General features: G+C 30.8%; 110 protein-coding genes, 1 tRNA gene, 1 pseudogene and 1 riboswitch (1 of these 113 running past the window's edge). Of the genes and pseudogenes, 75 read left to right on the forward strand and 37 right to left on the reverse strand.

Annotation, left to right across the window (positions count from 1 at the left end; all coding sequences use genetic code 11):
* On the reverse strand, positions 1 to 272 hold a 272-nt coding region (locus tag HMPREF1984_RS10155), incomplete at its 3' end, for an adhesion protein FadA (protein ID WP_021767913.1).
* 388 nt (positions 273 to 660) lie between these two features.
* Here HMPREF1984_RS10155 and HMPREF1984_RS10160 point away from each other — a divergent pair.
* The 8 genes from HMPREF1984_RS10160 (at position 661) to HMPREF1984_RS10195 (ending at position 9,874) form a co-directional block, all read left to right on the forward strand.
* Positions 661 to 1,524, forward strand: coding sequence for a hypothetical protein (locus HMPREF1984_RS10160; protein WP_021767914.1), 864 nt, complete (start codon positions 661 to 663; stop codon positions 1,522 to 1,524).
* Positions 1,525 to 1,769: 245 nt separating this feature from the next.
* Entirely contained in the window at positions 1,770 to 2,891 is a 1,122-nt protein-coding gene (locus HMPREF1984_RS10165; protein WP_021767915.1) for a uroporphyrinogen decarboxylase family protein, read from the forward strand.
* A gap of 29 nt (positions 2,892 to 2,920) precedes the next feature.
* Complete coding sequence (locus HMPREF1984_RS10170) at positions 2,921 to 3,901, forward strand: GTP-binding protein (RefSeq protein ID WP_021767916.1); 981 nt, start codon at positions 2,921 to 2,923, stop codon at positions 3,899 to 3,901.
* A gap of 10 nt (positions 3,902 to 3,911) precedes the next feature.
* Positions 3,912 to 4,090, forward strand: a riboswitch (cobalamin riboswitch).
* A gap of 164 nt (positions 4,091 to 4,254) precedes the next feature.
* Complete coding sequence (locus HMPREF1984_RS10175; protein WP_021767918.1) at positions 4,255 to 5,325, forward strand: uroporphyrinogen decarboxylase family protein; 1,071 nt, start codon at positions 4,255 to 4,257, stop codon at positions 5,323 to 5,325.
* Between the two features lie 89 nt (positions 5,326 to 5,414).
* On the forward strand, positions 5,415 to 6,071 hold the full coding sequence (locus HMPREF1984_RS10180; protein ID WP_021767919.1) for a corrinoid protein: 657 nt from the start codon (positions 5,415 to 5,417) through the stop codon (positions 6,069 to 6,071).
* Between the two features lie 27 nt (positions 6,072 to 6,098).
* Positions 6,099 to 7,118 (forward strand): methylcobamide:CoM methyltransferase MtbA, encoded by a 1,020-nt coding sequence (locus HMPREF1984_RS10185; RefSeq protein WP_021767920.1) that lies wholly within the window; start codon positions 6,099 to 6,101, stop codon positions 7,116 to 7,118.
* A gap of 12 nt (positions 7,119 to 7,130) precedes the next feature.
* On the forward strand, positions 7,131 to 8,963 hold the full coding sequence (locus HMPREF1984_RS10190; protein ID WP_021767921.1) for an ASKHA domain-containing protein: 1,833 nt from the start codon (positions 7,131 to 7,133) through the stop codon (positions 8,961 to 8,963).
* 41 nt (positions 8,964 to 9,004) lie between these two features.
* Positions 9,005 to 9,874 (forward strand): uroporphyrinogen decarboxylase family protein, encoded by an 870-nt coding sequence (locus tag HMPREF1984_RS10195; RefSeq protein ID WP_021767922.1) that lies wholly within the window; start codon positions 9,005 to 9,007, stop codon positions 9,872 to 9,874.
* Between the two features lie 98 nt (positions 9,875 to 9,972).
* Here HMPREF1984_RS10195 and HMPREF1984_RS10200 read toward each other — a convergent pair whose 3' ends face one another.
* Positions 9,973 to 10,914 carry a hypothetical protein gene (locus tag HMPREF1984_RS10200; RefSeq protein ID WP_021767923.1) on the reverse strand — a complete coding sequence of 314 codons (942 nt, stop codon included), beginning with the start codon at positions 10,912 to 10,914 and terminating at the stop codon, positions 9,973 to 9,975.
* Positions 10,915 to 11,092: 178 nt separating this feature from the next.
* On the opposite strand from HMPREF1984_RS10200, the gene HMPREF1984_RS10205 reads away from it, so the two are divergent.
* Together HMPREF1984_RS10205 and HMPREF1984_RS11045 are read left to right on the forward strand one after the other, a co-directional pair.
* Positions 11,093 to 12,166, forward strand: a complete 1,074-nt coding sequence (locus tag HMPREF1984_RS10205) for a S66 peptidase family protein (protein ID WP_021767924.1) — start codon at positions 11,093 to 11,095, stop codon at positions 12,164 to 12,166.
* Positions 12,167 to 12,292: 126 nt separating this feature from the next.
* Positions 12,293 to 12,775, forward strand: a complete 483-nt coding sequence (locus HMPREF1984_RS11045) for a DUF3060 domain-containing protein (RefSeq protein ID WP_021767925.1) — start codon at positions 12,293 to 12,295, stop codon at positions 12,773 to 12,775.
* A 136-nt stretch (positions 12,776 to 12,911) separates the two neighbouring features.
* Here the strand turns inward: HMPREF1984_RS11045 and HMPREF1984_RS10215 are convergent, their stop codons facing one another.
* The 10 genes from HMPREF1984_RS10215 to rpmH form a co-directional block, all read right to left on the reverse strand.
* The gene (locus HMPREF1984_RS10215; RefSeq protein WP_021767926.1) at positions 12,912 to 13,361 is read right to left on the reverse strand and encodes a YfcE family phosphodiesterase; all 450 of its coding nucleotides are present in this window, start codon (positions 13,359 to 13,361) and stop codon (positions 12,912 to 12,914) included.
* A gap of 59 nt (positions 13,362 to 13,420) precedes the next feature.
* Positions 13,421 to 14,185 carry a hypothetical protein gene (locus tag HMPREF1984_RS10220; RefSeq protein ID WP_021767927.1) on the reverse strand — a complete coding sequence of 255 codons (765 nt, stop codon included), beginning with the start codon at positions 14,183 to 14,185 and terminating at the stop codon, positions 13,421 to 13,423.
* Between the two features lie 138 nt (positions 14,186 to 14,323).
* Positions 14,324 to 16,804, reverse strand: a complete 2,481-nt coding sequence (gene gyrA / locus HMPREF1984_RS10225) for a DNA gyrase subunit A (protein ID WP_036100652.1) — start codon at positions 16,802 to 16,804, stop codon at positions 14,324 to 14,326.
* Positions 16,805 to 17,027: 223 nt separating this feature from the next.
* Positions 17,028 to 19,010 (reverse strand): DNA topoisomerase (ATP-hydrolyzing) subunit B, encoded by a 1,983-nt coding sequence (gene gyrB / locus HMPREF1984_RS10230; RefSeq protein WP_021767929.1) that lies wholly within the window; start codon positions 19,008 to 19,010, stop codon positions 17,028 to 17,030.
* Between the two features lie 114 nt (positions 19,011 to 19,124).
* Positions 19,125 to 20,492, reverse strand: a complete 1,368-nt coding sequence (mnmE, locus tag HMPREF1984_RS10235) for a tRNA uridine-5-carboxymethylaminomethyl(34) synthesis GTPase MnmE (protein ID WP_036100602.1) — start codon at positions 20,490 to 20,492, stop codon at positions 19,125 to 19,127.
* 20 nt (positions 20,493 to 20,512) lie between these two features.
* Positions 20,513 to 21,433: a R3H domain-containing nucleic acid-binding protein gene (locus tag HMPREF1984_RS10240; RefSeq protein ID WP_036100654.1), complete on the reverse strand. Its 921-nt coding sequence runs from the start codon at positions 21,431 to 21,433 to the stop codon at positions 20,513 to 20,515.
* Positions 21,408 to 22,106 (reverse strand): YidC/Oxa1 family membrane protein insertase, encoded by a 699-nt coding sequence (locus tag HMPREF1984_RS10245; RefSeq protein ID WP_021767932.1) that lies wholly within the window; start codon positions 22,104 to 22,106, stop codon positions 21,408 to 21,410. The genes HMPREF1984_RS10240 and HMPREF1984_RS10245 overlap by 26 nt, the downstream gene beginning before the upstream one ends.
* Before the next feature lie 28 nt (positions 22,107 to 22,134).
* The gene (yidD, locus tag HMPREF1984_RS10250; RefSeq protein ID WP_021767933.1) at positions 22,135 to 22,344 is read right to left on the reverse strand and encodes a membrane protein insertion efficiency factor YidD; all 210 of its coding nucleotides are present in this window, start codon (positions 22,342 to 22,344) and stop codon (positions 22,135 to 22,137) included.
* On the reverse strand, positions 22,341 to 22,667 hold the full coding sequence (gene rnpA / locus HMPREF1984_RS10255) for a ribonuclease P protein component (RefSeq protein ID WP_036100605.1): 327 nt from the start codon (positions 22,665 to 22,667) through the stop codon (positions 22,341 to 22,343). Before rnpA ends, yidD begins: the two co-directional genes overlap by 4 nt.
* A 57-nt stretch (positions 22,668 to 22,724) precedes the next feature.
* On the reverse strand, positions 22,725 to 22,862 hold the full coding sequence (gene rpmH / locus HMPREF1984_RS10260) for a 50S ribosomal protein L34 (RefSeq protein WP_021767935.1): 138 nt from the start codon (positions 22,860 to 22,862) through the stop codon (positions 22,725 to 22,727).
* A gap of 611 nt (positions 22,863 to 23,473) precedes the next feature.
* On the opposite strand from rpmH, the gene dnaA reads away from it, so the two are divergent.
* The 9 genes from dnaA (at position 23,474) to HMPREF1984_RS10305 (ending at position 31,966) form a co-directional block, all read left to right on the forward strand.
* Positions 23,474 to 24,820 carry a chromosomal replication initiator protein DnaA gene (gene dnaA, locus HMPREF1984_RS10265; RefSeq protein WP_021767936.1) on the forward strand — a complete coding sequence of 449 codons (1,347 nt, stop codon included), beginning with the start codon at positions 23,474 to 23,476 and terminating at the stop codon, positions 24,818 to 24,820.
* Positions 24,821 to 24,892: 72 nt separating this feature from the next.
* Complete coding sequence (yaaA, locus tag HMPREF1984_RS10270) at positions 24,893 to 25,141, forward strand: S4 domain-containing protein YaaA (RefSeq protein WP_021767937.1); 249 nt, start codon at positions 24,893 to 24,895, stop codon at positions 25,139 to 25,141.
* Between the two features lie 38 nt (positions 25,142 to 25,179).
* Positions 25,180 to 26,271 (forward strand): DNA replication/repair protein RecF, encoded by a 1,092-nt coding sequence (locus HMPREF1984_RS10275; RefSeq protein WP_021767938.1) that lies wholly within the window; start codon positions 25,180 to 25,182, stop codon positions 26,269 to 26,271.
* Positions 26,264 to 27,241: a DciA family protein gene (locus HMPREF1984_RS10280; protein WP_021767939.1), complete on the forward strand. Its 978-nt coding sequence runs from the start codon at positions 26,264 to 26,266 to the stop codon at positions 27,239 to 27,241. Before HMPREF1984_RS10275 ends, HMPREF1984_RS10280 begins: the two co-directional genes overlap by 8 nt.
* Complete coding sequence (locus HMPREF1984_RS10285) at positions 27,238 to 28,239, forward strand: tetratricopeptide repeat protein (protein ID WP_021767940.1); 1,002 nt, start codon at positions 27,238 to 27,240, stop codon at positions 28,237 to 28,239. The genes HMPREF1984_RS10280 and HMPREF1984_RS10285 overlap by 4 nt, the downstream gene beginning before the upstream one ends.
* 103 nt (positions 28,240 to 28,342) lie before the next feature.
* Positions 28,343 to 29,164 (forward strand): lipopolysaccharide kinase InaA family protein, encoded by an 822-nt coding sequence (locus HMPREF1984_RS10290; RefSeq protein ID WP_036100608.1) that lies wholly within the window; start codon positions 28,343 to 28,345, stop codon positions 29,162 to 29,164.
* Between the two features lie 41 nt (positions 29,165 to 29,205).
* Positions 29,206 to 31,104: a tRNA uridine-5-carboxymethylaminomethyl(34) synthesis enzyme MnmG gene (mnmG, locus tag HMPREF1984_RS10295; RefSeq protein WP_021767942.1), complete on the forward strand. Its 1,899-nt coding sequence runs from the start codon at positions 29,206 to 29,208 to the stop codon at positions 31,102 to 31,104.
* Between the two features lie 41 nt (positions 31,105 to 31,145).
* Positions 31,146 to 31,712, forward strand: a complete 567-nt coding sequence (pth, locus tag HMPREF1984_RS10300) for an aminoacyl-tRNA hydrolase (protein ID WP_021767943.1) — start codon at positions 31,146 to 31,148, stop codon at positions 31,710 to 31,712.
* 179 nt (positions 31,713 to 31,891) lie between these two features.
* Positions 31,892 to 31,966, forward strand: a tRNA-Gln gene (locus HMPREF1984_RS10305).
* A gap of 283 nt (positions 31,967 to 32,249) precedes the next feature.
* On the opposite strand, the gene HMPREF1984_RS10310 is transcribed toward HMPREF1984_RS10305, so the two are convergent.
* From HMPREF1984_RS10310 to HMPREF1984_RS10320, 3 genes are all read right to left on the reverse strand, one after another.
* Positions 32,250 to 32,774 carry a type II toxin-antitoxin system PemK/MazF family toxin gene (locus tag HMPREF1984_RS10310; protein ID WP_021767944.1) on the reverse strand — a complete coding sequence of 175 codons (525 nt, stop codon included), beginning with the start codon at positions 32,772 to 32,774 and terminating at the stop codon, positions 32,250 to 32,252.
* A 505-nt stretch (positions 32,775 to 33,279) separates the two neighbouring features.
* A complete protein-coding gene (locus HMPREF1984_RS10315; RefSeq protein ID WP_021767946.1) occupies positions 33,280 to 34,113 on the reverse strand; it encodes a hypothetical protein in 834 nt (277 codons plus the stop codon).
* Positions 34,110 to 34,853: an ABC transporter ATP-binding protein gene (locus HMPREF1984_RS10320; protein WP_021767947.1), complete on the reverse strand. Its 744-nt coding sequence runs from the start codon at positions 34,851 to 34,853 to the stop codon at positions 34,110 to 34,112. Before HMPREF1984_RS10320 ends, HMPREF1984_RS10315 begins: the two co-directional genes overlap by 4 nt.
* Positions 34,854 to 35,065: 212 nt before the next feature.
* Here HMPREF1984_RS10320 and HMPREF1984_RS10325 point away from each other — a divergent pair, with 212 nt between their 5' ends.
* From HMPREF1984_RS10325 to yibB, 3 genes are read left to right on the forward strand one after another with little or no spacing between them, the layout of a single operon-like run.
* Positions 35,066 to 36,085, forward strand: a complete 1,020-nt coding sequence (locus HMPREF1984_RS10325; RefSeq protein WP_021767949.1) for a glycosyltransferase family 9 protein — start codon at positions 35,066 to 35,068, stop codon at positions 36,083 to 36,085.
* Positions 36,075 to 37,097, forward strand: coding sequence for a capsular polysaccharide synthesis protein (locus tag HMPREF1984_RS10330; RefSeq protein ID WP_021767950.1), 1,023 nt, complete (start codon positions 36,075 to 36,077; stop codon positions 37,095 to 37,097). Before HMPREF1984_RS10325 ends, HMPREF1984_RS10330 begins: the two co-directional genes overlap by 11 nt.
* 15 nt (positions 37,098 to 37,112) lie before the next feature.
* The gene (gene yibB / locus HMPREF1984_RS10335; RefSeq protein ID WP_198011782.1) at positions 37,113 to 37,967 is read left to right on the forward strand and encodes a protein YibB; all 855 of its coding nucleotides are present in this window, start codon (positions 37,113 to 37,115) and stop codon (positions 37,965 to 37,967) included.
* An 81-nt stretch (positions 37,968 to 38,048) separates the two neighbouring features.
* Here yibB and HMPREF1984_RS10340 read toward each other — a convergent pair whose 3' ends face one another.
* The 11 genes and pseudogenes from HMPREF1984_RS10340 to HMPREF1984_RS10390 form a co-directional block, all read right to left on the reverse strand.
* Positions 38,049 to 38,813 carry a hypothetical protein gene (locus HMPREF1984_RS10340; RefSeq protein WP_021767952.1) on the reverse strand — a complete coding sequence of 255 codons (765 nt, stop codon included), beginning with the start codon at positions 38,811 to 38,813 and terminating at the stop codon, positions 38,049 to 38,051.
* Positions 38,807 to 39,583, reverse strand: a complete 777-nt coding sequence (locus HMPREF1984_RS10345) for a hypothetical protein (RefSeq protein ID WP_036100611.1) — start codon at positions 39,581 to 39,583, stop codon at positions 38,807 to 38,809. Before HMPREF1984_RS10345 ends, HMPREF1984_RS10340 begins: the two co-directional genes overlap by 7 nt.
* A gap of 69 nt (positions 39,584 to 39,652) precedes the next feature.
* Entirely contained in the window at positions 39,653 to 40,027 is a 375-nt protein-coding gene (locus HMPREF1984_RS10350; RefSeq protein WP_021767954.1) for a hypothetical protein, read from the reverse strand.
* A 52-nt stretch (positions 40,028 to 40,079) separates the two neighbouring features.
* Positions 40,080 to 40,496: a hypothetical protein gene (locus tag HMPREF1984_RS10355; RefSeq protein ID WP_021767955.1), complete on the reverse strand. Its 417-nt coding sequence runs from the start codon at positions 40,494 to 40,496 to the stop codon at positions 40,080 to 40,082.
* Between the two features lie 79 nt (positions 40,497 to 40,575).
* Complete coding sequence (locus HMPREF1984_RS10360; RefSeq protein ID WP_021767956.1) at positions 40,576 to 41,679, reverse strand: hypothetical protein; 1,104 nt, start codon at positions 41,677 to 41,679, stop codon at positions 40,576 to 40,578.
* A gap of 19 nt (positions 41,680 to 41,698) precedes the next feature.
* The gene (locus HMPREF1984_RS10365) at positions 41,699 to 42,481 is read right to left on the reverse strand and encodes a hypothetical protein (RefSeq protein ID WP_021767957.1); all 783 of its coding nucleotides are present in this window, start codon (positions 42,479 to 42,481) and stop codon (positions 41,699 to 41,701) included.
* 33 nt (positions 42,482 to 42,514) lie between these two features.
* Positions 42,515 to 43,174, reverse strand: a pseudogene (locus HMPREF1984_RS10370) (hypothetical protein); the annotation flags it as partial.
* Positions 43,174 to 44,328 carry an immunity 26/phosphotriesterase HocA family protein gene (locus HMPREF1984_RS10375; protein ID WP_021767959.1) on the reverse strand — a complete coding sequence of 385 codons (1,155 nt, stop codon included), beginning with the start codon at positions 44,326 to 44,328 and terminating at the stop codon, positions 43,174 to 43,176. The pseudogene HMPREF1984_RS10370 and the gene HMPREF1984_RS10375, both read right to left, overlap by 1 nt.
* Before the next feature lie 105 nt (positions 44,329 to 44,433).
* Positions 44,434 to 45,168: a hypothetical protein gene (locus HMPREF1984_RS10380; RefSeq protein ID WP_021767960.1), complete on the reverse strand. Its 735-nt coding sequence runs from the start codon at positions 45,166 to 45,168 to the stop codon at positions 44,434 to 44,436.
* 1 nt (position 45,169) lies between these two features.
* Positions 45,170 to 45,778, reverse strand: a complete 609-nt coding sequence (locus HMPREF1984_RS11695) for a hypothetical protein (protein ID WP_232219708.1) — start codon at positions 45,776 to 45,778, stop codon at positions 45,170 to 45,172.
* 460 nt (positions 45,779 to 46,238) lie between these two features.
* Complete coding sequence (locus HMPREF1984_RS10390) at positions 46,239 to 46,535, reverse strand: hypothetical protein (RefSeq protein ID WP_051314514.1); 297 nt, start codon at positions 46,533 to 46,535, stop codon at positions 46,239 to 46,241.
* Between the two features lie 299 nt (positions 46,536 to 46,834).
* On the opposite strand from HMPREF1984_RS10390, the gene HMPREF1984_RS10395 reads away from it, so the two are divergent.
* The 3 genes from HMPREF1984_RS10395 to HMPREF1984_RS10405 are packed head-to-tail and all read left to right on the forward strand — an operon-like array spanning position 46,835 to position 49,134.
* Positions 46,835 to 47,707 (forward strand): DUF2262 domain-containing protein, encoded by an 873-nt coding sequence (locus HMPREF1984_RS10395; RefSeq protein ID WP_036100613.1) that lies wholly within the window; start codon positions 46,835 to 46,837, stop codon positions 47,705 to 47,707.
* 48 nt (positions 47,708 to 47,755) lie between these two features.
* Positions 47,756 to 48,163 carry a hypothetical protein gene (locus HMPREF1984_RS10400; protein WP_021767964.1) on the forward strand — a complete coding sequence of 136 codons (408 nt, stop codon included), beginning with the start codon at positions 47,756 to 47,758 and terminating at the stop codon, positions 48,161 to 48,163.
* 20 nt (positions 48,164 to 48,183) lie between these two features.
* The gene (locus HMPREF1984_RS10405; RefSeq protein ID WP_036100614.1) at positions 48,184 to 49,134 is read left to right on the forward strand and encodes a hypothetical protein; all 951 of its coding nucleotides are present in this window, start codon (positions 48,184 to 48,186) and stop codon (positions 49,132 to 49,134) included.
* A gap of 116 nt (positions 49,135 to 49,250) precedes the next feature.
* On the opposite strand, the gene HMPREF1984_RS10410 is transcribed toward HMPREF1984_RS10405, so the two are convergent.
* Positions 49,251 to 50,501 (reverse strand): O-antigen ligase, encoded by a 1,251-nt coding sequence (locus HMPREF1984_RS10410; RefSeq protein ID WP_021767966.1) that lies wholly within the window; start codon positions 50,499 to 50,501, stop codon positions 49,251 to 49,253.
* A 121-nt stretch (positions 50,502 to 50,622) separates the two neighbouring features.
* On the opposite strand from HMPREF1984_RS10410, the gene HMPREF1984_RS10415 reads away from it, so the two are divergent.
* The 17 genes from HMPREF1984_RS10415 (at position 50,623) to spoVG (ending at position 69,945) form a co-directional block, all read left to right on the forward strand.
* Positions 50,623 to 51,585, forward strand: a complete 963-nt coding sequence (locus HMPREF1984_RS10415; RefSeq protein WP_051314515.1) for a glycosyltransferase — start codon at positions 50,623 to 50,625, stop codon at positions 51,583 to 51,585.
* 22 nt (positions 51,586 to 51,607) lie between these two features.
* Entirely contained in the window at positions 51,608 to 52,627 is a 1,020-nt protein-coding gene (locus HMPREF1984_RS10420) for a glycosyltransferase (RefSeq protein ID WP_021767968.1), read from the forward strand.
* A 4-nt stretch (positions 52,628 to 52,631) separates the two neighbouring features.
* Entirely contained in the window at positions 52,632 to 53,411 is a 780-nt protein-coding gene (locus tag HMPREF1984_RS10425; protein ID WP_021767969.1) for a glycosyltransferase family 32 protein, read from the forward strand.
* Between the two features lie 11 nt (positions 53,412 to 53,422).
* Positions 53,423 to 54,973 carry a glycosyltransferase gene (locus tag HMPREF1984_RS10430; RefSeq protein WP_021767970.1) on the forward strand — a complete coding sequence of 517 codons (1,551 nt, stop codon included), beginning with the start codon at positions 53,423 to 53,425 and terminating at the stop codon, positions 54,971 to 54,973.
* A complete protein-coding gene (locus HMPREF1984_RS10435) occupies positions 54,966 to 55,697 on the forward strand; it encodes a glycosyltransferase (protein ID WP_021767971.1) in 732 nt (243 codons plus the stop codon). Before HMPREF1984_RS10430 ends, HMPREF1984_RS10435 begins: the two co-directional genes overlap by 8 nt.
* A gap of 37 nt (positions 55,698 to 55,734) precedes the next feature.
* The gene (locus HMPREF1984_RS10440) at positions 55,735 to 56,454 is read left to right on the forward strand and encodes a glycosyltransferase (protein ID WP_232219710.1); all 720 of its coding nucleotides are present in this window, start codon (positions 55,735 to 55,737) and stop codon (positions 56,452 to 56,454) included.
* 1 nt (position 56,455) lies between these two features.
* Positions 56,456 to 57,511, forward strand: a complete 1,056-nt coding sequence (locus HMPREF1984_RS10445) for a polysaccharide deacetylase family protein (protein WP_021767973.1) — start codon at positions 56,456 to 56,458, stop codon at positions 57,509 to 57,511.
* Between the two features lie 22 nt (positions 57,512 to 57,533).
* Complete coding sequence (locus HMPREF1984_RS10450) at positions 57,534 to 59,282, forward strand: ABC transporter ATP-binding protein (RefSeq protein WP_021767974.1); 1,749 nt, start codon at positions 57,534 to 57,536, stop codon at positions 59,280 to 59,282.
* 19 nt (positions 59,283 to 59,301) lie between these two features.
* Complete coding sequence (locus tag HMPREF1984_RS10455) at positions 59,302 to 59,790, forward strand: hypothetical protein (RefSeq protein WP_021767975.1); 489 nt, start codon at positions 59,302 to 59,304, stop codon at positions 59,788 to 59,790.
* Positions 59,791 to 59,800: 10 nt separating this feature from the next.
* Positions 59,801 to 60,805, forward strand: a complete 1,005-nt coding sequence (locus tag HMPREF1984_RS10460) for an FAD:protein FMN transferase (protein ID WP_021767976.1) — start codon at positions 59,801 to 59,803, stop codon at positions 60,803 to 60,805.
* A 35-nt stretch (positions 60,806 to 60,840) separates the two neighbouring features.
* Entirely contained in the window at positions 60,841 to 62,160 is a 1,320-nt protein-coding gene (gene rsxC, locus HMPREF1984_RS10465) for an electron transport complex subunit RsxC (RefSeq protein ID WP_051314519.1), read from the forward strand.
* Positions 62,160 to 63,269 (forward strand): RnfABCDGE type electron transport complex subunit D, encoded by a 1,110-nt coding sequence (locus HMPREF1984_RS10470; RefSeq protein ID WP_021767978.1) that lies wholly within the window; start codon positions 62,160 to 62,162, stop codon positions 63,267 to 63,269. Before rsxC ends, HMPREF1984_RS10470 begins: the two co-directional genes overlap by 1 nt.
* A 199-nt stretch (positions 63,270 to 63,468) precedes the next feature.
* Positions 63,469 to 66,537: a DEAD/DEAH box helicase gene (locus HMPREF1984_RS10475; protein ID WP_021767979.1), complete on the forward strand. Its 3,069-nt coding sequence runs from the start codon at positions 63,469 to 63,471 to the stop codon at positions 66,535 to 66,537.
* A gap of 124 nt (positions 66,538 to 66,661) precedes the next feature.
* Positions 66,662 to 67,519, forward strand: coding sequence for a peptidyl-prolyl cis-trans isomerase (locus HMPREF1984_RS10480; RefSeq protein ID WP_036100618.1), 858 nt, complete (start codon positions 66,662 to 66,664; stop codon positions 67,517 to 67,519).
* Between the two features lie 124 nt (positions 67,520 to 67,643).
* Complete coding sequence (locus HMPREF1984_RS10485) at positions 67,644 to 69,197, forward strand: hypothetical protein (protein WP_021767981.1); 1,554 nt, start codon at positions 67,644 to 67,646, stop codon at positions 69,195 to 69,197.
* Between the two features lie 11 nt (positions 69,198 to 69,208).
* Positions 69,209 to 69,454: an RNA-binding S4 domain-containing protein gene (locus tag HMPREF1984_RS10490; protein WP_021767982.1), complete on the forward strand. Its 246-nt coding sequence runs from the start codon at positions 69,209 to 69,211 to the stop codon at positions 69,452 to 69,454.
* 215 nt (positions 69,455 to 69,669) lie between these two features.
* Complete coding sequence (gene spoVG, locus HMPREF1984_RS10495; RefSeq protein WP_021767983.1) at positions 69,670 to 69,945, forward strand: septation regulator SpoVG; 276 nt, start codon at positions 69,670 to 69,672, stop codon at positions 69,943 to 69,945.
* A gap of 146 nt (positions 69,946 to 70,091) precedes the next feature.
* Here spoVG and HMPREF1984_RS10500 read toward each other — a convergent pair whose 3' ends face one another.
* Positions 70,092 to 70,775 carry a TIGR02206 family membrane protein gene (locus HMPREF1984_RS10500; RefSeq protein WP_021767984.1) on the reverse strand — a complete coding sequence of 228 codons (684 nt, stop codon included), beginning with the start codon at positions 70,773 to 70,775 and terminating at the stop codon, positions 70,092 to 70,094.
* A 159-nt stretch (positions 70,776 to 70,934) separates the two neighbouring features.
* A complete protein-coding gene (locus HMPREF1984_RS10505) occupies positions 70,935 to 71,546 on the reverse strand; it encodes an outer membrane beta-barrel protein (RefSeq protein ID WP_036100620.1) in 612 nt (203 codons plus the stop codon).
* Between the two features lie 200 nt (positions 71,547 to 71,746).
* Here HMPREF1984_RS10505 and galU point away from each other — a divergent pair, with 200 nt between their 5' ends.
* From galU to HMPREF1984_RS10625, 24 genes are all read left to right on the forward strand, one after another.
* Positions 71,747 to 72,649 carry a UTP--glucose-1-phosphate uridylyltransferase GalU gene (gene galU, locus HMPREF1984_RS10510; RefSeq protein WP_021767986.1) on the forward strand — a complete coding sequence of 301 codons (903 nt, stop codon included), beginning with the start codon at positions 71,747 to 71,749 and terminating at the stop codon, positions 72,647 to 72,649.
* 136 nt (positions 72,650 to 72,785) lie between these two features.
* Positions 72,786 to 74,081 (forward strand): sugar transferase, encoded by a 1,296-nt coding sequence (locus HMPREF1984_RS10515; RefSeq protein ID WP_021767987.1) that lies wholly within the window; start codon positions 72,786 to 72,788, stop codon positions 74,079 to 74,081.
* Between the two features lie 32 nt (positions 74,082 to 74,113).
* Positions 74,114 to 74,980, forward strand: coding sequence for a glucose-1-phosphate thymidylyltransferase RfbA (gene rfbA / locus HMPREF1984_RS10520; protein WP_021767988.1), 867 nt, complete (start codon positions 74,114 to 74,116; stop codon positions 74,978 to 74,980).
* Positions 74,981 to 75,000: 20 nt separating this feature from the next.
* A complete protein-coding gene (locus HMPREF1984_RS10525) occupies positions 75,001 to 76,077 on the forward strand; it encodes a mannose-1-phosphate guanylyltransferase (protein ID WP_021767989.1) in 1,077 nt (358 codons plus the stop codon).
* Between the two features lie 31 nt (positions 76,078 to 76,108).
* Positions 76,109 to 77,023 carry an NAD(P)-dependent oxidoreductase gene (locus HMPREF1984_RS10530; protein WP_021767990.1) on the forward strand — a complete coding sequence of 305 codons (915 nt, stop codon included), beginning with the start codon at positions 76,109 to 76,111 and terminating at the stop codon, positions 77,021 to 77,023.
* 20 nt (positions 77,024 to 77,043) lie between these two features.
* A complete protein-coding gene (gmd, locus tag HMPREF1984_RS10535; RefSeq protein ID WP_021767991.1) occupies positions 77,044 to 78,075 on the forward strand; it encodes a GDP-mannose 4,6-dehydratase in 1,032 nt (343 codons plus the stop codon).
* Between the two features lie 56 nt (positions 78,076 to 78,131).
* The gene (locus HMPREF1984_RS10540; RefSeq protein ID WP_021767992.1) at positions 78,132 to 80,873 is read left to right on the forward strand and encodes a glycosyltransferase; all 2,742 of its coding nucleotides are present in this window, start codon (positions 78,132 to 78,134) and stop codon (positions 80,871 to 80,873) included.
* 15 nt (positions 80,874 to 80,888) lie between these two features.
* Entirely contained in the window at positions 80,889 to 82,079 is a 1,191-nt protein-coding gene (locus tag HMPREF1984_RS10545; protein WP_021767993.1) for a hypothetical protein, read from the forward strand.
* Positions 82,080 to 82,098: 19 nt separating this feature from the next.
* Positions 82,099 to 83,517: an MBOAT family protein gene (locus tag HMPREF1984_RS10550; RefSeq protein WP_021767994.1), complete on the forward strand. Its 1,419-nt coding sequence runs from the start codon at positions 82,099 to 82,101 to the stop codon at positions 83,515 to 83,517.
* Positions 83,518 to 83,553: 36 nt separating this feature from the next.
* Entirely contained in the window at positions 83,554 to 84,327 is a 774-nt protein-coding gene (locus HMPREF1984_RS10555; RefSeq protein ID WP_021767995.1) for an ABC transporter permease, read from the forward strand.
* Entirely contained in the window at positions 84,327 to 85,067 is a 741-nt protein-coding gene (locus HMPREF1984_RS10560) for an ABC transporter ATP-binding protein (RefSeq protein WP_021767996.1), read from the forward strand. Before HMPREF1984_RS10555 ends, HMPREF1984_RS10560 begins: the two co-directional genes overlap by 1 nt.
* A gap of 262 nt (positions 85,068 to 85,329) precedes the next feature.
* Positions 85,330 to 87,657, forward strand: a complete 2,328-nt coding sequence (locus HMPREF1984_RS10565) for a hypothetical protein (RefSeq protein WP_021767998.1) — start codon at positions 85,330 to 85,332, stop codon at positions 87,655 to 87,657.
* 43 nt (positions 87,658 to 87,700) lie between these two features.
* Positions 87,701 to 88,081, forward strand: a complete 381-nt coding sequence (locus HMPREF1984_RS10570; protein ID WP_021767999.1) for a GtrA family protein — start codon at positions 87,701 to 87,703, stop codon at positions 88,079 to 88,081.
* 52 nt (positions 88,082 to 88,133) lie between these two features.
* Positions 88,134 to 88,838, forward strand: coding sequence for a glycosyltransferase family 2 protein (locus HMPREF1984_RS10575; RefSeq protein WP_021768000.1), 705 nt, complete (start codon positions 88,134 to 88,136; stop codon positions 88,836 to 88,838).
* Positions 88,835 to 89,692, forward strand: a complete 858-nt coding sequence (locus HMPREF1984_RS10580) for a lysylphosphatidylglycerol synthase domain-containing protein (RefSeq protein ID WP_021768001.1) — start codon at positions 88,835 to 88,837, stop codon at positions 89,690 to 89,692. Before HMPREF1984_RS10575 ends, HMPREF1984_RS10580 begins: the two co-directional genes overlap by 4 nt.
* Before the next feature lie 15 nt (positions 89,693 to 89,707).
* Positions 89,708 to 91,180 (forward strand): hypothetical protein, encoded by a 1,473-nt coding sequence (locus HMPREF1984_RS10585; RefSeq protein ID WP_021768002.1) that lies wholly within the window; start codon positions 89,708 to 89,710, stop codon positions 91,178 to 91,180.
* A complete protein-coding gene (locus HMPREF1984_RS10590; RefSeq protein ID WP_021768003.1) occupies positions 91,170 to 91,568 on the forward strand; it encodes a capsule biosynthesis phosphatase in 399 nt (132 codons plus the stop codon). Before HMPREF1984_RS10585 ends, HMPREF1984_RS10590 begins: the two co-directional genes overlap by 11 nt.
* A 30-nt stretch (positions 91,569 to 91,598) precedes the next feature.
* Positions 91,599 to 92,333: a glycosyltransferase family 2 protein gene (locus HMPREF1984_RS10595; RefSeq protein WP_021768004.1), complete on the forward strand. Its 735-nt coding sequence runs from the start codon at positions 91,599 to 91,601 to the stop codon at positions 92,331 to 92,333.
* A 152-nt stretch (positions 92,334 to 92,485) separates the two neighbouring features.
* The gene (locus HMPREF1984_RS10600; protein WP_021768005.1) at positions 92,486 to 93,589 is read left to right on the forward strand and encodes a glycosyltransferase; all 1,104 of its coding nucleotides are present in this window, start codon (positions 92,486 to 92,488) and stop codon (positions 93,587 to 93,589) included.
* A gap of 13 nt (positions 93,590 to 93,602) precedes the next feature.
* Entirely contained in the window at positions 93,603 to 94,652 is a 1,050-nt protein-coding gene (locus HMPREF1984_RS10605) for a glycosyltransferase family 4 protein (protein ID WP_036100629.1), read from the forward strand.
* 20 nt (positions 94,653 to 94,672) lie between these two features.
* Positions 94,673 to 95,788: a glycosyltransferase family 1 protein gene (locus tag HMPREF1984_RS10610; RefSeq protein ID WP_021768007.1), complete on the forward strand. Its 1,116-nt coding sequence runs from the start codon at positions 94,673 to 94,675 to the stop codon at positions 95,786 to 95,788.
* A 26-nt stretch (positions 95,789 to 95,814) separates the two neighbouring features.
* A complete protein-coding gene (locus HMPREF1984_RS10615) occupies positions 95,815 to 96,420 on the forward strand; it encodes a DapH/DapD/GlmU-related protein (RefSeq protein WP_021768008.1) in 606 nt (201 codons plus the stop codon).
* 81 nt (positions 96,421 to 96,501) lie between these two features.
* Entirely contained in the window at positions 96,502 to 97,341 is an 840-nt protein-coding gene (locus HMPREF1984_RS10620; protein WP_021768009.1) for a glycosyltransferase family 2 protein, read from the forward strand.
* A gap of 33 nt (positions 97,342 to 97,374) precedes the next feature.
* Entirely contained in the window at positions 97,375 to 98,214 is an 840-nt protein-coding gene (locus tag HMPREF1984_RS10625) for an NAD(P)-dependent oxidoreductase (protein WP_021768010.1), read from the forward strand.
* 176 nt (positions 98,215 to 98,390) lie between these two features.
* Here HMPREF1984_RS10625 and HMPREF1984_RS10630 read toward each other — a convergent pair whose 3' ends face one another.
* The 3 genes from HMPREF1984_RS10630 to HMPREF1984_RS10640 all read right to left on the reverse strand — a co-directional run bounded on the left by HMPREF1984_RS10630 (position 98,391) and on the right by HMPREF1984_RS10640 (position 100,726).
* Positions 98,391 to 98,855, reverse strand: coding sequence for a low molecular weight protein-tyrosine-phosphatase (locus HMPREF1984_RS10630; protein WP_036100631.1), 465 nt, complete (start codon positions 98,853 to 98,855; stop codon positions 98,391 to 98,393).
* A gap of 91 nt (positions 98,856 to 98,946) precedes the next feature.
* Positions 98,947 to 99,675, reverse strand: a complete 729-nt coding sequence (locus HMPREF1984_RS10635; protein WP_021768012.1) for an NAD-dependent protein deacylase — start codon at positions 99,673 to 99,675, stop codon at positions 98,947 to 98,949.
* A 118-nt stretch (positions 99,676 to 99,793) separates the two neighbouring features.
* On the reverse strand, positions 99,794 to 100,726 hold the full coding sequence (locus tag HMPREF1984_RS10640; protein ID WP_036100633.1) for a dihydroorotate oxidase: 933 nt from the start codon (positions 100,724 to 100,726) through the stop codon (positions 99,794 to 99,796).
* A gap of 261 nt (positions 100,727 to 100,987) precedes the next feature.
* On the opposite strand from HMPREF1984_RS10640, the gene rhuM reads away from it, so the two are divergent.
* Positions 100,988 to 101,323, forward strand: coding sequence for a RhuM family protein (gene rhuM, locus HMPREF1984_RS10645; RefSeq protein ID WP_021768014.1), 336 nt, complete (start codon positions 100,988 to 100,990; stop codon positions 101,321 to 101,323).
* 104 nt (positions 101,324 to 101,427) lie between these two features.
* Here rhuM and dinD read toward each other — a convergent pair whose 3' ends face one another.
* From dinD to HMPREF1984_RS10670, 5 genes are all read right to left on the reverse strand, one after another.
* Entirely contained in the window at positions 101,428 to 102,288 is an 861-nt protein-coding gene (gene dinD, locus HMPREF1984_RS10650) for a DNA damage-inducible protein D (protein ID WP_036100636.1), read from the reverse strand.
* A gap of 197 nt (positions 102,289 to 102,485) precedes the next feature.
* Positions 102,486 to 104,033 carry a glutamine-hydrolyzing GMP synthase gene (guaA, locus tag HMPREF1984_RS10655; protein ID WP_304412281.1) on the reverse strand — a complete coding sequence of 516 codons (1,548 nt, stop codon included), beginning with the start codon at positions 104,031 to 104,033 and terminating at the stop codon, positions 102,486 to 102,488.
* A 341-nt stretch (positions 104,034 to 104,374) separates the two neighbouring features.
* A complete protein-coding gene (locus tag HMPREF1984_RS10660; protein WP_021768017.1) occupies positions 104,375 to 105,445 on the reverse strand; it encodes an ABC transporter ATP-binding protein in 1,071 nt (356 codons plus the stop codon).
* 15 nt (positions 105,446 to 105,460) lie between these two features.
* Positions 105,461 to 107,137 (reverse strand): iron ABC transporter permease, encoded by a 1,677-nt coding sequence (locus HMPREF1984_RS10665; protein WP_021768018.1) that lies wholly within the window; start codon positions 107,135 to 107,137, stop codon positions 105,461 to 105,463.
* Between the two features lie 32 nt (positions 107,138 to 107,169).
* A complete protein-coding gene (locus HMPREF1984_RS10670; protein ID WP_021768019.1) occupies positions 107,170 to 108,222 on the reverse strand; it encodes an ABC transporter substrate-binding protein in 1,053 nt (350 codons plus the stop codon).
* A gap of 696 nt (positions 108,223 to 108,918) precedes the next feature.
* Between HMPREF1984_RS10670 and HMPREF1984_RS10675 the strand changes: the two genes are divergently transcribed.
* The 8 genes from HMPREF1984_RS10675 to rnr form a co-directional block, all read left to right on the forward strand.
* Positions 108,919 to 111,114, forward strand: coding sequence for an anaerobic ribonucleoside triphosphate reductase (locus tag HMPREF1984_RS10675; RefSeq protein ID WP_021768021.1), 2,196 nt, complete (start codon positions 108,919 to 108,921; stop codon positions 111,112 to 111,114).
* Between the two features lie 4 nt (positions 111,115 to 111,118).
* Positions 111,119 to 111,649 (forward strand): anaerobic ribonucleoside-triphosphate reductase activating protein, encoded by a 531-nt coding sequence (nrdG, locus tag HMPREF1984_RS10680; RefSeq protein WP_021768022.1) that lies wholly within the window; start codon positions 111,119 to 111,121, stop codon positions 111,647 to 111,649.
* Entirely contained in the window at positions 111,627 to 112,382 is a 756-nt protein-coding gene (gene sfsA, locus HMPREF1984_RS10685) for a DNA/RNA nuclease SfsA (RefSeq protein ID WP_021768023.1), read from the forward strand. Before nrdG ends, sfsA begins: the two co-directional genes overlap by 23 nt.
* Positions 112,383 to 112,456: 74 nt before the next feature.
* Positions 112,457 to 112,714, forward strand: a complete 258-nt coding sequence (gene yajC / locus HMPREF1984_RS10690) for a preprotein translocase subunit YajC (protein WP_021768024.1) — start codon at positions 112,457 to 112,459, stop codon at positions 112,712 to 112,714.
* Positions 112,715 to 112,795: 81 nt separating this feature from the next.
* The gene (locus tag HMPREF1984_RS10695) at positions 112,796 to 113,911 is read left to right on the forward strand and encodes an N-acetylmuramoyl-L-alanine amidase (RefSeq protein ID WP_021768025.1); all 1,116 of its coding nucleotides are present in this window, start codon (positions 112,796 to 112,798) and stop codon (positions 113,909 to 113,911) included.
* A 38-nt stretch (positions 113,912 to 113,949) separates the two neighbouring features.
* Positions 113,950 to 114,513 (forward strand): GerMN domain-containing protein, encoded by a 564-nt coding sequence (locus HMPREF1984_RS10700; RefSeq protein WP_021768026.1) that lies wholly within the window; start codon positions 113,950 to 113,952, stop codon positions 114,511 to 114,513.
* Positions 114,514 to 114,542: 29 nt separating this feature from the next.
* Positions 114,543 to 115,115 carry a bis(5'-nucleosyl)-tetraphosphatase (symmetrical) YqeK gene (gene yqeK / locus HMPREF1984_RS10705; RefSeq protein WP_021768027.1) on the forward strand — a complete coding sequence of 191 codons (573 nt, stop codon included), beginning with the start codon at positions 114,543 to 114,545 and terminating at the stop codon, positions 115,113 to 115,115.
* Positions 115,116 to 115,133: 18 nt separating this feature from the next.
* Positions 115,134 to 115,343 carry the beginning of a ribonuclease R gene (gene rnr, locus HMPREF1984_RS10710; RefSeq protein ID WP_021768028.1) on the forward strand. The gene runs 1,935 nt beyond the window's last position, so 210 of the gene's 2,145 nt are visible here — the first part of the coding sequence; its start codon is at positions 115,134 to 115,136; the stop codon falls past the right edge of the window.

Consider the following 115,343-nt stretch of genomic DNA (forward strand, 5'->3'; position numbering starts at 1 on the left):
TCCCTGTGCCATCTAACTTCTGAATCCTTCTTCAGTTTTTCAAACAACTTCTCTTTTCCTTCCTCCTTCGCCTTAAGGTCTGCAACTTCAGATTCCAGTTGAGCCTTCTGTGCTTCAAATTCCCTTTTCTTCTGTGCTTCTTTCTCAAGCAAATCATTGAACTTGTTTTCTATCGAGTTCAGACTTGCCTCCAGACTTTGTTTCTTTTCTGCTGAATAGCTTACTGTTGCCATTATAAATAAAGCTGACAGCAAAAGCATTTTTCTTTTCATAGTTTTCCTCCTTTAATATAGCATTACTTCACATAACATTATTTATTCTATTTAATATTGTTATTTATGATAATAAAATAATATTTATTAATTAAGTTTTTATTATATTTCTATATAAGTAATTTGTTATTTCTGTTTTTTTTATTATATATTTCTTTTTTTTTAGTTATAGCATATTATAGCATATTTTAAGATTATTGTATCTAGTTGTTTTTATCATCTTATATATTTTTTTTATGAAAAAATTGTAAATTATATTTTTAATATATCATTCGTTCATTTAAACAATTATTTTTATTTATTTATATTCTACTTTATATTTTCATACACAGAATTTTCTATTTTTACTGTGGTAAAATTAGAAATAAAACCATAGGAGGTACTCAACATGAAAAAATCAAAATTATTATTGGCAGCTGTTCTTATTTTCTGCTCATTAAACAGTTCATCGTCAAATTTATCTTCTTCAAATTCAAAGAAAACATCAAAACCTGCACAGATATCCAAAACTTCAGAAAATAAAGATGTTTTTAGAAATATCAGTAAATCTGAGCTGGATGCAATAGGAGAAAAAATCTTCAAAAATGAAGCAGGAGGGGCAAAAAGTAATCTTGTTTACTGGAATGAAGGCGAAAACTTTCCTTCACTTGGAATAGGCCATTTCATATGGTATAAGGAGGGGGAACCTGGAATCTTTGAAGAAAGTTTTCCTCAGTTAGTGGAATACATAAAAAATAAAAATATCAAGTTACCAAAAATAATGGTGAAAAATAAGTATTCTCCATGGAAAAGCAGACAGGAATTAAATAATTTAAAAAACAGTAAAAATGCTGACATTGAGGAACTGACAAATTTTCTGTATAACAATAAGGATTTACAAGTTATGTTTATCTTCAAGAGACTTGAAGCTTCCCTTGAAAAAATGCTTGAAGCCTCTGATAATAAGGAAAATGTAAAAAAACAGTTTTACAGGGTGTCTAATTCGCCAAATGGACTTTATCCGCTAATTGACTATGTCAACTTTAAAGGGGAAGGAACTAATCCAAAAGAAAGATACAACGGCCAAGGCTGGGGACTGCTGCAAGTATTGGAAAATATGAAAGGAACTGAAACAGGAAAAGCTGCTCTGACTGAATTTTCCAATTCTGCAAAATTTGTACTTCAACGTAGAGTAAATAACTCAGATCCTTCAAAAAATGAGAAAAAATGGCTTCAGGGATGGTTTAACAGATGTAATACTTATGCAGAATAAAAAAGGTGTACTGTACCCAAAATCTTGAACACAAGATAGGAGGTGCAGTACAATAGTGTATATTTTCCTATCTATTTACATTTCTTAAATTCTTTAAAAATAGCTTTTCTGCATATTTGAAATTTGAATTAAGCATAAAAAAATACTATGACATACTTTGAAAAAATCGAGGTAAAATATAAATATAACAAAATAAATTTTTAACTTGCGACACTTAAATAACTATTAAAGACAGGTGATAAGTTATGGATTATGCTGAATTAAAAAAATTAATGAAAAATCAGAAGGATGAAATGACAACTCTTGAAAGGACAAAAGCTTACAATGCAGGACAGGAGGTGGACTATCTTCCATTTATGTTACATGCCCCCGATTATGCAATGGCAAATATTTTTGGATATACCAGCACAGACTACAACAGTGACTTTGAAACAAGAATTAAAATCATTGAAGCAATGCGTACAAGATTTGGAATAGACAACCTATCTGTAGGGCTTACCCTGAGAACTCTTGGTGCTACCGTAGGTTCCAAGCTTCACTATCCTAAAAATGGTATTGATTATGTGGAAGACCACATACTTAAGGATTATAAGGATATGGCCAGTCTTAAAGAAATTGATCCTCGAAAGGATAAGACTCTTTCATCTATTCTGGAAACTGCAAAAAGGCTGAAGGATAAATTTCCGGATATGAATATAACAACACGGTCTGCAGGTCCTATTTCTACTGCTGTGTCTATAAGACCTATTGAATCTTTACTTAAAGATACAAGAAAAGATCCTGAAAATCTTCATAAATTATTGGAATTCTGCACTAGAAATTCATTGAGATGGTTTGAAGTTTTCAAGGAGGAAATAGGTGCTGTAGGAACAAGTTTTTCTGATCCTGTGTCATGTATGGATGTTATAAGCAAATCCCAGTTTGATGAATTTTCCTTACCATATATTAAAAAAATGATAGAAGGAATTTACAAAATTATGGGAAGGAAGCCAGGTTCCCACATTTGTGGAAAAACTAACAAAATATGGACTGATTTAGCTGATGCAGGACTTTTTTTCTTCAGTGTGGATAACTGTGAAGACCTGCACGAAGTAAAACTTACAGTTGGAGACAGGATGCAGATAGCAGGAAATGTTCCTCCTGTAGATGTTATGCTTTACGGAACAATTGATGATGTAATTAATTCATGTAAAGAATGCATAAAAAAATGTGCAGATAGTCCAAAAGGATTTATTCTGGCCACAGGCTGCCAGCTGCCTATTGGAACTCCTGAAGAAAACGTAGATGCATTCATATATGCCGCAAGAAAATACGGAAGAGGGGCAAAACTGGGGCAGATGCCCAAAGGAATACAGGAAGAAGAATAAAAGTTTAAAATTGGAGGAAAACCGGACTAATGATAATACAAATAATTTCAGGATTTCTTGGAGCAGGAAAAACTACATTCATAAATAAATATATATCAGGAAATAAAGGAAAAACCGTTATTATCGAAAATGAATTTGGAAAAATAGGACTCGATAAGAAACTGATACAGGGAAATATTCCTGTCAGGGAAATAAATTCAGGATGTATATGCTGCAGCCTTGTTACTGATTTCAGGGAATCAATCAGAGCAATTATGGATGAATTTTCTCCCGAAAGGATAATTATAGAACCTTCTGGAGTTGCACAGCTGTCAGATATTTTGAAGGTATGTAACTTTTTTAACAGGGAATATGGTATTGAAATATCAGACAAAATAGTGATAGTTGATATTGAAAGTTTCGAAGACTGTCTTGAAGATTTTGGAAACTTTTATGTTGACCAGATTGAAAATGCAAGCATTATAATGTTCAGCAATATTGAGGAAGTGGAAAGCGACGCTATCGACAGAATTATACTTAAAATGAGGGAGATAAATCCGGAAGCATCTATTTTCAAGGAAGACTGGAGAAAAATTACAAGTGAAGAAATAGAAGCCATCCTTGAAGAATCTAGAAAAAATATAGTAAAAGCTAGAGAAACTGATAATTCTGATAAAACACATTCTTCAGATGAACATCATCATCATCCTGCAGACAATATTTTTGAATCTGTATCTTTCAGCAATATAAAGAGTTTTTCTGAAAAAGATATGGAAGAATTAAAGGAAAAAATTGCCGAAGGATATTTTGGTAAAGTTATAAGGGCAAAGGGAATTATCCCTTCAGATTCTGAAGAAAGCTCAGAAAACTTTAGATACTGGCATTTTGACAGTAATCTGTCTTCATTTAATTTTGATAAGATGAAAATGGAAAATTTACCAAACTTTGATTCAGGTGATAAATCAGGAAATGTAATATTAATAGGAAGCAACCTTAAAAGAAATAAGATAGAAAAATATTTTTTAAAGTAATAACATATACAATTTCATATTTTTATATAGTGATATTTTTACAATATTGAAAAGGGAATCCGGTTTGAATCCGGAACAGCTCACTCTACTGTATTATGGACGAAAATCTCAATAACCACTCTTTCCGGGGAAGGTGAGATTTAAGGAAGAAGTTAAGTCAGGAGACCTGCTATATAATTTAATACAAATTTTTCGGTGGGGAAAAATAGATTTGATTAATTGTCTATTTTTGTCCATTTTTTTATTATTTAATCATAATATTTCAGAAATTTCATCTTGCAGGCAGAAGGACAGTAAATAATAATAAAAATTATAAAATTTGATATTACAACTTATTATAGAAGGAATTTTACATGAACAGAAATGATCAAATGACACCGATGGAAAGACTTGGAGGTTTTCTGACCGGAGGTGATATGGACAGAATACTTGCAATGCCACTTATATGCTCAATGTCAGGAAAATGTGCAGGAATGACTCACAAGGAAAAGAGATCTACTGCAGAAAATGAGGCAAAATGCCAGATTGAAGCATATAACAGATTTGGAAACGACGTTCTTATTGCTGAATATGGTCTTCATACTGTAGGAAAAAGCCTTGGAAGTAAAATGAGTGACCCGGAAGATGCAGTTCCTGCAATAGTCGACCATGTTTTAAAGGATTTGGCAGATATTGACCAGCTTGATTTTGAAAAGGTAAAACTGAAAAACAGCAAGGATTTCCAGCTGCATCTTGAATGTGCAAAAATTCTGATTGACAGAATGGGAAAGGAAGTTCCTACCGGAACTCTTATATCAGGTCCGCTTACTGCTGTTGCCAGCATATATCCCGTAGAAAAGCTTTTAAAGGCTCTCAGAAAAAGAGGGGAAGATGTACATAAACTTATGCGTCTATGTACTGATGCATTGAAGGAAGTTCATAATGAATTTGTCAATGTAGGTTCCATGATATTATTTTGTGAACCGATAGCTTCAGGATCTATAATTTCACCTAAAGATTACAGGGAATTTGTACTTCCATATACAATAGAGCTTATGGAAAACATACATGACCACAAAGGAATGGTATGTTACCACATTTGCGGAGACACTAAGAAAATTATTCCTGAAATGCTGAAAACTAAACCTGACATGATAAGTATAGATAACAGGGTACCGATAGGATTTGCAAAGGAACTTATTCAACCTTACATGCCTCTTGTAGGAAATGTGGATCCTGTGGAAACTATGATACTTGGGACTCTTGAAAATGTTGATAAGGCTGTAAAACACTGTATAAAAGAAGCTTATGACAGCAAAAACGGATATATTTTATGTACAGGATGTGATTTAAATGGAAATATTCCTCTGGAAAATCTTGATGCATTTATGAATGCCTCCAGAAAATACGGAAAATTCCCTATAAATCCATCAAACTGGGAATAATTGAAAATAATTAAATAATAAAATAAGTTTAAACTGCTGATATTTAACTGAATTTAGAAACATTACTTAAAAAATAGGGAGGAATTAAAATGGCTAAATCAAAAGAAGAATTGCTGGAAAAATTATCAGAATGTGTTGTTGAAATGGAAGATGAAGAAGTTGTAGATGTGGCAAATGAATATGTGGAATCAGGATATCCTGCACTTGACGGTATAATGGAAGGGCTTGTAGATGGAATGAATAAAGCAAGTGACTTATACGATGAGGAAGAATACTTCGTTACAGATCTTCTTCTTTGCTCAGATGCAATGTATTCAGGTATTGATATATTAAAACCTCATCTTCCTGTGGAAGAAAATAAAGGGGAAAAACTGAAAATAGTTATAGGAGTTGTTGAAGGGGATACTCACGACATAGGGAAAAACCTTGTTAAAATAATGCTTGATACTGCCGGATTTGAAATGTACGATCTTGGAAGGGACGTTCCTCTTGATAACTTTGTGGATAAGGCTATTGAAGTGGGGGCATCGTTGATATGCATGTCAACACTTATGACTACAACTATGGATGGAATGCGTATAGTTATAGAAAAATTAAAGGAAAAAGGTATTAGAGACAATGTAAAGGTTATGGTCGGAGGAAGCCCTATATCCCAGAAATATGCAAATGAAATTGGAGCAGACGGATATTCTGCCAATGCGGTTGGAGCAGTAAAACTTGCAAAAAGACTGGCAGGGATAAGTTAAATATTATATAAAAAGAGGATTGATATTATGCTCAATGAAAAGGAAAGACTGGCAAAGGCATTGAAAAATGAAAAGATAGACAGACCGCCATGTATATGCCCCGGCGGTATGATGAACATGATTACTGCCGAATTAATGGATGTGGCAGGAATAACATGGCCTGAAGCTCATTTAAATCCTGAAATGATGGCAAATCTTGCAATTGCCAGTTATGAAAATAAATGTTTTGAAAATGTTGGAGTTCCCTTCTGCATGACAATAGAAGCAGAAGCAATGGGAGCCAAGGTTACTATGGGAAGTAAAATTTTTGAACCTCATGTTACAGGATATGCATTTGATTCGGTAAAGGACTGGAAAAAACTGCATAAACTTGATTTAACAAAGGGAAGGGCAAAAGTTGTACTTGATGCCATAAAAATTATAAAATCAAAAAATCTCAATGCACCAATTATCGGGAATATTACAGGTCCTATAAGTGTTGCAAGTTCAGTAATTGAACCTTCAAATTTTTATAAAAGTATGAGAAAAGACAACGAAACTGTCCATGAATATATGAAATTTATAACAGAAGAAATTATAGAATTTGCAAATGCACAGATTGAGGCAGGGGCAGATACGATAGTTATCTCTGATCCAAGCGGAACAGGGGAGATTTTAGGACCAAAATTTTTTGAAGAATTTGTAGTAAAGTACATAAATATGCTCCTTGACGGAATAAAAGATAAAAGTGTTGGAACAATTGTCCATATCTGCGGTCAGATGAAGAATGTATATAATGAAGTTGCAAAGGTGAAGAGTGATGCCCTCAGTTTTGATTCAATTGTATCAATAAAAAAGGCAAAAGAACATCTGGGAAACAGGGTAATAATGGGAAATGTCAGTACATATGTCCTTGAATTTGCTTCAGAAAGCCAGGTTGAAGCAATGGCTAAAACATGTATTAAAAGCGGTTCAGATATTATTTCCCCTGCCTGTGGGCTTGGAACTAAATCCCCAATTGCAAATATACAGTCTATCCTGAAGGCTGTAAAACAGGAAATAGAGTAAGAGGTGACCCTGATGCCTAAAATAAAAATTGTTGGAAATGATAAGGAAATTTTATATAGCAACGGAGAAACTTTACTGGAAATTTTATTAAGGGAAGGCTTTTTTATTGACAACCCGTGCAACGGAAAGGGAACATGTGGAAAATGCCGTGTAAAAATTTTGGAAGGTGATATTGAAGAGCCTACCGTTACTGAAAAAAAACTTATAAGTGAAAATGAACTGAAAAATGGAATAAGGCTATCCTGTCTTGTAAAACCTGATGCAGATATTTCTGTTGAACTTTTTCAGAAGGAAGGGGCACACAAAGTCCTTACGGCCGGATACACTCCTAAATTTGACTTTAACATAAATGTTAAAAAAATTCCTGTGTATATTGAAAAACCTTCCCTTAAAAATCAAACTCCCCTTGAAGAACAGTTTAAAAAGGCTACAGGAGTGAAAAAAAGTATCGGTATAGACAATTTACTGGATATTGAATATTCTGAAGGGGAATATACGGCAGTAATATATAATGATGAAATTATAGGTATTGAATCCGGAAATACTGCAGATAAAATTTTTGGAGTGGCAATTGATATAGGAACTACTACTGTTGTATGCGAACTTGTAGATATGAATACAGGAAAACAGCTTGCAAATTCATCCATGATAAATGCACAGAAACATTTTGGGCTGGATGTCCTTACCAGAATAACTTATGAGATAGAAAATCCTGAAGATGGAATAAATAAACTTCAGACTGCCATTGTTGATTCAATAAATGACATGATAGATGATGTATGCCACAAGACAGGAATAGAAAAAAAATATATTTATGAAGTTTCAGTCGGAGCAAACTGCACTATGATGCACATGCTTCTTGGAATCAGTGCAAAAACTATTGGAAAATCTCCATATGCACCTATTTTTACAGGCTCAAGAAATATTTTAGCCAGCGAAATAGGAATAAAAATCTCAAAAAAAGGACGTCTATACTGTCTTCCTTCAGTATCTTCCTACATAGGAGCAGATATTGTTGCAGGTGCTTATGTGTGTGATTTGCAGCATAAAAAGGGAAATGTCCTGTTTATAGACATTGGAACAAATGGAGAAATAGTACTTTCAAAAGCAGGAAAACTTTTAAGCTGTTCCTGTGCCGCAGGTCCGGCTCTGGAAGGAATGAACATAAGCTCGGGAATGAGGGCTTCTGAAGGGGCTATTGAAGATATTGAAATTGTAAACGGTTTTGTTAATATAAAAACCATAGGCAACAAAAATCCTGTCGGTATTTGTGGAAGCGGAATTCTTGCGGCAGTGAGGGAACTCGTTAAATCAGGAATTATAAAAAAAGAAGGAGCTTTTATAAAAAAAGACAAACTTCCTGAAACAGATTCCAGATATGACTTAATCCAGCTGAACGGTAAAAAAAGGGAATTTATAGTATGTGATAAAATAGCATCAGATAAAAATAATCATGAAAATGAAAAAATCCTTATTACCCAGGGAGACATAAGACAGGTACAGCTTGCCAAAGGAGCTATTCTTTCAGGATTTCTCGCCCTTCTGAGAAAAGCGGGAATAAGTATGTCAGAGCTTGATAAAGTAATGATTGCAGGTCAATTTGGAGCTCATCTTCCGGCTGACAGCCTCACAGGTACAGGTATTCTTCCAGAAGAAGTTGGAGATAAACTGGAATATGTAGGAAATTCTTCAAAGGCGGGAGCCTACATGGCATTAATGTCTTCTGATGTAAAGAAGGAAATGGAAGAGCTTGCAGTAAATATGGATTACATGGAACTCGGTGCTATTGAAGACTATGAAAGGCTTTTTTCAGATTGCCTCATATTTCCTGAAATAAAAGATTAACTCAGGGACAGTGTCCATTAATTTTGTGAAAGGAGAGAAAAATGCCTAAAATTATTGATTTTAACTGCACTTTTCAATATTCTGCCGGAATAAATGAAAATGTGACAAAAAAACTTGACCTGAAATTTCCTGATGCATATATGAAAAGGGAAACAATGGCTGAAATAGCTCTTGCAATTAAAGAATATGATGAAGCTACATTTTGCGAGCTTCCCTTCTGCCATACAGTTGAAGCCGAGTCAATTGGCGGACTTGTAAATTATGGTGATGAAAAGGCAGTACCAAGAGCAAAGGAATATATATGCACGAAACCTGAAGAAATACTTGAACTAAAAGAAATAGACTTTTCAACCGGAAGGATTTATGAAGTTCTGGAAGCCTGCAGAATCCTTGTGGAAAAAGGTGAAAATGTAGTTCTTGATGTGGCAGGACCTTTTACTGTCATGAATGTTCTTATTGATCCTGTACATATTTTCAAGGCAATGAGGAAAAAGCCTGAACTTATGAAGGAAGTCTTCTGGAGATTGGGAAATGATGTATTAAAATACATTGAAGAAGCTTTAAAACGTGGAGTTACCATGATAAGCTATGCTGACTCGTCAGGAGGTGTAAATATTCTCGGTCCAAAAATGGCAGAACAGGTTGTGGAAGATTTTACTTATGAATACTTGAAAAAAATGCAGGATTTAGTTCAGGATAAAGCTCTGGTTCTTCTATGTCCTAAAACAACATTTGCTCTTCTTGGTACTGAAAAAGCTGAATTTACTGATGTGGAACTTCCATCTTCCATGAGATACAGTGATGCGTGTGCATTTCTTGTGGGAAAGGAAACTTTTGCTGGCCAGATGTGCATTAAAAATATTAAATATGAGCTGAAAAGCGGTATATTCAAAGCAGTGAGACTTAAATAGAAATATATGAAATATAGAAAAATATATAAATAAGACAGTTCTGAAGAGGATTTAATTCTTCATCGCTGTCTTTTTTATTCTGTTTATAAATCTATTTATTATTTCTTCTTCATTTTAACAGTTTTTTTTACTTTTTTTCTTAACTGATTATAAGCCCATTCCACATATCCCATTGTTGAATTAAACAGATCATTATTTTCAGCAAAGGAAATAGCAAGTTCTTCTATTGTAGCCGGTCTATATCCAAAGTCATTTATCTCTTCTAAAATATTATCTATTTTTCCTTCATAAACTAATTTAAAAAATTTTTTCGTGTCCTTGTTTCCTTCTTCAAGTTCTTTCAGATATTTAAGTGATTCCTTTAAATCTTTCTTTCTATAATAAAGTATTGAAAGGGGAAGAACCAGAGAAGTTTCAAAAGAATTAAACTTCTTGTAAAGCCTAACAGCTTTTTTATCGTTTTCAGTAACCGCATAAAGATACATTAGAGTATGTCTTACTCCTAAATTATCATTTTTACATAATTTTATCATGTCTTCACATTCAGAAATTGCAGTTGATAACATTCCACACTCCTTAAGAAATTTAGCATATTCAAACTTTATTCTCATATATGGACGTGTTTCAACCATTAACCAAAAACTCCCAATATTTTCTTTATCCATAAATCCTTTTTCTATCATAATTTTTTCGCCATGTTGTAATATTTTTTCAGTTCTTTCAATTAGGTCAATATAACTGTCTGCTTCTATTTCTGCAATAAAAAAAGCGGCATCTAAATTTTCCGGATTCAGTTTTAAGGATTTTTTTGCATACTTAAGAGATAAGGATAAATCTTCTGTCATTTTTGCAAGTTCATAAAAATCATCTGATGTTTTTGCAGTTCTTGCATCAAGTACAAAATTCATTTTCATTTTATTGTATTCTTTTATGAAGACCTGTATTAAGCTATCCATTTCATCTTCTGTTGTTTTTTCTGTTGTATTTGCTTCCAAAAATTTTTGAAGTGCCTTGTTCATTTTTTCTGTCTCTCTACTCATAAGTTTTTCTACCTCTATCTTTTTTTTTTATTATACCATAATTTTCCTGTTTCATTAACTATATTTCTTTTTTCTTATATTCATATGCTATAATGTACAAAAATCTAAATAAAACGGAATGGGAAAATGTCAAACTGCACCTTAAAACTTGTAAGCATATGACAGGAAGGAGAAAACCATGGTTAAACCAAAAAAACTTAAAAAAGGGGACACAATAGCTGTAGTCAGTCTTTCAAGAGGGGTATTGGGGGAAGATCTTTGTAAACACAAGGTAAAAATGGGAACTGAAAGTCTTAAAAAAATGGGACTCAATGTAATTTTTATGCCTAATTCCCTAAAAGGTATAAAATATACGGAAGAGCATCCTGAAAAAAGGGCACAGGATTTAAAAGAAGCTTTTAAAAATCCTGATATTAATGGAATATTATGCGCTGTTGGCGGAATTGACGGATTTAAAATTTTTCCTTACCTAATGGAAGATGAAGAATTTAAGAAAATAGTACTGGAAAATCCAAAAATCTTTACCGGTTTTTCTGATACTTCAGTACATCATATGATGTTTTATAGGCTAGGTCTTCAGACTTTTTACGGTCCTTCGTTTCTGACTGACATTGCAGAAACTGATAACAAAATGCTTCCCTATACTGAAAAATACTGGAATATTTATACAGGCAGCACTTTAAACGAAATAACTTCAAGCGACATATGGTACGAAGAAAGAACTGACTTTTCAGAAAAATCTATAGGTGTACCTAGAATATCCCATAAGGAAACTAAAGGATTTGAACTGCTTCAGGGAAATGAAAATTTTAGCGGTAAACTACTTGGAGGATGTCTTGAAGCACTTTACAATATAATTTCGGGACACAGATTTAAGGAACAGAAGGAAATATGTGAAAAATATAATATCTTTCCATCTTCTGAAGAATGGAAGGATAAAATACTGTTTATTGAAACTTCTGAAGGAAAATCTTCTCCTGAAGAATACGAAAAGATGCTTAATACACTTAAAGAAAAAGTCAATTTTGATTCCTTAGGTGGTATTATTATTGGAAAACCTCAGAATGAAGTTTACTACGAAGAATATAAAAAAATTCTATGTAAAGTTGTAAATAATCCCGACATTCCGATAGTTTACAATGTAAACTTTGGCCATGCCTACCCACGTTGTATTCTTCCTTATGGAGTAAATATTGAATATAGACACTCTGAAAAAAAATTCATTTTTAATGAACCTCTTTTTAGCGAGTAAAAGTGATAGCTCTATCTTCTTTTTTATTCCCACTTTTTTGAATATGTTATAAAAATATGGTTATTCTCATATTTCTTTAAGATTACAGTGATATAATATACAAAAAATAAATTCAGGAGGTCTCTTATGAAAAAAATTATTACATTATCAATATTATCACTTGCAATTGCAGGAGTTTTAAATGCAACTACAGTAAAGGTAGGAAATAATATAAAAGTAACTGCACCTGGATCAACTTCTGTAAATGTTTCAAAAAATGGAAATGTAAAGGTGAACACAGGAAAAGTAAGTTCAGGAACTAAAAATGGAAACGGGGCTACATCTAAAAGTGGAAAAAGTATTTCAGTAAGCGGTACTTCACAGACAAAAACTATAACTGCAAACGGTGGAAACGTTTATGTATCAGGAACTGATAATAATATAACTATCAGAGGAAATGCTTCATTGGTAAGTGTTTCAGGTAGTGATAACAAAGTATATGTTGATTCAGTTTCTCAAGTTACAGTATCAGGGGTAGATAATAAAGTTTACTACAAAACAAGCCCTACCAAATCAGGAAAACCATCTATTTCAACTACCGGAGTCGATAATTCAGTTTCAAAAAAATAGAATTTTACAATAAAAAAAGAACTGTTCAGACAGGAAAACTAAATTGCTTTTAACTTTATTTTCCATATCTGATATAGTTCTTTTTGTTTATTCTTTTTCAATACATTTCTTTAACAAAATAAAATGCTGCTGTAATTTATTTTAATTTTTTCTGCTCAAACTTTTTCCCGTTATAAATTACATATTTCTTATCCTGCAATGCTCCCGGATTTAAATATATGATATTATTTTTTTCATTCATATATTCCCTGTGAGTGTGGCCAAAAATGCATATATCAGCTTCCACTTCTTCAGCTTTTGCTTCTATTTCCCTCATAGTACTCTTTACACCGTAAAGATGCCCATGTGTAAGAAATACTTTTTTACCATTTAATTCAAATATTTCAGTATCTTTTGTATCGTAATCGTAATAGTCAGTATTTCCTTTCACTATCTTAAAAGGAATTTCACTGTAGATTAACGCCATATCCATGGCATCTGTACTATGATCCCCTGCAAAAATTACCATTTCAGGTTCTTCCAGATTCATTACCTTCTGAAAATAATCAAGTCTTGTATGACTGTCTGAACAAATCAGAACTTTCATTTATTTTTCCTCCCTGCATTGTAAAAAACTTATTTCCCTATTTTAAACATGGCATAATTTTATACTAGGAATATTGGTACATCAAGATTTTCCAGCAATCTTATTCCAAGTTTTCCTGTAATTCTTTCCACCATTACTGTATATCTCAAATCTCCCATTAAAACAAGGTCATAGTTTTTTGACTCTGCCATTATTGTTTTGAAGGTATCCCCTTCCCTTAAAATCAGTTTATAGTTATCTCCAAATCTTTCACTTAATTTCTGATTTGACTCATCTTCCTCAACATTTACCCTTAATACATCAACCTTCTGTTCATCAAACATGTAGAAGAATGTAAATAATGTTTTGTTTGCATTGTAGGCTCCGTCATCAAGCAGAAGAAGATTGTCAAGTTTAAAATCTTTTCTGTTTGGAAGCACTATAACAGGTTTGTAGATACTTCTCAGAAGCTCCTTCATATACGGACTTATTTTTTCATTTTTTACAGTTACTATTAAATCATATTTTTTAAGTTCTTCTAAAGCAATTTCAGCTGATTCCCCTTCTTTAGTATAAACTCTTGAAAATTCCTTTTCCAGAGGTTCCTTTATCTTTTCAAAAGTTTTGTTTTCAATGTCCCTGAATTCCTTATATGCAAAATTTGTTCCCAGATTTATCCCTATTCCTTCCACAGTCACAGGGAAAACATCATATTTAAGAATATCTTTTACATAAATAGCATCCACTTTTACATTGTATCTTTTCTTAAACACCTTGGCAAACTCCACCAAAGGTTCAACTTCATTTTCTGCTGATACTAAAAATAACGCCCTTTTCAATAACATCTGAATCACTCCTTCTGTTCTTTTTCATAATATATATTTTTATAATATTATTTTTCTGAATCCTGCCACTTTTAAAAGACTTATTTTAAAAATACTGATTTACACTAGTTTTTCTATTTATTCTTTTTACAGTTTTACTTACTTTTTTTCTTCCAGTTCACTTTCAGAAGTAATTTTTACAGTTGAAGCAACTTTTTCATTGTTTCTTACCTTCATAATTCTTACTCCTGCTGTTGATCTTCCAATTACTGATATTGAATCTACCCTTGTTCTTATAAGAGTTCCTTCCGATGTAATAAGCATTACTTCTGTTTCATTGTCTACTATTTTTACATCAACTATTTTTCCTGTTTTTTCATTCATTTTCAGGTTGATTATTCCTTTTCCGCCTCTTGACTGAACTCTGTACTCACCAAGTTTAGTTCTTTTTCCATATCCTTCTTCAGTTACTGTCAGAACACTCAGTTTATTGAATTCTTCTTCACCTATTGCCGGATCAATAATTGCGGCCGCAACTACAATATCATCTTTTCTAAGATCTATTCCCTTCACTCCTGCAGCAGTTCTTCCCATACTTCTTACATCTTCTTCAGAGAATCTTATTGCAACTCCGTTTCTTGTAGCTATAAAGATTTCATTCTTATGATTTCCACTTGTAAGACCTATGTAAGTAAGCTCATCTTCTCCATTCAGTGTAAGCGCTCTTATTCCTGCCTTATTTATATTTGCAAACAGTGTCAGGTCAGTTTTCTTAACTTTTCCGTCTCTTGTAATGAAGAACAGTTTTCTATTTTCTTCAAATTCACGCACTTTTATTACAATACTTACCTTTTCATCATTAGAAAGCTTGATAAGGTTGCTTATCAGCTTACCTCTTGCCTGCTTTCCTGATTCAGGTATTTCATAGACCTTCATGCTGAATACTTTTCCTTTTGTTGTAAATATAAGCAATGTATCCAAATTTTTAGCAATGTACATGTCTTTTATAACATCATCTTCCACAGTGTTTGTAGCATTTACTCCTACTCCACCTCTTCTCTGTGAATGATAAGTATCAGTTGCCACTCTCTTTACATATCCCTTTTCAGTCAATGTAACTACAACATCTTCATCCTTTATCAGATCTTCAATTCCAATTTCAACTCTCTGTTTTCTTATTTCAGTTCTTCTCTTATCACCGAAATCTTCCTTAAGTTTCATTGTCTCTTCCTTTATTATCTGATATTTTCTCGCATCGTCAGCCAGTATTGCCTTCAGGTCTGCAATTAAAAGCATAAGTTCATTGTATTCCTGATCTATCTTATCTCTTTCCAGTCCTGTCAGCCTCTGCAGTCTCATATCCAGTATTGCCCTTGCCTGAATTTCTGTAAATCCAAAGCTTTTCATTAGCTCTTCCCTTGCAATATTTGCATCTCTTGAAGCTCTTATTATTCTAATTACTTCATCTATATTATCAAGAGCTATTCTAAACCCTTCCAATATATGTGCCCTTGCTTCAGCCTTGTTCAGTTCAAATTGAACCCTTCTTGTAATTACAGTATATCTATGTTTTAAATAATTTTCAAGTATTTGTTTTAAATTTAATACTTTTGGGGTATTATCCACAAGTGCAAGCATTATTACACCAAATGTATTCTGTAAATCAGTATATTTGTAAAGGCTGTTTAATATAAGTTCACTTTCTTCACCTTTCTTAAGCTCAATAACAACCCTTATTCCTTCCCTGTCTGATTCATCCCTAAGGTCAGAAATTCCTGTAAGTTTTTTCTGTCTTACAAGGTCGGCAATTTTTTCTATAAGTCTTGCCTTATTTACCTGATAAGGAAGTTCTGAAACAATAATCGACTCTTTTCCTGTCTTTGATGTTTCAACATCAATTTTTGCCGCAACTTTTATTTTTCCTCTTCCTGTTTTGTAAGCATCTATTATTCCCTGTCTTCCATTTATTATTGCTCCTGTAGGAAAATCAGGACCTTTTATGTGAGTCATCAGTTCATCTATAGTTATTTCAGGATTATCAACCATGGCTATTATTCCGTCACATACTTCATTCAGGTTATGCGGAGGTATATTTGTAGCCATTCCTACCGCAATTCCCGTTGCTCCGTTTAAAAGAAGGTTAGGCAGCTTTGCAGGAAGCACCGTAGGCTCATCCAGACTTTCATCAAAGTTTTTTCTGTAATCAATAGTGTCCTTGTTTATATCTGCAAGTAATTCATCTGTTATTTTTGCCATTCTTGCTTCAGTATATCTCATTGCCGCAGCTTCATCACCGTCGACAGAACCAAAGTTTCCATGCCCGTCAACAAGTTCGTATCTCATGTTAAAATCCTGTGCCATTCTTACCATTGCACCGTATACGGCACTGTCTCCATGAGGGTGATACTTACCAAGAACGTCTCCGACGATTCTGGCAGACTTTTTAAATGGAGCCTTGTGAGTCATTCCCATGTCATTCATTGCAAACAGAATTCTTCTATGTACAGGTTTAAGCCCGTCACGTACATCAGGAAGTGCCCTGCTCACAATAACGCTCATTGAATAATCCAGATATGCTGATTTTATTTCATCTTCTATATATACGTTACTTTCATTAGAAAGATCAGTAGCCTTTGTCATTCCTTCCACAGTTATTTCCCTGTCATCATTTTCATCTGATTCATCAGTGACATCTTCTATTTCATCTTCTCTTTCGTCATCATCATAAAAATTATCCGACATTATATCACTTCCGTATAACTCCAGAAAATCATAAATATTTCTCCGTGATTATCTTTTTTAAGTTATACTTCTCCTTTCATTTTATTTTCCAGTTCATATATTTTTACAGGCTTATTCACAATTATATATCAAGGTTTCTTACATAATTTGCATTTTCTTCAATAAACCTTCTTCTAGGTTCCACCTTGTCCCCCATAAGTATATTGAACATTTTGTCAGCATATGAGGCATCTTCCATCGAAACCTTAAGAAGTGTTCTCACTTCAGGATCAAGTGTAGTTTCCCACAGCTGTTCCGGATTCATTTCTCCCAGCCCTTTATATCTCTGTATTGTATATTTTCTATTTTCATTTTCAAGAGTTTTTGTAACCTGTTTCAGCTGGTCATCAGAATACGCATATTTTATTGCTTTCCCAGCCTGAATTTTATATAAAGGTGGCTGCGCTATATATATGTATCCTTCATTTATAAGTTCTCTCAAATGTCTGTAGAAGAATGTCAGCATAAGGGTTCTTATGTGCGCTCCATCTACGTCGGCATCTGTCATAATTACTATTTTATGATATCTCAGCTTCGAAAGATCCATTTCTTCTCCAAATCCTGCTCCAAATGCTGTTATCATGGCTCTTATTTCTGCATTTTCCAGAGCCTTGTTTATTCCTGATTTCTCAACATTCAGTATTTTCCCTCTTAGAGGAAGTATTGCCTGGAATCTTCTGTCTCTTCCCTGTTTCGCCGAACCTCCCGCAGAGTTTCCTTCGACTATGAATATTTCAGATTCTGAAGGATCCTTTGAAGAACAGTCTGCAAGCTTTCCAGGTAACGAACCTACTTCAAGGCTGTTTTTTCTAAGTACAAGTTCCCTAGCTTTTTTCGCCGCTTCCCTTGCTTTTTTAGACATTGACATTTTTTCAATTATTTTTTCCGCTTCCTTTGGATGATCCTCCAAGTAGAATTTAAGGTTATTTCCCACAATATTTGAAACTATTCCTGTTACTTCACTGTTTCCAAGTTTGGTTTTTGTCTGCCCCTCAAACTGCGGTTCAGGAATTTTCACGCTTATTACGCAGAAAAGTCCTTCCCTTACATCTGATCCCTGGAACGATCCGTCTTTTTCCTTTATGATATTCATCTGTTTAGCTATATCATTTATTGTTCTTGTAAGTGCCGTTCTGAATCCACTTACGTGTGTTCCACCTTCGTATGTATTTATATTATTTACAAATGAATATACATTTTCCTTCTGGGATACTGTATATGTCATTGCAATTTCCACTTCAACAAATTTAGCTGATTTATGTTTTTTTACAACATTTCCCTCTGCGTCAGTCGTTTCAACATCTTCCTCTTCCTGAACCTTGTATGTGTCACTCATGTATATTATATCGTCAGAAATTTTTTCCTCATCTGTTATTTCAGTAAGGAAGTCCTTTATTCCTCCCTCAAACAGGAATTCTTCAGATTTTATCTTTTCACTGTCCCTCTCATCTGCAAGCTCTATTTTAAGTCCTTTGTTAAGATAAGCAAGTTCCTTCAGTCTTGATTCAAGTACAGAATAGTCATAAACTGTTGTTTCAAATATTTCAGCATCTGCCTTAAATCTTATAGTAGTTCCATGTTTATCTTCAGGAGCTTCTGCTATCTGGACAGGGTCGCTTACAGGAATTCCTCTTTTAAAAGTCTGTCTTACTGTTTTTCCATCCCTTGTAACTGTAGCTTCTACCCATTCAGAAAGGGCATTTACAACTGAAATTCCTACTCCGTGAAGCCCTCCTGATACTTTATAGTTGTCATTATCAAATTTTCCTCCCGCATGAAGTACAGTCATTACAACTTCAAGTGTAGACTTTCCTGTTTCGTGCATTCCTATCGGGATTCCTCTTCCGTTATCTACCACTTCTATTACATTATCAGGTAATATTTTTACAGATATGTTATCACATATTCCTGCCAGAGCCTCATCGACACTGTTATCCACTACCTCCCATACAAGGTGATGAAGTCCTTTTGAAGAAGTTGACCCTATATACATTCCCGGTCTTACCCTTACGGCTTCCAGTCCTTCCAGTACCCTTATATCCTCGGCTCCATAATTATTAGACATTTTTTCCTCCGTTTATATCTTATTTCGTTTTTCCCTATTCCTATTATTATACAATATATATTTTAGTTTAACGTTTGTGTTACTTGTGTTTTATTTTTATAAATATATATGTAACTATTTTCCCACACAGAAGTTTCCAAATACGTGATCCAGAATATCTTCCGATGATATTTCCCCTGTTATTTCCGAAAGTGAATCAAGTGCTTCCTTCAAATCCACAGAAATTAAATCCATAGGCATTCCTGCATCTATCGTTTCAAAAATATTTCTTATTGCATCCTTTGTCTTTTCAAGTGCTGTCTTATGTCTTATATTGGTAATTATAAGCTTTTCAGATGAATCTTCAACATTTTCCTCAACTATATAGGAATATATTCTTTCTTCCATATCTTCAATACCTATATTATCCTTTGCAGATATTTCCAGAATATTTTCAAGATTGAATTCCTCAAGCTCTATTTTTCTTTCAAGATCTATCTTGTTTAAAAGTACAATTGTCTTTTTATTATGATTCTGTATTTCCTCTATTACTTCCCTATCTTCACTTTCAAGTTCCCTCGAAGCATCCAGCACAAGCAGTACAAGATCCGCATTTTCAATAAATTTCTTTGATTTTTCCACTCCGATATTTTCAACAATATCTTCTGTCTTTCTTATTCCCGCCGTATCTGTCAGTACCAGCGGAATCCCTTTTATATTAATTATTTCCTCTATGACATCCCTTGTTGTTCCCGGAATATGTGTAACTATTGCCCTTTCTTCCTTCAGAAGTGAATTCAGAAGGGTTGATTTTCCCACATTAGGCTTTCCGGCAATTACAGTTTTTATACCTTCCTTTATTTTTTTCCCCTTGTCGTAGGAGGATATAAGTCTGTCTGCCTCTGCATATACATTTTCAAGATTTTCCCTCAGATTAGAAGGAAGCGGATCGTCTATCCCCTCTTCAGGATAGTCAAGCACAACATTTACATGTGCTGTCACATCAAGCAGAGCCTTCTTGAAGCTGGCTATTTTATCCCTCAGGTCTCCACGTAGCTGTTCAAGCGACAGTGAAATACTCTTTTCAGTCTTTCCATGAATAATGTCCATTACCGCCTCTGCCTGTGAAAGATCTATTCTTCCGTTCATGAATGCCCTTTTTGTAAATTCCCCCTGCTCAGCATGTCTTGCACCGTTTTTCAGGACAAGCTCCAGTACCTTTTCGCTTATCAGATGCCCACCGTGGCAGTTTATTTCAACAACATCTTCACAAGTGTATGTTTTAGGTGCCTTCATTCTTACAGCCATTACTTCATCTACTATTTTTCCATTATCGTGAATAAATCCGTAATTAAACTTATAAAAACCCAAATCTCTGTTTGGGTTTTTAGTATTAAATATTCTCTCCAGTATTTCAAATGATTTATCCCCCGATATTCTTATTATTCCTATTCCGCCCTCACCTCTTGGAGTTGAAATTGCGGCTATTGTGTCAAATAACATTTTCATACCTCATTTTTTTACTAGTCTTTTATTCTTTTTATAACAAGATATCTCTTAGGTTCTTCTCCTACACTTTCTGTCTTAAGCCCTTTTATAAATGAAATTTCTTCGTGTATAATTTTTCTTTCCCTTGCAGACATAGGATTAAGTTTTACATTTCTTCCTGAATCAAGAACTTTTTTCCCTTTTTTTCTTGCAAGATCCCTTAACGCTTCTTCCCTTTTATCTTTGTAATTGTTTGAATCTATAACTACTTTTATATTTTTTAAAGTTTTTACAGAAGTAAGAAGGTATTCAATGGCATTTAATGCACTTCCTTTTTCCCCTATAAGATATCTTATATCCTTACCGTCAACATTTACAACATATCTTTCTCCTTCTTTTGATATGTTTACTATTTTAAGGCTAAGTTTTGAATTTACAATAAATTCCTTCATGAAACTTCTTATTCTTCCGAAATTAGGATCATCAGAATTTTCAGCTTCAACTTCCACTTTTTTGTTTTCTTCCTTCTGAACTCTTGTATTTTCATTGTTTAAACGTTCATTTTTCTGATGTTTTTCCTTGTTTTCGGTATTCTGGCCATTCCAGTTTTTTCTTCCCTGTTTTACATTTTCCTTTGGATTTTTTCCGTCATTTTTTCTATTTTCTTTATGGTTATTTCCTGAATTTCTAAATTCATTTTTCCTATTTTCAGATTTTACTTCATTTTTCCCTGAACCTGTTCTGTTTTCAGCAGGTTTTACTTTTGGATTTTCCCTTTTTTCACCTTTTTTTACAATTTCTATTTCATATTCACCATTTACATTGAAGAAAAGTATTTTTTTAGGTTCCTTCAGGACTGTTATCCTGAATTCTTCATCCTCACCCAGTGTAAGGCTTCTTTTTACCATATTGTCCAATTCTTCTCTATTTTTAGCTTTTAATACTATTTTTTCCATCATCACTTCTTCCTTTCATAATGATATACTGTTGTGCAAGCGAAAGAGCTCCTGAAACTAAATAATATAATGTTACCCCTGAAGGCATTCTGTAGAAAAGGAACAGCATCATAAGAGGCATTGTATACATCATTGACTGAAGCTGGTTATTTCCATCCTGTCCTTTAGTAGCTCCAGACATAATTTTCTGCTGCAGGTAAGTTACTCCTGTATTTAAAATAGGAAGCAGGTTAAATGCAAAATTTCCAAACATAAACAGTCTGTCAGGCTGCTTCAAGTTAAACCATAGGAATGTCGCATCATTTGGAATTGTCTTTCCGCTGAATGCATAATATAGTGCTACGAAAACCGGTAACTGAATTAAAAGAGGTAAACATCCTCCTAAAGGATTTACATTGTTTGCTTTGTATATTTCAGCTGTTCTTTTTTGATATTCCTGCGGATCGTCCTTGTATTTTTCCTTTATTTTATCCAGTTCAGGCTGTAATTCCCTCATTTTTTTCATTGATTTTTCCTGTTTCAATGTCAACGGGAAAACTATTATTCTCATTAAAATTGTTATTATGATTATTGCTATACCAAATTTACCCGGTATTCCTAGATGACCTACTGCTTCCGCTATTTTTTCCAAAAGAAAAACAACGGCTTCTTCAAGTATTTTTATTCTGAACATTTATCTTTTTCCTCCATTATATTATTTTTTATTTTAACGGGTCATATCCTCCCTTGTTAAAGGGATGACATTTTAAAATCCTTTTTATGCTGAGGTACGCTCCCTTTATGGCACCATATTTTGTAATAGCCTGTCTTGAATATTCTGAACATGTAGGATAAAACCTGCATCTTCTTCCAAATGCACCTGAAAAAAATTTCTGATATATTTTTATCAAAAATAGAAGCACATGTTTCATTTTTTAATCACCTTTAACATATCTTTTTCAATATCTTCATATTTTAAGCTAGCCAGTTTTTCCTTCAGAACTGCCTTTCCTACAAAAATATAGTCTGTACCTTCTTTAAATTTTTCCTTGTTATTTTTTACAAATTCCCTAAAAAGTCTTTTTATCCTGTTTCTCTGAACTGCGTTTCCTGTCTTTTTACTTGCCACAAATCCAAAACGCTGCATACAATTTTTATTTTCAGACACAAAAACAATGGCATACCTAGTGTACACCTTCCTGGATTTGTTGTAAATTGTCGTGAAGTCCCTGCTTCTTTTTAATTTATCAATCATTTTTATAAACTTTCTGATATTTTGTTAAAAACCCGGTGTTGTTTTAAAGTCACCGGGTTATGCTGATAGTTTTGCTCTTCCTTTATTTCTTCTTCTTTTTAAAACATTTCTACCGCTTTTAGTTTGCATTCTTTTTCTGAATCCATGATCTTTTTTTCTTTTTCTTTTATTTGGTTGGTATGTTCTTTTAGTCATTTTCTTTCCTTTCTGAGTTATTTAAGTGTAAGTCTTTTTTTCAAGTAGTTTACATATTATGATAAACAAATTTTACGAAAAAGTCAAGGAATATTTGCATTAATTTTCTTTTTTATTAATAAATAACATTTTTCTGATATAATATAAGGGGATTTCTTCCTGTTTTAAAAAAATCTGAAAAAACTTTTTTCCACTTTGCTATAATATTAAATATATATATATTCTTTTTATATTAGTATTATTATAGGAGTATGGATTTGTTGGAAGCCAGGAAAATAGGGACAGTTTTTAATGGAAAATATGTTGAAAAGAAAATTGTAAATTGTTGATAAAAAATTATAACACAATTTTTAACAGGCTTTTTAACATAAAATCTTGAAAAAAAAATAAAAAAAATTTTATTGTGTAAAAAAAGTTAGTTTCTAAAAAAAACAGTACTTTAAGATGGTGTGGAAAAATGTGTTAAAATGTGGGAAAGTGAAAGAATCCTTTAAAAAATCTATGAAAAAATGTTTATATTACTGTTGGAAAGTTGAAAAGTACCTTCCTTGATTAATTATATTTTTTATGTTATATTCAATATGAAATAACGTAAAAGGAGTTGTAAATATATGGAAATGAGTGCCTCAAAGCTATGGGAAAAAATTTTAAAAATTATAAAAAAGAGAGTAAATGAAGTAGAATTCAATACTTTTTTTAAAAACGTAGAGGCAGAAGAAATATCTGATAACACATTAAAGCTGATTTGCAGCACAAATCTTGTAAAAAAGAACATGGAGAAATATAAGGAACAGATAGAGGAAATAATTGAAATAATTACTGACGAAGAAATGAAGGCGGTTTTTGAAGTGAAGGTTCAGGAACCTGTACAGAGCAGCAGCTACAGATTTTCAGAAAACAGGGCTGACAGAAGCGACAGAATAAATACAGGTCTTAATGAAAAAAACAACATTGATAATTTTGTGGTAGGTGACAACAGCAGGCTTGCATATAATGCATGTCAGGCGGTTGTGGAAAATGAAATTCCTGTTTATAATCCGCTTCTTATATACGGTGGTTCAGGGCTTGGGAAAACCCATCTGATTCAGGCTACAGGAAATGCCATCGTTGAAAAATATCCATACAAGAAGGTTTTTTATTCAACTTCGGAAGAATTTTCAAACACTTTTTTCCAGATGCTTCAGAAGGGGGAAATACAGGAGTTCAGGGATACTTTCAGAAGCCTTGATGTACTTCTGCTGGATGATATCCAGTTTTTCGAGAAGGTTTTCGGAAAAGGTGGAGGAACTATCGAGGAAGAGTTCTTTCATACCTTCAACAAGCTGCAGGAACTTGGAAAGCAGATAATTATGATAAGTGACAGATACCCTAAGGATATAAAAAATCTTTCAAAGAGAATGGAATCAAGATTTCTGTCGGGGCTTTCTGTGGAAATACAGCAGCCGGGATTTGAAACAAGGGTGGCTATACTGAAAAGATATGCAGTGAAAAGAAATATTGAAATTGATGACAATATACTTGAATATATAGCTGACACTGTTGATACGAATGTAAGGGAAATGGAAGGAATGCTTACTTCAATGAGTGCCAGATCGAAACTTCTTAACGAAAAGATAACTTTACAGCAGGTACAGGATGAGCTGGCTAACAGGATAAGAAGGCAGAGGGCTGAAATAACTGCTGAAAAAATAATAGAAACAGTATCTGTGGAATATGATGTACCTGTCACAGATATGAAATCAAAGAAAAGACAGAAGAAAATAGTGAATGCAAGACAGATTGCAATGTTTCTTCTGAAGAACAGGCTTGATCTTAACCTGACTACAATTGGAGGACTGTTTGGTGGAAAGGATCACAGCACTGTTATAAGTAGCATAAGAAAAGTTGAAGGTAAAATGGAAGACAGCAAGGTATTTAAAGGGGAAATAGACAGGCTGAAACAGAATATTTCAAAATAGTGGATAAAGAAGTCAGGAAGCTGAAAACCTTGAAATATTAATGGACTGGCAAACTGTCGGAAAGGAAGAAAAATGAAAAATAAAAATGATGAAATAGAAACTGTAGAAATAAATACAGAATTTATAAAGCTTGACCAGCTTTTAAAATGGGCAAACTTCACTGCTTCAGGAGTGGAATCAAAGATGTTTATACTGAATGGGGAAGTGAAGGTAAACGGAGAAGTTGAAACACGAAGGGGAAAGAAAATATACGACGGATATGTTGTGGAATTTAATGGGGAAAAGATAAAAGTTAAGGCTCCTAAGGCTCCTACAGAATAACCGTCTAAAAATATAGAAAAACACAGAGGGGATAACATATGTATCTGAACCAGATAAGCTATAGCAATTTTCGCTGTCTTGAAGATGGAAAAATAGACCTGGACAGGAATTTCAACTTAATATATGGGAAAAATGGACAGGGAAAAACTTCTTTCATAGAGGCTGTTCATTTTTTAGCAACTGGGAAAAGCTTCAGGACAAAGAAACTGAGGGAACTTTTCAGATACAACAGGAACAGGGTAATAGTTTTTGGAAAATATACAGGGAAAAATAATGAAGAAAATACAATGGCTATCGATGTAAACGAAGACAGGAAGGATTTCTACATTAACAGGAATAAGAATAAATATATAGATTATGTGGGAATTTTAAATATAATATCGTTTATACCTGAAGATATTGAAATAATTATAGGAAATCCTTCGGTAAGAAGAAATTTCTTTAATTATGAAATATCCCAGGCAAGAAAAGATTATCTGAAGTCAATTGTAGACTTTGAAAAAATACTGAAGGTGCGTAACAGGCTTATAAAGGAAAAGAAGACAGGTGAAGAAATATACAGGATATACAATGACAGGTTTATAGAAGAAGGAGTGAATATAATAGTTCATAGAAGGGAATTTATAAGAAATATTTCGATTCTGCTGAATCTCAATTATAGAAAACTTTTTGATGAAAAATCTGAGCTGAAGCTTAAATATGAATGTTTTTTAGGAGAAACGGAAAAAAAGTCGAGGGAGGAACTTACTGAGAAGTTCAGGGAGCTGTGCATAAGGAAAGCAGAAAGGGAGAGATTCCTTGGATACAGCCTTATCGGACCTCAGAAGGATGACTTTGTATTTGAACTGAATGGGAAAAATGCAAAATCCTTTTCATCCCAGGGGGAAAAAAAGTCAATTATATTTTCTCTGAAAATTTCTGAAATAGACATGCTTGTGAAGGAAAAAAATGAATATCCTGTATTTATAATGGATGATATTGCCTCATACTTTGATGAAGTGAGAAAAAAGAGCATACTTGAGTATTTTGTAAATAAGAAGATCCAATGTTTTATAACTTCAACTGAAGATTTAAATATAAAAGGGAAAAGATTTATTGTGGAAAAAGGGAAAGTGAAGGCTTATGAGTAAGGAAATAAAGAAACTGGATAAAAATATATTTGAGCTGAAATGTTCCGCATTTAAAGGTGAAGGCTATACCCTGTGGAAACTGAGAAAAAACTGGGAACTTATTACAGGAAATATAATTGCTGAAAAATCAGAGCCTAAAAACCTTTATATGAGGGAACTGACAATAAACGTACATGATCCTGTTATTCATCATAGCATTGTTTCATACTCTTCCATAATAATGAAAAAAATTAATGAGTTTTTTCAGGGAAATGTTGTGGAAAAAGTTGAGGTTAGGAAAATAAATAGAAATTCCAGAAGAAATATACTGGATTTAAGTAAGCAGGAAAAAACTGGAAATACGTTGAAAATAATTGAAACAGCTGAGAAAAAAAATTCTCTTCAGGAAAAGGAATTGGAACTGTCTAACGAAGAAAAGGAAAAAATAAAGGAAAATATTGATAAAATAGATAAGAAATATGAAAATTTTGCCGTAAGGCTGAAGGAAATAGCGGAAAATAACAGGAAAAGGGAAAAATACCTTTTAAGCAGCGGTTTTATCCAGTGCAGTGAATGTGGGAAAATATTTTATCCTGGAGGAAATGAAAAAATATGCTTTAACTGCTATGACAGGAAAGAAAGCGGAAAAATAGAGGCAATGGCAAAGCTGCTGACTGAAATGCCTCTTATTGGGGAAAGGGATGCAGTTAGAAGGACAGGGACAGATGCGTACACCTATTATAAGGTCAGGGATATGCTGGCCCAGAGGGTTTACAGTGATCTTTTCTATTTCTGTATGGAAAAGAACCTTCAGATACAGGGAAATGAAGAATGGAGGGACGAAATAAGAAAAGAAACAATTGTGGATTTTGAAATTTACGTAAAAAATTATATAGATTTGAAAATAGGTACAGATAACATGGAAATTTTTTCAAAGGAAAAGAAAAAATTGTTAAAAAAGCTGAATAATGACAGGAGATTTAAAAAATGAATGTAGAGGAATTATTAAAAGAAGCCATGGATTCTTATACAGAAGGTAAAGCTTACGACGCTCTAATCTATCTGGAAACGGTGCTTGAAATGGAAGAGGGAAACTACCAGGCATTGAAAATGATTTCAAAAATATACGTGGATACAGGCTTTTATAAGGAAGCTATAAAATACAGTGAAATAGCATATAAAAAATATAGTGACAATCCTGAAGTGATATTTAACATGGGATATCTCAGTCAAGCAATAGGAAAATATAAGAAGGCGCTTTCCTATTATGAGAAATATTCTGAAACAGAAAGCAATTACCATGTCATGCTTAATATGGGTCTCTGCTACATGGAACTAAAGTATTACAGAAAGGCTCTTGAAATGCTGGAAAAGGCTATAGAAAAAGAACCTTCAAATACTGAAGGATACATGGATAAGGCTGAATGCCTGATAAGAATGAACCAGTTTGACAGGGCAATGCAGATATATGAGGAAAGGCTTGCAGATAAGGAAAATAACGTAGAGGAATATTATATTTACATGAGGATGGGAGACCTGAAAAATGCGGCTGGAAATATTGATGAAGCAATAAAATATTATAATATTGCCATAAATTTCAGTAAAGCTGAGGACTTCGTCTTTGAAAATTTTTATGAGATGCTAATTAAGGCTGAAAAATATGAAGAGATAGAACTTCTTCTTATAAACTTTGCAAACAGCGGTCATCCAAGGGAAAAGGTACTTAACATGGAAGGAAGGTATGCTTCTGCAATAAAGGATTTTGAGAGGGCAAAGAAGGTGTGCGATAAACTGCTTATGCTTGAGCCTGACAATCCGCTTCATTATTTTAATTCGGCATATATTGCAGAAATGCGGAATAAATTTGATGAGGCGCTTAAATTTATAAAAAAAGCGGAAAATTATATAAGTGACAAGGAAGTTCTAAAAGAAGCAAGAAAAAGAATAAAAAAGGCAAAGGAAAAATATCTTAAGAATAACGAGAAATAGTACAGGAAAATATGCTTAAGATACAGATGACGGTTTGATTAAAAAGAAAAATTATGATAAAATTTAAAGATTGAATTTTATAAATAAAAATAAAGAGGATTATATGTCTGAAAAAATAAATTATGAAATAACGGAAGGTTATGACAAGGAGGTTCTTCTGGAAGTTTTAAGAAACTTTGATAAGACAGGGGAATCAGTAAATGAAGAAAGAAACAGGATAAAAAGATTTAAAATAGAACATAATGGCAGGAAAAAGGAAATAAACGTAAAATGTTTCAGTAAAAAAAGTCCGCTTATACAGTTTGTATACAAATATTTTAAAGGCTCGAAAGGAAAAAGATCATACCTGTATGGAAGAAGGCTTGTGGAACTTGGTATAAATACTCCTGAGCCAATAGCGTATTTTGATGAATATTATGATGAAGCTGTAGGAGAAAAGAGAAACTTTTACATAAGTGAGGATTTAAAGTACCAGTTTACATGCAGGGAGCTTTTATGGCAGGAAAAATTAAAGCCTGAAGTGAAGGAAATATTTGATAGGGACAGGGAAAAGATAATAGCCCAGTTTGCAGAATTTACCTTTGATTTACATGAAAAAGGAGTTGAATTTGATGATTATTCGCCTGGAAATGTTCTTATAAGGAAGGAAGATTCTGACAGATATGGATTTTATCTGATAGATCTTAACAGAATGACATTCCGTAAAAGTCTTGATTTTAATGCAAGAATGAAGAATGTCTCAAGAATGATGGAAGATAAGGAATATGTGGAAATATTTTCAAAATATTATTCAGAGCTTTATAAAAAGCCTTACAGTGAAGTATATGATAAACTTTACGGTTATATAAACAGGCATAAAATTTATGTTGCAGTAAAGGACAATACAAGAACCTTCAGATATTTCTTTAAAAGAAAGAAAAGATAGGATAAGTCTGGAGCAGAGGGAAACGAAAGGGAAAAAAGAAAATGGATAAAAATTATGATGTAATTGTTGTAGGGGCAGGGCATGCAGGAGTGGAAGCAGCCCTTGCATCAGCTAGAATGGGACTGAAAACGGCACTGTTTACAATCTATTTAGACAGTATTGCCATGATGTCCTGTAATCCTTCAGTGGGAGGACCGGGAAAAAGCCATCTTGTATCAGAGCTTGGAATGCTTGGTGGGGAAATGGCAAGACATATAGACAACTACAACCTTCAGCTGAAAAATCTGAATCATACAAAGGGGCTTGCTTCAAGAATAACCAGGGCACAGGCTGACAAATACTGGTACAGGGTAAAAATGAGGGGAATAGTTGAAACTGAAGAAAATCTGTATATAGTTCAGGGAATTGTAAATGATCTTATTGTTGAAGACGGAAGTGTAAAGGGTGTAGTAGACAATCTGGGAGTGGAGTATTCTGCAAAGGCTGTTGTACTTTGTACAGGAACATTTTTAAAAGGTCAGTTTATAATGGGGGATGTAAAATATTCTGCAGGAAGACAGGGGGAGCCCTCCAGTGATGAACTGCCTGACAATCTTATAAAATACGGTTTTGAACTTGACAGGTACCAGACTGCAACTCCTCCGAGAGTGGACAGAAAGAGTATTGATTTTTCAAAAATGGAAGAACTGAAGGGAGAAGACAAGCCAAGATATTTTTCATATGAAACAGAAAAGGAATATAACCAGGTGCTTCCAACATGGCTTACATTTACAACTGAAAAAACGATAGAAACAGGAAAGGAAATGCTTAAATATTCTCCGATTGTAACAGGAGTTGTAAGTACGAAGGGACCGAGACACTGTCCTTCGCTGGATAGGAAAATAATGAACTTTCCGGAAAAGACAAATCATCAGATTTTTCTGGAGCAGGAATCTGTAGAATCAAATGAAATATATATAAACGGATTTACGACAGCAATGCCTCCATTTGCACAGGAAGCAATGCTTAAAACAATAGCAGGGCTTGAAAATGCCAAAATAGTAAGATATGGTTATGCTGTGGAATATGACTTTATTCCTGCATATCAGCTAAATCTGACACTGGAAACAAAAGTAGTCAAGGGACTTTACACTGCAGGAACGATAAACGGTACAAGCGGTTATGAGGAGGCGGCATGTCAGGGATTCATAGCTGGAGTAAATGCCGCAAGGAAAATACTTGGGAAAAGGGAAATAATAATTGAAAGAAGTGAGGGATATATAGGAGTCCTTATAGATGACATAATAAACAAGAAGACACCTGAGCCATACAGGGTACTGCCGTCAAGGGCTGAATATAGGCTTACACTGAGACAGGACAACATATTTATAAGGCTGCTTGAAAAATCTAAGGAAATAGGACTTTTAAACAGTGAAAAGCTTAAAGAACTGGAAAATGTAAGAAATGAAATAGAAACAGAAATAGAAAGACTGAAGGGAATAACAGTTTATCCAACAAAGGAAACAAATGAAAAGCTTGAAAGAATAGGAAAAGAATTTAACATTAAAAATGGAAGTGAAGATATTTCCACAAAAAGTGCAAATAGTCCTGTTTCAGCTTTTGAATTTCTGGCGAGAAAGGAAATAAGCTACGACAACCTTTCAGAATTTGTGGAAACTGTGGATCTTTCCCCTCTGGCAAAGGAACAGGTTGAAATAAATGCAAAATATAATGTGTTTATTGAAAGGGAGAAGGCACAGATTGAAAAATTTGAAAAGCTTGAAAAAATGGAAATACCTGAAAATATTGACTATGAAAAAATACAGGGATTAAGTAATATAGCCATTTCAGGACTTATGTACGGAAATCCTGCAACAATAGGACAGGCAAGCAGAATAAGCGGAGTTACTTATAATGATATTGCCCTTCTTATAGCAGTGATAAAGGAAAATCATAAATAAAGACAGGATTTATAACTAAAAGGAAGGAAAAAAGGAAACAGATGAAGTTAATTGTAGGACTTGGTAATCCGGGAGAACAGTATAAGCTTACAAGACATAATGTAGGTTTCATATTTATAGATGAATATCTCAGAAAAAATAATATAACTGATATAAGGGAAAAGTATAAATCAGAGTTTGTCCAGACTGATTACAGGGGGGAAAAGGTTTTTTACCAGAAACCCCTGACTTTCATGAATTTAAGTGGTGAAGCAGTAGGCCAGGCAATAAGGTTTTTTAAGATGGATCCTGCTACTGACCTTTTTGTAATATACGACGACATGGATATGGAGTTTGGAAAGATAAAAATCAGAAAGGACGGGAGATCTGCAGGCCATAATGGAATTAAATCCATAATACAGCATGTGGGGGAAAAATTCGTAAGGATAAAATATGGAATAGGAAAGGCAAAATCAAAGGAAGAGACAGTAGGGCATGTTCTTGGAAAATTTTCTCCTGAAGAAAAGGAAACAATAAAAGAATCACTTGAAAAAATGTTTAATCTTATAGATGATATAAAAAATGATATGGACATTTCAAAATTAATGAATAAATATAACAAAAAATAGAAATATTTAAAAAAGGTTATAAAGGCTTGAAAATAGAGGTATTTAAATGAAGGTTGGAAGTCAGGAAAATACCTCGAAAAATTTTTATCAAAAAAATATATAAAAATTGTAAAAAGTAGTTGACAAAATATAAAAAATTATATATAATGTTTATTGTCTTAAGTAATTAAGATTTAGATTGGGCTGTCGCCAAGCGGTAAGGCACTGGACTTTGACTCCAGCATGCAATGGTTCGAATCCATTCAGCCCAGCCACATTTTTTAAATAATATATTAATGAATGTCTTGGAAATAGGACATTTTTTTTATTTATAAGTAAAGTAAATTTATTTTTAATAATCAAAAAGAGATACTTATGAATATATTATACAAAAAATCAGCCGAATTTCGAAAAAATAAAAATTAAATTAAATGAGCAGTCTATTATAGACTGCTCATTATCTTTGCCGTTAGGCTTTTAATTTGTAATACACCGCTATGGGCTTTAATCTGTAAGTCATTGCCGCTATGGGCTTTTAATTTCTATATAAATTATAGTTTATGCTGACAATTTTGTCAACATTTTTTTTACTTCATTATCTAACAGATTCATTTGATTTCTGGATAGTTTAATGTATCTTCTTCCTCCATTTATCCGTGGTCTGAATAATCTTGCACGGCTTATACTTCTTATAGCATGTACTAAAGCATATGTCTCTGTTTGCTTTGAATTTCTTTGTGATTGCAGTTTTTGAATAATTCCCAAATTTATTCCATTTTTAGGTTTGGATGTAAACGGAATTACAACAGCTGTTTTTTTATTTACTGAAATAACCACACAATAATGTTGATATCTAAATTCTGAACCAATCCCGAATCCAAAATCAACTGTAAAAATTTGTCCTCTTTTACAAGGTGTTTTTTCTAAAATTAATTCATTCTTTTCATTTTTATCTATTGATATTTCAATATTTTTCTGAATTAAAAATAAAATATATTGCATTAATTTTAAATACTCACTTGATACAATTAATTTCTTTATTTTTTTTAGTTTTTTCTTTAAATTTCTAAATTCTTTTTTCATTTCTGTTACTCCTTGTTTCTATCAACAATATAATCTTTTTTTTCTGAAAATATTCAACAAAAGAAAATTTCAAGTTAATTGTAAAATTCTTTTTTTGTAAAAGAGTCTACATTGGAAATCAAATTAATAAACTCATTTATAAATTGGAATAATCCTTATAGAAGCTGTTTTCTAATAAAAAGAAATTCATTTTTATATCCTTTTATATTTAAAATTAAAATAATTATAACTAATAAAAAGATTAAAGTCAAGTAAATATGCATTAAATATAATAGGGAAAATAAAAAAGAAGCTATTTTTAAAACTTTCATTTCAAAATAGCTTCTGTATAAATTTTCATCTCATTGTACGTTTTTTTTGATTATCCTGTTCGCCATACTACGAACATGTCATCTCTAATAATATTATACTTGATTTATAAAAAAAGTCAAGACTTTATTTATAAAGATTTAATAAAGTTCAATTTTAATACATTTTCTAAATAAATAACTTTTTTCTATAATATCTACTCAAGATTCAGATTATGTGTGTGTAAATAATGTACCCCAAAAAATAGTAATACTGAAGAAATAATAGAATACAGTATTGAAGTTATACTTCCATTTCTTAAAGAAGTGAAGATAATCGGGTCAATATCACCATACATTACAGGTACGTCTAAATTTCTCATTGCAGAATAAGTAACTGATGCACTGATAAATGAAAAAATAATTGAAATTATAAAGAAAGCAATAACTCCTACAACCACTTTATAACTTTTAAACAAATTCGCTATCGCAATACTTAAAAATATAATAAGAATACTCTGTACGTGTGCAAAGAAATTATAAATAAGCTGTAAAATAGATATAAAAATATATTTAGAGCTAAAAAATTCTTTAACCATAGTATTCAAGTCCTGATAAAATTCAGGATCCTTAATAATATTTCTTATAAAAAATTCAAATGGAAAGAGGATAAACAGTGAAACAAATATAACAAAGTAACTTATAAATATCCATATAAGAAAATTTATCAGTTTTGCCAATATTATCTGTGATGGTTTTAATGGGAGAGTATTTGTAAGATATCCTTCATTTCCATATATTGAAGAGCTGTACCTTGTGATTATGACAAATACTGTCATACAGAAAATTCCGAAAACTACAGCGAAGTACGCAAAATATAAAAGCGGAGATCCGAACATTGCTAAAAAGTTTTCTTCCCTTTCCAGACGTGAAATATCCGATGTAAGAAGAAGAAATCTGTTAATAATTCCAATGACAAGAGCCGCAATATAAAAAGGTATTAATTTTTTTCCTATATTCATAAAATCGTATTTAAATAATTTTAGTATCATTTGAAAACCTCCCTGAAATATTCATCGATGCTTTTATTGTGAGCAGATTTAATGTGCTCTGCACTTTCATGCAGGAGAATGTCTCCCTTATTAATAAAAATAACTTCATCCAGAACCCTTTCAACATCTGCAATCAAGTGTGTTGAAATTATTATAGTTCCTCTTCTGTTGTAATTTTTAATTATAGTGTCAAGTATATATTCCCTTGCAACCGGATCGACTCCTGCAATAGGCTCATCCAGAAGATAAAGATCGGCATCCCTGCTCATTACTAGAATAAGCTGAACCTTTTCCTTATTTCCTTTTGAAAGGTATTTGAATCTTCTTCTAGGGTCGATTTTAAGATCTGAAAGCATTGAGAGAGCTTTCTCTTCATTGAAATCTGCATAGAAATCCTTAAAAAGTCTCAATATTGAATTGATGTTCTGTGAATCATCAAGATAATTTTTGTCAGGCAGATACGAAACAACTTTTTTTGTTTCCACTCCAGGTTTATTCCCATTTATAAGAACAAGTCCTGAAGAAGGCGTAAGAAGATTGTTTGCAAGTTTTATAAGAGTTGTTTTTCCACTTCCGTTTGGTCCAAGAAGCCCTATGATTTTTCCTCTTTCAAGAGAAAGATTGATGCTGTTGAGGGCAGTTTCATATCCATAACTTTTTGACAAATTTCTACATTCAAAAACATATCCAGTTTTGTTTGATGCAACATTCCCCATATTTTCATTTAAAATTTCTTCCATGTTTCCTCCTTTAAATACAGTTTTAACATTTCAAATTATACTATATAACAGTGAAAAAATAAAGAAAAAAACAGTTAAGGGTTATTTTATGGGATATTTTAAGATAAAAGAAATTATGGGAAAGAAATTTTTCATTTTAATGAAAATGTTAATTGTGGTATAATATTTTAAAATGAAAATAAAAAAATTAAATAATAAGTAGAGGAAATAAAATGAGAATATTAATAATTCATACGGCATTTATAGGGGATATTGTCCTGTCAACGCCGTTAATACAGAAAATAAAGGACATTTATCCTGAGTCTGAGATAGATTATCTTACATTGCCGGGAAATAAAAGTATTATAAGTAACAATCCAAATTTAAGGGATATAATACTTTATGATAAAAAAGGAGCAGATAAGGGAATAAAGGGATTTTTCAGAATTCTGAAAATTGTAAAAAATAATAAATATGATCTGGCAGTTATTCCACACAGATTTATAAGATCAATAATGCTTGCAAAAATGGGAGGAATAAAGAAAATATCAGGATTTGATGTGGCAACAGGTTCATTCCTTCTGACTGATGTGAGACACTATGACATGAAAAAGCATGAAGTGGAAAGGCTGCTTGACCTTGTTGATTATAATGGGGAAAGAGTACCTTTAGGAATATATCCTTCAGAAGAAGACTATAAGAAAATAAATGAAATATTAAATGGAAGGAAATACCAGAATCTGATAACAGTTGCCCCTGGAAGCCAGAGACCTGAAAAAATATGGCCAATGGAAAAATATGATGAACTGATAAAGAGACTTACTGAAAATAAGGAAAATCTGATTGCAATAACAGGTGGAAAAGCTGAAAAAAGCTTGAAGTTAGATTCTATAAACGCTAAAAATGTAATAGATTTGAGGGGAGAGATTTCACTGCTTGAATTTGCGGCATTACTTTCAAAATCAGATATAGTAATAAGCAATGACAGTGCCCCTATTCATATAGGAAGTGCATTTGAAAAGCCATTTGTTATAGGGATTTTTGGACCGGGAAAAAGAGGATTAGGATTTTTCCCATGGACAGAAAAAAGTAATGTAATAGAAGACAATGAATTTTACGAAAATAGCATTACTGCCATTCCTGAGAAGCAGCATGCATACTCAAAGGAATATTATAAAGGAATACCGGGAATAACAGTTGACAGGGTGTATGGAGAAGTAGTAAAGAGATTGGAAGAGAAAAATGGAAAATAATAGAATAAAGTTTTCAAATTCAAAATTTTACGAAATAAACAGAATGCTGAATAAAAAGCCATGGAAGTATATATACAAGGAACTGATGCCAAAATCTCTTTATAAGCGTATACAGACAAAGATGGATTTTTTACAGCAGGAGGCAGTGGCTGAAAGCTGGGACAGGATAATAGAAGCATATTTTGAGGGAAAAACTGAGAAAATTGAAGTTTTTCCAAAGAAAAATCTTGCTGGAAGGAAAATAATATGGCAGTACTGGGGAACAGGATGGGAATACGGAAAACTGCCTGATATTGTGAAACTGTGTTATAAGTCGGCTGATAAATATAAAGGAAATTATGAAATTATAAGACTTGATAATGAAAATATGAAGGAATATATTGAATTTCCTGAATTTGTTATGGAAAAGATTGAAAATGGAAACATGGGATATACTCATTTCAGTGATTTACTAAGGCTGGCTTTACTTGATTCTTATGGTGGTGTATGGCTGGATGCTTCAATTTTAATGACAGGTTCATTATCTGAGTATTCTGCTTCTGCTGGAATTGAAAATAAAGGATATTTCATGTTTCAGCGTTCAGACAGTACTGAAAATAAAGAATTCTGGGAAAAGCTGAACAGTGATTATTTTTCCTGGGATAAAAGAAATAAAGTTAGAGTTTTGAACAGCGTTATTTTTTCTGAAAAAAACAATAAGATGATACATTCCCTGCTGGAGTTAATGCTCACATTCTGGAAAAATGAAAGCGAAATACCTCATTATTTTTTCTTTCAGATACTTTACCATGAACTGGCAGGAAAGTATATGCCTGAAGAAAAATGTAAAATTATAGACGATACATTGCCTCATATCCTTTTTAGCAGATGGAATAAAAGATTTTCTGAAATGGAACTTAGCAGAATTACAGATAAGACAAGTATTCATAAACTGACTCAGAAGGGAATATCAAAGGGAAATTGTATTCCAGATTCGTTTTATGATTATTTTAATAAAAAATTTGATGTATAAAAACAGGAGATGAAAATGGTAAGTGAAAAAACAAAGCCAATAAGCATAGTTACTGCATTTTTTGATATAGGAAGAGGAGAAATAGGTGAAGGGTATCCTGACTATCTGAGAAGAACAAATGATACGTATTTTGAACACTTTTCAAGGCTTGCAGCACTGGAAAATGAAATGGTTGTTTTCACTTCTGAAGAACATAGGGACAGGATTGATGCACTTAGGGAAGGAAAGCCTACAAAAATAATTGTAATAGAGCTTAAGAAGAAATTTAGAAGACAGATAAAAGCAATAGAAAAAGTCCAGAAAAGTGAAGAGTTTAGAAGCAGAGTAAATAAAGACATGCTTATAAATATAGAGTACTGGTCTCCGGAATATGTGCTTATAAATAATCTGAAAACCTATTTTGTCAATTATGCAATAAGAAAAAAACTTGTATCTGGAGAACTTGTAGCATGGGTTGATTTTGGATATATAAGGGATATGGAGACGCTTAATGGTATCAAATGCTGGAAATACGACTTTGACAAGGAAAAGATACACTTATTTACAATAAGGAAAAAACATCCTCTTAACAGTATGGAAGATGTATACAGTGCGATTTTTAATAATGCCGTATATATTATTGGAGGTTCACTTGTAGGAAGTCCTAAAAAATGGAAGGAATTTTACAAGCTGTTAAGAAATAATCAGAATGAGCTTTTAAAGGAAAATGTTATTGATGATGATCAGGGACTTTATATGATGAGTATATTCAAAAGACCTGAACTGTTTAAGCTGAACTATCTTGGAAAGGACAGATGGTTCCATCTTTTCAGAAAATATGATAAAACCATAAAGATGAGCCTGTTTGAAAGAATAAAGGATTTCTTTTGATTAATCCAAAGAATTTTTAAATTAACAGATTATAGAATAAAATGCCCCACATCTTATTATAAAGAGTTTTGAGGCATTTTTTTAATAAAAAGCTTTTTTCAAAAGAAATTTCTTAACTTGTTCGGCAGTTTCCTTTTTAGCAAAAAATATTCTCACAGGGTTAAAAGATTTATTTAAAGTGAAATTTAAATAATAAAAACCTCCATTACCACCACGACCATGAACTTTTTCAATTTTCACATCTTTAATCCATGAGTAGGGGAGTATATATGCAGTATAGATGGAAAATAAATATTTATCTCCAAGTTTTATATCACTTTGTAATATTACTTCACTTTTAATTATTTTATCTGAGTTAAAGAAATCTGTTTTTGCACTATTTAAAATATTGTATTTATTTAAATAATTCAGCATGTCAGAAACTCTTTTCTTTTCTTTTTTTATCATAAATAATGTAAGCAGTAATAAGAAAAACATAATAACCCATAAAATAATTGGTAGTGTTAAATGATCTAGTACGAATGAGGCAGGACTTATGAGAAGATATGAATATTTCTTTGAAAGTTCCAGTCTTTCAAGATACATTGCATATCCACCAAATAGGATAAATAAGGTATCTGCCAGTAAAAATAAAACTTCTGCCAAATAAAAAGATTTTATTGATTTTTCCATTTTTAAAATATTGTAAAAAAAATCTCTGGGAGCTAAGTTCTTTACATTTTCATCAAATTCTAAAAATAAAATTTTTCTAACTATTCTTTTTCTAAAGAAAAAAGCAAGAAACATAGATAAAATAAAGAGTGAGGGAATAAAGAGAATATCCCCGATTATTCCAGACATTACCATTTAAAATCATCCCTTCCGTATAATTCATGTTTATTTTTTAAGATAAGCTCCCTAACTTTTTCAGCTACACTTTTTTTTATAAAAAATATCTGGATAAAATTAGAAAAGTTATTAATAGTAAAAGTCAAAGAATAATAGTTTCCTCCACGATTAAAAACTTCATCAACTTTTATATTACTAATCCATGAATAGGGGATTATATATGCCGGATAAATACAGAATAAATATTCGTTCCCAAGTTTTAAATCGCTTTGTGCTATTATTCCTGTGTCAACTATTCTGTCAGATTTAAAAAAATCTTCTCTTGCATAAGTTAAAAGGTTATGATTATCTAAATTATCCAACATTTCAGTAATTCTTTTATTTTCCTTCTTTTGCATAAAATAAGCAAATACCAACAGAAAAACTAGAACAAACCACATGAAAATAGGAATACTGAATTTCAGAAATACGGAAGAAACAGGACTTATAGGAAAATCAGGAAATTCTTTTAAAAATTTCATTTCTTCAAGATATTGAAGATATCCACCAACTAAAATATATGCAGTATCCACAATTAGTAAAATAATTTCTGTCCAGTAAATTATTTTTGCTCCCCTCTCCATTTTTAAAATATTATAGAAAAAATCCCTGGGATTTAAATCTTCAAGTTTATCATTACTTTCTAAAAATACAATTTTTTCCATCCCTCTTTTTTTTGTGATTATGGCAATAAAGATTAGTACAATAAAGGCAACAGGGATGAACAGCATCTGGGCAAAATCTCCCATTAAAAACACTTCCTTTCCAGTAAAAAATATCTGTTGCTGCAATAATTTCATATTCATAGATTTTTTTCTTTAATTATCTTGAATAGTATAAGGTATGTAATATTTCTTAAAAAATGGTGTTAATTTATCTATTTCATCTAAAATCATCTGCTCAGTAACAGAGAGTGAAATTTTACTTGTCTGAAAAAAACGTTTAACCACTTTTCCATTTTTCTTATGAACTTTTATTTGCCCCCTGTAAGAGATACGGATACGGGTATAGTAAAATTCCACATAATCAATATCAGAAAGTGGAATTTTTACTGCAGGTAAGGAATTAAGATATAAGTTTTCCTCTTCTACATAAAAACATTCCATTGTTTTTTTTCTGCTTATTAAATATATGAGAGTTACACCGCATATAACAAGTATTAACATATTAAGAAACATCATCATTATCATCATTTTTTCTCCTCCTTTTAATTTTTAAGTATTTAATTCAATTTTTCATTCTATATTAAAAATATTTATTATTACAGTAATCTTCGTAATCATCAAAAGCCATTTCCATTGCATTATTTAGTAAATATATGAAACATTGCTCAATAATATCTATCCAAGCTAATAGATATTTAGTCTGCTCATGACTTAATATGTTATTTCTGGATAGCATTCCTCCTTCTGATACCCAGATTCTTGTATAATGGATAATATTCATAATATCAGAAACTATATTTTTATCTATATTTTCTTTTTGAATTTCAGGTGCCAGTATTTTTAGACATTCCATTACTTCAATGAAATTTTTTTCATTTAATTCACCTTGAAAAGGACGTAAAATTCCTAAAAATCCCTTTTCCCATTTAGGATTTCCAATATTTTCATTTCTACAGGAATGAAACGATAATAACTCTTTTGCTAATTCTATATTCATAATATAATCCTTTTAAAACCTTCCTTATTCTTTTTTTTCATAAAAAGCTTCATAAGTAGCCATTTCTAATTTCTCTGAATTAAAGCATTTTAAAATTATCATCCACCATTATTTTATGTCTTTCAAAATATTTTTTTAATAGGATATAGTCACTTATTTTTACTTCCATTTTAGTAAATACATTTTTTTCCATATCAAAAATTTCTATGATAGGAATATTAGTCCTTCCCCCCCTCTTAACTTTTTTATCATAAAATTTGATAAAATTTATTTTTTCAATTTTTATAGATTTTATTTCATTCTTATTGTATAACAGAGTAATTTCCCTGCTGTCTATATTTAAAGAATATTTTTTATTCTTTAACATTTTTAAAAGTTCATAAATACCGGCAGCTGTGATTGCAATCAACCCAAAGAAATAAAAAATTTCCTTGTAGTTTTTATAGTCTACTCCCTTATAGTTTTTAATAAAAAGAATAGGGATTATAATAATAAATATAAGAATTCCCAGGACTTGTAAAAACAAATCAAAATTACTGATGAAAGCTTTGACTTCAAATTGATTTGAAACTTCTAAATTTTCAAGTTTTTTCAATTTATTCTCTATATAGTGGATACTTAAGCTACCTAAAGGTAAAGTTATCATCAAAACTAGAATACCTAAGATAGAAAAGCTAAAAATTATTATTTTTATATCTGAGCTTCTATCCAAAAAAATCAGCTGAACTAAAGAAATAAGCAGAAGTATCAGGAAAACACCTTTCATTATTTTTAGTGCTTTCTTTTGTCTAGCTAAATTAGGAACAAAAGTATTCAATTTTTCATCATAAACACTGTTCCATTTACGGCTATTTTCCTTCTTAGTTTCAATATTTTTATTTAAAATTAACCTATCTGTGTAATTTTTTGCTTCCAATAAAGACATATCCTTATTTTTATGAAGAAAAGTAACTGCTTCCAGTTCTTTATTTTCATTAATCAGAGAAGATAAGTATTGTTCATCTTCTTCAGAAATAGACATGTTTTTATCATAATATTCATTATCGTTTTTTTTATCAATATAATCTTTAGCCTCTTTTAAAGTCATTCCTGTTTTATCTTTAATAAAGGCAATAGCCTCCACTTTTTTTCCTTGCTTGAGTAAGGAAATAATATATTTCTCATCTTTTTCTGATAACTCCACAGTTCTTCACCTTTTCCTGTTAAAAATCTTCATACTGGTCGTTTATTGCCACGTTATTTTCTGCAAAATATTTCTTTAGTAAATAGTAATCATTTAAATTTATAGTCATTTCAGCAAGTTTTTTTTCTTCAATATCAAAAATCTGTAAAGTAGGATATTTTTCCCTTCTTGCTTTCCTTCCGTGTCTGATTGAATAAAATCTGACATAGTCTATATTATTTGTTTTTATATATTCCATTTCATTATTTTCAAAGTATATTTTTATAATTTGTCTGTCTATAAGCAGAGAATATTTTCTATTTTTAAGCTCCTTCAGAAATTTAATATAGCTGAATATCATTATTCCAATAAGAAAAAGGAGATAGATGATAAATTCAAATGAAAAATCTTCTAATAATTTATTTATCTGTAAAGATAATGCAAAAATCATCATGATAAAGGCAATTATACAGAAAAAAAGATATCTATTTTTTCTTAAAGGCCGAATTTCGAATTTTTCAGATGAATCTATTTTTTTGACTTCTCCAATTAATTTTAATCTTTTTTCGATAAGGCGTATATTTATTTTTATGACGGCATATAAAGATAAAAAAAAGAATATTGCTACTATGCTGTAAATTAGGAACGATATCTGTTCATAAGAAGTTTTATCTAGGAAAAATCCCTGTACTGAAGCGGCAATAAAAGAGATTGCTGATAAAACTAGCAGCACTTTTGCAATTTTTCTTTGTCTTGGTAAGTCAGGAATATACATATTTAATTTTTCATCAAAAACATATCCCCATTTACGATTTTTTTCCATTATAATATCCTCCGGATTTTATTTTTTTCTAATAGGAGCATTTACTCCTGCATCTTCAATTAATTTTATACTTGTTATATAATTTGTCCCAAAAATTCCTTTTCCAAAAGTGCAGGAAAATTTAGAGTCAATCTTATTTATAAAAATTCTCTGTCTAAACATTCCAGTAGAATATAAATCTGGAGAATCTTTAAATTTAAAAATATAGACATGTGTAAGACTTCTTCTACTTCTATGAATGGTAAAATAATCTTCTAAAACTACTTCCTGAGTTTTTCTATTGTGTATAAAAATTCTATCCGCTATTTTAAAAAGTATAGCCCAAGATATAAGAAGACTTGGGATAAAAATATATAAAGGTGAACCTACTATTTCTATTATGTCTGTTTTAACAATGATATACCAAACAGGAATAGCAAAGATAGCTGTTGCTATGGAAACTGAAAGAAAATTACAGCTTGTATTGTAGTTAACAAATGAACTACCTCCAGCATGCATTTTTTTACTATGATAACACAGGCTTGAAATTAAAATTAATAGTCCAAAAGCACAAATTGCTATTCCTTGTAAAGGAGAGCTGCTATTAAAATATAATGTTCCTCCTAATATAAAGGAAAGTATTGAAAAAAATATTGATGTATCTATTAAAAGTGATAATGCAGAATAAAAAACTAAATATCCTAAGAAAAACATTATTTAACCTCCACCATTTTTAAATTCTCCTCATAAGTTTTATCTGCATCAAGGCCAAAGGCTTTAAAAATTTTTCTTTTCAGTTCTATATGATCTGGATTTTTCAAATCAGGTACATTACGCTTTTTATATTTTTCCCAGAAAGGAGAATTGGACTTTGCTTCTATACATTCTTTTAATTTATAAGTATCTATTACAAAACCTATTCCTTCTCTTCTAAGAGTTTGAGGACCAATTTTTAAGTTTTTAATGAGTTTTTCATAATCAGAAAGAGGAATTTCCCTATATATAAGTCCATATTGTAAGTATGCAATATTTTTATCTATACCACTTATACTTTCACTAACTGAAATAAACATATCATTTTCCTCAGGTTTCAAAGGTAAATTACCCAAAATAACAGCTTCTCCATAATAAAAAATATTATCCATAATAGGTTGTGAAGGCAATGCCAGACACTTAGATAATTCTTTCAAATCAATATTTTTATTATCACTTATCTTATGATAGACTTTTATTATTAAAGGTTTTCCCATAAGATGAGCTAAACCATAGTTTTTATTCTTTTCAAAATTTTCATCTTTTCTTAGTTTAGAAACATCCATTAAAATTCTACCAAAACACCATTCTCTTCTTGAGAGTTTGAAAGCAAAGAAATCACCTTCATTAAATTTACAATGCTTTCTTTTAGCGTTTTTAAATTCTTCTATTTCTTCTAAATCTTCTTCAGTAGTTTCTTTCATCCATTTATCTAACCATTTTTTTAAATCATCAAGAGATATCTTTTCCTTTTCAGTAAATGTTTCTGAATAATAAGTTCTTTGTGAAGTATAATTTGCAATAATCACTCCATCAGTTGAAAAAGTAAAATAAGTTCCAAAAGGTGAAAAAGATTGAGTTGCTGTATAATTAAACTTTTTTATTTTTCCCCTTTTAGTTTTTGGAAGTATCATTGTACGATTTTCTGATGTCTTTACATTTAATTCAGATTCATGATAATAATTTTTGCTAACTTTTATTTCTTTTCTAATAATGTCATCTTCAAAATAATAATAGATACCATTGTCAAACTTTACAAGTTCCCAATGTTCTTCCACAGGAATAAGTCCTAAATATTTTCTTTGTTCATTATTAAGTTCAAATATTAATTTCATTTTAGCCTCCGTGTTTTCCTATTAGTAATTATAACACTTTTTTCAATTTTTTGAGACAGTACTCTGACCCCAAAAGCTAGACACAGTATTGGAGATTCAGTACATTTATTTTTTATATATTTTGTCTATTTTTTGTGACTTATATTTCTTTTTTAAAAGAAGTTCTCTTATTTTTTCACAAATTTCTTTTTTTGCAAAAGTTATATTTATAGGTTTAAAAGGTGCTTTTAATATAACATTTACATAATAGAATTTACTACCATATCTACCAGGATTTTCTACAATTTTTACATCATCAAGCCAATAATAAGGAATTATATAGCCTGGATAAATAACAAATAAAAATTTACTTCCAAATTTTATATCATTTCCTAATAATCCAGTTTCAACTATTTTATTTTGGATCATAAAATCTGCTTTTGCACATTTTAAAAGTTCAAACTTTTCTAAATTATCCAACATTTCAGAAATTCTTTTATCTTCTCTTTTTTTACTGATAAAAGCAAGTAGAAAAAGACTGGATATAACAAACCATGTAAATACTGGTATAACAGGAGTAATTGAAAAAGCTGAATAATCTTTATATTCCTTATATACTGGAAATATAATGAAGACAGTAAATAATAAAAATAAGAAAAATCTAGCATAGTTAACTGTTTTTGTAAACTTTTCCCTCTTAAGTATGTTTAGAAAAAATTCTTCAGGTGCTAAGTTTTTTAAATCTTCATCAATTTCTAAAAACATAACTTTTTTTATTAATCTTTTTCTGATTATAAAAATAATAAACAATAGAAAAATAAACGATATAACTATAAAAAATTCTATAAATATTAATTTCATTTTAGCCTCCGTGTTTTTCTATTAATTCATCAGGAAAAACATATCCTTTTTTCATTAATTCCTTTATATTATTTTTAGCTTTTTCAGAAGTCAGGATTTCATCACAGATTTTTATAAAATCATTATTAATATCCTCGCTATCCTCTATGTATTCTTTTATCATCATGACAGTAAGGTAATCATTTTCAGATGAAGATAAATATTTTGCCTTTTCTAAATATTTTTCAATTAGCATTTCTCTATTTTCTAAAGCGGAAATTCCAATAACAGGACCTTCATCTAATAAAGCGTCAACTAAATATGAAATATTATTAAATCTTTTACTGGAGATATTTTCTTCATTTAATATTTCCAGTAAATTTATTTTTTTTGCACAAGTTAATGCAGTATATGACGGGACTACCTCATTATGGCAGCCTTCTTCCAATATCCATTCTTTTATTTCATTATTAGTAACTTCTAAATATGGAATAGTGTGTACTCTTCCCCATCCTTTAACTTTTTTAGCAATTTCAAAAATTTCATCATTTGCATTTTCTGAATATTCTATTATATTTAAACAATATAGGGTAAATTCATCTGAAAGAGCTAAGATTTTTATTTTTTCCATTATTTCAGCATTATTCTCAACCCCCATTAATGACAATACAGATAAAGAAAATTTTATACATTCCTTATTTTTGGAAGTAATTAACTGAAAAAGGGAAAATTTATATAGATTATTAATATTTATTTTTTCTCTTTCCTGAAAAATCCATTTTAATAGGGGAATTTTTATTGAAACCATTGAAAAATTTAAATTGTTTAAGTTATTGTCAGCTTCTTCAAACTTTCCTTCTGAAATTTGAAAAATAATGTCTTTTAAAGGTTCTATACTGTCTTCATTTCTGGCTGTATGGTATAAAAAAACTCCGTCCATAGCACCATCTGCCCAAGAAATTCCATCTATTTTTTCTTGAGGAAGACTAAAATCTTTGGGTAAACTTCCATCAGATTGAATGGAAGATTTTATTAATTCATATATAGATAAATTTTTATTTTCCAATTTTGTATTCTCCTTTTTTATAGTTTTATCTCATTATATGCTCATCTAACTGAATAAAGCAAACAATTTTTTTATTTTTCAGTTCTTCTACACTTGGTAATATATCGTTTTCCTCATCATCTTCCAGTCCCACCTGAGCAATTAAATGGTCAGAAAATTCATCTTCGTAAATATCACAGGTAATAAACGGAACACTTTTAATACACAGGGCATTCTGCACATCTACATAATAGATTGTATTTCTAAATGCGTCAAGGGTTGATTCATTAATAATAATTTCAACTTTTCCAACATGAAAAACTTCTTTTTTCTTTCTAAACACTTTATTTTCCTCCTTGGATGATAGATTTAGTCTGTTAAAATGAACAAGGCTTTTATAATACATTTTATTTTTATTCTACTACAATTTTAAAAAAAATTAAATATGTTGAAGTAAATAAAAAAATATTATAATATATTAATATAAATAAAATATATTTTAGGAATGAAAATAAAGGAACAACAATATCAAAGTAGTATTATGAGGCTGATGGTAGTCTAACACTTTCAGAGCCTCTTATTTCAAGACCTATGGGGAATGGATTAGAAAAATATAGGAGGGTGATTAAAATTTTTTATACAATGGAAAAACTTCAGAAAATTCATGAAGAAATATTAGAAGGAAATATGGAAATATTAAAAGATTTTCCTTTACCTTACTGCCTTTCTGAAAATAAGGAGGATTTTGTAGTTTTGAGAAAGGGAAGAATTGTAAAAGAAGAAAATCGTATAAAGTATTTTTTTCCAAACTCAGAAAGCAGTGAAAATGATTCGATATACTGTCTTATATGGGGGCGTAAAAATGAAGGAAGCTATGGTATAGGAGGAACACCGGTGCCAGATGATTTTTCTGTGAAAGAAATGGAATTTTCAGGCGATAAACTTTCTTTATTGAGTACAGAGGGAGAAAAAATAGAAGCCGCATTAAAACAGTTCAATAAGGCTTTGCAGAATATATGGAGAAATTTTACTATGGAAGAGCTGTCTAATGCTTTTAGGACTGCACCTGATACTGTTTTAGAGGAAATAACGAAAGAAAAAATGCCTAAGACAGTTACTATAAAAAATTTTGGTAAATTTACAAATAACGGGGAACTGAATATCTATAAATTAGTTAAGGAAGGCATTGAATATTATTTTAATGCTGAAAATAAGGAAGAACTCAAAAAAGTGAAAAATATTTTTTCAAATATAGAACTTACAGACTTTATAAAAAAAGCCAAAGAATATTCAGCTCATAAACTGCTTGAATTAAAAAATGATTCCTGGTTGGAAGAAGATGAAAAGGAAGTTACAGAAAAAGAGTTTAAAGAAAGAATAAAATTTGCAGGTCTTCATATATTCAGTGAATCGGCTAATTTCTATTTTGACGATGATGATTTGTTCTGGGGGCATACTATTGAAGTTACTGTCAATCAGAAGTTAGAGTTTACAAATGCGGATATAGCGGGTTAGAAAAATATAAAGGTATATACTTTTAAAGAAGGGGTAATAGGAGTGAAAATGACAGAAGTAACTATAAAAAATAAATATTTTTTAGGTCATTATGACTATATTACAGTCTGGGCAGCAGATAAAGAGTATCATTTAAAACCTGATTCAAAATTTACGTTCCTTACATCACAAAAAGAAGAAGAAATAGTGATTTCATTATTTTTTTCTAAAAGCAGGAAAATGATTATAAACTGTTCAGAAAGAAAAAGAATATTTCTGGAATTAAAACCGGATATGAAAAAAAGTCTTGTATTAAATTTACTGAATTTATTTATAAGTATTGTAACTATGCTAGTTATTCCGGGATTATTTGGAATTAATATTAGAAGTATAGCTATCATTATTATTTCAGTATTTTTTATCTTTTTTTCTAATATGATTTTTGCAGTAAAAACAATAAAACTGGCAGAAAAATAAACAGTATGGGGTGGAATAAAATGAAAAAGAAAATAAAAATGTTATTGGTAATACTTTCTTTACTATGTCTTTATTCCTGTAAAAGTTCTGAAGAAAAGACAAAGGAAAGAGAAGAAAAGATGCTGGATGACTATGTGGAAATGCTCGAGAATGAATTTAACCTGACACTGGATAAGTGGGAATATTATGTAAAGGAAGAACATATTGTAGGTGGAAATCTGATAAAAAACCCGGAATCCTATGTCCTGTACAAGTATGATGTTCCAAAATATAAATCAGAGTTTTTTTATGACAGGGATTTAATCCATGTAGAATCTCCTCCAACAAAATTTGTTTTTAGAGATGGAAGTATGTTAATTCCTTTTCTTAAATACGAAGATATAGAGAAGGTTCCATTTTTCAACAAGACAGGGAAATCTAATTTACTGTTTGAAATTATTGACAAATATGGATTAAGACCATATTTATGGAGTCAGCTGATATATGATAAATCAAAGGGTAATGATTTTGAAAAAATAGAGAGCATATTAAAAAAACATGGTATAAAATATGATAAAGAACATAATATGGGTTCATTTGGGAAATGGGCATGTGGCATAATACAAAAAGAATGGAATGGTGAAATTTTTACGAAAAGTTTGACAAGACATAATACAACATTAACAGTAATGGATGAAGAATGTGGAGATGAAGTAACGGAAGGAAAATTTGAAAGGATGAAGATATATGGCAAAAAGTTTGAGGAGTACTTTTCCAAGCCAAGGAAATTTGAGGAAATAGACTGGTATGAGTTTATGAAATACAATGATATTCATCCTATTATAGTGATTTATGTGGCTGACTCTCCGGAAGAGAAGGTAAAAAAGATTGTAAAGGAGATAAGGCCATACTATAATCATAAAGATTTTACAATATTATTTTCATATTATATAGAGAATGAAAAAGAATATATAGAAAAATATCTATGGTAGTGGAGTTTCTGCTTCCCGTAAAAATGGGATTATATAGAAGTCATATAAATTAAAGTAATAGTGACAAAAAAAGCACATCTGTTCCAGAAAAAATTCTGTCGGATGTGCTTTTAATATTATTTTTTCAGCTTTTTATACATAAAATTCAGTATTGCAAGCATTATTGCAAGGGTGAAAATCATTGGTTTTTTATTAAGGTTATACTCTGTCAGTCCCTGAATAAGGTAAGCTATATAAGAAGATTTCAGTCCTATCTCAAGGGCAATATACCCTGAATGAACTCTATTCTTTGTTTTTTTGAAATTAAGCTTTACAAGTCTTAAAGGAATAATAACAAACAGAAAGTAAACTAACGGGATAACTCCTGCAATTCCATAATTTGCAATATGGTGAAGATACATGTTGTGTGTATTTGTAATTCCTACAGGATCAAGACCATAGTTAGTTTCAATATAGTTTAAAACACCCTTTTCCTTGAAATGATTCATATTGAAGGCAATTCTTTCCTTTGTGGCCATACCGAATATTGGACTTTTTTTGAATGAAGAAATAGCCGCATCCCAGAACATTACACGCAGGTAGCTTGAAGGATCCTGCTTATATTTGATAATGTACTGCAATCTATCGGTAATTGATTTTGGCAGAAGGAAAAATCCGCTGACAGAAGCTGCAATAAATCCTAGAATGTAAACCTTGTTCCTTTTATACAGAATATATATTAAAGGCAAAAAAAGTGATACATACACCATTTTTGACCTGTTTGCTATGATTATAAATAAATCAAGCAGAAAAACTCCTGTAAGAAATAATTTTATCCATGTATTTTTTCCTTTATCTTCATTTCTGTAAAACAGAATAAATGACAGCAGGAATAACAGCAGAATAGACATAATGTTTGCAAAATCCTGAGTCTGAAGGGCAAAAAATATTCTCGGATATTCAAAACCTTTCGGATGAGCCCATTCCTCATAATTTTTTATAAAAATTACTAAAGTTATAATCAGTGAAATTGTTCCCCCTGCAAGGAAAGCTTTTATAAAATTCCATAATTTATTTTCATTGTCTATGTAAAAAACTAACGGGAAAAATATTAACCAGTATAAGTAGTGGTTGCTGTCCACCCTTGAAACTATTCCACCACTTAAAAGGGAAATTATAAAGGGTGAAAGGACAAAGATTAATAACCCTGCCGCTATTTTTCCATCAACTAAAGTTTTTAGGGCACTTCTATTTTTCCTGAACAACATGCTGAGTAAAAATATTAGCATTATCAGATAACTGAGAGTCTGTTCCCCTTTATACGATAAAAATAACATAACTGGAAACAGAAGTGTAAGGAAATACCCTGTTAAATTCAATTTTTTCATATATCAAGCTCCTGATTTTATTTATTTTATAAATTTTATCATATAAAAGATATTTTTGGAATATTTATTTGATTTTATGATATAATATATAAAATAAATTGAAAAAATGAAGAGGATGAAAATGTCGGCTTTAAAATTGAGTATAATCGTACCTGTATACAACGTGGAAAAATATGTGGAAAAGTGTCTGGAGTCATTGTGCGGACTGAGGATAGAAAATGAAATTATAGTAGTAAATGACGGAACTAAAGACAGCTCACTTGAAATAGTGGAAAGATTTAAGGAAAATCACAAAAATGAAAATATAATAATCATATCCCAGGAAAATCAGGGACTGAGCGAAGCCAGAAATAATGGTCTTAAAGCAGCAAAAGGAGAATATATTTCCTTTATAGACAGTGATGATTTTGTGGATACGGAAAATTATGAAAAGTTTATAAATGAAGTTATAGAAGACAAGGTAGACATTGGAATAGGAAGATATAAAAAGATTATTGAGAAAAATAACGGAACTGAACTTGAATGTGTGACAGAAATAAGAAATTATGATAAGGGAGAAATAAGAACAGGAAAAGAATATTTTGATATAATGTACAGGAACGACATGCATGGACCGGAAGTATGGGATGATATTTTCAGGAGGGAATTTCTGCTGGAAAACGGCATATTTTTTAAGAAGGGCAGAATGCATGAAGATGAGATTTTTACAGCTGAAACTCTTTTAAAGGCATCAAAAGTGAGATTTTATGGAATTTATTATTATAACTATTTGCAGCGTGAAAACAGCATCATGTCAACAAAATCCCTGAAAAACTATCAGGATATGGAAAAAAATATAAATGAAATTTATGATTTTATGATTGCTGAAAAAGACAGCAGGACAAAAAAGCTGCTGGAAGATGAAATTCACAGGCTCTATAAGATTATAATAAAACATTCTAAGGATTATAAAGAGGAAAATGCCATTTTTAGAAAAAATTACAGTAAATTTCTTTCTGAACATGGTGAAAATAAATTGAAAAAAATAGTAACAAGAATAAAGAAAAGCATAGACAAGAAGATTAAAAAAATAAAATCTTCATAAATATTTTCAAAAGGAGTTTCAAATGAAATTAAGTATTATAATACCTGTATATAATACAGAAAAATACATAAAGCAGTGTATCGAAAGTGTAACAGCCATAAAAGATATTGAAACTGAAATAATAGCGGTAAATGACGGCTCTACTGACAGCTCAAAGGATATACTTGAAGAATATACTGAAAAGAATGATAGAATAAAAGTCATAACACAGAAAAATCAGGGGGCAAGTGCCGCCAGAAATACAGGAATTAAAGCCAGTACAGGAGACTATATATATTTTCTTGACAGTGATGACTGGATTGATACGGTTTCATTTGAGAAAATAATAAAAGAGCTTGAAAATGACTATAAAAATGGAGAAAAAATAGACATTGTAGTCGGAAAGGAAAAAGCTTACAGCGAATTTACAAAGGAAGAAGTTCTGGATGAGAGAATTCCGAGGGAACTTATTGGTAAAGTAGTGTCAGGGAAGGAATACATGATAAAGTCAATCAGGGGAAAATTCTGGAATGTAAGGCTTCCGATATATCTGTACAGCAGAAAACTTCTTACAGATAACGGTATTTATTTTCCGGCAGGCAGAAAGTCCAATGAAGATGAAGTGTTTTCGATAGATGTGTTCTATCATGCGGAAAAGCTTAAAATAACTGATGAAATATTCGGATATTACAGGGCTAGAAGCGGAAGTATAATGTCTGTACTGAATATAACCCATGCAGAAGATATTTTTGAAAATGCTAAGGAGCTTATTAAAAGATACAGAAATGAAAAGAACTCTGAAACAAAAGAAATAATATTTTACATGATAAAAAGATACTACAAAAGCTCAATGAGAAAATCTGTCCAGTGTGGAAGAAATGACGTATTTAAAAAAATATACCGTCAATTCAGGAAAGACTGCAAAGATTATCTTTTCAAGATAAAATCAAAAAAATTTGAGAATGTGGAACTGTATATATTGTACTATACAGGAGGAATATTTTACACAGGAGGAAATTTTCTGAAAAAAATCAGAAACAAGTTTAAAGTGAAAAGAGGATAAATGTATGACACAGATACCTAAAAGGCTTCATTATGTCTGGATAGGAAATGATGAAAAGCCTGAAATTTTTCACAAGTGTCTGAAATCATGGCAGGAGAAAATGCCGGATTATGAAATTGTTGAAATAAATGAAAAAAACTTTGATTTGGAAAAACATATAGAAAAAAATAGTTTCCTGAGGGAGTGCTATAAAAGAAATCTTTGGGCTTACATTGCTGATTATGTGAGAATACATTATTTATATGAACATGGCGGGATATATCTGGATACAGATATGGAAATAGTAAAGGATTTTTCTCCTCTGTTTGAAAATGAAAATGTAGAATTTTTCACAGGATACGAAAGTGATGACGGAATAGGAATGGGACTTTTCGGAGTGGCGGCTAAAAGTGAATTTCTGCAAAAAATGATAAATTTTTATGATAATGAAATATACGCAAGTCCTTTATTTACTTTACCTCAGATAACAAAGTATGTACTTAAAAGCTATTTTATGTGTGATTTTTCAAAAAATGAAATAAAAAATAATGAAAACGGAATATATATTTACAGAAAGGAATATTTCTATCCTTTCCTTCCTAATCAGAAATTCAGTGAAAGCATGATAAAGGAAGATACATATGCAATTCACTGGTGGCACCATTCATGGAAGGGAAGCAGACCGTTTTTATATCTGAAGACAAAACATCTTAAAGGAATAAAAAAATGTATAAAGAAAATAGGGATATATTTTCAGATAATAAGAGATGATTTTAGAAACAGGAAGGCAAAAAATAAAAATTAAGGGGAAATCCGATGAAATTATCAGTAGGGATAATAACATATAACGAAGAAAACAGAGTGGGAAAGACACTGGATTCTGTAAGGGAAATAGCGGATGAAATAATAGTTGTGGACAGTGAAAGTTCTGACAGGACAGTGGAAATTGCAAAGTCCAAAGGAGCAGAAGTTTTTGTTGAAAAATGGAAGGGGTACGGTCCACAGAAAAATTCGGTACTTGAAAAATGTAGCGGTGACTGGATTCTTTTAATAGATGCAGATGAAGTCATATCAGCAGAACTGAAGGAAAAAATAAGGGATATAATAAATGGAAATTCAGATTCTGATGTATATAAGATAAAATTGAGAAACATATGCTTTGGTAAGGAAATAAAGCATGGTGGCTGGGATGATTATGTAATCAGGCTCTGGAAAAAAGGAAAAGTCACAATAAGCGACAGGGAAGTTCATGAAAAATATGAAATAGCTGAAAATAGCAGAACAGGAAAAATAAATGAACTCATAATTCATTATACTTATGACAATATAGAGCAGTTTCTGGAAAAACTTAACAGATACACTTCCGAAAGTGCCACACAGTATATGAAGGAACACAAGAAATCAGGAATTGTAAAGATTTACTCAAAAATGCTGTTCAGATTTATAAGGATGTATATTCTGCAGCTTGGATTTCTTGACGGATATGAAGGATATCTTCTGGCAAAGTACAGCTCAATTTACACTATGACAAAATATACTAAATTAAGGGAGCAGTATTTTAAAACATTGGGAAAGGATACTTCCCTCATTGTTACAACATATAACTGGCCACAGGCGTTGGAAATATGTCTTAACAGTGTATTAAGACAGACTGCCCTTCCAAAGGAAATAATAGTGGCTGATGACGGTTCACGTGAGGAAACTGTAAATCTTGTCAAGAAAATAAAGGACAGTAATCCAAATGTGAAAATAATACATTCCTGGCAGGAAGATGACGGATTCAGGCTTTCAATGTCAAGAAACAAGGCGATAGCAAAAGCAACAGGAAAATATGTCATAATAATAGACGGAGATTTGATTCTGGAAAGACATTTTATACAGGATCATATTGAAAATATGGAAAAGGGATATTTTATCCAAGGTTCAAGAGTAATAATATCTGAAGAAGAATCTAAAAAAATATTGAAGGGGAAATTGCCTGAATTTCCAAAAGTGCTATTTGAAAAGGGATATAAAAATAAGGCAAATACAATAAGAAATAAGCTGCTTTCAAAAATTGTTACTAAAAAGGATAAAAAGCTTTCCGGAATAAGAGGGTGCAACATGTCCTTCTTTAGGGAAGATTTAGTAAAGGTAAACGGTTTTGAAGAAAAAATTCAGGGCTGGGGGCGTGAAGACAGTGAAATCGCAGTCAGACTTTTTAATAGTGGCATAGGTAAAAAGAAGCTTAAATTTGGCGGGCTGACTTATCATATCTACCATAAGGAAAATGATAGGAGCGGGTTAGCTGAAAATGATGAATTTTTAGCCAGAGTAATAAAAGAGGAGAAGAAAAAAGCAGAGAAAGGGCTGGATAGTCATGAATGATGTCAGTTTAGTAATAACAAGTTGTGGAAGGTTTGATTTGCTGGAAAGAACTTTAGACAGTTTTTTCAAGTATAACACTTATCCAATAAAAGAAGTGATAATAACCGAAGACAGTACAGAAGGAAAAAAACTGGAAAAGCTGGTCTCAAAATATAAGGATCAGAATTTTAAATTAATAGTGAATGAAACGAGAATAGGACAGATAAAGTCCATTGACAAGGCTTATAAGGAAGTAAAGACAGAATATGTATTTCACTGTGAGGATGACTGGGAATTTTTAAGAAAAGGATTTATAGAAAAATCCATGGATATGCTTAAAGAAGACCCTAAAATAGCAGTAGTTGGTTTAAGATCCAGGGAAGACTGCTCGGGAATTCCTATTTCCAAGGAAAACTACAAGGCATCCAATGGAGAGGAATACTTTGAAATACTGGAAGATGTATTTACATATAATCCGGGACTTAGAAGAAAGGATGTGTGTGACCTGTTCGGTTCCCATGAAAAGCTAGAAGGGAAACTGTGGGAGGCGGAACTGTCAAAATTTTACAAGGACAGGGGATTTAAAATGATTTCCTTTGTAAATCCCTTTGTGGAACATATAGGAAATAAAAGACATGTCCACTTCAGCAAAAGGGGAAAAAATAGCGTTCTTGATTTTAAAATAGACAGAATGGTGAAAAAAATAAGATATACATTTTTAAAATTATTTGGAAAAGTAAAATAAACTGCCGGGAAAGGATAAAATTATGGAGGAAGTTACTTTGGTAATAACAAGTTGCGGAAGATTCGACTTGCTTAAGAGGACTCTGGACAGTTTCTTTGAAAAAAACACTTATCCGATAAAAAAGATAATAATAACAGAAGACAGTACAGAAGGAAAGAAACTGGAAAATCTTATTTCTCAATATGAAAATAAATATAATTTCTGCCTGATAATAAACGAAACAAGGGAAGGTCAGCTGAAATCAATAGATAAGGCCTACAACGAAGTAGATACCGAATATATATTTCATTGTGAGGATGACTGGGAATTTTTGAAGGAAGGTTTCATAGAGAAATCAATGAAACTTCTTAAGGAAGACCCAAAACTGCTTACTGTGGGATTACGTAGCAAAAAGGACTTTAAGGAAGACTTTTTCATGAAGGAGGAGTATGTTTCAAAAGACGGAGAGAGATTTTATGAAGTAAATGAAGAAATCTATACATATAATCCGGGACTTAGAAGGAAATCTGACCATGATCTGTTTGGATCTCATGAAAAACTGAAGGATAAGCTTTATGAAATGGAGCTATCAAAATTTTATAAGGACAGAAATTACAGAACTATCTATTTTAAGGAAAAGTATGTGGAGCATATTGGAGACAAGAGACATGTACATTTCAGCAGAAAAGGAAAAAATAGTATCCTCGACTTTAAAATAGACAGAATGGTAAAAAAAATAAGATATACATTTTTAAAATTATTTGGAAAGGTAAAATAAAATGTACTTACTATTAGCAGGATTGGCTGCAGTTCTGATTTTTTTGTATTTTCATTATATATACAGGAAAAAATCAGTGGCCTGTCTTATGTATCATAATGTTTTCAATGAAAAAACTGAAGGAATAATATCAGAAGAAGAATTTGAAAAGCATATGGAATACATAAAAGACATGAAAACATATAAAATGGAAGAACTTGAAGAAATGAACTATATTCTTGATGAGAAAAGCATACTTGTCACTTTTGATGACGGATATAAAAATAACTATACTAAAGCTTTTCCAATCCTGAAGAAATACAATATAAAAGCTACAATTTTCCTCAATACAGCCTATATTGGAAATGACAGGGATTACCTGGACTGGGATGAAATAAAGGAAATGTATGAAAGCGGTCTTGTGGATTTTCAGCTTCATACACATTCCCATTATCCGACAATAAGAAAAGCTGAAATAAAAGGATTTTTTGAAAAGACGGAAGGGGATTTTGTAAAAAGGGAATATTTTTCTATTTTCAGGGAAGGCCTTTCAAAGAAGGAAAAGACTGAAATAAAGGATTTCAGGGATTTAGATTTTACAGGACTTCCTGTATTTAAAATAAGAAGCCAGATTTCCATAAAGGGTATGAAACTGAAGGAAGGATTTATGGATAAGTATAGGAAAATTGTAAATTCTGAAGAATTTAAAGAAAAATCTTCCAAAGAACAGAAAATATTTCTGAATAAACTGTTTAAGGAGCAGAAAAAGGAATTTTTTGAAGAAATTTCAGATGAGGAATTTGAAAAAAGAGTGGAGTTTGAAATAAGTGAAAATAAAAGGCTTATAGAGGAAAAATTAAATAAGAAAGCAGAATTTCTTTCATATCCATGGGGTCATGCCTATAAAGGAAATGTGGAGAAAATAAAAAAATTAGGAATAAAGTCCTTTGTGATGACTTCAGGAAATGCAAGTGGTGTAAAACTGAATCCTGAAAAAATTTACCGTATAAATGGCGACAGGATAAAGGACTATAATTTATTTGAAAAAAAATTGAAATCCGTGTACAATAAAGGATAGTAAATAGAGAAGGGATAAAACAATGAAAATACTGAAAAGTGAAGATTTCTTAATGGTAAAGAAGCTGAAGAAATATATAAAGAAATACTATTTGCTAATAGTACTTAATATGCTTTTAGCACTAGTTTCATCTGCTGTTTCAATTTCACCTCTTGGTCTTATAAAGAGACTGGTGGATGCAGGAATTTTAGGAAGTAATGAAAAAGATATACTTTATGCGGCAGGAGGAATGATCTGCCTTGCGGTAATAGGAGCAGTTTTAATTTATTGGAATGGAGTTCTTTCAGCAGTTATATCATCATCAATTTATAAAAATATAACTGATGATTTATACGTTAAAATACAATCACTTGATATGGAATATTTTTCCAGAACTAAAGTAGGGGAGTTAATGGTAAAAGTCTTAAATGACCCAAGTAATGTAAATTATCTAATAATAGAAAGTTTTAACATGTTTTCAGAAGCATTTAAAGCAATTTTCTGTTTAGCTGCGGCTTTTTATATTGATTGGAAGCTGACACTTGGAGTTTTAGTTGTTGCACCTATTTTAATCGTTACAGTGAAAAGATATTCAAAAAAATTAAAGATGTCAGGAAAAGCAAGACAGGAAGCAACAGGTACGTTAAATTCAAAATTACAGGAAACATTGTCTGGAATAAGGGTAATAAAAGCTTTTGCAATGGAAAAAGAAGAAGTAAGGGATTTTAAGAAAAAAAGTACTGAATTAAAGAAAGTGGCATTGAAAAGTGCCAGATATACATCGAAATCAAGTGCAATTTCAGAAGCCATTAACTATATAATGGTAGCAATGCTTCTTATGTTTGGAGGATTCAGGGTTCTGAGGGGAAATCATTTTACTACAGGAGACTTTATAACTATAGTAGGAGCGATTTCTTCAATGTATACTCCAGTCAAGAGAGCTATGAGCAGATACAATGAAATAAGCATGAACATCCCTTCAATAGGAAGAATATTTGAAATTCTGGATGTTGTTCCTGAAATAGCGGATGCGCCTGACTGTGTTAATTTTGAAGAATTTAGAAGTGATATAACATTTGAAAATGTTGATTTCCGTTATAAAGATAATGATGAAAAGATTCTGAAAAATATAAATCTGGTTGCAAAAAAGGGAGAAACAGTTGCTCTTGTAGGAAATTCAGGTGGAGGAAAGTCCACTTTAGTAAATCTTATACCGAGATTTTTTGATGTTGATGCAGGAATGATAACAATAGACGGAATAAATGTAAAAAACTATAAAATAAAGAGCCTGCGTAAAAAAATAGGAATTGTTCCACAGGAAACATTCCTATTTGGAGGAACAGTACTTGAAAATATAAAATATGGAAACCAAAAGGCTTCTGCTGAGGAAGTTATAGAAGCCGCAAAAAAAGCCAATGCACATGAATTTATAGAAAAACTTGAACAGGGATATGAAACTGAAATTGGGGAAAGAGGAGTAAAACTGTCAGGTGGTCAGAAACAGAGAATATCAATAGCAAGAGCAATACTTGAAAATCCTCAGATACTTATTCTGGATGAGGCTACAAGTGCCCTTGATAATGAATCTGAACAGCTTGTTCAGGATGCACTAGAAAAACTTATGAAGGGAAAAACAACTTTTGTTATTGCACACAGACTTTCTACAATAATAAACAGTGACAAGATAGTTGTTATTCAGCAGGGGGAAATTAAGGAAGTGGGAAGCCACGAAGAGTTACTTGATAAAGATGGTATATACAAATCGTTATACAATAAAAGTTTTAAAAATTAAAAATTCAGGAGGAAAATAGATGAAAAATGCAAAAAAGATATTATTATTTCTAGGGGCAATCTCACTGGTTGCATTTGGAAGTTTTAACATGACAGGAAATAAGTCAAATAAAAGTACAGTTGCTGAAAGCAAAGAAACAGAAACTGATAAAAAGGAAAATAAAAAAGCTGATGCAGTGGCAGTGGCAGTGGAAAATAACGGACAGGCACAAAATACACCGCAAACTCAGCCAGTAGTGGTTACACCACCTGTTGAAGGTGCGGCACAGGGGCAGCCTGCTGCAGATCCAAATGCACATAATAACAGCAAGCAGTCTCAAAAGAAGAGTAAAAAGACTCAGAAAGCAGTACAGTCAAATTCTCAGGTTAAGGAGAATGCTCCTGCAGAAGTAGCTCCAGTAAAGGAAACACCTAAGACAGAAACTAAGGTAGAAGCTCCTAAAAAGGTTGAAACAAAATCAGAGCCTGAGGCAAAAGAAAAATCTTCATCAAGTAGCAATAATAACTAGGTGAGGGAAAATGAGTAGAAATTACAAAGTTCAGACCAGGTTTTTATTTCATACAAACATAAAAATAAAAATACCTGAAGAATATTATTCAGAAACAGTTTTTGATGAGCTGTATGGTATACTTGAAGATGTAAATGAAAAATACAATTCCTACTCTGAAAATTCTTTTATTGACAGGATAAATAAAAATAGCGGAAATTTTGTAGAAGTAAATGAAGAAATGATTGAAATTCTTGAAAGGGTTGTTCATTTTTCAGATATGATGAATGGTGAGTATGACATTACAATAATGCCGTTAATAAAACTTTGGGGCTTTTATAAGAAATCAGATATTAGAATACCTGAAAAGAAAGAAATTGAAGAAACAGGTAAACTGATTGATTATAAAAAAATAGTAATTGACAGTGAAAGAAAAAGGGTGAAAATAGATGCCGGCCAGGAAATCATAACCGGCTCTTTCATCAAATCCTATGCCGTAGATAAACTGGTAAAGGAAATGAAAAGAAGAGGAATAGATGATGTAATTATAAATGCAGGAGGAAGTAGCATAGTGGCAGTTAATGAACTGGAAGATGATGCATGGATAGTTGGCGTTGAAAATCCTGAAAAGGAAAAAATATCAGAAAAAAGCATAGAAGGTTATGTAACTCAGATATTATTAGACAGCTATAAAGAAAAAAATGATGAAGATTTATTTGATATAAAAATTTCAGACGAATCCTATTCCACTTCAAATCAGGGAAATACCTTTGTAGAAATAGACAATCAGAAATATGGACATATACTGAGCCCAAAAACAGGCTATCCAGGAAAAAATAAACAAATAGGAATAGTTACGAAGGAAGCTTTTACAGGAGATATAATTTCTACGGGACTTTATAACCAGACTCCTGAAAAGTTTTTTGAAATACTGGCTAAGCTGAACAGGGAAATAAAGGTAGAAGGATACATGATAGATGAAAATGGAAAAATTCATTATTCAGAAGGATTTTTAAAATACGTTATAAATGAATAATGGAATATAAAACGGAGAGAAAAGGAATTAGTAAAATGAAAAATATAATAAGCGAAAAAATGAAAATCGAATCAATGAAACATGTTACTAAAAAAATAGGACTCACAACAATGAAGGATCCTGAGTTTTTTTATGTTCCGTTATCCCAACATATAGGACAGGTGGCGAAGGAAACAGTAAAAGTAGGTGATTATATACACCGTTACGAAAAAATAGGTGAAGTTTCCGGAAAAGTTTCTTCAATGGTACATTCACCTGTTTCCGGAAAAGTTACAGAAATCATAGAAAAGCCTGCTGCTAACGGAAAAAAAGTAAAAACGGTAGTAATAAAAAATGATTTTAAGTATAAGGAAATTGAAACTGAAAAAAGAAGAATAGAGGAAGTCGGAACATTCAGAAGGGATGAAATACTTGAAATTATAAAGGAAGCAGGTATTGTAGGAGAAGGAGGAGCCCAGTTTCCTACATATGTGAAATATGATATAGGATATAAAAAGATAGATACATTTATAGTAAACGGAGCTGAATGTGAGCCATACCTTACAGCAGACTACACAATAATGTCAAATTATGTGGAAGATTTGCTGGGAGGAATAAAAATTGCTGAAAAACTTCTAAGACCTAGGGAAGTTGTAATAGGTATAGAAGAGAAAAATATAGATATTGCAGAACATATTGAAGTTATTATTAAACAGAGCAGGCTGTTTAATGTAAAGATTCAGGTATTACCGACAGCATATCCTCAGGGAAGTGAGCTTCAGCTTATAAGAAGTGTTACAGGAAAGGAAATAAAGAAGAGTGAGATACCTGGAAATCATGGAATAATAGTAAGTAATGTCGGAACAGTAAAATCAATGTATGATGCCTTTACAGAAGGGAAACCTCTGGTTGAAAGAGTTGTAACTGTATCAGGGGAAAAAGTGAAAACAAAAGGAAACTATCTTTTAAAAGTAGGAACGCCTTTAAGTCATATAATAGAGCAGTTAAACCCTGAAGACAATGCAAAAATTGTATTTGGAGGACCGATGATGGGGGAAGAAGTTACTGAAACATCAACTCCTGTTGTAAAGGGAACATCAGGAATTTTATTTCTTTCTAAGGATATTGATTCAGTAAAGAGGGAAAACTGTATTTCATGCGGATATTGCGTAGATGTGTGTCCAATGGGACTGATGCCTATGAAATTTGCAGAAAGTTACAGAAAGGAACAGTATGAAAAACTTGTTACCGTATATCATCTGGATAACTGTATAGAATGCGGTGCTTGTGAGTATGTGTGTCCGTCAAGAGTACCTTTAATAAAGAGTATAAAGGAAGGAAAAGAAAAGCTTAGAGAAACGGGGGAAATGAAATAATGGAAAAAACAATGGAGAATACAATAATAAAACGTTACACTCCTCATATTAGAGTAAAGGACAGTGTTCCTAAGGTAATGGGAGATGTAATAATAGCATTACTGCCTGCTATACTTGCAAGTGGAGCAGTTTATGGACTTTATCCTCTGCTTGTTATTTTAACATCAGTAGTTTCAGCCGTAGTAACAGAGTTTTTATTTTCTGCAATATTTTTTAAGAAATACGATTCAATATTAAATTTATCGGCAGTAGTGACAGGAATACTGCTTGCACTGATGCTAGCCCCTTTCACACCTCTTTATGTGGTTGCATTTGGCGGTGCGATGGCTATAATATTTGGAAAGCTCATATACAGCGGACTTGGAAGAAACAGATTTAACCCTGCCATAGTTGGAAGGGAATTCATGACTGTATTTTTCAGTACAGTGATGGCTTCAGGTACAATTTGGTATAATGAGGAAGCGATGCAGGTAACAGGAGCAAAGCTGTTTGGATTTTTAGGAAATTTTTCATTTTTTAATAACCTTGATTCACTTATATTAAAATCATCAGGTGCAATTGGGGAATATTCAGTCCTTCTTCTAGTTCTTGGAGGAGTATATCTTATTTATAGGGACAGAATTTCCTGGCACATTCCTGTAACTTTATTTATTACAGTTTTTGTAGGAATGATGATTTCAAGATTTACAGGTATAAATGCAGGTATTTCATTAGGTGGACTTATGCTTTGTGGAATATACATGGCAACAGATATGCCTACAAGCTCGTCAACTCCACATGGGAAAATTTATTACGGAATCATGATGGGAATAGTAGTTTTTGTATTCTGGGTATTTAAAATCAGAAATGAAGCCCTTTCATATGCAATACTTGTCCTAAATGGATTTGTACCTATAATAAATGAAACTTTTACACCATTAATGTTTGGAGAAGATGCAGAAGAGGTTCAGGGAGAAAAGATAGGAAGAGGAGTAATATATGCTTTTGCAATAATAGGAGTTACTATACTGGTTTCACTTATTCATCGTTTTGGACTGATAAGATATCTTGTGTTTATCTATATAATTTATACAACAGTAATGTTAATACGCTCAAAAGAAATTCAGTAAATTTTATGATTATAATAGAATTTCCGGCATTCAAAATTTTCTGAAAAAATATGAATTGAGTCAAATAAAAAAATGGCTGTCTGAGCATAGCGAGTTTGTCATTTTTTGACTCAATGATTATTTTTGAAGGCAAAAAAATTTTGTAGCCGGTAGCGGGAGAATGAGGGTGGCATGAACCCTCATAAGTAAGGAGAAAAAAATGCAAAGTTTAAAGTTTTTGGATAAGATAGACAGAAATGCTTTAAAACTTGAAAGCAAAATATACCGGGGAGCAATTCCTTGGTTTTTGTTATGTTCGAATGAAAAAAAAATCGTATATGTTTCCACCTCCAACAGAAATCTTGAAAATTATTACAGTATGCTGGAAGGCTATTCGGGAGACATGGAAAAAGATCTTTCAATTTTTGAGAACACATCTTCAAATAAGGAAGATTTAACAGGAATAAACATAGAAATTCTTGATATATTAAAAAACAGATCTAATTTCATTCTATTTCTGAATTTACAGATTACACTTGACATATTTTTTGAAAAGGTAAATTTTCTCAATTTTAAAACAGGAAGTGAATATAAATTTTCAGAAATAGCAGATTTTTTAGTGGAAAATGGCTATGAACAGTCCTATATGGTTGAAAAGAAGGGTGAATTCAGCAGAAGGGGAGATATTCTTGATATTTTCCCGCCCAATATGGAAAATCCTATAAGATTTGAGTTTTTTGATGAAGAACTGGAAAGCATAAGGGAATTTGATGTGGACAGTCAGAGATCCCTGAGTAGACTTGAGGAAATAAAGATTTTTGGAAATATCCTGTCAGGAAATAACTATGAACTTGTTGAACTTATAGAAGAGCTGAGGGGGGATGATGTGATTATTGTCCTTGAAAATGAGGAACTGCTCAACTATAAGATGGAGGAATATATTTTAATCAATAGGGAAAAGGAAAATGTATATAGAAAAAGATTTGAAAATCTGAAAAAGAAGGGATCCATTATTGAAACTGTAAACTTTACTGAGGAACAGATGGAAACCTTTAAGGATAAGGAAAAGCTGAATAAACTGTCCAAAACTAAAAAAGTTCAGCTTTACACTAAAACTTATGCAAAAAAACTGGAAGATTACAGGGAAATATATAATAAAAAGCAGATAGATATTATAAATTATGAGCTGTTTGAAGGATTTATCGTCAAAGATACCTTTGTCCTTACTGACAGGGAACTTGACGGGTATATTTATGAGAAGAAAAGAAAAGTAAATAAAGGCATAAAATACAAGAAGGCAAATCAGATACTTGAAGATGACTATGTTATCCATGTCCAGTATGGAGTGGGAATTTACAAGGGAATACAGACTATGGACGGAACAGATTACCTGAAAATAAAGTATGCTGATGAGGATATCCTCTATATTCCTGTTGAAAAACTGAACAGGCTTGAAAAATATGTATCTTATGGTGAGGAGCCGAAACTTTATAAACTCGGGACAAGAGGGTTTAAAAGGAAAAGAAAGAAACTGGCTGAAGATATTGAAAAATTTGCTGCAGAACTTATTAAAATACAGGCTCAGAGACAGAGCCAGAACGGATTTGTATATCAGAAGGATACAGTCTGGCAGGAAGAATTTGAGGCACTGTTTCCATTTGAGGAAACTGAAGATCAGAAAAAGGCAATCAGGGATGTCAAGGAAGATATGGAAAGTCCTAGAATTATGGACAGAATTGTCTGCGGTGATGTAGGATATGGAAAAACTGAAGTTGCAATGAGGGCGGCCTTCAAGGCAATAGAAAATAATAAGCAGGTGGCACTTATAGCACCTACAACAGTACTTGCAGAACAGCATTATAAGAGGTTCTGCCAGAGATTTTCAGGGTATCCCATAACAATAGAAAATCTTTCAAGGCTTACCCAGGGAAAATCAAAGGAAATACTGAAAAATCTTAAAAAAGGCACAATAGATATGGTTATTGGTACACACAGGCTGTTAAGCGATGATGTGGAATTTAACAATATCGGGTTACTTATAATAGATGAAGAGCAGAAATTTGGAGTGAAGGCAAAGGAAACGTTAAAGAAGAAAAGACAGAAGCTGGATGTGCTCACACTTACAGCAACACCTATTCCAAGAACGTTAAATCTTGCGCTGCTTGGAATAAGGGAAATTTCAATAATAGACACTCCACCTGTTAACAGGCTTCCAATTATAACGGAAGTAATAAATGGAACAGATGATGAAATAAAAATAGCCATTCTGAAGGAACTGTCAAGAGATGGCCAGGTATTTTACATTTATAACGAAGTAAAGAATATGAAGTATAAGCTGGAAGAACTGAAAAAAATACTCCCAGATTTTGTAAAGATGGAATTTATACATGGCCAGCTGCCTCCAAAGGAAATAAAGGATAAACTGAAGAGGTTTGAGCAGGGGGAATTTGACATTCTTATGGCTTCAACTATAATTGAAAATGGTATTGATGTTGCAAATGCCAACACGATATTAATAGAAAACTTTACAGGGCTTGGACTTTCACAGGTATATCAGCTGAGGGGACGTGTAGGAAGAAGTGACAGGCAGGGATACTGCTATCTTCTGAAGACAGGAAGCATAACAAGCAAGGGTAAGAAGAAGGAAGAAAGCATGTACAAGGTGGAAGGAATCAAGTCGGGAGGATTCCAGATTTCACTGGAGGACATGAAAATAAGAGGAGCCGGGGAAATACTGGGGGATAGGCAGCATGGAACGATAGAAACCTTCGGATATGACCTTTACATAAAAATGCTTAATGAGGAAATACGTAAACAGAAGGGTGAATACAAGGAAAAAATTGAAAATGTGGAAATTATTCTGGATGAAAAGGGATATATTCCTGAAAAATATATCCAGAGGGAAGAAAGGCTTAATATCTACAAAAGGTTTGCAATGGCAGAAACCTATTCTGAACTGTCTGAGCTTGTAAAGGAAGTGAAGGACAGGTTTGGAAAAATACCGGAGGAAACTTTGAAGTTTATCCTCAGTGTAAAGTTCAAAATCTTTGCTGAACTCAATCATATCCATAAAATAGAGGAAAAACCTGAAACATTTGAACTTTACTTTGAAAAGGAAGGTATAAGAGAACTGATATCTGAAATGTCTAAAATTTTCAGATGGAGAGATATTTCAGAAAAGTATGACAGCCTTCTTATTAAGGAAAAGACAAAGATTTCAGAACAGTTTACTGTAAAGGAAGTGTCCAAAGAAGAATTACAGAAATATATTAGAAATATAGAAGAATAATATATGTTAAGCATGGTAAAATTATAAAATGTATGAAATAATTAAAAAATAATCTGAAAATCTGTTACTAAAAAACAAAAAATATGATAAAATACAGATACAAAGAAAGAAAATGGAGGATATAATGAAAAATAAAATTAAATTAGGAATAATAGCAGTAATGTGCACACTTGCATTAGCTTGTGGTGGAGGATCAAAACCATCAGGAAAGGTTCTTTTTGAATCACCTGACAAGAAAGTAAAAGTATATGAATCAGAAGTTAACAATGAAATACAGAAAAATCTGTTTTCTCAAGGGTTAAAAGAATCAGACATACCAAAAGATCAGCTTGAAGCAACAAGAAAAAACATAATCCAGAGTATAGCTATCACAAAGGCAATGGCACTGGAAGGTAAGGCAAAAAAACTTGACAGTGACAAAAAATATACAGAAAGTATAGAAATGGCAAAAGATAACATACTTGCCACACTTAATGTTGCCGATCAGGTAAACAAAGTAAATGTAACAGATGAAGAAGCTAAAAAATATTATGATGCAAATCCTGCGGCATTTACAAGAGCTGATGATGTTGTAAAACTTCAGTTGATTGGAATAACTTCAGGAGACCAGGCAAAAGCTGATGCTGCATTGAAGGAAGCTACAGCAAACCCAAATAACTTTGCTGAAGTTGTAAAAAAATATTCAGAAATACCAAATGCAGGAACAGGAGAAACAAACGACCTTCCTTTAACGGAACTTGCAAAAACACATGCTCCGGTAGCTGAAGCAGTAAAAGCCGCTCAAAAAGGACAGGTTATAAACAGTGTTATAAAAGTAAATAATGAATGGTATATTGTTAAAGTTCTTGACAAGGCACCTAAAGGACTTGTAGCATATGACAAAGTAAAAGATATGATAAAGAACCAGTTGAAAATACAGAAAAGACAGGAAGCAAATCAGAAATACGTTCAGGAAATTGCTGACAAATATAACATAAAATAATGAATATTTATGAGGACATATCACAGTCCTCATATTTCTGTTGCCGGCATACAGTAAAAATGCCGGAACGTTCAATTTCAACTATTAAAGGGAACAAATAAAATTACTGTTACAGGAGGCCTGTATGAAGTTTTTAAAATTTTTATTGGTTTTATTTTTACTGTTGCTTGTTGCGGCAACAGGTGGGGTAATTTTCTCCAATAAAATAGTCTATAATATGACTAAAACAAAAAGTTCAGAATTTGAAAATTTGAGATATTCAATAAAGAATAGTGAAATAATATTTGATAATTTTGTATTAAATGGAAAGGATCTTGGAAAGGGAAAGGCTAAAATTTCCTTTGTAAGAAGCGGTTTTCTTGGATTAAATTTAAAATCGGCATTATCTGACATGAAACTTGAAGATGTTGACCTGAAAAAAATTTATGACACTCCTGACAACCAGATAGATTCCTTTGTGGAAAAAATAGAAATTCCTGCAAACAGTGAAGCAATAAAGAAAACAACTGAGGAATTTGTAAAGGAAACAACAAAGGAACTGGAAAACGTAAGTACAGGAATTGACAACTTCATTAATACAGAAATCAGGGAAAATATCCTGAATACAAACAAAATTAAGACAGATTATAACAGTATAACAGATTTGAAAAGCAAGGCACAGAAAATAACTGAACTTGACAAGGAAATAAAACCTGTGACAAAGATGATAAATACTGAAAAACAGGATATTGAAAATTCAATATCTAAAATAGAAACTGAAAAAAGCTTAATGCTTGAAAATATATCACAGGAACTGAACAAGCTTGAAAAAGTAGTTTCCTTGAATGACATAAAAAATATGAATTCATATATCTTCATGGATAAGGGAAAAAATATAACGGCATCACTGAATAAATCTTTAAAAGCAGTTAATCTTATTAAGGAAATAAGAAATTTACCGCTGCAGATTTCAAATGTGGACATAAATAACGGAACTATTGTATTTAACGGTCTTAATGGTAAAAATACAGTTTCAGGTGAAATAAAGCTTGAAGGTGTTCCTGAGAAAGCAGCTGTAAAATCGGCACAGGACGGCTATGATATAACTTATAGGGAAGATAAGCTTACAATGCAGACATCTTTTGATAAAAACATAGTTTCTGTCATAGAATATCTGAAGGATGATATACTTGAAGGTAAAGTAATAAAACTTGTTTCAAGATTAACTTCAGAAAACAATAATTTCCAGAATATAAATGAAACAGTCCTTTCAGATGAGGAAAAAACTTTACTTACTGAAAAGATAAATACTTTACAGCAGACACGTTATCAGGAAATAATGACAAAATATGATGAACAGATAAAAAGCATCGATACTCTTATAACAGCAGTTTATGAGAAGAAAAGTAAGCTTGATCAGATTCAGAGGGAAATGATTTCCTTGAATACAATAATAAATCTGCCTGAAGTTCCTGCCCAGACAGGAAATGCCACTGGAGAAAATACAGTAAATCCAGCTAATCCTGCAAATAATGAGGGAAATGGAAACAATTCAGGAACTCAGACAAATAATAACAATAATAGTAACAGCAATAATGCCCAGCCAAATAATCAGCAGCAGGACAGCACTAAAAATGCCATAAATGATGCGGCAGGGAAATTAAAGGAAATGTTTGATAAAAAAGATAATAAGAAATAGAAGGTTGCAATATGAGACTTGATAAATTTTTAAAAATTACAAGAATAATAAAAAGAAGAACAGTTGCCAAGGAACTGGCAGATAATGGAAACATATCAGTAAACGGCGAAGAAAAGAAATCTTCCTACAGTGTAAAGAAGGGGGATATTCTGGATATAAAGTATTTCAATAAAAATATAAAGGTCAGAATTAAGGAACTTCCGCCTGAAAATTTAAAGAAAGACTTTATTGATGAGTTTATTGAAATTATAAATTAAAAATTGTGAATTTTTTTAATTTGAAGCTAATTTCCATAAAGAGATAATTGGTGTTATTTTTCAAACGATTAAGTATAATGTTTTTTAAAATAATTAATATGTTTTAAATAAATAAAGAGAGAAAAATGGAAAAAAACGTTTTTCTCTCTTGTTTTTTAAAATAAATAAGGTATAATGATAATAGAACAGTAGACTATATATGTAAGGAGAAGCGTATGAAAATAACAGACATTAGACTAAGACTCGGAAAAGGCTCAGAAGAAGGCGGAAAGTTAAAAGCATATGTAGACATTACGTTTGATGACAGTTTTGTCATTCATGGTTTAAAAGTCATTGAAGGACAAAATGGACTATTTGTTGCCATGCCATCAAGAAGAATGCCTAATGGCGAATTTAAAGATATCGCTCATCCGATCACTCCTGAACTCAGATCAGAACTAACAAAAGAGATACTGGAAGCATATGAAAAAGAAAATGTTGTAGCCGAATAAATAAAATCTAATAAATTTTATTTGCTATTTAAAAAAAGGACTTTTCATAATAGATAGAAGTTTATCCATTTGGAATAGTCCTTTTTTTTGTTAAATATTTAACTAGTTATAAATCACTTATAATAATCTTCTTATCTGTAATAATTTTAGGATATTTTTCGTTTTCTGAATGGCAGATACATCAGAAACATTATGAACAGCATTGAAGATATCAGTATGACAATATAAAGTTCAAACGGCTTTATAAAACTGACCAAATCAGCTATGTATGCTTTCAGGAACATTGCATTTACAGGGAAAATTGTATTGTATATTGCGGCGTAGACAAACAGCATAATTAAAACTATGCAGGATAATATATAATTTTTAAAATCTATTTTATCCTTCAGATAAATAAATCCATAGAAAACAGCCACAAATTCCAGTGCATGCATAATCATGAAGACATATACGTAAAACGGATGATAATAAACAACGACTCCCGGTAAAACAAGTGCAAATGCCGCACCAAAACTTAAAAAGTAAGCCAGGTTAAATAAAAAACGGGTTTTGTATATTAAATACAGTCCTGCGGCAATTGCGGCAAAATTACATAAATGTATTGGAATTACATTATACACAGGTTCATGTTCCTGTGTAACCCTGTATACAGAATCAAGTATTTTAAATCCTAAAATAAAAAATCCTAAAAAAGTTCCATAATTTCTTAAATTGATTTTCTTAAATAATTTTGGAATTAACAGCAGTAAAATGCTGAATAATATCGATGCAATAAAAGTATGTATGTGAATTTGGCTAAAATAATAAAATTTCACAGCTCCTGGTTCCAAAATACACCTCCATAAATATAAATTTTTTCATATTATAGCATTTTGCCAATTAAAAAACAATTATAATGGAAACTAAAAAACTCCGATACTTATCAGAAGCATAATTAATCTGAAAAGTGTACGGAGTTTTGTTATGTTATTTAAATTTTTTTACATTGATTAGAAACCGAATGAATATCCTACACCAAGAGTAAGAGTTCCATGGTTAAGAGTGAATTTATCTTCATATCTGTAAGGTGCGTCATAACCAGTTCTGTCCACTCTTATTCTGTTCCAGTTGTAAGAAAGGTCAGCTACAAAGTTTTTGTATTGTATACCTGCTCCTAATCCGGAATAAAGTCCACCTTTGAATTTAGCATCTCCATAAAAAGCTGAAGAATTGTGCCATTTTAAGCTTCCTGAGTTGAAAGCGTATCCAAGGTTTGCTTTAATGTAAGGTGTAACTTCAGATGCATTTTTAAAGTTGTATCTTGCAGTGAAGTACACAGGAACTGAGTTCAATCCTTTGTGCTGATAGTATCCGTTACCGTCCAGTTTATTGTGTTTGTAAGAGATTCCTCCTCCTAATTCAAAACCTTCAGCAACAGGTGTTCTGTATTCAGCAGAAAGTTCGATTCCTTTCTTTATTGCTTTTTTCTCAAGGTTTGCCCCACTAGAGAATCCTCCATGGAATTTACCGCTGTTTGATAAATCTCCACCAACTCTAACTTCCACAACTTGCGCCATAGCAACTGTACTCAATAGAGCTCCTAACAGTAATAATTTTTTCATGTTAAATACCTCCATAAGAATAAATTTTTAAATTATGATTCCTCAAGATTAATATACCTCATTTAAATAAAAAAATCAAGAACAAAAACAAAAATGTAGTTTGTAAAAAATGCTTCTATCGTGTATAATATAGTATAAAACGGAAGAAAAAAATAAAAATAATTTTAAAAATATTAAAGTAAAAATCAGGAGGACAGACTATGAATAGGAAAAGAATCAGAAAAGCTGTAATTCCGGCGGCGGGATTAGGAACAAGAGTTTTACCTGCAACAAAGGCGCAGCCTAAGGAAATGCTTGTCATAGTAGACAAGCCTGCATTACAGTATCTGGTTGAAGAGCTTGTAGAATCTGGAATTGAAGAAATACTTATTGTAACAGGAAGAAACAAGGAATCGATAGAAAATCATTTTGATTATTCATATGAGCTTGAAAAAACTTTGGAGGAAAAAGGGAAAATTGAGTTACTGAAGGTAGTGAATAACATATCTAAATTATCAAATATATATTATGTGAGACAGAAAAATCCTTTAGGATTAGGCCATGCAATAGGATGTGCAGAGGCATTTGTAGGGGATGAACCTTTTGTAGTGCTTCTGGGGGATGACATTATCTATACTGATGAAGCAAAAGGTGAAATACCTGTAACAAAACAGCTTATCAATAAATACAACGAACTGAATGGTGGAACAATACTGGGAGTGCAGGAAGTTCCTGAAAAGGAAGTAGATAAATACGGGATAATCGATCCTTTAAGTAAAGTAGATGATAAAACTGTAGAAGTGGAAAACTTTGTGGAAAAACCGTCAGTGGAAGAAGCTCCAAGCAGACTTGCCGCACTTGGAAGATATGTACTGGAACCTGAAATATTTGGATATCTGAAGGAAACAAAACCAGGAAAAGGTGGAGAAATACAGCTTACAGATGCCATACTTAAAATGAAGAATTCAGGGAATAAGCTGTATGCATATAATTTTGACGGATTGAGATATGATACAGGAGATAAGTTAGGAATGTTTATAGCAAATGTGGAATTTGGGCTGAGACATCCTGAGTTGAAGGATAAAGCGAAGGAATATCTGAAAAAATTAATTGAAAAAATATAGGAATGGTATCAGGAGATTCATTCTTTATTAAAACAAATGTAATATTTTGATTCTTAATAGTGTTGTAAATAACATAAAAAAATGATATAATAAAACAATTATAATTTAGAATAGTTTCTCTTGAAAAGAGGCGTTTATGGGATTAAAAAAAAAGAATGGGATAAAGATATTTTATATATTGATTTTATTTGTACTTTATAGTTTTCTGCTAAAAAAATATGACTATACGATAAAGTATTTAACAAACTTCTTATTCATAATCTTTATATTTGTAAATTTTGTTTTTGGACAGCTGGATTTTTATGCAGAAAGATTCAGATTAAAGGATGTATTTATAAATTTTGGTATAGACTTTGTCTTTTCTACCATAATATTTCTGTTTTTGAAGGATTGGGATATATTTTTAATTTTTTTGGTAATCTTTTTATTTCAGACTATATTTAGAAGATTGACGTGCTTAAAATATATAAAGAAAAACAATGTCCTCATATTTGGTTCAAACCATATTGTGAACAATGTTCAGGAAGATTTACTCAATGATCTGGACTATAACTATGTCGGATATATTTCCAATAATAAAAGCAGGGCAACTAAATATCTTCTTGGCAGATATGATGAAATGGAAAAAATTATAGAGGAAAAGAAAATAAACATGCTGGTAATAGTTAAAGATATAAAGGATCCGTCGTTTGCAGTTTATCTGAAAAGGCTGTTTGATTTGAAAATAAACGGACTGAAGGTATTAAGCTATAAGGAATTTAACGAAAGTATCCAGAAAAAAATAGATATTGACCAGATTAATGAAGAATGGCTGCTTGAATCTAATGGCTTTGATATATTGAATAATGAAAGTCAGAGAAATATAAAAAGAGGACTTGATTTAATAATTGCGGCTATACTGATGTTTCTTGCTAGTCCTATTGCCTTGATTGCGGCAATAATAATAAAAATTGAATCTAGAGGTCCTATTATATTTAAACAGGTACGTATAGGAGAAAATGGTAAGAAATTTAAAATATATAAATTCAGAAGTATGAAAATACATGATGAAAAAAAGTATCCTAAATACACTTTAGACAATGATGACAGAATAACAAGATTTGGGAAAATTATGAGAAAAACAAGAATTGATGAACTTCCTCAGCTTTTCTGCATCATGAAGGGGACAATGAGCTTTGTCGGTCCAAGACCTGAATGGGATCTTCTTGTGGAGGAATACAAGGAAAAGATACCTTACTATAACCTTAGACATATGATAAAACCAGGAATAACAGGATGGGCACAAGTTATGTATCCCTATGGCGAGAGTGTGGAAGATGCAAAAAGAAAACTGGAGTATGACCTGTACTATTTAAAACATCAGGATTTAATACTGGATGTACTGACTATAATGAAGACTGCTAAAACAGTTATCTTTGGTAAGGGAAAATAGGAATAAGTAAATTTAAAATATCAGGAGGAATTATGAAGGGGATTATTCTTGCAGGAGGAAAAGGGACAAGACTTTATCCTCTCACAATGTCAATTTCAAAACAGATTTTGCCTGTGTATGATAAACCGATGATTTATTATCCTTTATCAGTACTTATGCTGGCAAATATAAGGGAAATACTTATAATTTCAACAGAAAGGGATTTGCCGGTTTTTAAGGAATTGCTTAAGGATGGGAGTGAGCTTGGATTAAAATTGGAATATAAAGTTCAGGAAAAACCAAACGGTCTTGCAGAAGCCTTCATAATAGGGGAAGAATTTATAGGAGATGACAATGTAGCCCTTATACTGGGGGATAATATATTTTATGGAAGTGGATTTACAGGGCTTTTGGAGGAAATGTCAAAGATTGAAGACGGAGCAGCGATATTTGGATATCCTGTAAAAGATCCTAGAGCCTATGGAGTAGTTGAATTTGATGAAACCGGAAAGGCAATTTCACTTGAGGAAAAACCTGAAAATCCTAAATCAAATTACGCAATACCGGGATTATATTTCTATGACAATACAGTTGTGGAAAAGGCTAAAAATGTAAAACCTTCAGCAAGAGGGGAAATAGAAATAACAACTGTTAACGAAATATATCTTTCTGAAGGAAAATTAAATGTAAAAAATTTAGGAAGAGGAATTATCTGGTTTGATACAGGAACGCATGAAGCGTTACTGGAAGCTTCCAATTATGTCGAAGCCATCCAGAAAAGACAAGGTTTCTATATTGCATGCCTTGAAGAAATCGCCTATAAAAAGGGTTGGATTAATGAAAAAGATATAGAGAAAAAGATAGAAGGAACAAAAATGAATGATTATCAGAAATATTTATCATTGTTAATAAAAAAATAAATATAAATAAGGAGAAAATAATGATTTCAGTAGTGATAATGGCAGGGGGAAAAGGAGAAAGATTCTGGCCTAAAAGTAGGATAAATTCACCAAAACAATTTTTATCTTTAACTGATGATGGGAAATCTATGATTCAGCATACAGTAGAAAGATTAAAAGATATAGTTGAATTTGAAAATATTTACGTTGTTACAAATGAACTGTATAAAGGTCTGGTAAATGAACATATACCAGAAATTCCTAAAGAAAATATAATTGTAGAACCTGTAGCAAAAAATACGGCTCCTTGTATAGGGTTGGCGGCAATTCATATTGCAAAGAAGGATCCTGAGTCTAAAATGATAGTTCTACCGGCGGATCATTTGATAAAATTTAACGAAATATTTACAGATACTTTAAGAACAGCTTTAGATGTAGTTGAAAATGGAGATAATCTGGCAACAATAGGAATTACACCTAATTATCCAGAAACAGGATATGGATATATCAATTTTAAAAGGGGAGATTCTTTACCAAATATAAAAAATGTATATGAAGTGCTAAAATTTGAAGAAAAACCTAATATTGAAAAGGCAAAAGAATATCTGGCATCAGGACAGTATTTATGGAATAGTGGAATGTTTATATGGAAAGCATCTACTATCTTAAAATGCTTTAAGGAGTTTCTACCTGAAATATATAGTGGATTACAAGTAATTGCAACTTCAATAGGGACAAATGATTATGAAAAAGTATTGAAAGAAGAATTTGTAAAATTGCCATCAGAATCAATAGACTATGGAGTTATGGAAAAAGCGGAAAATATATATGTAATTCCAGGAAACTTTGGATGGGATGATGTTGGAAGCTGGTTGTCAATAGAAAGAATTAAGAAAAGTAATCAGGATGGAAATGTCATAAATGGAAATGTTATAAGCATAAAAACTAAGAATACTGTAGTTCAGGGAGGAAAAAAGCTGATAGCTACAATAGGATTGGAAGATATGATTATAGTGGACACTGAAGATGCAATTTTAATCTGTAATAAAGATAATACACAGGAAGTAAAAGAAGTAATTAATAATTTGAAAATATGTAATAGAACAGAGTATCTGTAAATTTAAAATTTTTGATAAAATGAGGTGAAAAATGGAGAAAAAAAGAGTTTTAATAACAGGTGCATCAGGATTTATAGGGCAGTTTGTTTTGAAAGAGATAGCAAAACATGAAGATATAGATTTTTTTACTATTGACACTAGAAAAATAGCAGATGTCAGTATAGAAAAACAGGAATTAGTTTCACTTTTGGATAAAGAGAAACTGATGGAAATTATAAAAAAATATAAACCAAATGTCATTATACATTTAGCCGCAATTGCATTAGTTACTCATGATAATATAGGAGAAATTTATAATGTAAATGTTCAAGGAACTGAGAATTTGCTAGAAGCAGTACAAGAGTACTGTGACAATAGAACTAGAGTAATTTTAGCAAGTACAGCGGGTGTTTATGGAAATCAAGAAGTAGAAAAATATAGGGAAGATCTTCCTTATAATCCTGCTAATAATTATTCATACAGTAAAATGATAACAGAATATTTAGGAAAAAGATATAAAGATAATTTAGAAATTGTTACAATAAGACCATTTAATATAATAGGAGTTGGTCAAAGTGAAAATTTTTTAATTCCTAAATTAGTAGAACATTTTGCAAATAAAAAAGAAAAACTTTCCGTAGGAAATATATCATCTTTTAGAGATTATGTGGATGTTGAATATTGTGCAGAAGTTATACTGGAACTAATACAGAGAGAAAAAATAGATTTTGATGTTCTTAATATTTGTTCAGGAATTCCAACAAGTGGTGAAATGGTATTACAATTACTCCAAGAAATGACATCGTTTAAACCTGAAATTGAAATTTCAAAAAATTTTGTCAGAAAAAATGAAGTTTGGAGAATGATAGGAGATACAACGAGATTATCAAAATTTATGAATGGTAAAAAATCTCAAAGTGTAAAAGATATATTATTAAAAATGTTAGATTATTATAAAAAAAAATAAATTCAGGAGGATAAAATTTTATGAAAAGAGCATTGATAACAGGAATAACAGGACAGGATGGATCATACTTAGCAGAGTTATTATTGGAAAAAGGATATGAAGTATACGGATTAATCAGAAGAAAAAGTGTAATTACTTTTGGAAATATAGAACATAGAAAAGATGAAATAAAATTTATATATGCAGATATGACAGATTTAGTTTCGTTGGTAAATGCAATGAGAATATCTCAAGCTGATGAAGTGTATAACTTAGCAGCACAGTCATTTGTTGGAACTTCTTGGGAACAACCAGGAGCAACAGCTGATATTGATGGAATAGGGGCATTAAATATGCTGGAAGCAATTAGAACAGTAAAACCTGAAGCAAGATTTTATCAGGCATCTACAAGTGAAATGTTTGGACTAGTTCAAGCAATTCCTCAAAATGAAGACACACCTTTTTATCCTAGAAGTCCGTATGGAGTTGCAAAATTATACGGTCACTGGATAACTAAAAATTACAGAGAAAGTTATGATATGTATGCATGTTCAGGAATACTGTTTAACCACGAATCTGAAAGAAGAGGAAAAGAGTTTGTTACTAGAAAAATTACAGATGCAGTTGCTAGAATAAAATTAGGTGTACAGGATGTATTGGAACTTGGAAACCTGGATGCAAAAAGAGACTGGGGACATGCGAAAGATTATGTAAAAGCAATGTGGCTGATGCTTCAGCAAGACAAAGCAGATGACTATGTAATTGCAACAAATGAAACTAGAACAGTTAGGGAATTTGTAGAAAGAGCATTTAAATGTGTGGATATTGATATAGTTTGGGAAGGTCAGGATGTTAATGAAATAGGTAAGGATGCTAAAACAGGAAAGACAGTGGTAAGAATAAATCCTCAATTCTTTAGACCTGCAGAAGTTGATATTTTAATTGGAAATCCTGCAAAAGCTGAAGCAACATTAGGATGGAAAAGAGAAATTTCTTTTGATGAATTAGTTGAGAGAATGGTAAGAAATGATTTAGAATTAGTTGGAAAAGAAATAAAATTGAATAGTTATTAGTTTTTTGTGATAGATAATTAAGGTGAAATGGAGGAGTATATAAAGTGTCAGTTTGGATGGATTTGACAAATACAATGCGTACTTGGAAAGGAGGATGCGTTGGAATTGTAAGAGCTGAATTGGAAATAGCTAAAAATTTAAAAAAAGAGAATCCGGAAATTCGTTTTTGTGTAAGTGAAGAGATAGGATTTTCTGAAATAAAATCAGAAGAATTAGAGTGGCTTTGGAATTCTGACAGTGTATCAGATGCATATATTAAGCATTTTAACAGAAATAATAGAAGTGCTGATTTTGAAATACCGGAAGGATTAAAAAAAGCAATAAATACTTCGCCAGCTAGAATAGAAAGAGTAAGAATTTTAAAAAAGCTTGTGCATTCTAAATTACACGGTATAAAAAAACTAATAGCAATACTTATTACGAATTCAATTTATATACCATTAAAAGTAATTTCAAAATTTAGAAATGAAGTTCGTAATAAGTTATTTTATAAAAAAGAAAACTATGAATTTGTTCATCCTTTTAAAGAGAATGATATAATTTTTTCTTGTGGTTGGTATACAAGTAATAAAGAATACCAATATTCAAGATTAAAGTCATCGTTAGGAAATATAAAATTAATTTATTTAGTTTATGATTTAGTATTAGTAAAAAAAGGATTGAAACATTTGTATGATGGTCAAAAAATCTTTTCAAAATACTTGACATGGATTTCTACTAATTGTGATTATATTTTTTATGGTGGAGAGACTGCTAAAAAAGATGCAGAAGAGTTTTTTAAGGAAAATAAATTACCTATAAAAGAAGGGTTTCCTGTAAAATTTGGTTCTAATATAATAAAAAATGCTAATAGCTGCTCAAAAGAAGATGTTTTAAAGAAATATAACATATCAGATGAGTATATTTTAGCAGTAGGTTCGATAGATCCTAAGAAGAATTATATGACGATATATAGGGCATATAAATTAATGTTACAATCATTGCCTAAAGAAAAAATACCACAATTGGTAATTGTTGGAGGACATCCAACTGGAATAACAGGAGAGTTTATAGGAAATGATACGGAATTATATGGAAAAATAATTTTAATAACACCATCAGATGAAGAATTAGATGTTATTTATAGAAATTGTAAATTTACTATATTACCAACTGTTTATGAAGGGTGGAGTTTGACATTACCTGAATCTTTAAGTTATGGAAAGTTTTGTTTATGTTCAGATGTACCTCCTTTAAGAGAAATAGCAGGTGAATTAACAGATTATGTCGAAACAATGGATTCAGTAGAATGGATGAATAAAATATTGTATTATAATGAGAATGAAGATGTATTAAAATCTTATTCTGAAAAAATAGAAAAAAATTGGAAATCAATAACTTGGAAAGATTGTGGTCAAAAAGTAAATGAGTATTTATTACAAATAGCTAATAAAAATTTAGAATATAATGGGAAAATTTATTATGATTTGACTTTAATCTGGCATTCAATTTTTTCAAAATCTAATGTAAGTGGGATATTAAGAACACAATTACAATTAGCTAAAAATTTGATTAGAGAAATAGAAAATATAGAATATATTGTTCTCCTAGATGATAAGTATGTTGTTTTAGATAAATATTCAATAAATCAATTATTTTCTAGTAAATCTATAGAAGAAGGGTTTAAAGAATTAGGTCATCAAATTGAATGGTTAACAACTCAAAAATCATCAGCAATTTATGAGAAGAAAAGAATGTTATCACGAAACGAAAAATTTGGAGAAGTAATATGGTTGATGATTAGTTTATTTCCTTCAAAAATTCAAAAAATGATGGTAAAACATATAAATAAAATAAAAGAAAAAAAAGGGATACAAATAAAAAAAATAAATTACTTACTTCCTTTTAAGAAAGAAGATATATTTTTTACAGTAGGAGTAGGATATAATGAACACATTTATGAGGTAATAGAAGATTCTAAAAAGAAAAATCAATTTAAATTTTTTCAATTAATTTATGATTTTACTCCAACTATTGTTCCACAAACACATAAGGAAGAAACTAAGAAGTTCTATAAAGTATTTTTAGATAGAACTTACAAGCTTAGTGATGTAGTATTTTATGGTGGAAAAACAGCTATGTTAGATGGTATGAAATATGCCAAGGACAACAATCTTCCAGAAAGAGAAGGGATACCTGTAAAATTTGGAAGTGATGTTACAGTAAAATCAAATTTAGATGATAAAAAATTAAGAGATAAAGTATTTGAAAAATATGATATTGATAAATCTTATATTATGGCAGTTGGTTCTATAGAAGCAAGAAAAAATCATGATATACTATATCAGGCATATTTGGAATTAATGAAAACGACAGAAGACTTACCTCAAATGATTTTCTGCGGATATCCTGGATGGAAAACTGAAGAACTGTTAGAGAAATTAGAAAGAGATGAAAGAATAAAAAATAAAATAATTATAATAACTCCAGATGACACAGAATTAGAAATTTTATATAAAAATAGTTTATTTACAGTATTAGCTAGTTTATATGAAGGTTGGAGTTTAACCCTGCCTGAAAGTTTAAATTATGGGAAGTTTTGTATTGCTTCAGATGTCGCACCTCTTAAAGAGATAGGTGGAGATTTTATTGATTATGCAAATCCTTATAATGCAAAGGAATGGGCAGAGAAAATATTATATTATTATAGAAATTTAGATAAATTAGAAGAAAAAAATAGAAATATAGAAGAAAATTGGAAATCCATTACATGGGAAGAATGTTCTAAAAATGTAGCAAAGGAATTAAAAAAATATTAGGGTGTATCAATTTAAATGATATTAAAAGGAGTAAAGGAAATTATGCAGATGATAAAAAAAATATTTATAAGTTTCTGTCTAGGAATATTAGTACTAATAATGTTATCATTTTTATTAAAATTAAATCCTCAGACTAAATTAGCAGGAGTTTTTATTCCAAATGAGAAACCAAAACTAGAGAAAAAAGCTATTTTATCTGGTAAATATCAATTTGAATACGATAAATGGTTTTCTGATAATTTTCCATTCCGTAGCTATATAGTAAAAGCATATGACCAAATTTTGTATTCTTTTAAAAGTGAATTTAATGGAATACAAAAGGGGAAAAATAAAGACTTACATGGGACAATGTGGATAGATGGTTATTTAATTAATGAGTATGATAAAACTGTAGTAGATGAATATTTAAATAACATTGATTTTATTAATCAGTATCTAAAATCAAAAAATAAAAGATTAATTTATATAATTTCTCCAAATAAAGCAGAAGTTCATAAAGAAACATTACCATTTAAATATAAGTTAATAGATAAAGTTGTAAAAAATAAATCTGGATTAAGAAAATATATTGTTAATTTCTTAGATAAGAAAGAAATTTTTAATTTTGATACAACTTTATTAATGGAAACAAAAGAAAAAGAAAATGAAAGAATGTTTCCTAAAGGTGGAATACACTGGAACCAATTAGGAGCTTCTTATACCCTTGTAGATTTATTTGAAAAAATGAATAATTCTGGAATACGAATACCAAAAGTTTCAATAAAAAATGTAACATATTCAAATGTTCCAACTTCTGATGAAGCAGATTACAAAGACTTGTTAAATGTATATAAGTCTTTTAATGACAGTCCTTATCCAGTAGCAGAATTAGAGTATACTGGAATAGATGAAAGAAAATATAATGTATTTGGAATGACAACAAGTTATACAAATATGATTGTAGAGCAATTTTTTAGATATGGAATGCCTTTTCAAAGATTTAAACGTCTTTATTATAATCAACTTCATTCGGAATTATATTATAATAATGGTGTTATTTCAGGTGAAAGATGGCTACCAGGGATACAGATGGATCAAGTAAATTATCAAGAAATACTCGATTCTTATGATATATTAATAATAGAACATAATGCAGGAGAACTTCCACAGGCACATATGGAATTTGTAAAAAATTTTGCTAATTATTTAAAAAATATCAAAAATTAGCTGAGAAAGGAGTTGAATAATGGTTTTTGCATCACCTATTTTTTTATTTTTATTTTTACCAATAACATTATTAGGATATTATTTAATTCATCCTAAATTTAGGAATTTTTGGTTATTTTTGATGTCTTTTATATTTTATGCTTGGGGTGGTTTATCTTATGCTCTAATTTTACTTTTTTCAACATTAATGAATTATCTTTTTGGAATATTAATTGATAAATCAAAAGAAAAATATAAAAAAAGTATATTAATTTTATCAATAGTTTATAATTTAGGAATTTTAGGATTTTTTAAATATTTTTCATTTATTCTTTATAATATACAGGAAATGATTAGAATATTTATTCCTCAATTTACTATGGAAATTCCTAAAATTTCATTGCCAATTGGAATTTCATTTTTTACATTCCAAATAATGTCTTATGTGATAGATTTATATAGAAAAGAAATTCGTTTACAAAAGAGTTTTCTTAATTTAGGACTTTACATTATGCTATTTCCTCAATTAATTGCAGGACCTATAGTAAGATATATTGATGTAGAAAAAGAAATTTATGAAAGAAAAGTTGATACAGATAAATTCTATATTGGGTTAAAACGATTTGTTCTAGGGCTTGGAAAAAAAGTATTAATAGCAAATGCAATGGGAAGTTGGGCTGATTATGCATTTACAATTTCCTTGGATAAATTAAGTACACCGTTAGCGTGGCTGGGAATTTTTGGATATACAATGCAGATATATTTTGATTTCTCTGCTTATTCAGATATGGCTATTGGATTAGGAAAAATGTTTGGATTTGACTTTTTAGAAAACTTTAATTACCCATATATTTCTCAAAATATCCAAGAATTTTGGAGAAGATGGCATATGTCCTTATCAGGATGGTTTAGAGATTATCTTTATATACCTCTTGGTGGGAATAGAAAAGGTAAAAAGAAAGCATATATAAATAGTTTTATTGTTTTCTTCTGTACGGGATTATGGCATGGAGCAGCTTGGAATTTTATATTTTGGGGATTATTTCACGGAATGTTTTTAATTATTGAGAAAATAGGATTTGGGGATATTTTAAAAAGGATTCCAAGAATTTTTAGACACATATACACATTATTAGTAGTAATTATAGGGTGGGTATTTTTTAGGGCTGAAACTTTCACTATGGCACTAAGATATTTGAAACGACTATTTATTTTTGATTTTAATAAATTAGAATATTTTTTCTTAGGATTAGATAATTGGAAAATTTTTATGGGGTTGTGTGCTATAATTTTTTCTTTACCTAGTATACAGTTTGCCAAGAAGTATTTAGCAAATAATATAAAAGAAAGTTTTTTATATGAGTTAAGTAGTATGCTATTATACATTATGTTATTCTTGATTTCCATATGTTTTATTACAGGGTCTAGCTTTAATCCTTTTATATATTTTAGGTTTTAAATTTTATTAAGTCAAAAAAGAAGGGAATTAATTTAAATGAGAGTATTGAAAGAAATATACAATTATAGACAGATGATTTACAGTTTGGTTAATAAAGAGCTCAAAGTGAGATACAAAGGATCTATTTTAGGTTTTTTCTGGACATTTTTAAATCCGTTATTACAGTTGACAATTTATACAATTGTATTTTCTGTTATTTTGAAATCCAGTATAAAAAATTTCCATATCTATCTATTTGTAGGACTTGTTCCATGGATTTTTTTTACGACATGTATTCAAGCTGGTTCTGTTAGTATAGTAGCAAATAAAGATTTAGTGAAAAAAATTTATTTTCCTAGAATAGTATTGCCTATAGCTACTGTAAATGCTGCATTTATGAATATGGTTTATACAATGATAGTAGTTATTTTAACAGTATCTTTCAGTGAAGTTGGATTAAGTTGGTACGTGTTATTATTACCAATTATTATGATTTTACAGTATATAATGGTACTAGGTATTACCTTCATATTTGCTGCATTGAATGTATTCTTTAGAGATTTAGAGTATATTTTGAATATAGTTATAATGGCTTGGTTTTATGCGACACCGATTGTTTATTCAATAGATATGGTTCCTGCAGAATATAAAGGAATATTTTTAATGAATCCAATGACAAGTATTATAATATTTTATAGAGAAATACTATATTATAAAAAATTACCAGATTTTTCATTTTTTGGGAGTGCAGTGCTGTATAGTATAATTATGATATTTGTTGGATATTTTGTGTTTGAGAAATTGCAAAAAAGCTTTGCGGAGGAACTATAATGAAAGAAATAGCTATAAGTGTAGACAATGTTGAAAAGAGTTTTAAAATTTATAAGGATAAAGGATTTACATTAAAAGAAAGAGTATTGTTTTTTAAGAGTAGAAATGCATATGTTAAAAATAATATTCTTAAAGGAATATCTTTTGATATAGAAAAAGGAGATATTTTAGGTATAATTGGAAAAAATGGTTCTGGAAAAAGTACTCTATTGAAATTAATCACAAGAATTATATATCCTGATTCAGGAAGTATAAAAATAAATGGAAAGGTATCCAGTTTAATAGAACTTGGAGCAGGATTTCATCCAGATATGACAGGGAGAGAAAATATTTATATAAATGCTTCTATATATGGATTAACAAAAAAGGAAATTGATGCTAAGTTAGATACAATTATTAAATTTTCAGAATTAGAAGAATTTATAGACAGTCCAATTAGGACATATTCTTCTGGAATGTATATGAGGTTGGCTTTTTCAGTAGCAATTAATGTCGAAGCAGAAATTCTTTTAATAGATGAAATATTATCAGTTGGAGATGCAAATTTTCAAGCAAAATGTTTTAAAAAAATGCAAGAATTAAAGGATAGTGGCATAACTATAGTTATAGTATCTCATGATTTACATACAATGAAGGAATTATGCAATAAGGTAATCTGGATAGAATCAGGTAAAATCAGGGAAAGTGGAGATGCAGAGACTGTAATTTCAAAATATTTAAATGAAATTATGAATAGTTAAAGAATAATACAATAGTCTTAATAGAATAAAAATAAATAAAAGTATGAAAATTGATGCAATATAAAGTTTAGATACTTTTGGAATTTCCAAAAGTATCTAAAGTATCTAAAAATATTGGAATAAATAAAAAAAGTAAAAAAATAAAATCTAATATACTTTATATAAAAGAGTATAATGGGGAAAATGGGAAGACTTTTTGCTAGAATATTTAATTAAATAGAAAATATAAGATATTATATCTTTAGAAAGATAGGTCGAACTAATGAAAATATTAGAAAAATATAATTTTTATAATATAAAAAAACAAAAAATAAAATTTTCAAAATCTCTAATTATTTGGGTGTTTTTTTTATTTATTGGAATAGTTGTTCCATCAATAGTGGCAATAAAAAATGAATCACAAAAAGAAGAAGCTTCTAAATTATACAACTGGCAATTGTCTAAAGAATTATCAAAAGGAACAGTTTTTGAACAAAAAGTTTATATTCCAGGGTATATAACAAAATACGGAGTCTTATTTACAACATATGGAAGAAGTAATAAAGGTAAAATAAAAGTTGAATTATCACAAGGAAATAAGAAAAAAGTAGAAATAATAGATATGTCTAAAATAAAAGATAATGATTTTCATTTTTTTAATCTTAAATTTTTTCAATTTAAAAAAGGAGAAGCTACCTTAAAAATAGAAGGAATTGATGGCGAAGTAGGAAACTCAGTATCTATGCATGAAACAGAAGATATTATGTATGGAGAGTTACTTCAAAATGGAGAAAACACAGAAAAATCATTAGTTCAGAGGCTAGAGTTTTATGAAGTAAATACTATAGTAACAGGACAAATCATATTTTTATTTTTAGCAATATCGAGTTATTTTTATTTTTTAAAATTGATAAAAAAACAGAAAAAAAATAATATTAAAATATATATAGTAACAGCACTAATAGCATTTTTTTTAATAAATATAAAAGCTCCAGTACTATCATTTAAAGCAGAACCTTATGCAGAAGAATTTTATGACTTTTTCTATTATGCTCGTAAAGGAATTACAGGAAATATTTTTAGAATGGAAGGTGGTTATTTTCCTTTATTCCATAGATTGATAGCAATCTTAATAGCAAAATTAGGATTTAATGCCAAATGGACAATTTTTTTAATGTCAAATGTAGCTATTTTAATTATAAGTTTTGGATCTTCTGTCTTTATATTACATAGATTTAGAAAGTATGGGAACATATTTTTTAGATTTACAATAAGTATATTATTTGCGGTATTTAATATATTTCCATATGCTGAAACTCATACATTTATAGCATTTGCATATATGAATATAATAATGATTTTTTATATAAGTTTAATAGACTTTAACGAATTAAAGAGAAAAAATTATATATTATTAATGATATTAACAGTATTATTATGTATTTCAAAATTACATTATATTACGTTGCTACCTGTTGCAATGGGAATTTTAATATTGTTGTGGAAAAAATTGAAAGTAAGAGAAAAAATATTTCTTACTTCTATTGTATTATCAACAATGATTCAATTAGTTTATACATATAGACATACGAAAAATTGGATAAGATTTGATAATGAACCAGCATATAGAATAGTTGGAAGGCATACTACAGTTTGGTTTAGACCAATAGGGAAAATAAAGATTCTAGAAATAATAAATATAGGAACACATCAGATAATACAGCAATTTATAAGTATATTTAACTTTGGAATAGAACAAAGTCAAAATATTCTTAATTTAAATATGATGTATCTGATAATTTTTATAATAATAGTAGGTATTTTAGTATATATCAGTATTAAAAATAGAAATAGAGAAAGTGTTATAATATTGAGTTTACTATCTTTGATTTTTATTAATTCGTATTTGAATGTTATATCTAAGGTATGGAGTGGTTTAAATCTTTGGTCAACAGCATTTGGAGCAATAAATACAAGACATGCATTATTAACCAGAATACCAATGCTTCTTATATTAGTATTAATTCCTTCTATTTTAAAAAGAAATATTGGAGAAAAAAGAAATAATATAAAAATTTTATACAATATTTTAATAATATTTATCATATCAAGATACTCTCCAATAATAAATAATAATGTTTTTAGATATGATGAAGTTCATTCAGATTGGAAAATATATTCAAAGTTTTATAAAACTGAAAGGTGGACTCTCCCAATTTATCCATTCTTTATAATGGAAAATCAAAAAGGTTATTATATTGGAAAAGAAACAGGTAAAATAGAATATACTTATTTTTTAGGTGAAAAATACTATTTAGATGATTTAAATTCAAAAGAGGAAACAACAGAAATGGTATTACCAAAACCTCTTAAATTAGAATATCTATATACAAAAAGAGTAAGAAACTATAATTTTGATAAAATAAAACTTATAGGATATGATATACAAGGAAATAAAGTATTAGAACTATTACAACTTAATGATAAGGAGAGAAGTTATATTGGATTTAAAAATGATAATCCAAATATAGAAATTTCAAAAATTCAATTTTTAAATGAAAATAATAGAAAAGCATACATAGTTCCTGAAATTGTAATAGGAACTCCATAAAGGAAGAAAAAATAAAATTTAGAAAGGAAATATATAAAAATAAATGATAGAACTTTTTAAATACGGTATAATAGGGGCATTAACTACATTTTTGAATATCTTTATTTATTTTATTTTAAGAAGTATTTTGAATTTAAACTATATTTTCTCAAGTATAATTGCATGGATTTTAGCTTTGATATTTTCTTTCTTTGCAAATAGAAGTTTTGTTTTTGAAAAAAAAGAAAAATTGAAAAATAAAGTATTAAAAGAATTTCTATTTTTTGCTCTCACAAGATACATAACAGGACTTTTAGATATAGGAATTATGGTTATTGGTGTTGAAGTTTTTAAACAAGATGATAAATTATTAAAAATAATTTCCAATGTAATAGGAATAATATTAAATTATATAACTTCAAAATTTTTGATTTTTAAAAAATAAGCTATAAAATGCTATATTTCTGGATCAAGTTCGTAAAAGGAGAATAAAAATAATGAAAATGTCTATTGTTATACCATGTTATAATGAAGAAGAGAATATACCGATAATTCTTGATAAATTTGATAATATTTTGACTAATGAAGATATAGAAATAATATTAGTTAATAATGGTTCAACTGATAATTCAGATGAAGTTTTAAAGAGATTACTTCCTAAATATTTATTTGCAAGAACTGTACTAGTTCCGATAAATAAAGGATATGGTTATGGTATTTTTCAAGGGTTAAAAGAAGCAAAGGGAGATTTCTTAGGATGGATGCATGCAGATATGCAGACAGATCCTCAAGATGTTATAAGAGCTTATAAAATATTGGAAAAAAATAATTGGAATAAAAATATATATGTGAAAGGAAAAAGAAAAAAAAGGTCTTTTGTTGAAAATTTTTTTACAATAGGGATGTCGATTTTTGAAACAATTTATCTTAGAGAGTTTCTTTGGGATATAAATGGACAACCAAATGTATTTTCAAGAAAATTTTATAATACATGGATAGAACCTCCAAAAGATTTTTCATTTGATTTATACGTATTATATATGGCAAAGAAGCAAAGATTAGATTTTAAAAGAATAGATGTACTTTTTCCAAGTAGAATAAATGGAGTTTCAAGTTGGAATACAGGATTATTGTCTAAATGGAAATTAATAAAAAAAATAATAAAATTTAGTATAGAATTAAAGAAAAAAGGTATAAGATGATGATATTGAAAAGGTTAAAAAAAATAATTTTAAATTACATATTTTTAATATTTATAGGTATAGCAACAATTTTTTTTATAAATAATGTTAGAAAATATGGTAAAAATTTTGAATATAATTTAAAATACTTGATATTATTTACTTTGTTATATATAGTATCACATATTTTTAGATTTATTAGATTTTTTATAATTTATATTGAAGAAAAAAAAAATTTAAAAGAACTAATAAATGTTTATCTTTCATATACATATGTAAATTATTTTATACCTTTTAAATTAGGAGATTTATTTAAAATTTTGGAAATATCGTATATGCTTGATAATTTTGGTAAAGGTTTCATTGGAACCTGGATAGATAGATTTTTTGATACTTTAATATTGACGTTTATTTTAATATTTGGAATAGGATTAAAACAAGTTGTAAGCTATAAATTACTTTTCTATTTGTCATCATTTTTGTTTTTTTCTGTTTTTTGTTACCTTTGTTTTAGATATACATACCTATATGCAAATAGAATAATTTTAACAAAAAGTGAAACCAGAAAAGGAATTTATATCTTAAAAGTTATTGAACAAATAAATGAATTATATAATTATGCAAAATATTTATTAAAAGGAAGAATTCCAATATTATTTTTTATAAGCATATTAGTTTGGATATTTGAAATATCATCTTATGATTTATTTGCTAGAGCTTTTAATTTTGAATTTAATTTTTTAATGATTCCTGAGATATTGACCTTTAAATTATTTGATTCAGTAGAAATAATAAAAATATCCTATATTATATTTTTTATGGGGATTTTTTCTGTCATATTTAGAATAAAAATCAGATATTTTAGTAAAAAATAAAAAAGGGGAGAAAAAATGGAAAAAAAAATATGTTTTGTTTATGATGATATAGAAAAACCATCAAGAATAATTTCTGGAATTATAGGAAAAAAAAGATATAGTGAGATTATTTACAAGAAAGTTAAATTTATAGAAAGATTGAAACAAACTCTAGAAAAATTTTATAATACTCAGATTAGGTTCGAATATTTAAAAAATAAGATAGAAATTGAAAATTTAAGAGAAAATTTATTATTTGAAGATAAAGAAGGTTCAGAAAAAATATACATTCATTTTTTATCAAGTAATGTCATAGTAAATGAAGAAAAATTTTTTATATTTTTAGAAAAATGCAAGTATATTAATCAAATAATGGTAGATAATAAATATAATTCCAGTATAATGGTATTTCCAAATATACAAAGTTATTCTGAATATCTGACAAAAAGAACATTAGATAATAATAAAAATCAATTTTTTTTAGATAAAGAAGAAATTTTACCAAATAATTTTAAAATAAATTTATCAGAATTAAGAGATTTTTTACTCTTTTTTTCAGGAAGTTTTGAAGCAAGGTACTTTAATTCTTTATCAAGTGATAAATATACAATAACAAAAAGTTCTGTTGATAAAATAAAAATGAAAAAAGAGCATGATTTTTATTATATGCTTCCACATCATATGCAAAAATGGATGGTAATGCCGTATGATTATAAAGAAAATAAAGAAAGAGCTTCATATACGATGGAAAGATTAAATATTCCTGATATTGCATTACAATGGATTCATAATTCATTTAACGAAGAGAGTTTTGAAAATTATCTAAATAAAATATTTGAATTTATAATAACAAGAGAGAGAAGAAATATATCAAAGGAAAAATTCAATAAAATTTTTAATGAGTTGTACTATAAAAAAGTTGAAGAACGAATACGAAAATTAAAAGAAATGGAAATTTATGGAGAAATAGATTTATTTATAAAATTTTCAACTGATTATAACTCGATAGATGAAATATTCGTAGAATATAAAAAATATTATAATGAAATTTTTAATAAAAAATTTAAATATATTGAAGTTATTGGGCATGGAGATCCCTGTTTCTCAAATACCTTGTATGATAAATCATCTGAGATGTTAAAATTAATAGATCCGAAAGGAGCATTAAGTGAAGATGAAATGTATACTAATGAATATTATGATTTAGCGAAATTATCTCATTCAATATTAGGAAATTATGATTTTATGAATAACGGTTTATTTACAATAGAATTGAATAATGATTTAAAAATGGACTTAAAAATTGAGAGTGCAAATTTAAAATCATTACAGGATATGTTTATTAAAAAGGTAAAAGAGTATGGATACGATATGGAAGTAATAAGAGTATGTGAGATTTCTTTATTCTTATCGATGCTTCCATTACATATTGATATACCAAGTAAAGTTTTTGCTTTTATATTAAATGCTATAAATATGATGAAGGAGTTGGATAAAGATGGAAAATAAAGGCACTTTAGTCGTAGATTTAGATGGAACAATTTGTCCTATAAAAAAATCAAATGAAAGATATGAAGATTTGAAACCTTATGATAATATTGTAAAAAAATTGAAAGAATACAAAAAAGAAGGATTTAGAATATTAATATTTACGGCAAGACAAATGAGAACTCATGGAGGAAATTTAGGATTAATTAATGTCCATACATCAAGAATGACAATGAATTGGTTAGATAAATGGGATATTCCTTATGATGAAATAATTTTTGGAAAACCATGGCCAGGAAAAGGTGGTTTTTACATTGATGATAGAGCAATAAGACCTGATGAATTTTTGAAATATAATGAAGAAGAGCTGAATAAAATGTTAGATAGTGCAAGAGAGAGGATAGATTAAAAAATAAAATATATTGTCAGGAGTTTATTTATGGGAAATATAAATTTAATAATGCCTATGGCAGGTGGAGGGACAAGATTTAAAAAAGAGGGGATTGATATTCCTAAACCCTTAATTGAATTAAATGGGAAACCTTTCTTTTTTTGGGCAACTCAGTCAATTATAAAGTTTGTTAAAATTGATGAGCTTATTTTTGTTGTACTAAAAGAGCATGTTGAGAAATATAAGATAGATAGGGAAATTTTAAAATATTACCCTAATGCTAAGTTGAAAATTATTGATCAAGTTTTAAATGGAGCAGTGTTAACATGTCTTGAAGGAATAGAATTAATTGATAATGAAAATCCAGTTTTATTTAATGACTGTGATCATAGTTTTTTGTGTAAAACTTTTTATGATTTTATTTTAAAAAGCAAGAATGATATTGATGGAGCAATTTTAACATTTACTTCTAATGATCCAAGATTTAGCTATATCGAAATAAATGATTTAGGAAACGTTATTAGAACCATAGAAAAAAAAGTTATAAGTAATAAAGCGATTTGTGGAGCATATTATTTTAAAAATAAAAATATATTTAAAAAATCTGCACAGAAATATTTAGATGATTGTAATTATAATGAATATTTTATTAGTGGAGTATATAATATTATGATTAAAGAGAATATGAAAATAAAATATTTTTTAACAGATTTACATATATCTTTTGGAACACCTGAAGAATACAAAGAAGTACAAAATTATAATTTTAAAGAATTGTTATAAATAAAGGATATAAATGGTATAATAAATTTATTAGAATGTATTGTATTTCAGATTATCTGAAAGAAAAGTGCTTATACTATTAAATTTAGATAAGACAGTTTTGATAGAAAGGATAGAAATAATTTTAAATAATAAGAAACGAGAATAAAAACATGAATAAAAAAACAATAATAATATCCGCTATCAATTTCAGTGAAGGCGGACCTTTAACAATATACAAGGAATGTTTAAAATGCCTTGAGGAAAATTTTCTGAAAGAGTACAAAGTAGTAGCTTTAGTTCATGATAAAAGCTTATTTTCAGAATATGAAGGAAAAATAGAATTTATGGAATTTAAGGATTCTAAAAAAAGTTACTTAAAAAGATTATATTATGAATATATTTATTTTAAGAAACTGTCAGAAAAATTGAAACCTTATTTATGGCTTTCATTACATGATATGACACCAAATGTAGCAGCAGATAAAAGAGTTGTATATTGTCATAATCCAATGATGTTTTATAAAATGACAAAAGAAGAAAGAAAAAAATCATTTAAATTATTTCTTTTTTCAAAATTTTATAAATATATCTATAAAATGAATATAAAGAAAAATAACTATGTTATTGTTCAGCAGGATTGGATAAGAAAAGAATTCAAAAAAGCTTTTGGGATAGAAAATATCATTGTTGCACATCCGGAAGTTAATCTGGAAGCTTTGAAAATAGATAAAAATATTGAAATTGAGAAAAATAGCTTTGTTTATCCCAGCTTTCCAAGAGTTTTTAAAAATTTTGAGGTAATTTGCAAGGCAGCTGAAATTCTGGAGAATAAAAATATTAAGAATTTCAAGGTTTATCTGACAATAGATGGCAGTGAAAATGTTTATTCAAAAGAAATAGTCGAAAAATATAATGAACTGGAATGTGTTAAATTTGTTGGGCTACAGTCAAGGGAAAATTTAATGAGATACTACAATAAGACAGAAGCAGTCATATTTCCTTCTAAAATTGAAACATGGGGATTACCAATTACAGAGGCAAAAGAGTTTAAGAAAAAACTGATTTTAGCAGATTTACCTTATGCACACGAAACATTGGGAAACTATGAAGAAGTATTTTTCTTTAATCCTGATTCAGCTGAAGAACTGGCTTCAAAAATGGAATCAGTTATCGCAGAAAAAGATACTAGTTTTGATGGAAATATATGTAAGGAGATAGAACAGCCTTATTGTAATAGTTGGAAAGAACTTTTTGAGATAATTTTAAAAAAATAATATGGAGAGAAATATGAAAAAATGTATGATATATTTTGGGTTCAATAATCCTCTGAAATTTAAAAGAGGGGTAGAAAATGTAATTTTATTTCAGGCTCAATCCTTAGGAAAAAATATAGAGAAATATTATATTTTTTTTGATGATGAAAACGTTGAATTTAACTGGAATGGAATAAACTGTATTGGAATAAAAAAGAATAAATTCAGATTTATCAGTTTAAATAAATTAATAAGTAAAAAGTTTAAAAAGAACAACTATATCATACATTCTCATAATTATCTTATGAGTTTTTTTCTTTTAAAAAAAACAGACATTTTTACAGTTCATGATGGACTTTACTATCAATCTGGTGCAGTAAATCATAAACTACAAAATTTATTTAAGTATATTGAAAAGAAAGTTTATAAAAAATCAGGATTAGTACATTTTATTTCAAAATTTACAAAAGAAAAATCTTTATATAGGGGAGATAATTTTAAAATCATATATAATACAACTCCTTTTGAAAAAATTGATTTAAAATATTCATCCAAAGTTAACTGGGAAACAGATAAAATTAAGATTTTTACAGTTCGGAGCATTGAAGAAAGAGCAAATATTGATTTACTAATAGAATTAGCAAAAAGAAAAAGAAATTATGATATTAAAGTAGCTGGAAAAGGACCTTTATTAGAAAAATATAGGGAGAAGATAAGAAAAAATCAGTTGAAAAATATTGAATTATTGGGGTATATCCCAGATGAAGAAGTTAGAAAATTCTATGAAACGGCTGATTTGGTAACTGTTCTGGCAAAATATGGCGAAGGATTTGGATTACCAATAATAGAAGGATATCTTTATAATAAGCCGGTTTTTGCTTCAGATATTTGTGCTATACCGGAAATTATAATAAATAAAGATTTTTTAGTAAAAAATAATGCTGAAGATTTAGAAAGCAAAATAGAAAAGTATTATGAAGAACTTCCGGTTTATAATTTTAAAAAGTACTATGAAGAAAATTTTTCTTATGATAAAATATTAGAAAAATATAGACAGATGTATGACAAGTTTTTTAAAATTTAAAAAGAAAGTTGGGAAATAGAATGAAGAAAATATCATTAGAACTACAATGGGCAGTTGGGAAAAAAACAGGAGTAGGATGGTATATATATAATATAGTTAAGGAATTAAGTAAATCAGATAAAAATGATTATATAGCTGAATTTATTAATTTTATGGGAAGGCACGATGTAAAGAGTCAGATAGACTATGATATAAAAATAAAGCAGAATAAACTGCTTACTTATACAATGTATAATTTTTTAACAAAAAAAATGAATATAAGCCATAATCTTATTTTAGGGACAAAATCAGATATCTATCATTTTTTTAATTTTACAATTCCTAAAAATATAAAAGGAAAAGTAATAGTTACTATTTATGACACTGTATTTTTTTCAGCTCCTGAAACTATGGGGGATATGAAAGCTATTAGTGAATATAAATATGCTGCTGAGAGATCAGATTTAATTTTAACTATTTCAGAAAGTGCAAAATCAGATATTATTAAACATTTTAATGTAGATGAGAAAAAAATAGAAATTGTAACACCAGGAATTGATTTAGAGAAGTATTTACATAATTATACAGATATGGAACTTGAAAATGTTAGAAAAAAATATAAATTACCAGAAAATTATATTTTATATTTAGGAACAATAGAACCTCGAAAAAATATAGAAAGAACAATAAAAGCTTTCATAAAATATAAAAAAGAAGTTAAGGATGATTTGAAGTTTGTAATTGTAGGTGGAAAAGGATGGAAATATGATAATATTATGAAATTAATAGAATCAATGGGAACAGATATTATACTTACAGGTTATATTGATGAAGAAGATAAAATTCCTATTTACAAACTTGCACAGATTTTTGCATTTCCATCATTGTACGAAGGCTTTGGAATGCCAGTTCTAGAGGCTATGGCTGCAGGAGTCCCTGTAATTACTTCCAATGTATCATCTTTACCTGAAGTTGCAGGAGATGCCGCAATTTTAGTTAATCCTTTAAATGAAGATGAAATTTTTGAAGCGTATAAAAAGATTTTATCAGATAAAAAATTACAGTTGGAAATGATTGAAAAAGGGTTAGAACAAGCAAAAAAATTTGAATGGAAAGAATCAGCAAAAGTACTTGAACAAATTTATGAAAAAATGTAATAAAAATCATTATGGAAGGGTAGAACATGGAAAAGTCATTTTATGAATTGTGGAAATTGGGAATTAACTTAATTAAAACAAAAATATTTTTTCCAAAAGCCAGATTAATTCGTTTTCCGTTTGATATAAGAGGGAAAAAATATATAAAATATGGAAAAGATTTTACTACTGGTGTTGGATGTAGGATAGAGGCTTATAATTTTAATAATGAAAATTCAGGAATAAAAGCTCCTCAATTAATTATTGGAAATAACGTTCAAATAAATGACTATGTCCATTTATCTTGTGCAGAGTCACTTATTATAGAAGACAATGTATTAATTGCCAGTAAGGTTTATATTTCTGATTTAAATCATGGAAATTATTCTTCTTTAAAAAGCTTAGAGCATTCATGTCCCAATGAAATAGTAAAGGATAGAAAAATTTTTACAAAACCTGTAAGAATTTCTGAAAATGTCTGGTTAGGAGAAAATGTTACAGTTTTAGCAGGTACAACTATTGGAAAAAATTCTATAATTGGAGCGAATGCTCTAGTTTCAAAAGATGTACCAGAAAATTGTATTGCTGTTGGAAATCCTATAAAAATAATAAAAAAATATAATTTTGAAACAAAAGAATGGGAAAAAATATAAAATTTTTAAAATATTTAAGTTGTTAAAATTAGTTTAAAAGATTACAATTTTACTAAGTAAAAACAGGGAGGAGGCTTCTGTATGTATGATTTTACAGCTTGTATAGTAACTTATAATACTAATCTGGAAGATTTGTCTCAGATTATAAGTTGCTTTCAAAAAACAAAATTAAAATTTAAACTATGGATATCAGATAATTCTGAAGAAGATACGCTGAGAAGTTTTATAAATAATTTTTCGGATGATAGAATAGAATATATCTTTAATAATTCAAATAATGGATTTGGATCAGGTCATAATGTCGTGTTAAAAAAATTAATGGATAATAACTTCAAAGAAAAAGCAGAATTTCATATAATATTGAACGCTGATATAACTTTTGAGGAAAATACCATTGAGAAAATGGTTGATTACATGAGAAAAAATCCTGAAATTGGGCAGATAGGACCGAAAATATATGAATCCAGTGGAGAGGTTAACAAATCCTGTAGGTTATTACCTACACCATTAAATTTAATATTCAGAAGATTTTTTCCAATAAAATCTATTGTAGATAAAATGGATTATAATTATGAGATGAGATGGTGTGATTATAACTCAATAATGGAAGTTCCAATTCTATCTGGATGTCTTATGTTTATAAGAACAGATATTTTGAAAAATGTTGGAATGTTTGATACTAGGTATTTCATGTATATGGAAGATTATGACTTATGTAGAAGAATTGGACAAAAATATAAAGTGATATTTTATCCTGAAGTAGAGATAATTCATGAACATGGAAAAGCATCCTATAAAACAAGAAAAATGATGATGGCACATATAAACTCAGCTATAAAATATTTTAATAAATGGGGATGGTTTTTTGATAATGAAAGAAAAACAAGAAATAAGGAATGTATAAAAAAATATAAAAAATAATTCAGTTTGGTGAATATTCGATTAGGAGAATAAATGAAACAAAAGGTTTTAGTAACAGGAGCTAATGGCTACATAGGAAAAAATGTTATAAGTTATTTATTAAATAATAATATTGAAGTAGTAGCTGCTGATATTTCTTTAAATAAAATAAGTGATAAAGTAAGAAAAATAGAAACTGATATATTTGCAAATACAGACTATCTTTTTTCTAATTTAGAGAATGTGAAGACCTGTATTCATTTAGCATGGAGAAATGGTTTTGTACATAATTCCATTACTCATCTTGAGGATATTTCATTACATTATAAATTTTTAAAGCAAATATATGAATCTGGTATAAAAAATATAAATGTTATAGGAACTATGCATGAAATTGGATACTGGGAAGGAGAAGTTGATAACAATACTAGTACTAATCCTATTTCTTTTTATGGTATAGCAAAAAATAGCTTGAGACAATCTTTGAAAATATTAGAAGAGGGCGATAAGGAATTATTAATAAAATGGCTTAGAGTATTTTATATACAAGGTGATGATAGGAATAATAATTCTATTTTTTCTAAAATATTACAAAAAGAAGAAGAAGGTGCTAAAACTTTTCCATTTACTACAGGAAAAAATAAATATGACTTTGTTAATATAGAGATATTAGCAGAGATGATTTCAAAAGCGGCTTTACAAACTGATATAACTGGAATTATAAATTGTTGTTCCGGTAAACCTGTAAGTTTAAAAGAAAAAGTTGAATCATTTTTAAAAGAAAATAACTTAAAAATAAAATTAGAGTATGGTATATTTCCAGATCGGGTTTATGATTCTCCTGCCATATGGGGAAATAATAATATAATATCAGAAATAATGAAAAATGAGTAAAAAAAGATTTATGAAGACTAATTTTTCAGAGTATTAAATTAATCTAGTTAAAAACAATAGAATATCTATAATTTTGTACAAATCAAAATATAAATGAGGTTATCTCAAAAGAAAAATATATTTTTCCATTTCAAGACAACCTCATTCTTTATTTCGAAGTAGTATTTTTTCTATTACTACATACTAAAATCATATTTCTTTATGAATTCCAGCAGAGCCTTACACCCTTTGACCACATCATTGTAAGTTGTGTCAAAATCATCAGTGTACCACGGATCAAGAATATCCCTATCCTCCCCCGCATACTCAAGAAGACGGTTTACCCTTCCTGAATGTCTATTACGGAGAAATTTCTCAATATTTATAATATTGCTTTCATCCATTCCTATAATATAGTCTGCTGACAGGTCATCATCATTTAAAATACGGGAATACATTCCAACAGTGCTTATCCCTTCCCTTGCAAGACGTTCCCTTGTACCTCTGTGGACAGGATTTCCGTGTTCCCAGGAACTTGTGGCGGCTGAATCAATATAAATCTGCTGATTTAATCCTTCAGTATCGACCATTTTTCTGAAAACAGCTTCAGCCATTGGTGAACGGCATATGTTTCCAAGACAGACAAATAATACCTGTACCATTATTCAACTCCTTTCATTTCTAGAAAATTTTATTGTGTTATTTATTTTTATTACTTCTAATTATCATTCTATAATCTTTTCCCACAAACACTTATTTCAGCTTACCGAATACTTTTCCAATACTGTCATGAATAACAAGGTTTGCATAATTGTCCTGGGACGTAACTGATTTATTAATAAGTATAAGATTTTTACCTCTGAAGTACTGAATCAGTGAAGCTGCAGGATATACAACGAGGGAAGTTCCGCCAATAATAAGGGTATCTGCCTGTGTTAGATGATAAATGGCTTCCTCAAAGATTGTCATATCAAGGCTTTCTTCATACAGCGTAACATCAGGTTTAATAATTCCGTCGCATTCAGGACAGTGTGGAACAGGATTACAAAGTTTTAAAAACTCATCAAGACCATACTTCTTGCCACATGACATACATGTATTCTTGGCAACGGAACCATGTAGTTTAAGTACCTTCCTGCTTCCGGCCATTTCATGAAGGCTGTCAATATTCTGGGTGATTACAGCAGTCAGCTTACCCTTCTTTTCAAGTTCTGCCAGATAGTAGTGGGCAGGATTTGGCTCTGCATCAGGATAAATCAGATGTTTCTTGTAAAAATCATAAAATTCTTCAGGATATTTCAGATACATTGTATGGGAAACAAGTTCTTCCGGCGAGAAATGCCTGTCAAGTTTAATGCTGTACAGCCCATCGGCACTTCTGAAGTCAGGAATTCCAGATTCCGTAGATACTCCTGCCCCTCCAAAAAATACAATTTTATTGCTGTTATCAATTATTTCCTGAAGTTTTTCTATTTCATTCATATTTTTCTCCTATATAAGCCGTGGTTTTTGTAAAAAAGTCCACAGCAGATAAAACTGAATAGAGATATTGTGTAATTATAAAATATTAATAATACACTCTGTAATTGTGTATATTTAACTACAGATATTTCAGTTTTCCTTTAAAATCTTCCAATGTTTTATAACCTTTTTCATCCATTATTTCCTTAAGTTCATGTGTAACTCTCGAAAATACTTCAGTTCCTTCCTTTTCAAGCGAAGTTCCAATCTGAATCATGCTCGCTCCACACAGGATATGCTCAAATGCATCACGGCCTGTAAGAACTCCTCCTGTACCGATAATCTGTATAGATGGATTTAAACGCTGATAGAAGGCGTGTACGTTTGCCAATGCAGTAGGCTTTATATATTGCCCTCCAATTCCTCCAAAACCGTTTTTAGGCTTAATTACGACACTCTCATCGTTGATTACAAGTCCATTTCCGATACTATTTACACAGTTCACAAATGTGAGAGGAAATTTATTGAAAACAGCGGCTGCCTGATCAAAATGTACAATATCAAAATATGGTGGCAACTTTATTCCTAGTGGTCTGTCAAAATATTCAAACACTTCCGAGAGAATCTGTTCAGTAGTCTGCAGATCATATGCCAGCTGAGGTTTTCCAGGCACATTCGGGCAGGACAGGTTCAGTTCTGTCGGACCTTTGAATCCACTATCAAGGACTTTTTTCATTAATATATGGATTTCTTCAGAAGACAGTCCTGTCATCGACAGAAAGAATGTACGCTCAGAAAGTCTTTCCTGCAGTTCCAGAAGATATTCAAGATAGTAGTCAATTCCAAGATTTGGAAGTCCCATAGAATTTATGCATCCAAGCTCAGTGTCGTAATAACGTGGCTGAGGGTTACCTTCTCTAGGATTTAATGTGGCACTTTTTGTTACAAAAGTTCCCGCTTCAGAGTGAATCATTTTCTCCAGCTCATTACGGTCATAGCAGCACACTCCTGCGGCATTCATAAGACAATTTTCAAATTCATACTTTCCTACATGTGTTTTTGTTGATGACATTTTAGAACCTCCTGGGTTTTTGTTGGTGTTATTAGAATATACTTTAATTTTATCAGAAAAAGAGACTTTTTTCAATTTTAAATCGTTGGAGATTTATAATAACTTTATTATTGATATAAAGAGAATAACTATCATTGTTTTGTTCATTGCATTTTTTTATACTTTGTGTTAATCTTTATTTATAATAGGAAATAAATCAAATTTTTATAATTAGTGTATACGAGAAGAATTAAATTATAGAATTAGAGGGGGAAAGATTTTATGAATAATGAAGTTATTCTTTATAAAGATGGTGAACTGGAACTTCCGGTGGAAGTAGCTCCTGACAAGGAAACTGTGTGGTTAAAAGTAGAAGAAATGGCAAAGCTTTTTGATAGAGACCGTTCTGTAATACAGAGACATATCAAAAATATATTTAAAGAAAATGAATTGGAAGAAAGCTTAACTTGTGCAAAATTTGCACAAGTTCAAAATGAAGGTGACAGGTCTATCGAAAGAACTTTTAATTACTACAATCTTGACATGATTATCTCTGTCGGATATAGGGTAAAATCTCCAAGAGGTATTGCTTTTAGAAAATGGGTTGCATCTAAATAATATTTTGATTTTTTTGTTATAACTAAAAAAAATAGAAACTGAACTCAAAATTTTAATCATTTTGAGACAGCCCCATGATAATAGTGATTTTCTACCAGTATACATTATTCATCCAACATCAATTTTCCCTTTTTAGCTTTATCTTTTAGACGTTTCATTTGTTCTTTTTCTATCTGTTGAATACTTTTTTCCGGAACAGGTAAATCTTCAGGCATAGTGCCACCTATTTTTTCAATGGCACTTCTAACTTCTTTTCCCACTGAATAGTGAACTTTTGTTGCTGATTCTGCCCCTTCAATTTTATCTTTTCTTAGTTTTTCTTCTGTTTGTGAAATTCTAAATAAATTGGCAATAAGTTCAGTGCTTCCCATGTAATCTAGAATTTTTTGTCTTGCAGTCAAGCCCTTTCTGTCATGGATATCTTCCACATCTAAGCCACCATACAGTCCCATATATCCTGCATTTTGGAATACAGAGAATTCTTCGTTTGTAATAACTCCTGCATTGTGTGCTGTCTCAACTAAAAGTTGATTCCATTGTTTTATGTCTCCGCGAACGACAAGCCTCCTTCTATCTTCATTAAGCCGATTAAAATGGTCTGCTACTTCCTGACGATATGTTTGTATAGCGAAATATGTCTGACCAAATGCGATGATTTCTTTTCTTGGATCACCATTTTGTACAATTAAATAGCAAGCATATCTTGTAAGCTCATAATCTTTAATAGACTTCCTTGTAGCTCCTGCTTCCACGATTTTGCTGACCTCAGCAAAATCGTATGTTATTTCATGACCGCTATTTTCACAAGCAATCATCGCTCTATCAATGACCTTTTGAAAATTTCTCCATTGAGAATAATCAAGTACATCAGCAAGTTCTCTTGCACTCCAGTACTCTCTTCCATCTTTTCTGACATATTTTATATCTTCAAATTTTTTATATTCTTTTGCTTTCAAATTTGACATGTTATGCCCCCCCTTTTGTAATAATATTTTCATTTAAGAAAATTGATTGTATTGTTAAATACTTACTATTAGTAATTTTTCAATTGATATTACATATGCTAACTCTATTAAATCAGAAGCAAAAGGTAAATTGTTCGTAATCCTTAAGTATTAAATACTTATTTATCTGATTTATAACTATCTTACCGAACTATACTTTATTCCCACTCAATAGTTCCCGGTGGCTTAGAAGAAATATCATACACAATTCTGTTTATTCCATTTACTTTGTTTATAATCTTGTTTGACACTTCCTCAAGGAATTCATAAGGCAGTTTTGACCATGTGGCAGTCATAAAGTCGATAGTATTTACTGAACGGATTGCAGCCACATATTCGTATGTTCTCTGGTCGCCCATTACTCCTACAGTTTTCACAGGAAGCAATGTTACAAATGCCTGATCCACCTTTCCATAAAGACCTTTTGCCATAAGCTCATTAATAAAGATGTCGTCAGCTTCCTGAAGTATTTTTACCTTGTCAGGCGTAACTTCTCCGATAACTCTTATTCCAAGTCCCGGTCCCGGGAATGGGTGTCTGTTTATAATTGTGTCTGGCAGTCCTAATTCATGCCCAACTTTTCTTACTTCATCCTTAAATAATTCTTTTAGAGGCTCAAGAAGTTCAAATTTAAGGTCTTCAGGCAGTCCTCCTACATTGTGGTGAGATTTTATAGTATGAGAAGGTCCTTTTATAGACTGTGATTCAATAACATCAGGGTAGATTGTTCCCTGTGCAAGGAATTTTGCCCCTTCCTGTCCTTTAAGTTTTCTAATTTCTTCATTGAACACTTCAATAAATTCATTTCCAATAATTTTTCTCTTGGCTTCAGGCTCATCCACACCTTTAAGCTTATTAAGGAATCTGTCTTTTGCGTCAACGAACACAATATTCAGGTCAAAATGCTCCTTATAGTATTCAAGGACTTTCTTTCCTTCATCCTTTCTCAGAAGCCCTGTATCCACAAACATACATGTAAGCTGCTTTCCTATTGCATTGTTAATCAGAACGGCAGCCACAGAAGAGTCCACCCCTCCTGAAAGTGCAAGAAGTATATGCTCGTCTCCTACAGTTTCTTTTATTGCTTCTGTTTTTTCCTGTATAAAGTTTTTGATTTTCCAGTTTTTCTCACATTTACATATATTGAAAACAAAGTTTGAAATTATTTCAGTTCCACATTCAGAATGAACTACTTCCGGGTGAAATTGCAGTGCATAAATACCATTATTGTTTGTAATGGCTGCAATTGATGAATCTGTTCTGGCAATAATTTCAAAACCTTCAGGAAGTACAGTAATATGGTCATTGTGGCTCATCCATATGCTTGAAGTTTTTGGAATATCCGAAAGAAGCGGATTCTTGTCATCCAGTACTTCCAGAATTGCCTTTCCAAATTCTCTTGATTCAGCCTTCTCAACTTTTCCACCGTTAAGATGTGTGATAAGCTGCATTCCATAACATATTCCCAATATAGGAATTCCTAAATCAAAAACTGCCTTATCTGCAGTAGGTGAATCTTTTTCATAAACTGAGGCAGGACCTCCTGAAAAGATTATCCCTTTGACTTTATCTTCTCCATTCTTAATCTGTTCAATGTCAACCATAGGCACGATTTCACAGTAAACTTCCATTTCCCTGATTCTTCTGGCAATAAGCTGGCTGTACTGCGAACCGAAGTCGACAATTATGATTTTCTCTTTCACAATTTCACCTCTATCTATAATTTTTTTATTAATTACTAATAAATTATATATTATTTCATGTTAGAAATCAATAATAATAAAAGAAAGAACTGCCTTAAAATAGAAAATTTATAAGAAACGTGTGCAAAAAATGATATTTACGAATTCTTTAAAATTTTACAATAAAAAATATGAAATGAGCAGTAGAAAAAATGAATTGTCTGAGCCATCGGCGAGTTTTCATTTTTTCTAAAGCAAATGATTATTTTTTATGAGTAAAATTTTTATAAATGAATAAATTCATTTTTTGCTGTATTCCTTATTTTTCTATTTTAAGACAGCCTGTTTTCTTTTATTATCATTGATTATGTCATTATTTTAGTTTGGTCTTTTCCATCATCTTCAAACACAAAATATTCAAGAACCTTAAGTTTTACTTCTTCCCCTATCTTCAGAGTATCGTAAGTGGAAGCCCTTGCAGTAACTCTTAAAATATTTCCGTTTCCAACTTCAACCCTTAAGTCATTGCAGTCTCCAAGGTAGAATTTTGAAAATACTTTTCCTGTCAGTTCTCCATCTTCTGCAAGCATTACATTTTCAGGTCTTATTGCCACTATGACATCCTTCGTGTAAGAACTTGTATTAGGAAGAGTCTGACCATTACTGTTGTTTAAGAGAATATTTCCATTTTCAACTTTTCCCTTTATGAAATCTACCTTTCCTACAAAGTTTGCAACAAACACATTTTTAGGACGTGAATAGATTTCCTGAGGAGTTCCCACCTGCTGAACTTCCCCTTTGTTAATAAGCACTATTCTGTCACTCATTGTCATTGCTTCTATCTGGTCGTGGGTTACATAAATAACTGTAATTTTAAGTTTTTTAGTTATTTCCTTGATTTCATATCTCATTTCTTCCCTAAGTTTCGCATCAAGGTTTGATAAAGGTTCATCCAGAAGAAGTATTTCAGGATGTGCTACAAGAGCTCTTCCTAAAGCAACCCTCTGCTGCTGTCCTCCTGACAGTTCTGAAGGGAATCTGTCCTTGTACTGTTCAAGGTGGACAGTTTTAAGAGCCTGAGTGACTCTTTCATCTATTTCTTTTTTACTAGTTTTCTTAATTTTTAAAGGGTATGCAATATTATCGTACACATTCATGTGAGGCCATACAGCATATGACTGGAATACCATTCCTATTTCCCTTTTTTCAGGAGATACAAAATTATCTTTTCCTGATACAGGTCTGTCGCCTATATAGATTTCTCCGCTTGTGGGTTTTTCAAAACCTGCTATCAGTCTTAGCATAGTAGTTTTTCCACAACCTGAAGGACCTAGCAGTGTTATGAATTCCCCGTCTTCAAATTTCTGGCTGAATTCCTGTAAGACCTGAATGTCTCCAAATGATTTTGTTACCCCTGTTATTGTTACCGAAGCCATATTTTTCCTCCTGCTCTATATTGAAAATTGTCCTTTTGTCAATTTATTTAAAAGATAGTTTACTATAATTACAAATAATAAGATAGCCGTTGCAAGGGCACTTGCCACCTGCTGACTGTGGTAAGTCTGGTAAATATACAGTTCATACCCTATTGTTTTTGTATTGGATGAATAAAGTAGCGTTGACATTGTCAGTTCATAGAATGAAGGCATGAATATCAGGAAGAATCCTGCAACGATACTTGCCCCAATTAATGGAAGAGTTACATCTTTAAGCATACGCAGCCAGTTGGCACCTGAAATCTGTGCCGCTTCCTCCAGTGAAGGATGGACCTGGCTCATTGCAGAAACGACTGTTCTCATTCCCATAAGCATGTATTTTATCATATAGGCTATAATCATTATTGTCAAAGTATTGTAGATGTTAATTTTAAATTTTCCGCTCATGGATATTATTAATGCCAGGGCAATTGTAACACTTGGAGTACCTGAACCTAAAGTTATAAGGAAGTCAGGAATTCTTTTTCCTTTTACGTTAGTTCTCTGCAGCAGGTATGCCATTATGCATGAAATCATAATTCCAAAGAATGCCGCCGCAAGTCCTGCAATTATACTGTTTTTAGTTGAACTTAATATGGAAGCCCTTGAGAATACTTTATTCCATGCACTCATGGACATATTTGAAAGGCCAATAGGTTTTCCCATATTTACAGTAAAGGAAGTAAGTGCCACAGTAACAAAAGGCAAAATTACTACAAAGAATGAGAAAATTGAAATAATAATTGTTATTGGCATTCTCCATTTTCCCAATTCCACTATGTTCGGTCTTGTAGATTTTCCACTCATTGTTATGTACTGTCTTTTTCCAATTACGAAAGTTGTAATGTATAAAATGATGTTTGCTATTACCATAAGGAATACTGCCAGCACCATTGCATCATTAAGTCCTTCATCAGAACCAATGTGAACAAAGTCAATGATACGTGTAGTTACAGTATATATCTGTCCTGGTGCTCCGATAATTGAAGGTATACCGAATGCCGATGCAGAAGCAACGAATACAAGAAGTCCTGCAGCTATTATACTCGGAGTCATCATTGGAATGGTAATAGTCATTAAAGTCTTAAGAGGCGAAGCTCCTGATATTTTAGAAGCTTCTTCCAATGACGGATCCATTTTTTCCATCGCTCTTGATATTGTTATAAAAGCATAAGGATAGTAGAAGCACGTAAGTACCCATACTATTCCTCCCACCGTATATATATTGAAGGGAGCCTTCGACAGATTAAACATCTGCATAAGAAATTTATTTAAAACTCCTGCATTTGGGTTCAGAAGTCTCAGCCATGCCATCGCACCCACATATGGAGGTACCATATATGTTGTAACAAATAGAGTTCTGAAGAACTTTTTACCGTACATGTCTGTTCTTCCTACAAGAAATGCCAGCGGGAAAGCCAGTATAACTCCAAATAATGTAGTTAATCCTGAAATCACTAATGTATTTATTAACGCTGTCCAGTTCAGATCGTAAGTATATACCCTCTTAAAGGATTCCAGAGAAAAACTTCCCTTTGGAAACAGTGAACGGATTAATAAATAAGATAAAGGGATAACTTCAAATATTACAAGGAAAGCTACAACAATAAGTATGACTATCCACTTTATATCTATGTTATATTTTTTTGCCATTTTTTCCTCTTTTCAAAATTAAAATTTACAAACTATTTTGCAGCTTTTGTTATGTATTTTTCAAAAATTTCACGTAATTTATCTCTGTCGTGGTAAGTTTTATCCCAGTTAATAGGCATTGCAGCTGCAAGTATTTCTGCAGTAGCTTTTGCATCGAAAGGTGCTTTTGCAGGATTTTTAAGTACTGAGTGCATCCATCCGTCAACGATAGCTTCCTGTCCTGCCGGAGATAGGAACCAGTCAGTTAAAGCTTCAGCCGCTTTTATATTTTTGTTAGGTGACATTTCTTCTTTTACAGTCATGATTGTACTAGGAATTGCGATAATTCCGTCAGTAGGATAAATAACTTCAAGTTTTGAATTTTCCTCCTGTCTTTTCTTAAGGATTGATTCTTCAAGTATCATAATTTCTGCAGCTTCACCTGTTTCAAGTTTTGTAACTGCAACTGATCCTGATTCTACAACTGCTTTCTGTTTTGCAAGGCTTTCAAAGTATCCTTCACCATATTTATCAGTCAGTGCAGATACTGCCGCCAAAGCTGTTCCTGATTTTAATGGATCAGGAATGGAAATTTTTCCTGCTAAGTTTGGTTTTTTTGCAAATTCATCAAAAGATTGTGCAAGGTCTTCCTTCTTAAATTTGTCAGGATTATACGCTAAAACCATATTTAAAATACGTACAGGATACCAGTATCCTTCCTTGTCATAGTCTAATGCAAGATTTTCAGCATTTTTTGAAACATAAGCGTGTAATACACCTTTTTCTTTTAATTCCAGTGAATAAGAAGGTTCAGCAACCATAAGCATGTCTGCACCTAATTTATTTGCCTGCATTTCTGCAACGATTTTTGATTGAAGTGTTCCAGTTCCACCTTGGAAGAATTCAACTTCCAGATTAGGAAATTCCTGTTTAAGTTTTTCCTTTACATTGTCAATGATGTCTTCGTACATTGAAGTGTAAATAACAATCTTTCCTTTTATTTCGGCATTTTTTCCATCAGATGAACCTGATTCCCCCTTGCTGCCACAAGCTGTTAAAGTTAAAAGCACTAAAGCCAGTAATAGTAACAGAATTCTTTTTTTCATATTCTCTCCTTCTCTCTAAAAAATTTGTCAGTATTATTTTACCTTGATAATTTTAAAAGTCAAGATTATCAAATGAAAACAATGTTATAATTAGAAGGAAGTGTCTAAAAATAGTAAAAATATACAATGGGCTGTCTCAAAATTGAAAAAATACAAAAAACATATTTATTCATTTACTAAAATTTCACTTATACAAAACAGTCATTCATAAAGAAAAAGTCAAAATTCACCTGAAAATTCAGGTTGTTGACTTTTTCTAAATTCATTCCAGTTTTGCATTGTGAAATTCTAAATAATTCATAAATATAGTTTTTACAGTATTTTTTAATTTTTGAGACAGACACATTGTTAAGTTTTCTTTTTTAGATAGTTACATTAAAAATTTAATTTATAAATCAGATATATAATTTAATCTTTATTAAAACAAAAAAAAGATAATAAATTCGGTATTTTATTGTTTCGTATTTTTGGTTTTTTACGTTATGAACGATATGGAGGTAATTATATAAAAAATATATGGCCTATTGAAAGTTACTAAATATTGTGATATTATAAAAAAATAAAACAATATATAGGATGAAAAGGGTGGTTTTAGACGGTTGTTTTAAATTGAAGTATATCGGGGGAAAATAGAAAAAATTCACAGGAGGATTCAGATCCAGTTAAACGAAAATAAATAATTTTGAAAGGCGGGTAATGAAAATGCATAATCAACTGGGAGAAGACTTGGAAAAAATAATTTCAGGAATTGTAGACGTTGAAAAAAACGATATAAATAATGAAAATGCAAATATGTCTTCGATGACACCGGCGGGTCAGATGATGAGGTTTGCAAGTGAAGTATCAAAAATGTATACTTTAGAAAACCTGGTTTCCCCTGAATTTAAGGAAGCACACAATAACGGAGAAATTCATATTCATGATCTGGATTATTACCCAAGCAAGACAACAACGTGTCTTCAGTATGACCTGGCAGATATGTTTGAGCATGGATTTCAGACAAAACATGGATTTATAAGGGAAGCAAAAAGCATAACAACCTATGCCACACTGGCGACAATTATTTTTCAGACAAACCAGAATGAACAGCATGGCGGACAATCAATTCCGGCATTTGATTTTTATATGGCAAAGGGAGTGCTGAAATCATTCCGTAGACATTTCAGATACAGAATATTGAGCTTCCTGTCATTGGACTATGTTGATGAAACAAATAAGGAAGTAAAATCTTTTATAAATGAAAATATACATACAATATTACCTGATGATGCAACAATTACAGAAACGGCAGAACATTTTAAAATACCTAGGGATCAGATAAAAAGACTTATGGAAATTGCCTATGATGATACAAGGCTTGAAACATATCAGGCAATGGAAGGGTTCCTGCACAATCTTAACACGATGCATTCACGTGGAGGAAACCAGGTTGTATTTTCTTCAATAAATTATGGGACAGACACTTCTGAAGAAGGAAGAATGGTAATAAGGGAACTTCTGAAGGCTACAGAAGACGGCCTTGGAAAGAGGGAAACACCAATATTTCCTATCCAGATTTTCAAGGTTAAGGAAGGGCTGAACTATACTGAAGAAGATTACGGATATGCAATGGAAAACTTTGAGGAAGTGATGAACCAGGCGGCTGAAGAATTAAACGGGGATATTGAAAATACTGCTGCCCACATGGAAAATAAGAAAAAGTTTAAAGCACCTAATTTTGATTTGCTTCTGCTTGCATGCCATACAACGAGCAGACGTCTTTTTCCAAACTTTGTATTCCTTGATACTGAGTTTAACAGACATGAAAAATGGGATATAAACGATCCTTTAAAATATAAATATGAAGTGGCGACAATGGGATGCAGAACAAGGGTTTTTGAAAACCTGCATGGGGAAAAGACAAGCCTTGGAAGAGGAAACCTTTCTTTTACAAGCATTAATTTCCCAAGAATTGCCATTGAAGTGAGAAAAAAAGTTGAAAAAGAAATAGAGGAAATGAAACAGGCAGGAAAATTTTCAGATGAACAGGAAGAAATAAATAAAAAATGTGAACTTCTTGTAAAGGGATTTCAGGAAAAAGTTAAGGAAATGACATATTTTACTGCGAAACAGCTGCATGAGAGATACAGTTTTCAGAGAACGGCACTGGCAAAGCAGTTTCCTTTCATGAGGGCAAATAATTTATGGAAGGGAATGATTAATGCAAGTCCTAACAGCGAGCTTGGGGATGTACTGCTTTCAGGTACGCTGGGAATAGGATTTGTAGGAGGTTCAAATGCCATGTATGCTCTTTTTGATGCGGATCATGGAAGCAGTGAACTGGCATATAATACTCTTTATGACACTGTAAAAATGATGGATGACATTGCGGCTGAACTGAAAGAAAAATACGGATTGAATTATTCCATACTGGCAACGCCTGCAGAAAGTCTGGCGGGAAGATTTTTAAGAATTGACAGGGAAAAATTTGGGGAAATAACTAACGTTACAGACAGGGACTACTATATAAATTCTTTCCACATTGATGTGAAGGAAAATATAGGAATATTTGAAAAGATAAGAAAAGAAGCGCCTTTCCATAAGCTGACTGCCGGAGGGCACATTACATATGTGGAACTTGACGGGGAAGCAAGAAAGAATGTAAGGGTAATACTGAAAATCGTGAAGGCAATGAAAGATACAGGTATCGGATACGGTTCAATAAATCATCCTATTGACAAATGCAGGGACTGCGGTACAGAAACAATAATCGGAGATGAATGCCCTATATGCGGAAGTCATAATATATCCAAAATAAGAAGAATAACCGGATATCTGACAGGAGATCTGGACAGCTGGAACAGCGCAAAGAAAGCTGAAGAAAAAGACAGAGTGAAACACGGGATGAAGTGATGCCATGGAAACTGAAAAAAAACAGGATGAATTTACGTTAAGGATTCTTGGAATATACAGGGAAACAATAGTAGACGGGGAAGGGCTGAGATATTCCATTTACTTTTCAGGATGTTCACACGCCTGCCCCGGATGTCATAACCGGGAGTCATGGAATCCGTGCAACGGAGAAATTCTGACATATGAAAAGCTTGAGAAAATAGCGGAAGAAATAAATAGTAATGAACTGCTCGACGGAATTACAGTAAGCGGAGGCGATCCCTTATTTAATCCTGTCGAGATGTTTAAAGTGCTAAAATTTTTAAAGGAAAAAACCGGGAAAAACATATGGCTCTATACAGGGTATACAATAGAAGCCATATTGGAAAATAAGGAAAGAAAAGCCTGTCTTAAGTATATAGATGTACTGGTAGACGGCCTTTTTGTTAAGGAGCTTTATTCTCCTCAGCTTAAATTCAGGGGGAGCAGCAATCAGAGAATTATAAAAATGAAAACAGTAAGGGAAAAAATAAATGAAAAAACAGAAGAAAGATAATAAAGAAAGCATTTACAGAATAGATTATGATGAAACTGTAATTTTTAAGGAAAGGGTTACAAGATTTACAGTAAGATTTGAATTTAAAGGAAAAGAAAAAGGCGAAGATTTTGCCCATCTTCATGATACAGGAAGGCTGAAGGAACTCCTTGTTGAAGGGGCGGAGCTGCTTATAAAAAAGGTGGATAAAGAGGAAAGAAAGACAAAATGGGATGTTATCGCAGTAAAAATTAATAATGAAACAGTCCTTATAAATACGGCGTTTCATAGATATATTGCAGAAGCGGTATTTCATAATGAAAAAATTTCGCCATTTGAAAAACCTTCATATATAAAGCCTGAGATGAAGTATAATAACAGCAAGATGGATTTTTACATGGAAACGGAAAAAGACAAGATATATATTGAGACAAAGGGATGTACACTTGTGGAGGATAATACTGCAAAGTTTCCCGGAGCCCCTTCAGTGAGGGCTGTAAAGCATTTACGTGAACTTATGGAACTTAAGGAGGAAGGATTCAGGGCTGCAGTAATAATCCTCATATTCAGGAGGTCGGAAATATTTGCTCCTGAACATAACATAGACAGGGAGTTTTCTGAAACTTTTTATGAAGCAATGGAAAAAGGGGTGGAAATATATCCGATACTTTTAAAATACGAGGATAAAAATATATATTTTGAAAAAAATGTAGGAATTATGGAAAAGTCTGTTCTTTTTTGGGAAAAGAAATAAAAAATTGAAAAAGAACCATGATTATGGTATAATTTTATAGAAAAATAATAAATTACAGATTAAGGAGCGGAACAATGGGAACAGGTCAATGGATACTGATATATGTAGTGTTTATGGTTGTTTTATTTTTACCACAGATACTTGCAGGAAGAAAAAGAAAAAAAGCGCAGGAAACAATGCTGGATAGCTTAAAAATAGGAGATGAAATAGTTACAATTGGTGGAATACATGGAAAAATTGCGGCTGTTTCTGAAACAACTGTAGAAATTACAATTGATAAAAATGTAAAAATGACTATTTCAAAAAGTGCAGTTTCAAGAGTTGCGAAATAATCAGGTTTTATTGTTTTGAATATTCATTAATCGTGTATTTTCAAATAATTTTAAAACCATAATGGAAATCAGGAGGAAAAAATGAAAAAATTATTTGTACTTCTGCTACTTTTAATGAGTACAGTTGTATTTTCAGAAACTTTGGAAAGAATAGATTACGGAAGTGGAGTATTTACAGGAACATTAAAAGAAAATAAGAAGGTTAATATACAGGCTATAAAAGGTAGGACAGAAACAGGATCGGTGCTTATACTGGAATTGCCAAATGTAAGAAAGAATGCCGCAGATCTTAGAATATCAGATGATTCCTATTTAGATTCAGTAACTATGATGGAACAGGAAAATGGAGTAAAAATATACTTCTTCCTGAAGGATGGGACAGACTATACTGTACTGAACTCAAAAAAGGAATTTCAGGTAAAGTTTAACAATCCTAATGCACTTTCTTCAGATAAAGGAAGAGAAAAAACAAATACTAGAGTAGTAGACACTAGAGTAAATGAGCCTTCAAGAACAACTGATCCAACAGAGGGAAGACCATCTTCAAATAGAAAAGGAACATACACAATAGTTGTAGATCCAGGTCATGGAGGACACGATTCAGGTGCTGTAGGAAACGGTTACAGGGAAAAAGACCTTGCACTGCAGGTAGGATTGAAATTAGGAAAAGAACTGGGAAAAGACTATAACGTAATAATGACAAGAACAACAGATATATTTAAGACATTACAGGAAAGACCTGAAATAGGAAATGTAAGATCTGCTGACCTGTTTGTAAGTGTTCACCTGAATTCAGGTGGAAATTCTTCTGCAAGCGGAACTGAAGTATATTATTATGCAAAGAAGGATGCAGATAATTACAGCAGAGATGTGGCAAAGTTCAATAACACGGTAGACAGCGGAGTCGCAATGTCAGATTACGCTTTAAAGGATATTAATTACAGAATGAACCAGACAAGAAGTTCGGCACTGGCACAGGATGTATTAAATGGACTTTTAAGTAACTTTGCAATGAAGGACAGAGGAGTAAAGAGTGCAAACTTTGCAGTACTGAGAGGAAGTAATTCTCCTTCAATACTTATAGAACTTGGATTCATGACTAATTATTCTGATGTATCCCAATTTGTAAATGATTTTGATCAGGAAAGAGCCGCAAAAGCCATAGCTGATGCAATAAGAAGACACTTTATGAAATAGAAGTATTTAAAATAATGAAAGATTGATAGGAGTAAACTATGGAGGGGAATAACAAGGATACAGGTAAAGAAAAGGAAACAGCAGTCAAAAAAAAGAAAAAAAACTTTTTCAAAAGTAATTTCATTGTAATATTGCTTATCCTTCTGTCTGGCGGTGCAATAGCAGTAAATGAATACGATAAGAAAAATAATGAAACAATAAATGTGGTTGTTGATTCAAATTTAACTAAAGCACCTGCAGAAAATCAGCAGTCACTTGAAAAATTATCCATATTTGTTTATAATCCCCAGACAAAACAGGTTGAAGAAAAGGAAGCGGTTATTGAAAAGCAGCAGAACCTTATAGAAGGAGACTACATAAATGAAGTTATAAAAGATTCTCCTTTCCTGACAAAGGATATGAAGTTTCTGAGTGCGTATAATGTAAAGGTTGACGGGAAAAATACAGTTATAATAAAATTAAATGAAGCATTTTCAGGATTGAGAAAAAATAAGGAGATGTTTGACGGGTTCACACAGTCGGTAGCAAGGACGATTTCAAACAATTTTCCTAATATACAGGGAATAAATATACAGATAGATGGAGAGGCAATTATTCAATAATTGCCTGCTTTTCATATAAGGAGGCAGAAATGGACTTAGAAAAAATTAAAGTGAATGTGAGGGGACATCTTGATGAAAAGAGGTATGCGCACGTTGAAAGAGTTGCCGAGTGTGCAAAAAAACTGGCGAAAATTTATGGTGAAAATGAAGAAAATGTGGAAGTATCTGCCTATCTGCATGATATAGCAAAGTTTTTTGAACTTTCACGTATGCTTGATCTGGTAAAGGGGAAATATCCTGAAGTTGAAGATGAAATGTCACATTCAACAGCAGTATTACATGGTTTTGCAGGAGCAGAATTTGTAAAGAACAATTATGATATTTATGGTGTTGATAATGAGGATATACTCGATGGAGTGAGATATCACACCATAGGAAGTAAAAATATGTCTACTTTGTCTAAAATAGTGTATCTTGCAGATGCGATAGAGGACGGAAGGACTTGGGAAGGTGTAGAAAAGGCAAGGGAACTTGCCAAAGAAAATCTGGATGAAGCAGTAAAATATGAAATAGATACAAAACTTGAATATCTGCTTTCAAAAAATAATATAATTCATCCGAACATCATTCTGTTCAGAAATTCTCTAATATATAAAAAATAAAAATAAATAAGGTGAGAAATGAAAAATTTGGAAAAAGAACTGAAATACCTGAGACAGGTACTTGAAGAATATGAGTTTACCTTTCAGGAAATTTTACAGCTCCTTGATTGGAGCCAGAAAAAAAGAAAGCTGTATAAACAGATTATAAACAGCTGGGAGGAAGATGGGGAAATTTATCTGAAAAGAAATGGGAAATATACACTGCCTGAAAAGGAAGGATTTCTTAGA

The sequence above is a fragment of the Leptotrichia sp. oral taxon 215 str. W9775 genome (assembly GCF_000469505.1).
Lineage (GTDB): Bacteria > Fusobacteriota > Fusobacteriia > Fusobacteriales > Leptotrichiaceae > Leptotrichia_A.

Bases quoted from the DNA above. Each gene is read 5' to 3' on its own strand.
- HMPREF1984_RS10160 (WP_021767914.1), top strand. From the start codon at position 661: ATGAAAAAATCAAAATTATTATTGGCAGCTGTTCTTATTTTCTGCTCA.
- HMPREF1984_RS10165 (WP_021767915.1), top strand. From the start codon at position 1,770: ATGGATTATGCTGAATTAAAAAAATTAATGAAAAATCAGAAGGATGAA.
- HMPREF1984_RS10170 (WP_021767916.1), top strand. From the start codon at position 2,921: ATGATAATACAAATAATTTCAGGATTTCTTGGAGCAGGAAAAACTACA.
- HMPREF1984_RS10175 (WP_021767918.1), top strand. From the start codon at position 4,255: ATGAACAGAAATGATCAAATGACACCGATGGAAAGACTTGGAGGTTTT.
- HMPREF1984_RS10180 (WP_021767919.1), top strand. From the start codon at position 5,415: ATGGCTAAATCAAAAGAAGAATTGCTGGAAAAATTATCAGAATGTGTT.
- HMPREF1984_RS10185 (WP_021767920.1), top strand. From the start codon at position 6,099: ATGCTCAATGAAAAGGAAAGACTGGCAAAGGCATTGAAAAATGAAAAG.
- HMPREF1984_RS10190 (WP_021767921.1), top strand. From the start codon at position 7,131: ATGCCTAAAATAAAAATTGTTGGAAATGATAAGGAAATTTTATATAGC.
- HMPREF1984_RS10195 (WP_021767922.1), top strand. From the start codon at position 9,005: ATGCCTAAAATTATTGATTTTAACTGCACTTTTCAATATTCTGCCGGA.
- HMPREF1984_RS10200 (WP_021767923.1), bottom strand. From the start codon at position 10,914: ATGAGTAGAGAGACAGAAAAAATGAACAAGGCACTTCAAAAATTTTTG.
- HMPREF1984_RS10205 (WP_021767924.1), top strand. From the start codon at position 11,093: ATGGTTAAACCAAAAAAACTTAAAAAAGGGGACACAATAGCTGTAGTC.
- HMPREF1984_RS11045 (WP_021767925.1), top strand. From the start codon at position 12,293: ATGAAAAAAATTATTACATTATCAATATTATCACTTGCAATTGCAGGA.
- HMPREF1984_RS10215 (WP_021767926.1), bottom strand. From the start codon at position 13,361: ATGAAAGTTCTGATTTGTTCAGACAGTCATACAAGACTTGATTATTTT.
- HMPREF1984_RS10220 (WP_021767927.1), bottom strand. From the start codon at position 14,185: ATGTTATTGAAAAGGGCGTTATTTTTAGTATCAGCAGAAAATGAAGTT.
- gyrA (WP_036100652.1), bottom strand. From the start codon at position 16,804: ATGACAAAGGCTACTGATCTTTCTAATGAAAGTAACGTATATATAGAA.
- gyrB (WP_021767929.1), bottom strand. From the start codon at position 19,010: ATGTCTAATAATTATGGAGCCGAGGATATAAGGGTACTGGAAGGACTG.
- mnmE (WP_036100602.1), bottom strand. From the start codon at position 20,492: ATGTTATTTGACACAATAGCCGCAATTTCAACTCCAAGAGGTGAGGGC.
- HMPREF1984_RS10240 (WP_036100654.1), bottom strand. From the start codon at position 21,433: ATGGAAAAAATAGTATTAAAAGCTAAAAATAGAGAAGAATTGGACAAT.
- HMPREF1984_RS10245 (WP_021767932.1), bottom strand. From the start codon at position 22,106: ATGTTCAGAATAAAAATACTTGAAGAAGCCGTTGTTTTTCTTTTGGAA.
- yidD (WP_021767933.1), bottom strand. From the start codon at position 22,344: ATGAAACATGTGCTTCTATTTTTGATAAAAATATATCAGAAATTTTTT.
- rnpA (WP_036100605.1), bottom strand. From the start codon at position 22,667: ATGATTGATAAATTAAAAAGAAGCAGGGACTTCACGACAATTTACAAC.
- rpmH (WP_021767935.1), bottom strand. From the start codon at position 22,862: ATGACTAAAAGAACATACCAACCAAATAAAAGAAAAAGAAAAAAAGAT.
- dnaA (WP_021767936.1), top strand. From the start codon at position 23,474: ATGGAAATGAGTGCCTCAAAGCTATGGGAAAAAATTTTAAAAATTATA.
- yaaA (WP_021767937.1), top strand. From the start codon at position 24,893: ATGAAAAATAAAAATGATGAAATAGAAACTGTAGAAATAAATACAGAA.
- HMPREF1984_RS10275 (WP_021767938.1), top strand. From the start codon at position 25,180: ATGTATCTGAACCAGATAAGCTATAGCAATTTTCGCTGTCTTGAAGAT.
- HMPREF1984_RS10280 (WP_021767939.1), top strand. From the start codon at position 26,264: ATGAGTAAGGAAATAAAGAAACTGGATAAAAATATATTTGAGCTGAAA.
- HMPREF1984_RS10285 (WP_021767940.1), top strand. From the start codon at position 27,238: ATGAATGTAGAGGAATTATTAAAAGAAGCCATGGATTCTTATACAGAA.
- HMPREF1984_RS10290 (WP_036100608.1), top strand. From the start codon at position 28,343: ATGTCTGAAAAAATAAATTATGAAATAACGGAAGGTTATGACAAGGAG.
- mnmG (WP_021767942.1), top strand. From the start codon at position 29,206: ATGGATAAAAATTATGATGTAATTGTTGTAGGGGCAGGGCATGCAGGA.
- pth (WP_021767943.1), top strand. From the start codon at position 31,146: ATGAAGTTAATTGTAGGACTTGGTAATCCGGGAGAACAGTATAAGCTT.
- HMPREF1984_RS10310 (WP_021767944.1), bottom strand. From the start codon at position 32,774: ATGAAAAAAGAATTTAGAAATTTAAAGAAAAAACTAAAAAAAATAAAG.
- HMPREF1984_RS10315 (WP_021767946.1), bottom strand. From the start codon at position 34,113: ATGATACTAAAATTATTTAAATACGATTTTATGAATATAGGAAAAAAA.
- HMPREF1984_RS10320 (WP_021767947.1), bottom strand. From the start codon at position 34,853: ATGGAAGAAATTTTAAATGAAAATATGGGGAATGTTGCATCAAACAAA.
- HMPREF1984_RS10325 (WP_021767949.1), top strand. From the start codon at position 35,066: ATGAGAATATTAATAATTCATACGGCATTTATAGGGGATATTGTCCTG.
- HMPREF1984_RS10330 (WP_021767950.1), top strand. From the start codon at position 36,075: ATGGAAAATAATAGAATAAAGTTTTCAAATTCAAAATTTTACGAAATA.
- yibB (WP_198011782.1), top strand. From the start codon at position 37,113: ATGGTAAGTGAAAAAACAAAGCCAATAAGCATAGTTACTGCATTTTTT.
- HMPREF1984_RS10340 (WP_021767952.1), bottom strand. From the start codon at position 38,813: ATGGTAATGTCTGGAATAATCGGGGATATTCTCTTTATTCCCTCACTC.
- HMPREF1984_RS10345 (WP_036100611.1), bottom strand. From the start codon at position 39,583: ATGGGAGATTTTGCCCAGATGCTGTTCATCCCTGTTGCCTTTATTGTA.
- HMPREF1984_RS10350 (WP_021767954.1), bottom strand. From the start codon at position 40,027: ATGATGATAATGATGATGTTTCTTAATATGTTAATACTTGTTATATGC.
- HMPREF1984_RS10355 (WP_021767955.1), bottom strand. From the start codon at position 40,496: ATGAATATAGAATTAGCAAAAGAGTTATTATCGTTTCATTCCTGTAGA.
- HMPREF1984_RS10365 (WP_021767957.1), bottom strand. From the start codon at position 42,481: ATGGAAAAAAATCGTAAATGGGGATATGTTTTTGATGAAAAATTAAAT.
- HMPREF1984_RS10375 (WP_021767959.1), bottom strand. From the start codon at position 44,328: ATGAAATTAATATTTGAACTTAATAATGAACAAAGAAAATATTTAGGA.
- HMPREF1984_RS10380 (WP_021767960.1), bottom strand. From the start codon at position 45,168: ATGAAATTAATATTTATAGAATTTTTTATAGTTATATCGTTTATTTTT.
- HMPREF1984_RS11695 (WP_232219708.1), bottom strand. From the start codon at position 45,778: ATGGAAAAAATAAAAATCTTAGCTCTTTCAGATGAATTTACCCTATAT.
- HMPREF1984_RS10395 (WP_036100613.1), top strand. From the start codon at position 46,835: ATGGAAAAACTTCAGAAAATTCATGAAGAAATATTAGAAGGAAATATG.
- HMPREF1984_RS10400 (WP_021767964.1), top strand. From the start codon at position 47,756: ATGACAGAAGTAACTATAAAAAATAAATATTTTTTAGGTCATTATGAC.
- HMPREF1984_RS10405 (WP_036100614.1), top strand. From the start codon at position 48,184: ATGAAAAAGAAAATAAAAATGTTATTGGTAATACTTTCTTTACTATGT.
- HMPREF1984_RS10410 (WP_021767966.1), bottom strand. From the start codon at position 50,501: ATGAAAAAATTGAATTTAACAGGGTATTTCCTTACACTTCTGTTTCCA.
- HMPREF1984_RS10415 (WP_051314515.1), top strand. From the start codon at position 50,623: ATGTCGGCTTTAAAATTGAGTATAATCGTACCTGTATACAACGTGGAA.
- HMPREF1984_RS10420 (WP_021767968.1), top strand. From the start codon at position 51,608: ATGAAATTAAGTATTATAATACCTGTATATAATACAGAAAAATACATA.
- HMPREF1984_RS10425 (WP_021767969.1), top strand. From the start codon at position 52,632: ATGACACAGATACCTAAAAGGCTTCATTATGTCTGGATAGGAAATGAT.
- HMPREF1984_RS10430 (WP_021767970.1), top strand. From the start codon at position 53,423: ATGAAATTATCAGTAGGGATAATAACATATAACGAAGAAAACAGAGTG.
- HMPREF1984_RS10435 (WP_021767971.1), top strand. From the start codon at position 54,966: ATGAATGATGTCAGTTTAGTAATAACAAGTTGTGGAAGGTTTGATTTG.
- HMPREF1984_RS10445 (WP_021767973.1), top strand. From the start codon at position 56,456: ATGTACTTACTATTAGCAGGATTGGCTGCAGTTCTGATTTTTTTGTAT.
- HMPREF1984_RS10450 (WP_021767974.1), top strand. From the start codon at position 57,534: ATGAAAATACTGAAAAGTGAAGATTTCTTAATGGTAAAGAAGCTGAAG.
- HMPREF1984_RS10455 (WP_021767975.1), top strand. From the start codon at position 59,302: ATGAAAAATGCAAAAAAGATATTATTATTTCTAGGGGCAATCTCACTG.
- HMPREF1984_RS10460 (WP_021767976.1), top strand. From the start codon at position 59,801: ATGAGTAGAAATTACAAAGTTCAGACCAGGTTTTTATTTCATACAAAC.
- rsxC (WP_051314519.1), top strand. From the start codon at position 60,841: ATGAAAAATATAATAAGCGAAAAAATGAAAATCGAATCAATGAAACAT.
- HMPREF1984_RS10470 (WP_021767978.1), top strand. From the start codon at position 62,160: ATGGAAAAAACAATGGAGAATACAATAATAAAACGTTACACTCCTCAT.
- HMPREF1984_RS10475 (WP_021767979.1), top strand. From the start codon at position 63,469: ATGCAAAGTTTAAAGTTTTTGGATAAGATAGACAGAAATGCTTTAAAA.
- HMPREF1984_RS10480 (WP_036100618.1), top strand. From the start codon at position 66,662: ATGAAAAATAAAATTAAATTAGGAATAATAGCAGTAATGTGCACACTT.
- HMPREF1984_RS10485 (WP_021767981.1), top strand. From the start codon at position 67,644: ATGAAGTTTTTAAAATTTTTATTGGTTTTATTTTTACTGTTGCTTGTT.
- HMPREF1984_RS10490 (WP_021767982.1), top strand. From the start codon at position 69,209: ATGAGACTTGATAAATTTTTAAAAATTACAAGAATAATAAAAAGAAGA.
- spoVG (WP_021767983.1), top strand. From the start codon at position 69,670: ATGAAAATAACAGACATTAGACTAAGACTCGGAAAAGGCTCAGAAGAA.
- HMPREF1984_RS10505 (WP_036100620.1), bottom strand. From the start codon at position 71,546: ATGAAAAAATTATTACTGTTAGGAGCTCTATTGAGTACAGTTGCTATG.
- galU (WP_021767986.1), top strand. From the start codon at position 71,747: ATGAATAGGAAAAGAATCAGAAAAGCTGTAATTCCGGCGGCGGGATTA.
- HMPREF1984_RS10515 (WP_021767987.1), top strand. From the start codon at position 72,786: ATGGGATTAAAAAAAAAGAATGGGATAAAGATATTTTATATATTGATT.
- rfbA (WP_021767988.1), top strand. From the start codon at position 74,114: ATGAAGGGGATTATTCTTGCAGGAGGAAAAGGGACAAGACTTTATCCT.
- HMPREF1984_RS10525 (WP_021767989.1), top strand. From the start codon at position 75,001: ATGATTTCAGTAGTGATAATGGCAGGGGGAAAAGGAGAAAGATTCTGG.
- HMPREF1984_RS10530 (WP_021767990.1), top strand. From the start codon at position 76,109: ATGGAGAAAAAAAGAGTTTTAATAACAGGTGCATCAGGATTTATAGGG.
- gmd (WP_021767991.1), top strand. From the start codon at position 77,044: ATGAAAAGAGCATTGATAACAGGAATAACAGGACAGGATGGATCATAC.
- HMPREF1984_RS10540 (WP_021767992.1), top strand. From the start codon at position 78,132: ATGGATTTGACAAATACAATGCGTACTTGGAAAGGAGGATGCGTTGGA.
- HMPREF1984_RS10545 (WP_021767993.1), top strand. From the start codon at position 80,889: ATGATATTAAAAGGAGTAAAGGAAATTATGCAGATGATAAAAAAAATA.
- HMPREF1984_RS10550 (WP_021767994.1), top strand. From the start codon at position 82,099: ATGGTTTTTGCATCACCTATTTTTTTATTTTTATTTTTACCAATAACA.
- HMPREF1984_RS10555 (WP_021767995.1), top strand. From the start codon at position 83,554: ATGAGAGTATTGAAAGAAATATACAATTATAGACAGATGATTTACAGT.
- HMPREF1984_RS10560 (WP_021767996.1), top strand. From the start codon at position 84,327: ATGAAAGAAATAGCTATAAGTGTAGACAATGTTGAAAAGAGTTTTAAA.
- HMPREF1984_RS10565 (WP_021767998.1), top strand. From the start codon at position 85,330: ATGAAAATATTAGAAAAATATAATTTTTATAATATAAAAAAACAAAAA.
- HMPREF1984_RS10570 (WP_021767999.1), top strand. From the start codon at position 87,701: ATGATAGAACTTTTTAAATACGGTATAATAGGGGCATTAACTACATTT.
- HMPREF1984_RS10575 (WP_021768000.1), top strand. From the start codon at position 88,134: ATGAAAATGTCTATTGTTATACCATGTTATAATGAAGAAGAGAATATA.
- HMPREF1984_RS10580 (WP_021768001.1), top strand. From the start codon at position 88,835: ATGATGATATTGAAAAGGTTAAAAAAAATAATTTTAAATTACATATTT.
- HMPREF1984_RS10585 (WP_021768002.1), top strand. From the start codon at position 89,708: ATGGAAAAAAAAATATGTTTTGTTTATGATGATATAGAAAAACCATCA.
- HMPREF1984_RS10590 (WP_021768003.1), top strand. From the start codon at position 91,170: ATGGAAAATAAAGGCACTTTAGTCGTAGATTTAGATGGAACAATTTGT.
- HMPREF1984_RS10595 (WP_021768004.1), top strand. From the start codon at position 91,599: ATGGGAAATATAAATTTAATAATGCCTATGGCAGGTGGAGGGACAAGA.
- HMPREF1984_RS10600 (WP_021768005.1), top strand. From the start codon at position 92,486: ATGAATAAAAAAACAATAATAATATCCGCTATCAATTTCAGTGAAGGC.
- HMPREF1984_RS10605 (WP_036100629.1), top strand. From the start codon at position 93,603: ATGAAAAAATGTATGATATATTTTGGGTTCAATAATCCTCTGAAATTT.
- HMPREF1984_RS10610 (WP_021768007.1), top strand. From the start codon at position 94,673: ATGAAGAAAATATCATTAGAACTACAATGGGCAGTTGGGAAAAAAACA.
- HMPREF1984_RS10615 (WP_021768008.1), top strand. From the start codon at position 95,815: ATGGAAAAGTCATTTTATGAATTGTGGAAATTGGGAATTAACTTAATT.
- HMPREF1984_RS10620 (WP_021768009.1), top strand. From the start codon at position 96,502: ATGTATGATTTTACAGCTTGTATAGTAACTTATAATACTAATCTGGAA.
- HMPREF1984_RS10625 (WP_021768010.1), top strand. From the start codon at position 97,375: ATGAAACAAAAGGTTTTAGTAACAGGAGCTAATGGCTACATAGGAAAA.
- HMPREF1984_RS10630 (WP_036100631.1), bottom strand. From the start codon at position 98,855: ATGGTACAGGTATTATTTGTCTGTCTTGGAAACATATGCCGTTCACCA.
- HMPREF1984_RS10635 (WP_021768012.1), bottom strand. From the start codon at position 99,675: ATGAATGAAATAGAAAAACTTCAGGAAATAATTGATAACAGCAATAAA.
- HMPREF1984_RS10640 (WP_036100633.1), bottom strand. From the start codon at position 100,726: ATGTCATCAACAAAAACACATGTAGGAAAGTATGAATTTGAAAATTGT.
- rhuM (WP_021768014.1), top strand. From the start codon at position 100,988: ATGAATAATGAAGTTATTCTTTATAAAGATGGTGAACTGGAACTTCCG.
- dinD (WP_036100636.1), bottom strand. From the start codon at position 102,288: ATGTCAAATTTGAAAGCAAAAGAATATAAAAAATTTGAAGATATAAAA.
- HMPREF1984_RS10660 (WP_021768017.1), bottom strand. From the start codon at position 105,445: ATGGCTTCGGTAACAATAACAGGGGTAACAAAATCATTTGGAGACATT.
- HMPREF1984_RS10665 (WP_021768018.1), bottom strand. From the start codon at position 107,137: ATGGCAAAAAAATATAACATAGATATAAAGTGGATAGTCATACTTATT.
- HMPREF1984_RS10670 (WP_021768019.1), bottom strand. From the start codon at position 108,222: ATGAAAAAAAGAATTCTGTTACTATTACTGGCTTTAGTGCTTTTAACT.
- HMPREF1984_RS10675 (WP_021768021.1), top strand. From the start codon at position 108,919: ATGAAAATGCATAATCAACTGGGAGAAGACTTGGAAAAAATAATTTCA.
- nrdG (WP_021768022.1), top strand. From the start codon at position 111,119: ATGGAAACTGAAAAAAAACAGGATGAATTTACGTTAAGGATTCTTGGA.
- sfsA (WP_021768023.1), top strand. From the start codon at position 111,627: ATGAAAAAACAGAAGAAAGATAATAAAGAAAGCATTTACAGAATAGAT.
- yajC (WP_021768024.1), top strand. From the start codon at position 112,457: ATGGGAACAGGTCAATGGATACTGATATATGTAGTGTTTATGGTTGTT.
- HMPREF1984_RS10695 (WP_021768025.1), top strand. From the start codon at position 112,796: ATGAAAAAATTATTTGTACTTCTGCTACTTTTAATGAGTACAGTTGTA.
- HMPREF1984_RS10700 (WP_021768026.1), top strand. From the start codon at position 113,950: ATGGAGGGGAATAACAAGGATACAGGTAAAGAAAAGGAAACAGCAGTC.
- yqeK (WP_021768027.1), top strand. From the start codon at position 114,543: ATGGACTTAGAAAAAATTAAAGTGAATGTGAGGGGACATCTTGATGAA.